This is a genomic window from Azospirillum sp. UENF 211521, from assembly GCF_058780535.1.
Genome location: NZ_JBSNCF010000001.1, coordinates 2,516,910 through 2,629,851 on the forward strand (window position 1 = coordinate 2,516,910; position 112,942 = coordinate 2,629,851).

Genomic DNA, 112,942 nt, shown 5'->3' on the forward strand with positions numbered 1-112,942 from the left:
TCGACGAGGTCGTTGTCGTTGAAGGGCTTCTCCACGAAGTCGCGGGCGCCCTTTTTCAAAGCCGACACGGCGATGGGCACGTCGCCATGGCCGGTGAGGAACAGCACGGGCATCCGGCAGCCCATGGCGGTCAGCCGGTCGAACAGCTCCAGCCCGCTCATCCCCTCCATGCGGATGTCCAGCAGAAGGCAGCCGGCCATGGCGGAATCGTAATCGGCGAGGAACGCCTCCGCCGACGGCCAGGAGGCCACCGGCACGTTGCGCGACTGGAACAGCCAGCCCATGGCGTCGCGAATCGCCTCGTCGTCGTCGACGATGTGCAGCTTCGGCTCACACATCGGCGGCTCTCTCGTCAAGGGCACCGGTCGCCGATGGTTCGGAGAGGACCGGCAGGGAGAAGAGGAACATGGTGCCGCCGTCCGGCGCGGGCTCGAACCACAGGCGTCCCTGGTGGTGCTCGATGATGGACCGGCAGATGTTCAGGCCCATGCCCATGCCCTCGGTTTTGGTGGTGAAGAAGGGAGAAAACAGTTTTTCCGCATTTTCGGGCGAAATGCCACAACCGCGGTCCTGGATGCGCGTCAGGACGGCCCCGTCCTGCGCCTGCACCGTCACGCTCAGCCGGCGCCGGTCACGCCGCGTCGCCGCCATGGCCTCGATGCCATTGCGCATCAGGTTCACCACCACCTGCTGCAGCAGGATGCGGTCGGCCATCACCGACGGCAGGCCGCGCCCCAATTCCAGCACAAGCTTCACCCCCTGCTGGCGGGCGTCGGCCTCCATCAGCGCCACGCAATCCTCCAACACCCGCGCCAGGCAGCAGGGCGCAACGTTCGGCTCGCTCTTGCGCACGAAGTCGTGGATCCGGCGGATGATCTGGCCTGCCCGCCTGGCCTGCCCGGACAGCTTCTCCAGCGCCGTCGCCAGCTCATCCGGCCGGATGCTACCGGCCTGGAGGCGGTTGAGACAGCCGGTGCAATAGCTGGCGATGGCCGACAGCGGCTGGTTCAGCTCATGGGCCAGGGTGGAGGCCATCTCGCCCATGGTGATCAGCCGCGCCGTCTGCTGCAGCCGCTCCTGCTGCTGGCGGGCCAACTCCTCCGCCCGCTTGCGCTCGGTGATGTCGAGGACGGAGCCCATCCAGCCGGTGTGCCGTCCCTTGGCGTCGATCAAAGGCGCCTCGTAGATCAGCGCGTCGAACCGCTCGCCGTTGGCGCGGCGGAAGCGCAGCTCGAAGCCGTTGGCGGGCGCGTTGCCGGCCAGGACGGCGCGGAAGACCTCCTCGGTGTGGACCAGATCCTCGGGCAGCCAGTAGGGCATGACCGGCCCGGCCCCGACCAGTTCCTCCGCCGACCAGCCGACCATGCGGCAAAAGGCCGGATTCACATAGATGATGCGCCCGTCCAGGTCGCGGGCGCGCATGCCCACCGTCAGGCTGTCCTCCATCGCCTTGCGGAAGGCGTGCTCGGCGCGCAGCGCCTCCTCCGCCCGGATGCGCCGGGCGATGTGGCGGCGCACCGCCCACAGGCTCCACAGGGCCGAGACGGTCAGCGCGAAGATCGCGGCGATCAGGATGTTGCGCCCGAGGTTGCCGGAGAGCTGATGCAGCGTGGCGACCAGGGTCAGGCCGTGACCGGGCGGGTCGAAGGGCACCACGTGGCTGCGCCGCGGTTCCGGCATGGCGATGCGCGACTTGGTCCCCAGCACCGCCCCGTAGGGGTCGATGACCTCCAGCTGGTAGCGTTGGGCGAACCACCAGGGCACATGATGGGTCAGCAGGGCGTCGATCGACAGCACCCCGGCGAGCGCGCCGGCGAACTCCTGCCCGTGGAAGATGGGAATGACGATCTCGAAGGCGGTGTCCGCCGCTCCCAGCCGGTAGGGCGCCGAATAGGCCCGGCGGCCCGAGGAGCGGGCGATCAGGAAGGCGTCGGCGCGCGGGCTGGGGCCGAAGGCGTCGTCCAGCGCCGGCCCGTCCTCCACCGGCGGCTCCGAACGCACCGGCCGGCCCTGGGGGTCCAGCCGCACCACCCGCTGGATCGCCGGGTTCACCGTCACGATGTGGCGCGCCATCACCGTATAATTCACCGGTGTGGTGTCCTCGCGCCCCAGCGATTCGGCGAGATACTGCAGCTTCTCCTCATCGGAGGTGAGTTGGAAATGGAGATTCTGCTCCACCCACAGCACGTCCTTGATGAGGGTGAGCGTCTCCTCCTCCCGTTCGCTGCGGTGGAGCACCCAGAGGAAGACACCGAACAGCAGGACGACCAGCGCCATCGCCACGATGGGCATGGCCTGCACCGGGCCGCGCTGGCCGAGGCCGTGGGCGGCGCTGGCCGCGCCGCCGGTCATGGGGGGAGAGGTGTTGGCACGGCAACCAATGCGTCACATTCACAGCTACGGATTTCCACAATAGCGTCGGCGGCGAAATTATCGAACAATGAAAGAATATCAAAGGCCGGACCATCAGTCTGACCAACAACAAGTGGAGGATGACCCCTATGAAGTTCGTTTCGCTGCTGTGCGCCACCGTCGCCGCCGGCTGCCTGATGGCCGCCACCGCCGCCACCGCGCAGGAGCCGATCGTCATCAAGTTCAGCCACGTCGTCGCTCCGGAAACCCCGAAGGGCAAGGGCGCCGAGAAGTTCAAGCAGCTCGCCGAGCAGAGCACCGGCGGCAAGGTGAAGGTCGAGGTCTATCCCAACAGCCAGCTCTACAAGGACAAAGAGGAGCTGGAGGCCCTGCAGCTCGGCGCCGTGCAGATGCTGGCCCCGTCGCTGGCCAAGTTCGGCCCGCTGGGCGCCAAGGAATTCGAGATCTTCGACCTGCCCTACATCTTCCCCTGCAAGGCCGCCCTGGTGAAGGTCACCACCGGCCCGATCGGCAAGCAGCTGTTCCAGAAGCTGGAGAACAAGGGCATCACCGGTCTGGCCTATTGGGACAACGGCTTCAAGATCATGAGCGCCAACAAGCCGCTGCACGCCACGGCGGACTTCAAGGGCCTCAAGATGCGCATCCAGTCGTCGAAGGTGCTGGACGCGCAGATGCGCGCGCTCGGCGCCCTGCCGCAGGTGATGGCCTTCTCCGAGGTCTATCAGGCGCTGCAGACCGGCGTCGTCGACGGCACCGAGAACCCGCCGTCCAACATGTACACCCAGAAGATGCACGAGGTGCAGAGCAACGCCACGCTCTCCGACCACGGCTATCTGGGCTACGCGGTCATCGTGAACAAGAAGTTCTGGGACGGCCTGCCGGCCGACGTCCGCACCCAGCTCGACGGCGCGATGAAGGAAGCGACCGAGTACGCCAACAACATCGCCCAGGAAGAGAACGACAAGGCGCTGGAAGCGATGAAGGCCGCCGGCAAGACCAAGTTCTACGAGCTGACCAAGGACGAGCGCGCGTCGTGGCGCCAGGCCATGCTGCCGGTCCACGAGGACATGGCGTCGCGCGTCGGCAAGGAACTGCTGGCGAGCATCAAGACCGAGACCGACGCCGCCAAGTGCGAGTGATCACGAGAGTCTGATCGGGCGGCACCACCGCCCGGTCCAATCAAGCAAGACCAACGCACAGCCTTCGGCAAGCGCCCGCGCGTACGACGCGGGCGCTTCCTCCTGCGCGCGGAGCCACCATGCCCATGAAAATCCTAGACCATCTGGAAGAGGTTATTATCGCCTTCCTGATGGCCGCGGCGACGACGATCATCTTCGTTGCCGTCGTCCACCGTTACGCCGCCGGCATCCCCGTCATCCAGGATTACATCCTACACTGGAATCTGGCCTGGGCGCAGGAACTGTGCATCTACATGTTCGTCTGGATGGCGAAGTTCGGCGCCGCCTACGGCGTCCGCACCGGCATCCATGTGGGCGTGGACGTGCTCATCAACAAGCTGTCGACGCCCCTGCGCGCGAAATTCATCGTGTTCGGCCTGCTGGCCGGGGCGACCTTCACCGGCGTGGTCGGCACGATGGGCTCCACCTTCGTCTGGCACATGTCGGACACCGAGCAGGTGTCGGCCGACCTGGAATGGCCGATGTGGATCATCTATCTGGCGATCCCGCTCGGCTCCTACCTGATGTGCTTCCGCTTCCTTCAGGTGATGGTGAACTTCCTGCGCACCGGCGAACTGCCGCACCACGACCACGGCCATGTCGAGGGTCTGGAGGAGGACACCACCGACCCGCAGCGCGCCGCGCAGGACGTCAACTGGTACGAGATGGACGACAACCTGCACCCGCACGACATCGCCCATCACGAGGGCCGCAAGCCCGGCAACGGCCCTGTCATTGGTAAGGGACCGAAGGAGAACGACCGATGAACGCCGCCATCATCTTCGGCCTTCTGCTGGTTCTGATGCTGACCGGCATGCCGATCTCGATCTCGCTCGGCCTGACGGTTCTGACCTTCCTCTTCACCATGACCCATGTGCCGATCGAGGCCGTGGCGCTGAAGCTGTTCACCGGCATCGAGAAGTTCGAGATCATGGCGATCCCGTTCTTCATCCTGGCCGGCAACTTCCTGACGCACGGCGGCGTGGCCCGGCGCATGATCAACTTCGCCACCGCGATGGTCGGCCACTGGCACGGCGGCCTCGGCCTTGCCGGCGTGATGGGCTGCGCCCTGTTCGCGGCGGTGTCCGGTTCCAGCCCGGCGACCGTGGTGGCCATCGGCTCCATCGTGCTGCCGGCGATGGTCGCCCAGGGCTTCCCGAAGCAGTTCGGCGCCGGCGTCATCACCACCTCGGGCGCGCTGGGCATCCTGATTCCGCCGTCCATCGTGATGGTGATGTACTGCGTCGCCACCAGCGGCACCGCGCACTCCGCCTCGGTCGGCCAGCTCTTCATGGCGGGCGTCATCCCCGGCCTGATGCTGGCCTTCGTGCTGGGCGGCGTCACCTGGTACCGCGCGCGCAAGTTCGGCTATCCGCGCCTGCCCAAGGCCAGCCTGGGCGAGCGCTTCAAGGCCTTCCGCGAGGCGATCTGGGGCCTGTCGCTGATCGTCATCGTCATCGGCGGCATCTATTCCGGCGTCTTCACGCCGACCGAAGCCGCCGCGATGAGCGCCGTCTACGCCTTCATCATCGCGGTCTTCGTCTACAAGGACATGCCGCTGCGCGGCGTACCGAAGGTCCTGCTGTCCTCGGCCAGCATGTCGGCGATGCTGCTCTACATCATCACGAACGCGGTGCTGTTCTCGTTCGTGCTGACGTCGGAGAACATCCCGCAGGCCATCGCCGACTGGATCGTCAGCCAGGGTCTGGGCGTGATCGCCTTCCTTCTGGTGACCAACATCCTTCTGCTGATGGCCGGCAACTTCATGGAGCCGTCGTCCATCGTGCTGATCATGGCGCCGATCCTGTTCCCGGTCGCCATGAAGCTGGGCATCGATCCCGTCCATTTCGGCATCATGATGGTGGTGAACATGGAGGTCGGCATGTGCCACCCCCCGGTGGGCCTGAACCTCTACGTCGCGTCGGGCATCACCAAGATGGGCATCACCGAGCTGACCGTGGCCGTCTGGCCGTGGCTGCTGGCGATGCTGGGCTTCCTGGTGCTGATCACCTACGTGCCGATCATCTCCACCTGGCTGCCGCGCGCGCTGGGGATGATGTAACCCCTCCGCGACGGGCGATGGCCCATAAGGAAAACCCCTCGCCGGAGCGATCCGGCGAGGGGTTTTCCTTTTCCGGGGAAGCCGGGGCGCCGTAGACCTTCTTGGCGTCAGGCCTTCTTGACGAATTCCGACTTCAGGTTCATGGCGCCGATGCCGTCGATCTTGCAGGCGATGTTGTGGCCGTCGGCCCCATCGACCAGACGGATGTTCTTCACCTTGGTGCCGCCCTTGACGACCAGGGACGAGCCCTTGACCTTCAGATCCTTGATGACCGTCACCGCGTCGCCGTCGCTCAGCGCGTTCCCGTTGGCGTCCCGCACCCCCTGGTCCGCCGCGGCCTCCGCACCCGCGCCGCCTTCGGCCTGCGGGTTCCATTCATGGGCGCATTCGGGGCAGATCCACAGCATGCCATCCTGATAGACATGCTCGGAGTTGCATTTCGGGCACTTCAATCCGTCGTCCATATCATCCTCGCCTTTCGGGACCGGCATCCTAGTGCGGCGAGGCGAAAAGCGGAAACGCAACTTGCCCGCGGCGGGCATGCGCGCCCACCGCAGGCCAGTTGCGTGTCATCGCGGGCCGTTTACGCCGCCTTGATCGAAGCCAGGAACCTCTGCACCTCGTCGCGCAGATCGACGAAGCGCGCCTGGAGGGTCTGGGCGACCTCCACCGACTCCCGGGCCGCCGTCGCCACCTCCGACGAGGCGCCGGAGGCGACCGCGATGCTGCGGGTCACCGTGTCGGCCTCGCCGGCCACGGTGCGGACCTTGTCGGCGATCTCGCCGGTCGCGGCCAGCTGCTCCTGGACCGAGGCGGCGATCTCCGCCGAGCGCTGGCTGAGCTGCCCGATGGTTTCGGTGATGGCGCCGATGGCGGACACCGTCTCCTGGGTCACCGACTGGATGGCGCCGATCTGGGTGGCGATCTCCTCCGTCGCCTTGGCGGTCTGGCTGGCCAGGTTCTTCACCTCGCTCGCCACCACGGCGAAGCCCTTGCCGGCTTCCCCGGCCCGCGCCGCCTCGATGGTCGCGTTCAACGCCAGCAGGTTGGTCTGCCCGGCGATCGAGGTGATGAGGCTGGTGATCTCTCCGATCTTGGCGGCGCCGGCGGCCAGCGCCTCCACCGTCTTGCGGCTGGCGTCGGCGCGGTCGATGGCCTGGGCGGACATGGCGACCGACTGCTTCACGCTCTCGGCGATGCTGCGGATCGACTGGGTGAGCTGCTCCGCCGCCGCGCTGGCGGTCTGGACGGTGCGGCTGGTCTCGTCGGCGGCGCCGGCCACCGACGAATTGCACTGGTCGGCGCGCAGCGCGCTCTCCAGCATGCTGCCGGCGCTGCCCTTCATCTGCGAGGCGGCGGTGGAGGCCTCCCCGACCGTCGCCTGGACCGAGCGGTCGAAGGCCGCGGCAAGACGGGTCAGCCGCTCGCCCCGCTGCGCCTCCTCGGCCTGCCGGGCGAGCTTCTCGGCCTCCAGCCGCTGGCGCTGCTGGGCGTTCTGGCGGAGCATGTCGATGGTGCGGGCCATCGCTCCCATCTCGTCGCGGCGGTCCAGCGCCGGCACGGCGACCGCGTAGTCGCCCTGGGCGAGCCGCCCGACCATCGCGGTGATCTGCATCAGTGGACGCGTGATGGCCGAGACGACGAAATAGAGCGCGGCCATGATGGCGAGGAAGGCGACCGCCCCGACGGCGATCTGGGTCACCGCGTCGGCGGTCACCCGCGCCTCCACCCGGTCGGTGCGCAGGCGAAGCACGAACTCGCCGATGGTCTTGCGCTGCCCGGCTTGCCCGCCGACGATGGGTTTCACCACCTCGATGAAGCCCTTGGCGGCCTTGGTGTCGCCGACCTCGGCGACCACCTTGGCCTTGTCGTCGCGGACCTGGGCGCCGAGGAAGTCGGGGTCGGAGGACGGCGCTTTGGCGACCTCGCGCACCTGCTCGGTGTCGAAGTCATAGAGCGGGATCGCCGCGGCGCGAGCCTGCAGCGAGGCCACCATGTCGGCGCGCGCCGCCAGCGTCTCCTTGGCTTGGTTGGCCGAGCTGTGCACGCCCCAGGCGATGGCCAGCACCTGATAGACCAGCAGCACGCCGCCGATCAGCAGCAACGCCCGCAGGCGCAAGCCCAAACCCCCAGCCTGCTGGCCGCCGCCCTGAGTGCCGTCCGCCGAACCGATGACCGTCATGATCCGCCCTTTTTCCTTCTGAACAACCGGTTGCCGAACGGTCGGCGCGCGACGGCGCCCCCGGCGGAGTCAATGGGATGGCGTTACTGGGTCGCCTTGAACCCGGCTTCGAGCTTCGCCAGGACCGCCTCGGCGTCCGGGGTCTTCTTCGACACGACGATGTAGACGTCCAGGCTCTGGACCGGCGTGGCCTTGAGGTCGGGAGGCGTCTTCCCGCCCAGCGCCTGCTGCATCGGCAGCGAGTATTGCAGCAGCGTCGGCGCCCGGCCGGCCTGGAGAAGCTGCAGCGCCTGGTCGGCGGTGCGGGCGTCGACCATCTGCACCTTGTTGGCCGGGTCCTCCATCCAGGCACGCCAGCCGCCGTAGGAATAGCCGTTCAGCGCGATGACCGCCTTGCCGGCCAAGTCCTCCTTCGCCTTCACCGCCGGTGCCTCGCCGATGCCGTAGGCGTTCAGCTCGATCCGGGCGATGGGGGCCGCGCTGATCAGCGTGGTGCCGTCAAACTCCTTGACCGTGCGGATGCCCAGGAAAATGTTGAACTCGCCCTCCGTGATTCCGGAGAAGAGGCGACGGGCCGGGGCCAACTCCGCGGTGTAGGCGATGCCGGCCGCCTTGGCCGCCTTGTCGAAGGCCTCGATCAGACTGCCCTTGGCGGCCCCGCCGTCGGTCTGGGTGTAGGGCGGGAACTCCACATAGCCGAGCTTGATGGCATCCGCCCGCGCCGTGGCGAGCCCGGGAGCGGCCATGCCGGCGACAGCGCCGACCACGGCCCCGATGAAGGTGAGCATCCCGGCCCGCAACGCCCGCCGGGCGTCCCCGGCAATATTCGCGATCATACGGCTTCCCCTTGCAGCGTTGATCCATGCCTCAAACGCGTCATGCACGCTCTATGAGTGCATTTTTTCGAAACATACATCTTTCCGAGACGCGCCACCACAAGGATAGGGCTGCAATATTGAAATCTGATGGCAGTCCTTAAACAATCCAGACCGGTTGCGGAAAGCCGGACGGCGGACATAAGCTGACCACCGCTTTCCACCCGCCGAGGCGTCCTCCCGTGAACTCCGTCTTCCTGCCGACCGCCTGCCCGCACGACTGCCCCAGCACCTGCGCCCTCGAAGTGGAGCGGGTGGCGCCGGACCGCATCGGCAAGGTCCGCGGGGCGGCCGCCAACAGCTACACCGCGGGCGTGATCTGCGCGAAGGTCAGCCGATACGCCGAGCGGGTCCACTCGCCCGACCGGCTGAAGACCCCCTTGCGCCGCACCGGTCCGAAGGGGTCCGGCCAGTGGACGGCGATCGGCTGGGACGAGGCGCTGGACCGCATCGCCGACGCCTTCCTCGACGCCGAGCGGGTCCATGGTCCGGAGGCCGTCTGGCCCTATTTCTACGCCGGCACCATGGGGTTGGTGCAGCGCGGCGGCATCCAGCGGCTGCGCCACGCGAAGGGCTATTCCCGGCAGATCAGCACGGTCTGCGACACGCCGGCCAACATGGGCTGGCTGGCCGGCCACGGCGACATCCGCGGCGCCGATCCGCGCGAGATGGCCGACAGCGACCTGATCGTGAACTGGGGCGGCAATCCGGTGGCGACCCAGGTCAACGTGATGACCCACGTCAGCCGTGCCCGCAAGGGCCGCGGGGCGAAGCTGGTCACCATCGATCCCTACCGCACCGGCACGGCGGAGGTGTCGGACCGTCACCTGATGCTGCGCCCCGGCACCGACGGCGCGCTGGCCTGCGCGGTGATGCATGTGCTGTTCCGCGACGGTCTGGCCGACCGCGCCTATCTCGACCGCTACGCCGCCGGGGCGGACCGGCTCGAAGCGCATCTCGCCACCCGCACCCCCGAATGGGCGGCGGCGATCACCGGCCTGACGGTGGAGGAGATCGTCGACTTCGCCCGAACTCTACGGAACGACCAAGCGCAGCTATCTGCGGCTGGGCTACGGGCTGACGCGCGCCCACAACGGGGCGGCGCAGATGCACGCGGTGTCCTGCCTACCGGTCGTCACCGGTGCCTGGGCGCACAAGGGCGGCGGAGCGCTTTACTGCTCGTCGGGCATCTACAGCATCGACCGCACCCTGTCGGAGGGGCTGGACCGGCTGGACACATCGGTGCGCGGCTTCGACCAGTCGCGCATCGGCGCGGTGCTGACCGGGGAGGACATCGCCAGCGGCCCCCCGGTCACCGCCATGCTGATCCAGAACACCAACCCGGCGGCGATCTGTCCGGACAGCGCCCGCGTGCGCCGCGGCTTCCTGCGCGACGACCTGTTCGTGGCGGTGCACGAGCAGTTCATGACCGACACGGCGCAGTTGGCCGACCTCGTCATCCCCGCCACCACCTTCCTGGAGCATGACGACCTCTACCGCGGCGGCGGGCAGATGCACATCCTGATCGGCCGCAAGGTGATCGAGCCGCAGTTCGAATCGCGCGAGAACCACTGGGTGATCGCCGAACTGGCCCGCCGCGTCGGCGCCGAGCATCCGGGCTTCGGGATGAGCGCGCTGGAGATCATCGACACCATGCTGAAGACCTCCGGCCTGACCGACGCCGCCACCCTGACGGAGCAGCGCTGGATCGACGCCCAACCGGATTTCGAGACCTCGCATTTCCTGAACGGCTTCGCCTTCCCGGACGGGCGCTTCCGCTTCGCGCCGGATTGGGCGGCGCTCGGCCCCTACGGCGCCGGCCAGTTGCCGGACCTGCCGGACCACATGACGCCGGGCCGCCCGGCGGACGCGGAGCATCCCTTCCGCCTCGTCACCGCCCCGGCGCGGCAGTTCCTGAATTCCAGCTTCACCGAGACGGTGACCGCGCAGCGCCGCGAGGGCCGTCCGACCGTCCTGATCCATCCGGAGGACGCGGCGGACCTCGCCCTGGCCGAGGGCGACGCCGTGCGCCTCGGCAATGGGCTGGGCAGCGTCGTCGTCCACGCCAAGCCCTTCGCCGGGGTGCCGCGCGGGGTGGTGATCGTGGAAGGCATCTGGCCGAACAGCGCCTTCCTGGAGGGGATCGGGATCAACACCCTGACCTCGCCCGAGCCGATTCCGCCGGCCGGTGGTGCCGCCTTCCACGACACGGCGGTGTGGCTGCGCGCCGCCTGAGGCGGCTCCCGAATCCATCACCCGACATGATCCGTCCCATCTGAACAAATCGTTTTTCAGCATGGCCGGACTGTCCTAGCCTCCCTCCGCGGATCATCGAATGCGGAGGGCGGCGCGATGCCGGTTCACACCACTCTGACCCAGCGCCTGGGCCTGTCCCACCCCATCGTCCAAGCGCCAATGGCCGGGGGCGCCGACACGGCGGACCTCGTCGCCGCGGTGGGCGAGGCGGGCGGCATCGGCTTCATCGGGGCGGCCTACCTGACTCCGGACCAGATCGCCGAGCGGGGACGGGCGATCCGCGCCCGGACCGCCCGCCCCTTCGGGATCAACCTGTTCGCCCCCCTGCCCGCACCCGACGCGCCGGACGTCGGCCGGATGGACGCCGCGGTCGCCCGCATCGCGCGCTACCACGCCGACCTTGGTCTGCCCGCTCCCGGGACACCAGCCCTGACGGCCGACGGCTTCGCCGCCCAACTGGCCGCGGCGCTGGACTGCGGGGCGTCGGCCGTCAGCTTCACCTTCGGCATCCCGCCCGCCGACGCGCTGGCCGCCATCACGGCGCGCGGCCTGCTGCTGATCGGCACGGCGACCAGCGTCGAGGAGGCCATCGCGCTGGAGCGGGCCGGCATGGACGCGGTGGTCGCCCAGGGGGCCGAAGCCGGCGGGCACCGCGGCAGCTTCGCGACGGGTGCCGAGGCGGTGGATTTCGCCGCCGGACTGGTCGGCACCATGGCGCTCGTCCCGCAGGTGGTGGACGCGGTGACCCTGCCGGTTCTGGCCTCCGGGGGCATCATGGACGGGCGCGGCATCGCGGCAGCCCTGGCCCTGGGCGCCGCCGGGGTGCAGATGGGCACCGCCTTCCTGACCTGCGTGGAGGCCGGCATTCCCGAGGCGCACAAACAGGCGATTCTCGACGCCCGCGAGACGCAGACGCGGGTGACCCGCGCCTTCTCGGGCCGTCCGGCCCGCGGCATCGTCAACCGCGTCATGGAGGACATCGCGGACGGCGACGCCCTGCCCTTCCCCCTGCAGAACGCCCTGACCCGCCCGATGCGCAGCGCCGCCGCCCAGCAGGGCCGGGCGGAGTTCCTCTCGCTGTGGGCCGGTCAGGGGGTGCGGCTGGCGCGGCGGCAGACCGCGGCGGCTCTGATGGCTCGTCTGACAGGCGAAACCGACGCCGCAATCCGGCGCCTGACCGGACGCACCTGACGGGCGGCGCTCAACCCGCCACCGTCGCCTCCGCGCAGACGCGGTTGCGCCCGCCGCGCTTGGCGGTGTAGAGCGCCTCGTCGGCGCGGCGCAGCAGGGCCAGCAGGTCCTCACCGGGGCGGTATTCCGCGGCGCCAACCGACAGGGACACCGATCCGTAATTGGCGTTGCGCGTCCGGTTGATGATCTGCCGCGACCCCACGGAGGCGCGGAGCTGCTCGGCCACCTTGACCGCGTTGGCAAGCGCGGTGTGGGGCAGGATGACGCTGAACTCCTCCCCGCCGTAGCGGGCGACGGTGTCGCGGCCCTTCACCCCCTCGGTTAGGACCTTGGCGACCAGCTTCAGCACATGGTCGCCGACGAGATGGCCGTGGACGTCGTTGAAGCGCTTGAAATGGTCGATGTCCACCATCAGCAGGGTCATCGGCATGCCGGTCTGCAAAGCCTCCTCGACGGCGGAGGCCAGCGCCAGATCGAAGCCGCGCCGGTTGGCGATTCCGGTCAGCCCGTCGGTCATCGCCTCCCGCCGCGCGGAATCCAGCACGACTCGCAATTCAGCGAGTTGCTGGCTGGATTCGAGGAGCTGGCTCTGCAGGCGGGTCTGGCGGTCGACGATGGCGGTCGTCTCCGCCGCGATGGCCGCCACCATCGCGCGCAGCTCGGCCAGGCTCATCGGCTGGTCCAGCTCTCCGCGGAAGCCGGCCAACGTCTGCCCGTAGCGATCGGTCTCCGACCCGACGCTGCCCAACTGGTCGAGGATGCGCCCCAAGGCGACGCGCGCCCGCTCCGACGTCTCTCGGATGGCCTGGGCCTCGGCGTCCAATGTGAAGAAGCGCTTGTACAGCTCGTCGCAATGGCCTTGCGACAGCACGGCACCGTCGCGCTGGGCCAGTTCGATGGCCCGCGCCAGCTCCGGATTCTGCCCGCCGAAATAGGCGTACCAGAGGGTGAAGTTCTCCGGATTCGGCAAAAGCCCATGCGCGGCGATCCGATCCATGGCGCGGCTCGCGAGAATTCGCGCCGTCTCGAAATCCTGATCGCCCGCCATTATGCCCGCCTTTCCACCAACCTTTGAAAAAAAGCTACCGCAGCGGGAAAGAGGCGAGCAAGCGACTTTCCAGTTGAGACATTATATTACAATCGAATGGAAATTTACCTGCGAATCCTTCAGTTGCACTGGCCCACGGATTTCGCGGCGCAGACCGTCGTGCCGTCGATCCAGGTGGCGCCCGACAGATCGGCGTGCCGCAGGTCCGCCCCGCCCAGCCGCGCCCCGGTGAAGTCGGCGTTCTGCAGGATGGCGTTCACCAGCTTCGCGTTGCGCAGGTCGGTTTCCTTGAGGGAGGCCCCGGTCAGATCGGCCCGCGTGAAGTCGGCCTCGATCAGGCGGGCGCCGTCCAGCTTCACCCCCGGCATGGTCGCGCTGAAGAATTTCGCGCGATAGCCGTCGATGTCCGACAGGTCGGCGTCTTTCAGCGTGGCCCGCTGGAACGTGGCGTCGCGCAGCATCGCCCCGGCCAGCTTCGCAGACGACAGATCGCGCCCGTCGAAATAGCAGCGGCGCCAGTTCACCTTCGGCTGCGCCGGGTCGGTGCATTCGGCCAATGCGGCGGAGGGGACCAGGGCAGTGCCCAGGAAGGTGGAAAGTACCGCGAAGGCGGCGAAAATTGTCGTCTTCATGCGCCAACAGATAGTGTCGCGGGTGCCGAATAACAAAGGGTCCGGCGCAACAAAAGGCGGTGGCGGGAGCGACGTACCGTCACGCCCCCTTCGGCGCGCGCAGCCCGACCGAACGCCCGGCCTGCGGCGGCACGGGCAGAGCGGCGTGCTCCGCCGCGGTGCGGGCCAGCCGTTCCGCGGCGTCCGGCGCCAGCGGCACCGACCGGCGCTCCGCCAGATCGACATGGAGCAGGACGAATTCGGCCGTGGCGGCGAGGAAGCCGTCCTCCTCATGGCGCATCTCGTGGAACAGATGCAGCCGCTTGGCGTCCGCCCCCAGGACCAGGGAGGTGAAGGTCAGCCCGTCGCCCTCCGTCACCTCGCGGGCGTAGGTCAGATGCGCCTCCACCGCGAACATCGACCGCCCCTCGCCCTCCGCGTAGGCCTTGCCGATCCCGAAATGGTCGAGCACGGCGTCGGTCGCGTGATCGAAGGCGAGCAGGTAATAGGCCACGTTCATGTGGCCGTTGTAGTCGATCCACTCCGGGCGGACGGTTTCCCGGTGCAGGCAAAGCGGGGCGGGCGAATGGTTCATGCCCTCAAGGATAAGCGATGCTGCCACGCTTTGGGAACCGGCTTGCTCGAAGCGACCACGCACACGCTCAGGTTTTTTAAGCTCTGAACAACCATCCTTCACGAGTGCCGCATGCCCCTCGTTCCATAGGATGGAGATGCGACGAACACGCGCCTCCTCCTTTCAAAACGCAGAGGTGACCATGTTGGCATTGGCTCAAAACGCAAACAGCAAGACTGATTTTGCCAAAGCTCACGAAAAGGTGCCCGACTTGATCGTCGACCTGGAGAATGTGGCGCTGGCAACGCTTCAAAAATACGTCGACACCACGTTCAGCAACAGGCGCCAATATGATTTCACCGGCCGGAACGGCGCCCGTGCATTGAGCGCTTTGGAAAAGGCCGCCTCCAGCGGAGCCCCCACCTGCACGGTCTTGTGGAACATCCACCAGCACCAGACCCGTCCGCTGAAAGCCGCCGGCAAATGCAAACATTTCACCGTTCGGGTGCCGGGCGAACAGACCGATCTGCATTTCTACGTCAACACCGATGGCAGCCGGATCAGCTACATCAGCTTCGACGCCGACACCTATTACCAGATCAAGAAGTTCTAAAAGCAGGTCACAATCCGCATCGGACTCCGTCGCCTCCGCCAGTCGCGGAAGCGACGGTTCCTTATCATCACACGCTGAAGTACTTCGCCCGCGGGTGGTGGAGGACGATGGCGGACGTGCTCTGCTCCGGGTGGAGCTGGTGCTCGTCGGACATCTCCACGCCGATCCGGCCGGCGTCGAGGAGCGTCAGAAGCTGCTCCTGGTCGGCGAGGTTCGGGCAGGCCGGGTAGCCGAAGCTGTAGCGGCTGCCGCGGTAGGCCTGCTGCAGCAGCTTCTCCTTGTCGCGGCTGTCCTCGGCGCCGTAGCCCAGCTCCGCGCGGATGCGGGCGTGTACATACTCCGCCATGGCCTCGGTCATCTCCACCGACAGTCCGTGCAGGTAGAGATAGTCCTGGTAACGGTTCTCGGCGAACCAGTCCCGCGCCACCTCGGCGCAATGCTGGCCCATGGTGACGATCTGCAGGCCCAGCACGTCGCGCTCGCCGTCGTTCACGTCGCGCAGGAAGTCGGCGATGCACTCGCCGTCCTCCTTGGCCTGACGCGGCAGGGTGAAGCGGGCGACCTCGCTGGTCCCGTCCTCGGCGAACAGGATGACGTCGTCGCCGTCGGCCGCCGCCTTCCAGTAGCCGTAGACCGCCTGAGGCCGCAGGATCTCTTCCTTCGCGGCGATCTGGAGGATGCGGTCAAGCACCGGGCGAAGCTCCTTCTTCGCCCACTCCTTGAACTCCTCGAAGGACTTGCCGTCCTTCCGGTAGCCCCACTGGAGCTGGTAGAGCATCCGCTCGTTCAGGTAGGTCACCAGCGTCTTCAACGGCACATGCTCGATGACCTTCGGCCCCCAGAAGGGCGGCGTCGGCACCGGCACGCCTTCGGCCAGACGGGCGCGGCGGGCGCGGGCGGCGTCCTTGTCCACCGGACCGACCGTGGCGCTCGTCGCCTGACCGAGCACGCGGCGGCGGTTGACCGCCCGCCCCGCCCGCTTGGCCTGCTGGATGGCGAGCTGCTGGTCGAAGCTGCCGCCCACCACCTGATCCATCAGGGTCAGCCCGTCGAAGGCGTCGCCCGCATAGGCCACGCGGCCCGAGCCGTAGGAGGCCACGCAGTCCGTCTCCACATAGGCGCGGGTCAGCGCGGCGCCGCCGAGCAGCACCGGAACCTCCAGCCCCTCGCGGGTCATCTCCTCCAGATTCTCGCGCATGACGACGGTGGATTTCACCAGCAGGCCGGACATGCCGACGGCGTCGGCCTTGTGCTCCTTCGCCGCCTGGATGATCGCGCCGACCGGCTGCTTGATGCCCAGGTTGACGACCTTGTAGCCGTTGTTGGTCAGGATGATGTCGACGAGGTTCTTGCCGATGTCGTGGACGTCGCCCTTCACGGTGGCCAGCACCATGGTGCCCTTCTGCTGGCCGTCCAGCTTCTCCATGTGCGGCTCCAGCCACGCCACGGCGGCCTTCATGGTCTCCGCGGACTGGAGCACGAAGGGAAGCTGCATCTTGCCGGCGCCGAACAGCTCGCCCACCACCTTCATGCCGTCGAGCAGGTAGGTGTTGATGATCTCCAGCGGCGGGTGGGTCTTCATCGCCTCGGCGAGATCGTCCTCCAGCCCGGTGCGGTCGCCGTCGACGATGCGCTCCTTCAGCCGCTCCTCGACCGTCTCGGCGCGGGCCTTCTTCTTGGCGTCCGCGGCCTTGCGGCCTTCGAACAGGGCAATGAAGGCCTGGAGCGGGTCATACCCTTCCGCACGGCGGTCGAAGATCAGGTCCTCGGCGGTCTTGACCTCTTTCTCGGGAATCTGGTGCAGCGGCATGATCTTCGACACATGCACGATGGCGCCGGTCATGCCGCGCTTCACCGCGTGGTCGAGGAAGACCGAGTTCAGGACGTGGCGGGCCGCCGCGTTCAGGCCGAAGGAGACGTTGGACAGGCCCAGGATGATCTGGCAGCCGGGCATCTCGCGGCTGATCGCCTCGATGCCCTCCAGTGTCCAGATGGCCAGCTTGCGGTCGTCCTCGTTGCCGGTGGCGATGGTGAAGGTCAACGGGTCGAACAGCAGGTCGTGGGCCGGCAGACCGAACTCGTTGACCGCGAGGTCATAGAGGCGCTTGGCGACGGCGAGCTTGCGCTCCGGCGTCTTCGCCATGCCCTCCTCGTCGATGGTCAGCGCGATCACCGCCGCGCCGAACTTCTTGGCGAGCGCGAGGCGCTTGCGGGCCGGCTCCTCGCCGTCCTCGAAGTTGATGGAGTTGATGATCGCCTTGCCGCCGTAGAGCGCCAGCGCCTTCTCCAGCACGATGTATTCGGTGGAGTCGATGACCAGCGGCGCGGTGACCGAGCCGGCGAAGCGCTGCACGACGGCCTTCATCTCCGCCACTTCGTCGCGGCCGACGAAGGCGGTGCAGACGTCCAGCGTGTGCGAGCCTTCCTTCACCTGCTCGCGCGCCATCTCGACGCAGCCGTCCCAGTCGTTCTTCTCCTGAAGCTCCCGCCACTTCTTGGAGCCGTTGGCGTTGCAGCGCTCGCCGATGGCGAAGAAGGCGTTCTCCTGGCGCAGCGTGACCTGGGAGTAGAGCGAGGCGACCGCGGGCACCCAATGGACCGTGCGGCCCTTCGGGTTCGGGCGGTGCGAGCCGGCCGGGGCCAGCTTGCGCAACATCTGGTTCGCCGCCGCGATGTGCGGAACGTTGGTGCCGCAGCAGCCGCCGACGAGGTTCACCCCGTCCTCGGTCACGAAGCGCTCCAGCCAATGGGCGAAGTCGTCGGCGCGCAGCGGGTAGTGCGTCTTGCCGTCGACCAGCTCCGGCAGGCCGGCGTTCGGCTGCACGGAGACGAGGCCCGGCCAGTTTTGGGTCAGCCACTTCACATGCTCGCTCATCTCCAGCGGGCCGGTGGCGCAGTTCAGGCCCATCAGCGGCACGTCCAGCGCCTGGATCACCGTGGCCGCCGCGGCGATGTCCGTGCCGACCAGCAGCGTGCCCGTGGTCTCCACCGTCACCTGGACGAAGACCGGCGTGTCGCTTCCGGCCTCGGTGCGGGCGCGCTTGATGCCGTTGACGGCGGCCTTGATCTGCAGCGGGTCCTGGCAGGTCTCGACCAGGATGGCGTCGGCGCCGCCGGCGATCAGGCCGGCCGCCTGGACGAAGAAGCTGTCCTCAAGATCCTGGTAGGGGATGTGGCCCAGGCTGGGCAGCTTGGTGCCCGGCCCGACCGAGCCGATGACGAAGCGCGGCTGCCCGTCCGAGAAGGTTTCCGCCGCCTCGCGCGCCAGTTCGACCGCGCGCTGGTTGATCTCAAACGCCTTCTCGGAGATGCCGAATTCGCCCAGCGTCACCGGGGAGGCGCCGAAGGTGTCCGTCTCCACCATGTCCGCGCCGGACTCGAAATAGCCGCGGTGGATTTCCCGCACGATGTCCGGACGCGAGAGCGGCAGGATGTCGGTGCAGTTCTCGTGCCCCCAGTAGTCCTTCTCCACGTCGAGGTCGAGCGCCTGGATGCGGCTGCCGAACCCGCCGTCGCAGAGCAGGACGCGGTCGCGGAGAGTGTCGAGAATGTGCGGCATGGGAAGATCGGGTCCGTTTCGGAAGGAAGGTCGTGCGGAAAGTCAGGGAATCGGCGTCTCAGACGAGATCGTGGCGGTTCACCGGCCACCAGTCTTCGTCAAGAAGCTGGTCAAGTCCGTAAGGGCATTCGGAAGGAAGGGCATGTTCATCAACGCGATCCTGTCCAAGCCCGTCGGTGGCGAAGCCGCGTCCACGGCGGAACGCGGACGGAAGATCGACATGCCCCTTCAGGCTGGGACTGTCGGCCAGCGCATCGACGGCCGCCGCACGCTGTTCGCGTACGGACTTCCGCCAACCGCTGCGCGGGTCGGAAGCCGGAGAGAACTCCAGTTTCAAAAGATGCTCGATGATACGGGCAAGATGGCTGTTGATCGCACGCCGGTCGTTCCTGCCCATGTCCTCGATCTCCTCCGCCACATGATCCCAATCAATGGGCGTGTTGAGGCGTTCGCGGGCGGCCTCGCGGAGAAGGCGGGCCTGTTCCTGGGTCCAGGCGTAGAAGTCGTCGTCGTAGCCGATCCGGCTGTCCATGGCCCTTCCTCCGCGACCGCGATCATCCGCAACACCCTAGCACAGGGGGGCGGTCAGGACACCGCCGGCTGCTTGGCCTTGACGCCCAGCATCCGGCAGATGGCCACCGTCAGGTCGGAGCGGTTCAGCGTGTAGAAGTGGAAGTCCTTGATGCCCTGGGCCTGAAGCGCCTGGCACTGCTCGGCCGCCATGGTCGCGGCGACGAGTTGCCGGGTCTCCGGGTCGGAATCCAGCCCCTCGAAGGTTTCGGCAAAGCGCTGGGGCATCGCCGCCCCGCACTTGCCGGCAAACTCGACCGCGCGGGCGAAGTTGGTGATCGGTAGAATGCCGGGCACGATCGGCACGGTGATTCCGGCGGCGGCGCAGCGGTCGATGAAGCGGAAATAGGCGTCGTTGTCGAAGAAGAACTGGGTGATCGCCCGCGTCGCCCCGGCGTCCACCTTGCGCTTCAGGTTGTCGAGGTCGAACTGCGCGCTCGGCGCCTCCGGATGGGATTCCGGATAGGCGGCGACGGAGATCTCGAAGTCGGCGACCTTCCTCATCCCCGCCACCAGATCGGCGGCGTAGGCGTAGCCGCCGGGATGCGGGACGTAGCGCCCGCCCACCCCGCCCTCGGTCTCCGGCGGATCGCCGCGCAAGGCTACGAGATGGCGGATGCCGGCATCCCAGTAGGTGCGGGCGATGGCGTCGATCTCCTCGCGCGTCGCGCCCACACAGGTGAAGTGGGCGGCGGCGGGGATGCCCGTCTCCTTCTGGATGCGCGTCACCGTGTTGTGCGTGCGCTCGCGCGTCGAGCCGCCGGCCCCGTAGGTCACCGAGACGAAGGACGGGCCGAGCGGGGCAAGACGCTGGATCGCCTGCCACAGGCTCTGTTCCATCTTCTCCGTCTTGGGCGGGAAGAATTCGAAGCTGACCGACGGGGTGCCGGACGTCATGACTGGGCTCCGCTGATGGAGAGGATGGAGGGGTTGGCCGGCGATGCGCCCTTCGCGGCGCGCACCGCCGGCCAGATGGATACGGTAAGCGGTTCGCCCGGCAGATGCACCACGGGGCCGCAGTCCAGACCGCAGTGGCGGCACCAGGCGGCGACCTCCGCGTCGGCGAAGCCCAGGCGGCGGTGCGCGTGCTCCGCCCGCAGGGTCTCCAGGGCGTGGGGAGCAAAGTCGACCACCAGCAGCAGGCCGCCGGGCCGCAGCACCCGCGCCGCCTCGGCCAGAAGGTCGGCCGGGAACTCCGCGAAATGCAGCACCTGATGGACGACCGCCGCGTCGAAGGACCCGGATGGGAAGGGAAGCTGGTACATGTCCGCCTGCCGGACGTGGCAGTGGCGGAGCGCCGTGTCCTCCAGCTTGGTGCGGGCGATGGACAGCATCTCGCGCGACTGGTCCACCCCCACGGCGCGCCGGGCCCACGGGCCCAGCACCTCCAGCATGCGGCCCGTGCCGGTGCCGATGTCCAGCAGGTCGCCGATCCCGTCGGCGGGGATCAGGCGTAGCAGAGCCTCCTCGACCTCGCGCTCCGCGACATGCAGGGAGCGAATCTCGTGCCAGCGGGCGGCGTTCTCGCGGAAATAGCTGGCCGCCGCCTCGGAGCGGGCGCGCTTGATCGCCTCCAGCCGTTCCAGGTCCAGCGTCAGGGTCGGGTCGTCGGACGGGATCGCGTCCACCAGCACCCGCGCCAGCTCTGCCGAGGCGCCGCGCTCCGTCAGCCGGTAGAAGGCGAAGGTTCCCTCGCGGAAGCGGTCGAGAAGGCCGGCGTCGCACAGCAGCTTCAGATGGCGCGACACCCGCGGCTGGCTCTGGCCCAGGATCTGGGTCAGCTCCGTCACCGTCAACTCGCCATGCGCGCACAGCGCCAGCAGCCGGAGCCGCGTGGTCTCCGCCGCCGCCTTCAATGTCGCAAGCAGTTCGTCCATGACCGCCGGCACCGCCCCGAATCACCCCGAAGGATCGGCGGACCACCACGGTCCGCCATGCGGGATACAGATATAAAGATATCTTTATGCAGCGTAAACACGTTTTCACCGGTTTCCCCGTCCAATCGGGGAGCCACGGCCGACGGGACGCCCGGACGTGGCGCGAAGGGCGCGGCAATCCTACCACATCAGGCGGTATCCGTACGGTGACCTCGCGTGGCACGCTGGTCAAAAGGCGGCGCCTGTGTTAGGCACGGATCAAAGGGATCGCGCGGATTTTCCGGGCGATGTCCTGTCCGGCAGCCTCCGTTGCCGCCCGTCGGGGGGACTTTCCCATCGGACGTGGCGCAATGGGAGCGCGGAACGGATGCCCCGCCCAAAGTCGTGTCCCCAGAAAGAGCCGTCGCCGATGAAGCTGGCCAATCTCTCCCGCTCCCTTCTTCGCTCGGCCGCCGTGGCCGTTGTCGCCCTCGGCATGGTGGGCTGCGCGACCGCGCCCGGCAGCAACGAGGCCGACGCCACGGTCAGCGATCCGCTGGAGATCCCCAACCGATTCGTCTTCGCCGTCAACGAGACCGCGGACATCCTGCTGATCCGTCCGGCGGCGGAGGTCTATGTCGGCGTCGTCCCCGACCCGATGCGTCAGGCGGTGCACAACTTCATCCAGAACCTGCTCGGCCCGCTCTACATCGCCAACAACCTGCTGCAGGGCAATTTCGAGGGCGCCCAGATCGCCACCGGCCGGTTCATGACCAACACCATCCTCGGCCTCGGCGGTCTCGCCGATGTGGCGACGGAGGCCGGCATCGGCGACCGTCCGGAGGATTTCGGCCAGACGCTGGGCGTCTGGGGCGTAGGACCGGGCCCCTATGTGGTGCTGCCCTTCCTCGGCCCGTCGAACGTCCGCGACACGCTGGGCTACGGCGTCGACACGCTGGCCGACCCGTTCCGCATCGGCACCAACGCCGCCGGGGCGGACAACGCCATGTACGGGCGGACCGCCGCCGCCGGCCTGGACCGCCGCTCGCAGCTCCTGCGCGAGATCGACGATCTGCGCAAGAACTCGCTGGACTTCTACGCGACGGCCCGCAGCCTCTACGCGCAGCAGCGCCGCGCCGCGATCGCCAACGACATCGCGCCGGCGACGCCGGAATTCCCCGATTTCGACGAACCCGCCAAGAAATAAGGAGGAGGCCTGCCGCGGCGCGACCGTCCGCGCTCGATCCTTTCGCCGATTGAGTGTTGACAAAGCCCCCGCGGCAGCCACTTTTGCCTGCCATGCTGATGACACGTCGCCTGTTTCTTGTGTGCGCGGCCCTGCTCGCGGTGAGCAGCTGGGCCGGCCGTCCCGCCGCCGCACAGTCGGCCGATCCGGGCGCGACCGCGTTCATCCAATCGCTGGGGAACGAGGCCGTCGCCACCTTCTCGAACAAGAGCCTGTCGCGCGAACAGGCGGTGCAGCGCTTCCGCACCCTGCTCTACCAGGGCTTCGACGTGGCCTACATCGGTCGCTGGGTGCTGGGCCGCTACTGGAACTCCGCCACGCCGCAGCAGCACGACGAGTACCAGAAGCTCTTCGAGCGGCTGATCGTCAACACCTACGCCGACCGCTTCGTCGAGTATTCGGGCGAGACCTTCCGGATCACCGGGTCCCGCGTGGAAGGCGAAGCGGACACCATGGTCTCCACCCAGATCGTCCGTCCCAACGGCCCGCCGGTGAATGTGGACTGGCGCGTGCGCAAGCGCGACACCTCCTACAAGATCATCGACGTGGTGGTCGAGGGCGTCAGCATGGGTGTGACGCAGCGCCAGGAATTCGCCTCGGTCATCGGCCAGAACGGCGGACGGGTCGAAGGGCTGCTCCAGGCGCTCCGCCAGAAGGTGGGCAGCGCCGGCTGATCCTTCGCTCCGCACGCCCGGAACGACCGGACCATCTAAAGGGCCGCCTTCGGGCGGCCCTTTTTCATGGCCTCTTTTTCATGGCCCCTTTTTCATGAAGGCCCGAACGGCGATTCCGTGACGAACCCCGTCGGAAGGGGTATGGTCGCGCCCGAAGCCTCTCTTGTGTGTTGCAGCAGCGGGCGCCCCATCCGATGGCCGACCGGACTCCGAATGAGATCGATGAGATCAAGGCGATCATCCTCGCCCACCAGACGTGGCTGACGCGCCGCGGCGGGCGGCGGGCCGACCTCAGCTTCCGCGATCTTTCGAATCTCAACCTGGACCGGGTGAACCTGAACGGGGCGAAGCTGGCCGGGGCCAATCTGGTCGGCGCCCGCCTCGTCCGGGCCGACCTCTCGCAGGCGGACCTGTTCGGCGCCGATATGGAAGGGGCGAACCTGACCGCCTCGACGCTGATCGGGGCGGATCTGCGCGGCGCCAACCTGCACCGGGCCATCCTGACCGACGCCAACCTGCGCGGGGCCGACTTCCGCGCCGGGTCGCTGATGAACGGGACGGACGACAAGCCGCGCAGCGACGGCGTCACCCGCCTGACCGAGGCGAAGATGGAGCGCTCCATCCTGGCCGGCGCGAACTTCACGGGCTGCGACCTCAGCGGCGCCGACCTGAACGACGCCGACCTGACAGGCGCCGACATGACCGCGGCCGTCCTGGTCGGCGCCGATTTCTGGGGCGCCACGCTGGACGGCGTGACCTTCGACGGCACGACGATCGACGAGGCGACGCTCGACCGCAACTACCTGCCCACCTCCCTTCCCCAGAACGCCATCGTCAGGCCGGCCTACAAGCCGATGCCGTCGGGTGCCTTCCTGGAGGCCGTCGCCGAGCATGAGCGGTGGGTGAACAGCCACGGCGCGGAGGGCCGCCATCTCGATCTCGACCTCGTGTCGGTGATCGGGGCCGACCTGACCGGGCGCGTGCTCGCCGCCGCCCGGCTGCGCCGCTGCCGTCTGATGGGGGTGCGGCTGCGCAAGGCCAGCCTGGAGATGGCCGACCTCTCCTACACCGAGATGATCGGGGCCGACCTGACGGAGGCCTGCCTGAACGGCACCAACCTTCGCCGCGCCGGGCTGTCCCGTGCCGTGCTGGCGCGCGCCGACGCCCGCCCCGCCCGTCTGTCCGGCGACCGTCCCTGGCCCGCCAACTTCGACGGCGCGAACCTGACCGGCGCCGACCTGCGCGACGCCCGGATGGAGGACGCGGTGCTGCGTTCCGCCAAGCTGGGCGGGGCGAAGCTCGACGGCACGGGGATCACGGTGGCGGTGGATACCGCGCCGCCGCCGCCCCCAGCACCGGTGGAGCGGCGATCACAGAAACGCTACGCCCAGCCCTGTCTGGTGATCCGGACCGACCGCGGCGCCCATTCCTCCCGCAACTGGTCGATCGGCGGGGTGTGCCTCTACGCGCCGGACAATCTGTTTGAGGAGGGCGAGACGATCGAGGGCCGCCTGTCCATGGCCGGGCGGGAGGACGTCTTCGCCACCGCGCGGATGGTGGTGGTGCACAAGGGCGTCGGGAAGGGGCAGGTGTCCGTGCGCTTCCACCAGTACGGCGACGATCTCAAGCAGCTCCTGAAGACCGCCTTCCTGGAGCATCAGAAGCTGGAAGGGTGACCGGAAGCCCCCCTCTCCCGCGGCGGGAGAGGGGGGTCGCCGGGGCCGCCGTTACGAACGGACGAGCGGCTTGTACTTGATGCGATGCGGATTCACCGCATCCTCGCCCAGACGGCGCTTCTTGTCGGCCTCGTAGGCTTCGAAGTTGCCCTCGAACCACTCCACATGGCTGTCGCCCTCGAAGGCCAGGATGTGGGTGGCGAGGCGGTCGAGGAACCAGCGATCGTGGCTGATGACCACGGCGCAGCCGGCGAAGCTCTCCAGCGCCTCTTCCAGCGCCCGCAGCGTGTCGACGTCCAGGTCGTTGGTCGGTTCGTCGAGCAGCAGCACGTTGGCGCCGGACTTCAGCATCTTGGCGAGGTGGACGCGGTTGCGCTCACCACCGGAGAGCTGGCCGACCTTCTTCTGCTGGTCCGGACCGCGGAAGTTGAAGGACGAGACGTAGGCGCGGCTGGGCATCGACTTCTTGCCGAGGTCGATGATGTCCAGCCCGTCGGAGATCTCCTCCCACACGGTCTTGTTCGGGTTCAGCGAATCACGGCTCTGGTCGACATAGCCCAGCTTCACCGTCTCGCCGACGCGGAAGGTGCCGGCGTCCGGCCCGTCCTGCTCGGTGATCATGCGGAACAGGGTGGTCTTGCCGGCGCCGTTCGGGCCGATCACGCCGACGATGCCGCCCGGCGGCAGGCGGAAGGACAGGCCGTCGATCAGCAGGCGGTCGCCGAAGCCCTTGTTGATGCTCTCGGCCTCGATGACGACGTTGCCCAGGCGCGGCGGCGTCGGAATGACGATGCGGGCCTCGCCCGTCGTCTCCTTGCCGCTCTCGGCGAGCAAGGTCTCGTAGGCGGAGATGCGGGCCTTGCTCTTGGCCTGACGGGCGCGCGGGGACTGCCGGATCCATTCCAGCTCGGTGGCGAGCTGCTTCTGGCGGGCCTCCTCGGCGCGGCCTTCCTGTTCCAGGCGCTTCTGCTTCTGCTCCAGCCAGGAGGAGTAGTTGCCCTCGTAGGGGATGCCTGATCCGCGGTCGAGTTCGAGAATCCAGCCCGTCACGTTGTCGAGGAAGTAGCGGTCGTGGGTGACCAGGACGACGGTGCCCTTGTAGTCCTCCAGGTGCTTCTGCAGCCACGCCACGGACTCGGCGTCCAGATGGTTGGTCGGCTCGTCGAGCAGAAGCAGGTCGGGCTTCTCCAGGAGCAGCTTGCACAGGGCGACGCGGCGCCGCTCACCGCCGGACAGCTTGGTCACGTCGGAATCGCCCGGCGGGCAGCGCAGCGCGTCCATGGCGATTTCGACCGTCCGGTCGATGTCCCAGGCGTCGGCGGCGTCGATCTTCTCCTGAAGCTCGGCCTGCTCGGCCATCAGCGCGTCGAAGTCGGCGTCCGGGTCGCCCATCGCCTCCGACACGGCGTTGAAGCGGTCCAGCAGGCCCTTGGTCTCGGCCAGGGCCTCCAGGACGTTCTCCTGAACCGTCTTCGTCGGGTCGAGCTGCGGCTCCTGCGACAGGTAGCCGACCTTGGCGCCCTGCGCGGCCCAGGCCTCGCCCGAATAGTCCTTGTCCAGGCCGGCCATGATCTTCATCAGGGTCGACTTACCGGCGCCGTTGACGCCGAGGACGCCGATCTTCACGCCGGGCAGGAAGGACAGCCAGATGTTGTCCAGAACCTTCTTGCCGCCGGGGTAGACCTTGGACAGGCCCTTCATCACATAGACATATTGATAGGACGCCATGCGCCGCTCCGACCCTTCTGCACAAAAAGGAAAAATCCAGGACGCCATCCGCGGCGCCACTTCGCTCGCTCAGGGTTTTAGCGCATAAGGACGCGGCATGAAACGGCGAAGGAGGGAAGCCGGGTGGTCGAGATTTATGTGGATGCCGATGCCTGCCCGGTAAAGTCGGAAATTTACCGGGTGGCCGGGCGCAACGGAATCAAGGTGTGGATCGTCAGCAACGGCCCGCTCCGCCTGCCCAACGAATGCCTGTCGGAACTGGTCGTCGTCGGGTCGGAGTTCGACGCCGCCGACAACTGGATCGCCGAGCACGCGACCGAGGTCGACATCGTGGTCACCGCCGACATCCAGCTCGCCGACCGCTGCGTCAAGAAGCGCGCCGTGGTGATCGGCCCGACCGGCCGCCCCTTCACCGAGGACAGCATCGGTTCGGCCATCGCCACCCGCGCGCTGATGCAGGACCTGCGCGACATGGGCGTGGTCAGCGGCGGCAACAAGCCGATGAGCCAGCAGGACAAGTCGAAGTTCCTGCAGACGCTCGATCAGGCGGTGCAGGCGCTGAAGGCCGGGCGGCGGCCGAAATGGCGGTGAACCGTCAACCGGGCAAGGTTCACTGGGGCAAGGTTCACTGGGGCAACGCGCCCGCCTGACCGGCGGCGAAGGCCCGCGCCTGCCCGTGCGTGACGATCCCCCGACGGTCGAGCTGCTTCAGCAGGACCGCGGCCAGTTCCGCCTCGACCAGCGCGGGGGAGAAGGGACCCAGGCGGCGGTCGGCCGCGACGCCGAAGGCGGCGGCCAGACGCTCCAGCGACGCCCCGTCCGGGGGCCCCTCCAAGGCCGGGTCGAGCGCCGCGGCCAGCCGCGCGAGGTCGAGCGTCGGCGGTGCCTCCGGTTCCGGCAGGCCGGCGTCGCGGCAGGCGCGGGCCAACGTGCGGAGCGACGCCTCGACCCCCACGCCGACCACCGCGCAGCCGCGCAGGGCGTCGGCGATCACCGGCCAGGCCGCGGCGAAGGGCCGGGCGCCCGCCACCATCGCCGTGGTCACGCCGTGGAGCGCGGAGCCCTCCGCCGGGATGGGGGCGCCGGGGTCGATGAATAGCTCCAGAGAAAGGCTGCGGAAGACGCGCGGCCCGACCATCCGCACCGTGCCCACCGCGACGACCGGCCCGTCCTCCGGGCGGCCGGTGACGGGCGTGGCGGCGGTGGCGACCCACAGGCTGACCAACGGCAACGCCAGCAGCGGGTCCTCGTCGCCGAGGTGGACGGGACGGGCGTTCGGGCGCAGGAGCAGCCGCTCGCCGGACAGCAGCGGCTGCGCCTCGCCGGCCTTCGCCGGAAAGACCAGGGCGATCCCCGACTGAAGCCCCAGATCCTTGACGCGCACCGGCACCTCGCCGCCCTGGGCGCGGCGCAGCAGGGCGGAGACCATCTGGCCGTTTTCGCGCGCCCGCTCGATGGCGCGGAACAGCTCGGGGCGCGACAGGTGGTCGTAGATGTCGGCCCCCACCGCCAGACCGAGATGGGCGGAGGCCGCGGGGTTCAGCGTCTCGATCCGCCCGAAGTCGTCGAGCACCACCACCGGCTCCTCCAGCGCGGCGATCACGCCGGCCAGCCGCTCGCCGGGACGCGCCTCGCCATGGCGGCCATGGCGCAGCGCCTCCGCCGCCGCCCGCGCGAGGTCGCCGGCCTCGTCCTCCTTCGCATCGGCGGCGAGGGAGGCGGCGTTGCGCCCGCGCCACGCCGACAGGGTCTCGCGCAGCCGGCCCAGATCGCGGAAATGGCGGTTCAGCCGGGCGAAGGCCATCCACAGCGCCAGCACGCCGAGCCCGACGGCCCCCATGTCCAGCAGGGAGCGCTCGGGGTCGGCGACGGCCAGCCGCCCAATCTCAACCCCCAGGAAGGCGAGCGCCATGCCCGCCACCGCAAAGCCCAGCACCGCCGAACGCCACGCCCCGCCCCGCATCGGGCCGCCTCCACACACTGTCAGGAAGTGGCGACTGTAGCGCCCCGGGACGCCGGCGGAAAGGGAGCGGGCGGACGAGCCTCCCGCCCCATGCCGGCTAGTTCGCCGCGAAGCAGTAGAGCAGCCCCGCCCCGCCCGTGCCCTTCAGGGCGTCCTGGCTACAGCCCCCACGCGTCAGGTGCGAGCTGTTCCAGGATTTGGCCGGCGGGTCGTCGCTCAGCCCGATGCGGTCGTGATGGCCGACCATGGCCGCACCCTCGGCCCCGCTGCGGGTCCAGTTGCCGCAGGTGCGGTCCTCCGCGCCGTCGAAGGCCCGGCCGTCCGGCTGGCTGCCGGTCAGGATGTCGTGCGTGTTGGGGGTGTCGCCGCGGCCTTTGACCGTCTCGCCGGTTTCGGTCAGCCCGGTCTCCTTGGTCAGACCGTTGGCGGCGTGCAGATCCTCCACAGTGCGGGCGATCACCTGCCCCTTGGCGTTCTGCCAGGGGCCGGCGCCGATGCGGTCGCGGGCGTTGACCGCGGGCCGCCCGTCCGCCGCCTGGGTGGACAGATAGGCCTTCCAGTCGCGGTTCCCCGCCCCGACGGCCTGCGCCAGTTGCCGGCAGTGGCGGTCAGCACCCTCCAGGCCGCCGAGATCGGCGCCCTTCCCCGATCCCACGCTGGTGATGAAGAAGGTCATGCCTGGGGAACCTCCGGACGTCTGTGCGGATGCCGGTGCCGCGGTCAACAGCACCGCCGCCGATAGCGCAGCGCCGATACCAGCCCCAAAGATGGTGCGGACCATGGGTGCCCTCCCCTGCCTTGTTGTTCAGACGATGGTGGATCGTGGACGCCGGGACAGACGGCTTTATTCCCGCATCCTTTCGGCGCATCGCCGAGCCGCATGGCCGATCCTTCTTTTTCGCCCTTCCGATGCCGCGCGGAATCCTTATGGTCTCTGGCGGCCCCGCCATGCCGGACCGCCGAAGGGATTTAATACGAATTTCGAACCATTTTGGCTTCATAACGATAAAAAGCTTCGCACAACTCAAAATAATAATGAGAGAATGCGCGGACGAACACACGCTCTCGTTATAACGCTTTTAAACATTCAAAGACTTATTTGACCGCCGTTAATCGCTCATTAAGGCAAACCCGGCAGATTTGGTCTTGCGTTCTCCTTCACATTTTTTTGGGTCCGGCGATGGTGATGGTCTACCACCCTTACGCGCTCCAGCATCGGCAGGAACGGCGCTCCGGGCGCAGGCTTGCGCTGGCCTTGATCGTCGCACTCGGCCTCCCCCTGACGGTGGGCGCCGGCTACACCCTGGAGACGGTGCGCGGTTACGCCGTGCAGGCCCGTTTGGCACAGGCGGTGGACGCGGCGGCCCTGGCCGGTGGGCGGGTGATGTTCGACGACCAGCGGGACGGTCACATCCGCAGCTTCTTCGACAACGCCTTTTCCAGGAGCTTCCTGGGCGCCCACACCGCGGTGCTGAAGATCGAGGACGACACGCGCAGCGGTGTGCTGACGGTGCATGGACAAGCGACGGTGAAGGCGCTGTTCACCCGCGTCCTGGGTGGCAGCGATCTGATCGTGGAGGCGCAGTCGGTCGTCCGCCGCAATATTCGTGGCCGCAAGGGGGCTTAACCCCTCAGAACCGCAACCCTCGGCGCCGTCGGATGGACGGCCACCACGGCGCCGTGCCCCTGCCCGAATTTTTTAAGGCATCGGGAAGCTTTGCGCTGATACCATACGGGACCAAGTTCACCCACAAGCCGCCCCGCCCCCGTGTCCAGCATCCTGTCCCTATCATCGGCGTCGAGCGCTCAGTCCCTGTCCGGGATGGGTCGGCTTCGGCAGATGTTGGCCAGCGAAGCCATTGCGGTGCAGCCCATCCGGCGCGTGCCGGGGGAACAGGAGCGCCGGCGCTCCGACGACGTCTCGGCCACCGACGACGCGCTGAAAAGCGCAAACCGCACGGAACTGGGCGGAGCGGACGGCAACCGCGCCGGCCGCGCCGGTTCCTCCTCGAAATTCGCTTTGGACGATGCGGAGGCCGGCGACCGGCCGGTGACCGGCGCGTCTCCACGGCTGAGCGCGATGCCGAACGCCGGTTTCCTCGCGCAGAGCATCCATCAGGACGCCATGGGCAGCGGCCTGCACATCGAACCCTGGTCCGCCGCCATCACCGCCTACCGCAAGGCCGACGCCGCGGCCTATGCGACCGGTGCGTCGGCTGGGGTGTCCGTCTAGACAGCGCACCTTTGACGGTGGTTCAAGACCCCATCGCTCAGGACGAGGAATCCTCGCCGTAGATCTGCTCCTGCTGGTAGGCGGTCAGGCCCACGCGCTGGATCAGGTCGAGTTGGGTCTCCAGCCAGTCGATGTGCTCCTCGGTGTCCTCCAGGATCTCCCGGAAGATCTCGCGGCTCTGATAGTCGCGCACCGCGTCGCAGTCGGCGATGGCCTCCAGCAGGTTGCCGCGGTTGTGGCTCTCGATGCCGAGGTCGGCGGTGAACATCTCCGGCAGGTCTTCGCCGATCTTCAGCTTGTGCAGGTCCTGCAGGTTGGGAAGACCTTCCAGGAACAGGATGCGCTCGATCAGCTTGTCGGCGTGCTTCATCTCGCCGATGGATTCCTCGTAGACCTTGCCCGCCAGCCGATGCAGGCCCCAGTTCTTCAACATGCGGGCGTGCAGGAAATACTGGTTGATGGCCGTCAGCTCGTTCGTCAGAATCGTGTTGAGGTGCCGGATAACCTTCGGATCACCTTTCATCTACCCCTCCGTCTTGATCGGCCGCGCGGCGTGGCGCGCGGCTCCCTGTTCTTTTGCCCGACGACTGAGGCGAAGTGTAAGCCAATAGCGCGGGATAGCAATCAGCTTCCGGTCCGGCCGGCCTCAGGACCGCTCGCTGCGCACCGCCTCGGCCAGCCGGCGCACCCCCTCATCCCCGGCCATCGCCTCGACCGGCAGGCCAAGGCGGCGGCGCCAGTTGGGATGCTGGTCCACAGTGCCCGGCAGGTTCGGCTGCTCCACCTCGCCCAGCGCGTCCTCGATCTGCACCATGGCGATGCGCCCCGGCGAGCGGGACAGGTAGCGGTGCACCGCCTCCATCAGCTCGCGCGAGAAGGGTTGCGAGCCCTCGTTGTTCGGGTAGTTGGCCGGGCGCAGCCCTTCCCGCTCCAGCGCCTGGAGCATCCACCAGCGGTCCACGCCGCGGTCCCAGACGTCCTTGTTGCGCGCCGCCTCGTCGGGATAGAGGTCGAGCCGGGCCCGCCAGTCGAGGTCGCGGTTGGTCCAGAAGCCCTTGAAGGTGGCGAGGTCGTGGGTGGTCACCGTGACCATCGCCCCGGCCGGATACTCCTGCGGCGCCTTGAACCCGCCATCGGCGCTGCGCTCGAAATACAGCACGCGGTAGCTGAGGATGCCGGCCCGCTCCAGCGCCGGGCGGAAGCCCTCCGGCACGGTGCCGAGATCCTCGCCGATGACGATGCAGCGATTGCGCCGGCTTTCCAGCGCGATGATCCGCAGCAGATCCTCGAACGGGTACTCGACATAGGCGCCGTCGCTGCCGTCCGCCGGAATCCAGAACAGGTGCTGCAGGGCCATCACATGGTCGATGCGCAGCGCCCCAGCGTGGCGCATGTTGGCGCGCAGCATGGCGATGAAGCTGCCATAGGCCGATTCGCGCAGGCCCACCGGCGACAGCGGGGCGAGACCCCAGTTCTGCCCCTTCATGTTGAACTGGTCCGGCGGCGCGCCGACGTTGGCGCCCTGCACCAGGATGCCCGATTCGCCCCAGGCCGCCGCCCCGCCGGGATGCGCCGCCACCGCGAGGTCGCGGTAGAAGCCGATCGGCAGCCCGGCCCGCCGCCCGCGCTCCGCCGCCGTGCCGAGCTGGCGGTCGGCCTCCCATTGCAGATACTCGAAGAACTCGATCCGCTCGGCCTGCTCGGCGGCGAAGTCCTGGACCTCCGGGCTGTCCGGATGCTGGAAGGCCGGCGGCCACGTCCGCCACATCCACTGGGACGGGTCGCGGCGGTAGAAATGCTCGTGCAGCGCCTCGAACACGGCGTGGCGGCGCAGCGGCTCGCCCATCTCGCGCCGGAACGCTTCGAACGCCTGTCGCCGCGCGTCGCTCTCGCCCAGCGCCCGGAAGGTGGCGTGCAGCGCCTCCAGGACCGGCATCTTCAGGGCGGAAACGGAGGGATAGTCCACCAGCTCCGTCGCCCGCACGGCGGCCAGCCGCTGGCGGAAGTCCTCCGACGCGATGAGGGCCTGCGCCTGCGGCGTGGCCGCCAGCTCCGGCACCCGCTCGACGTCGATGTAGAGGCTGTTAAGGAAGGTCCGGCTGCTCGGCGAATAGGGGCCGATGTGGTTGGGGTCGGCGGGGAACAGAGCGTGCAGCGGGTTCAGCCCGACCAGCCCGGCGCCGAGCCCCGCCGCCGTCTCGGCGAAGCGCCCGAGGTCGTCGAAGTCGCCGATGCCCCAGTCGTCGCCACTCTTCAGCGCGTAGAGCTGCAACCCGATGCCCCAGGTGCGTCCGCCGGGCACCACGTCCTCCACCGTCAGGCAGCGCTGCGGCGCGACGATCAGCACCGTGCCGCCCTCCAGCGTGCCGCCCACGCCCTGGGGCCGGATCACCACCTGCAAGCGGTGATAGCCGAGCGGCAGCGTCGGCGGCAGGCGGGTGGAGACCGTGCGGCGCTCGTAGGCCACGCCGTCGAGCACCCGCTGGTCGGCCAGCGGCAGGTTGCCGACACGCAGCGACGCGCGGTGGGCGAGCCCGCCCTCCTCGGTCAGCGTCCAGGTCAGCTCGGCGTCCTCCAGACCGGCCGGGACGGCCAGGGCGAGGCTGAGCGGCGCCCCCTCGTCGATCACCAGGACGGGGGGAAGCATGCGCCGCCACGCCCGGTCCTCCACCGCGTGCAGGCTCGCCGCCAGCTCTTCGCCGGTGCCGGCGGGATAGCCCATGGCGGCGGACAGCGCCCGCTTCGTCGCGTCGGAGGTCTCGCGCCGGCTGCCCCAGATGTCATGGTAGAAGGGCTCGATGCCAAGCCGTTCGGCAAGCCGGTCGAGATCGCTCATTCAGGGGTCCCCGCGTTTGTCGGTCGTGGCGTCTTGGTGGCGTCATCGTGGCCGCAACGGCCTGCGCGCGAGCATTGCGCGTCGGGCCGATTCCGTCCAGCCCCGAACATTCGAATTTTCATATTGACCGCAACGCTTTCGCGGGCGGCGACGGGGCAAGGGTGACAACGCGCCGCAACCCTGGATGATCCCGGCTTCGCCGTCAGCGGCGCGCCCTTCGCCGGGTCATCCTTCCACCGCCTCTTTCGAGGCATTCCCACCGGCCGCCGGCACCGCCAAGGCCGCCCGCGCGGCCTCCGCCTTGGCCTGTGTCATCTGCTCCAGACGGGTGCGGTAACCGGACACGGCGGCGGCGACCTCGGCCATCATGGCGTCCAGGGAGCGGACCGTGTCCACGGCCCGCATGAGGTCGCGGGCGAGCGAGCGGGCGCTCTCCAGCTCCTCCGCCGCGACGGCGCCCGATTCGGCGTGGAGCCGCAGCCGCTCGGCCATCATCTTCAAGGACTTGGCGACCGATTCCGTCGGCCCCGGCTCGCTCAGGTCGTCGAGGCGGCGGAGCAGGTCGTCGAGAAAGGCGGGAACGCGGCCCACATGCTCCATCGCCATGCGCTCCGGCGGACGGACGGCTAGGCCGGGGGCGGCGAACTCGATCAGGAAGGCGACCTGCACGCTGATGCGCAGCAGCTTCTGCTCGTTGACGAAGTGGTTGGCCTCGGCCATCAGCTGTCGGGCGTTGATGTGGGCCCAGCGGTTGGTGGCCTTCAGCCGCAGCGTGTTCGGCGCGTCGAGCAGCGGCACCTGGGCGCCCTCGCGCGGCGACTTGCGCCGGTCGGGGCCGGTGTAGTCGGCAGTCACCACGAACTTCTTGCGCGATTCGATCAGGGCGGCCAGCCGGTCCTGCACCTTCTTGGGCGACACCGGCTTCACCAGCAGGTCGTCGGCCCCGGCGTTGGTGACGCGCATGAGCAGCAGCGGCGTCGGCTGCCACGTCGTGGCGACGATGCAGGCGTAGGGGTTGCGGGTGTCCGGCTCGTTGCGCAGGCGGCGGATGAGGCGCAGCGCCTCCGGCTCCTCGCCGTCGATGTCCAGCAGGATCAGGTCCGGCGTGGCCGCGGTCACCGCCTCCGCCGCGTCCTGGGCCGAGCCATGCACCGCCGTCTTCTTCATCCCCAGCCGCGCCAGCACCTCGCGCAGGACGCGCTGGCTGTTGGACTGCGTGTCGATGATGGCCGCATCAACCAGGGAGAAGTCGTAGTCGGGCATGCGTCGGTTCCGCGAAAACCGGAGGTGGAGGACCCACCCCCGGTCCCGACGTTAGCACAGGCGGAAAAAACCACCTATTGACCCGCATCAACGACCGGGCGATTCGACCTGCACGAACACCAGCGCGGTCCGCCCGTCCACCGGCATCGTCCGCCCGGCGAGTTGCATCCGCCCGTCGCCGGCGCCGTCCGCCACGCGGGTGTCGAGCACGCAGCGCCATCCGCGCGCGTCGGGCACCTCCGGCAGGGTGACGTTCACGGTGTCGGTGTGGGCGTTCAGCACGATCAGCAGAACCCCGTCGTCCTGCGGCGCCCCGTCCACCCCGGTGTAGCTTCCGGCATGGCCGTTCAGCAGCAGCATGATGCAGCGCGCGTGGCCGTTGCGCCAATCCTCCGCCGACTTCTCAACCCCCTGCGGGGTGTACCAGACGATGTCCTTCAGCCCGTCCGCGGAAGTGCGGCGGCCGTGCAGGAACACCGGGCGGCGCAGCACCGGGTGCGCCTTGCGCAACGCGATCAGCCGCTTGACGAAGGCGAGCATCGGCCCGCCCTCTCCCTTCAGCCGCGCCCAGTCGAGCCAGGAGGTCTCGTTGTCCTGGCAATAGGCGTTGTTGTTGCCCTTCTGGCTGTGACCGATCTCGTCGCCGGCCAGAATCATCGGCGTGCCCTGCGACAGGAACAGGGTGGCCAGCAGGTTGCGTTTCTGCTTGGCGCGGGCCTCGCGGACCGCCGGGTCGTCGGTGTCGCCCTCCACCCCGTGGTTCCAGGAATGGTTGGCGGAGTGGCCGTCGCGGTTGTCCTCGCCGTTGGCCCAGTTGTGCTTGTCGTTGTAGGAGACGAGGTCGTGCAGGGTGAAGCCGTCGTGCGCCGTGACGAAGTTCACCGACGACCAGGGCCGCCGCCCGCGCTTCTCGAACAGGTCCGACGAGCCGGCGATCCGCCCCGCCAGTTCCGGCAGCATGCCGTCGTCGCCGCGCCAGTAGCGGCGCACGGTGTCGCGGTAGCGGTCGTTCCACTCCGCCCAGCCCGGCGGGAAATTGCCGACCTGATAGCCGCCGGGACCGACGTCCCACGGCTCGGCGATCAGCTTGACGTCGGCCAGCGCCGGGTCCTGCCGCACGGCGTCGAGGAAGCCCGAACCGGGGTCGAACCCATAGGGCTCCCGCGCCAGGACGGTGGCGAGGTCGAAGCGGAAGCCATCGACGTGCATCTCCGTCACCCAGTAGCGCAAGCTGTCCATGACCATCTGGAGCACGCGCGGGTGGCTGAGATTCAGGGTGTTCCCCGTGCCGGTGTCGTTGATGTAGAAGCGCGGGTTGTCGGGCAGCAGCCGGTAGTAGCTGAGGTTGTCGATGCCCTTGAAGGACAGGGTCGGGCCGAGATGGTTGCCCTCGCCCGTGTGGTTGTAGACCACGTCGAGGATGACCTCGATCCCCGCCTCGTGCAGGCGGGCGACCATGGTCTTGAACTCCGACAGCACGCCGGTGGTCATGTAGCGCGGCTCGGGCGCGAAGAAGCCGACGCTGTTGTAGCCCCAGTAGTTGCGCAAGCCCTGCCCGACCAGATGCCGGTCGTCGGCGAAGGACTGCACCGGCAGGAACTCCACCGAGGTGATGCCCAGCGCCTTCAGATAATCGATCACCGCGTGGGTCGACATCCCGGCGAAGGTGCCGCGCAGCGGGGCCGGCACCTCCGGGTGGCGCATGGTGAAGCCGCCGACATGAGTCTCGTAGATGACCGTGTCCGACCAGGGAACCGCCGGGTGCCGGTCGTGCCCCCAGGTGAAGGCGCGGTCCACCACCCGACACTTGGGCATGCCGCGCGCGTTGTCGCGCCGGTCGAAGGACAGATCCTCGCGCGTCGAGCCGACGCGGTAGCCGTAATGGGCGTCCGACCAGCGGAACGGCCCGAACAGCGCCTTGGCATAGGGATCGAGCAGCAGCTTGTTCGGGTTGAAGCGGTGTCCCGCCGCCGGCTCGTAAGGGCCGTGGACGCGGTAGCCGTAGAGCAGGCCGGGCCGGGCCTCCGGCAGATAGCCGTGCCAGACCTCGTCGGTGTGCTCCGGCAGGACGACCCGCTCGACCTCGCGCTGGCCGGTCTGGTCGAACAGGCACAGCTCGACCTTCTCGGCGTGCGCGGAGAACAGGGCGAAGTTGACCCCGAACCCGTCCCAATTCGCTCCGAGGGGATAGGGCTTGCCGGGCCAGACGGCGGTGCGCGTGGCGGTGGAGATGGACATCGGGGCAGACTCTCCACGGACACGAAGGTCGGGCGGAACCGCAAGCGGCTTGCGTCGGGCGCAGCAGGTGACCTAGCCGAAGCGGATAGCCACCTGCTGCAATAAAGGAGCGGCGCGCCGGTCGCGTCAAGTGCGGAACGCCGCCATCCTCTCGTCCCTGCGGTGGAAAGGCCGCCCCCTCACCCCGCCTTGCGCTCCAGCACCAGCGTGCCGAGCGGCGGCAGGGTCAGGCAGATGGAATGCGGGCGCCCATGCCATTCCGTCTCCTCGCTCGCCACGCCGCCGGCGTTGCCGACTCCGCTGCCGCCATACTCCGGCGCATCGGTGTTCAGCACCTCTTCGTAGCGGCCCGGCAGGGTGACGCCGACCCGGTAGCCGTCGCGCGGCAGCGGGGTGAAGTTGCAGACCACGACCACATGGTGCTCCGGGTCCTCCCCGCTCTTGCGCAGGAAGGCGAGGATGGAGTTGTCGCTGTCGTTGGCCTCGATCCATTCGAAGCCCGCCGGGTCGCAATCGGTCTGGTGCAGCGGCTTCAGGCCGCGGTACATGCCGTTGAGGTCGCGCACCAGCGCGTGAAGCCCCTGGTGCAGCGGCTCCTCCAGCAGATGCCAGTCCAGGCTGCGCGCCTCGCTCCACTCGCGCCACTGGCCGAACTCGCCGCCCATGAACAGCAGCTTCTTGCCGGGATGGGCGAACATGAAGCCGTAATAGGCGCGCAGGTTGGCGAACTTCTGCCAGTCGTCGCCCGGCATCTTGTTGATGAGCGAGCCCTTGCCGTGCACCACCTCGTCGTGGCTGAGCGGCAGGACGAAGTTTTCCGAGAACTGGTAGATCAGGCCGAAGGTGAGCTGGTGGTGGTGGTAGCGGCGGTGGATGGGGTCCTTCGCCATGTACTCCAGCGTGTCGTGCATCCAGCCCATGTTCCACTTGTAGCCGAAGCCCAAGCCCCCGAGATAGACGGGCCGTGACACCGCCGGCCAAGCCGTGGATTCCTCGGCCACCGTCATGATTCCCTGGTTCTGGCCGTAGGTCAGCTCGTTCATCCGCTTGAGGAAGGCGATGGATTCCAGGTTCTCGCGCCCGCCGAAGCGGTTGGGAACCCACTCGCCGGCCTTGCGGCTGTAGTCGAGGTAGAGCATGGAGGCCACGGCATCGACCCGCAGCCCGTCCAGCCGGTAATGCTCCAGCCAGAACAGCGCGTTGCCGAGCAGGAAGTTCTGCACCTCCGTCCGGCCGAAATTGTAGATCAGCGTGTTCCAGTCCTGGTGGTAGCCCTGGCGCGGATCGGCGTGCTCGTAGAGGTGCGTGCCGTCGAACCAGCCCAGCCCGTGCGGGTCGGTCGGGAAATGGCCGGGGACCCAGTCGAGCAGCAGCCCGATCCCCGCCGCGTGGCAGGCGTCCACGAAGAACTTGAAGTCCTCCGGCGTGCCGTGACGGCTGGTCGGCGCGTACAGGCCGATCGGCTGGTAGCCCCAGGAGCCGTCGAAGGGGTGCTCGGTGATCGGCAGCAGCTCGATGTGGGTGAAGCCGAGGTCCTTCACATAGGGCACCAGCCGGTCGGCCAGTTCCCGGTAAGTGAGGAAGCGGTCGCCCTCCTCCGGCACCCGCGCCCAGGAGCCGAGATGGACCTCGTAGATGGAGATCGGCGCGGTCAGGTCGGCGCTGGCGGAGCGGGTCCGCTGCCACTCAGCGTCCTGCCAGTCGTAGGACGGCAGGCCATGCACGACGGACGCGGTCTGCGGGCGGAACTCGGCCTGGAAGGCGTAGGGGTCCGACTTCAGCGGCAGCAGGTCGCCGCCCGCCCCCTTGATCTCGAACTTGTAGCGCTGGCCGACGGTGGCGTGGGGCACGAAGATTTCCCACACGCCGGCCTCCACGCGCTTGCGCATCGGCAGGCGCCGACCGTCCCAGTCGCAGAAGTCGCCGACGACGCTGACCCGCCGGGCGTTGGGTGCCCAGACGGCGAAGGCCACGCCGGCCACGCCGTCGATCTCCCGCGGGTGGGCGCCCAGCCGCTCGAAGCTTTTGAGGTGGGTTCCCTCGGCCAACAGATGGATGTCCAGTTCGCCCAGGACGTTCGAGAAGCGGTAGGCGTCCTCGAACTCCACCGTCGCCAGCGGGAACTGGACGCGCAGGCGGTAGCGGAAGCGCTCCTTGCGGTCGGGCAGGACGGCGAGGAAGAAGCCCTCGCCATGGACCTTGTCGGCTTCGCCCACCGGATCGCCCGAGGCGCTGTCGACCACCCAGAGCTTTTCCGCGCCGGGGATGAAGGCGCGGACCTCGACGGGCCGGTCCTTGCCGGACTGGTGCATGCCCAGGATCGCGAAGGGATCACCGTGGTCGGCGTGGACGATGGCCTCGATGCCGCCGCTCAACGGCGACACGGCCTTCGGCGACGCTTCCTGCGCCTTGGCACGGTTTCCCGTTCGGATGTCGTTCGGCATCGGCTGACTTTCCCCTTACCCTTGCTCGTTCTTGGGGTGTGAACATAGCGCCGGGGCGTTTGTCACACCACGCCCGCGGCGTCCTATGTCCCGCATCGGGTTTCGCCTCAGGACTCGCCGTCCAGAAGCCCCAGCACGCCCTTCACCGGAATGCCGATCCAGTTCGGCCGGTTGGCGGCCTCGTAGGCGATCTCGTACAGCGCCTTCTCCATCAGGAACAGCGCCAGCAGGCGGCGGTCGGCGGCGGTTCCGTCCGGCACGTCCGGGCAGGCGCCCATGGCGGTGCGGTAGGCCTCCAGGAAGCTTTGCATGCTGCGCCGCTCCCAATCGAGCGCCGCCTCCATCACCGCACCGGCCTCCTCCAGAACGCCCGTCTCGTCGATCCGGAACAGCGCCGCCCAGGTGGCGTAGTTGAAGGAGCGCAGCATCCCCGCCACGTCGCGCAGCGGACTGTGCTTGGCCCGGCGCTCCTCCAGGGATTTCGCCGGCTCGCCCTCGAAGTCGATGATGTACCAGTCGTTCTGGGCGCGCAGCACCTGCCCCAGGTGATAGTCGCCGTGGATGCGCGTCTTGTCGCCCTGCGGCGGGGTGTCGGCGAGTTCGGCCAGCCGGCTCATCACGTCGGCGCGGCGGGCCAGCAGCGATTCCGCCTGCTCGCGCACGGCGGGGGCCAGACGGTCCAGCGCGCCGGGCAGAGCGGCGAAGGCGGCCTCGGCCTGCCGTCGGGCGGCCTCGCCCCAGCCCTTCAGGTCGTCGGCGGTCACCGGTTCGGGATCGAAGGCCGGATCGCCGGTCCGCTTCGCCAGCGCGCAATGGAGTTCCGCCGTGCGCTGGCCGAGCGTCGCCATCATGGCGGCGTGCATGCCGAAGGGCTCGCCCTCGGTCGGCTCCTCCGGATCGTGGGCAAGGCCGAGACGGATGTCGTCCAGGTCGCGCACCAGCGAATCGACGGTGCTGCTCCAGCCGTCGCCCTGGTTGCGCACATAGCCCTGGAGCACGAACAGCGCGGTCGGCGTGCCGTCCTCCGCCACATGCTCGACGGAGCCGAGCAGCGACGGCGTGTTCTGGAAGCCCGCCACCTCGGTCAGGAAGCGCCCGACCTCGATCTCCGGATGGGCACCGGGGGTCAGGCGGCGGAAGGCCTTCAGCACGGCCTGGCTGCCGACCAGGATCGAGCTGTTGCTCTGCTCCACGCCCAGGCGGCGGATTTCGGTGTCGTCGTCCACCGTCAGGTCGGCCATGCAGGCCGTTGGCGAGAAGCGCAGGTGCCCGTGCGACGCCGGGATCTCCCGCCCCTCGCGCAAAGCGGTCAGCAGGCTGCGCGTGAAGGCGTCGGCCTGCATGGCGTCGTAGATGGCGCCGGTCCGCGGACCGCGCCGGGCCTTGGCCAGCGTGAAGGGCAGCAGCGGCCAGCCGGTGTTGCCGGCGTTCTCCTCCCAGCTCATGGCGAGCGGCAGGAAGTAGGATTGCGTGCCGCCACCGGACAGCTCGACGTCGGTGTGGAGCAGCATGAAGCCGTCGCCCGGCCCGTCCAGCCGCGCCGACACCGGAACGTGCGCGCGCTCGATCCGACGGTCCTTGGCGGCGAACCAGCGCTGCTGCGGCAGGTAGGCCTGCAGGATGTCGCGCGCCAGTTCCGCCTCGGCGCGACCGCTGATCAGGCTTTTCCAGCCGTCGCGCACCACCACGGTCAGCAGGTCGGGCACCGGCTCCGGCATCGTCTCGTGCCAGGACGGCAGCGCCGCCTCGGCGGCGAGCGCGAACCAGTAGAAGCCGTAGGCCGGGATGGTCAGCAGGTACGGCAGATCGCCGACCGGCGGGAAGACCGTCCGGCCCAGCATCTCCACCGGCACCCGGCCGCGGAACTGCTTGAGGTCCAGCTCAACCGCCTGGGCGGAGCGGGACAGGTTGGCCACGCAGAGGATGACCTCGTCGCCCTCCTCCGTCGAATGGCAGCGCAGATAGGCGAGGACCTTGCGGTTGCCCGGATAGAGGAGCTGGAAGCTGCCGCGCCCGAAGGCCTTGTGCTGCTGGCGCACGGCGATCAGCCGCTTCATCCAGTTCAGCAGAGACGACGGGCTGCGCTGCTGCGCCTCGACGTTGATGGCCTGGAAGCCGTAGATCGGGTCCTGGATCGCCGGCAGGTACAGCCGCGCCGGGTCGGCGCGGGAGAAGCCGCCGTTGCGGTCGGGCGACCACTGCATCGGTGTCCGCACGCCGTCGCGGTCGCCGAGATAGATGTTGTCGCCCATGCCGATCTCGTCGCCGTAATAGAGCACCGGCGTGCCCGGCATGGACAGCAGCAGGCTCTTCAGCAGCTCGATCTTGCGGCGGTCGTTCTGCAGCAGCGGGGCGAGGCGGCGACGGATGCCCAGGTTGATCCGCATGCGCCGGTCGGCGGCGTAGAAGTCCCAGAGATAGTCCCGCTCGCGGTCGGTGACCATCTCCAGCGTCAGCTCGTCATGGTTGCGCAGGAAGATGGCCCACTGGCATTCGTCCGGGATGTCCGGGGTCTGGCGCATGATGTCGGCGATGGGGTGCCGGTCCTCCATGGCGACGGCCATGTAGATTCGCGGCATCAGCGGGAAGTGGAAGGCCATGTGGCATTCGTCCCCGCCCTTCTCCAGGTCGCCGAAATAGGGCAGCACGTCCTCCGGCCACTGGTTCGCCTCGGCCAGCAGCATGCGGTCGCCGTAGCCCTTGTCGATCTCCGTGCGGATTGCCTTCAGGACGTCGTGGGTTTCCGGCAGGTTCTCGTTGTTGGTGCCCTCGCGCTCCTTCAGGTAGGGAACGGCGTCGAGCCGCAGCCCGTCCACCCCCATGTCCAGCCAGAAGCGCATGACGTTCAGCACCTCCTGAAGGACCTTCGGGTTGTCGAAGTTCAGGTCGGGCTGGTGCGAGTAGAAGCGGTGCCAGAAGTAGGCCTGCGCCTCGGAATCCCAGGTCCAGTTGGACTTTTCCGTGTCGCAGAAGATGATGCGGGTGCCCTGGTACTTCTGGTCGGTGTCGGACCAGACGTAGAAATTGCGGTGGTTCGATCCCGGCTTGGCCTGACGGGCGCGCTGGAACCACGGATGCTGATCGGAGGTGTGGTTGATGACCAGCTCGGTGATCACGCGCAGGCCGCGGTCGTGGCACTCGCGCAGGAACCGCTTGAAGTCCTGGAGATTGCCGTAGGACGGGTTGACCGCCTTGTAGTCGGCGATGTCGTAGCCGTCGTCGCGCAGCGGCGAAGGGTAGAAGGGCAGCAGCCACAGCGTGGTGACGCCAAGCTCCTGGATGTAGTCGAGCTTCTGCGTCAGGCCGGCGATGTCGCCGATGCCGTCGTTGTCGGCGTCGAAGAACGCCTTGACATGAAGCTGATAGATGACCGCGTCCTTGTACCAGAGCGTGTCGTTCCGATCGATCCGGCCATTGTCCGAGTTCTTCATCCGCCGCCGTCGCTCCGCTGGTCTGGTGGAGCGGGGCCGCCGGACGGGCGGGGAATCCCGCGCCCATCCGGCAGCCGCGCCACATCATAAACCAGCTAGACTTGGGTCCGTTCCACGGCAAAGGCAACGTTGGACGCGAAACCTGTGATGGCGGACCCGCGTCGCGGACGGTGCCGGCGTCAGGCGTCGGCCAGCGCCGCGACGGAGAGCGGCTGGGTTTCCGTGCTGCTCCGGACGTCCACCGAGACGCCGCCGTTGACGTAGCCCGTCACCGTCTGGCGCAGCGCGTAGACCGTCTTGCCCAGCTCGGCGCTCATCGCCGCATCGTAGGTCGAACCGGGCACCTGCTGGGTGTAGTAGAAGACCGCCGGCGTGCTGTAGGAGGTCGGCGGGATCTCGGCCATCAGGATGGTCATGGTCGAGCTGTAGCGGCAATCGGCCGGGATCTCGACCGCCTGGCTCACCGACAGATCGTAGTAATTGGTGACCGAGGTCTCCTTCGTGCCCGTGTAGGTGTAGGACATGGAGAAGGTGCAGCCGACCTCGACCTCGCCGGTCAGACCGATCCCGTAGGTGAAGCGCACCTCCTGGACATAGCCGATCGTGTAGGAATCGGTGACCGACAAAGTCAGCGACTGCGATTTCCCACTGGTGACCGACACCGTGTCGGTGATCGTCGCCGCCCCCTCGTTGGTGCCGGAGATGGAACTGGAGATCGTGCTCGACGGGTTGGTCGGGACCGGCGAGGTGATCGTGAAGGGCTCAACCTCCGAATGGACCGGAGTCAGCAGATCCCATTTCCACGAGCCTTCCTTGTCGACGAAGGAGTAGCTGCGCAGGTCGGGAATGCCGTCCATGCTCAGCCAGCCGGCGACGGACATGGTTTCCCCGTCGCCCTGGCCGCCGTCGTAGAGCGCCACCTGCTGGGCGGTCAGCCCGCCGAAATAGATCGACGCCGCCCGGTCGCAAATGAACCATCCGGCCAACGACAGAACCGTCCCCATCGGCCATTCGCACAGGAAGAAGGTGTTGCGGTTGTCGGCGTAGTTCAGCCCGTCGAACAGCTGGAAGACACCGGTGTTCAGATCCACGGTGCGCCAGATGTAGGCGGACAGGCAGTCGTTGGCGCCGAGCTTCTCGACATCGACCGTCTGGGTCTGGCCGTTGCCGATCAGATCGACGCAACGCCCGCAGCCGTTGAAGCTGTAGGGCTGGCCGGCGGGTGGAGTGGTCTTGTGCTCCAGCAGGGTCAGGACGACCCCCTCCGGCAGGTTGAAGGCAACCCAGGTGGTCCGGTCGTTCAGGTTGGTCCCGGCAAAGGAACTCTGGACGCCTTCGATCGCGCCCGAGGTGGTGATGGTCAGGCTGTCGCTGCTCCAGTTCTGATCGGCGTACAGCTTCACGGTTCCCGACGGAAGGCTGGACGGATAGGGCGCGGAGGTGGTCGGCGGCAGCAGGTAAGGTGCAGTCATGGCGTTCCCTCGCGGTTGGCAGAATGCCCCAACCTCCGCATGGCCTTGACGCGAACGTCCGCCAAAACGGCGCAATTCATCAAGTCCCGAATTGCATTCATTGATATTTATTTTGGAATGGCCGGGGCGCTCATCAAAAATACCGGTGATAATTTGAAAAAATAAAACTATTTTATTTGAATGCATTTGCATTCATTCGTTTGTCTTCAAATATTCATGCGAACGTGTTTTCCAGTCCGCCGTCCGGGCAGGCCATCCGCGATGGAGTGGGCGCATCTTCGGCGTCCACCAAGGCTGGGTGAGAAGGGCCACGGCGGCCGGATTGCGGGCCGGTTGTGAAAGCGACGGCCGTTCGACAGAGATCCGATGGCGATCAGGCGGCGGTCAGGCAGACGTCCGCTTCCGCTTCGCGCCCTGGGTCAGGCTGCGGTAGACACCCTGATCCTCTTCGATGAAATGGGCGATCAGCCGGTGCTCGACCCAGTTGGTCAGTTCGTTTGGCGTGCAGAAGACCACCCCGTAGGGGCCCTCGAACCGCAGGGCCAGCAACTCGTCCGTGATCTGCCGGTGCAGCCGCTTGTGCGTCTCGACGGCGCCGCTCCTGGCGTCGGTCCAGAACCGCTCCTCGGCGGAGAAATGCTCCTCCGTGTACTTCACCAGGGCAGCGAAGGCACTCTGGATGATCTTGTAGCCCTGCCCCGCCGCCACCGCGATGTGCAGCAGGCCGGCCAGTTCCAAAAGGGTCCGGTGCTGCTCGTCGATGGACTCGTTTCCGACCGTGTATTCGGACTTCCACGGAAAGCGGGCGGATGGCTGCATGGGGGCCTGCCGGCGAACGGCCGTGCTGAAGGTGTCGGGAGCGCTGCACGATAGCATCCGCGACCAGCCGCCGGGGTCGGACAACTTGCCGCAAATCGAATCCCCGCCGGGCGGGATGTATACAATTTGCGGCAAATTTCATCGATCGCCGAAATCAGCCCTTCACCGGCCGCGTCATGTAGGTCATGCCGCCGCCGTAGGAGGCCAGCTTGGCCGCCAACCCGGCCCCACCGTCCTGCGGCAGGAACCCCTGCGCGTCCCAGAAGGCCCGCGCGCCGGGCGTCGAGGTCAGGGCCAGCCAGCGGAAGCCCTGCCGCGCCGCCAGGGCGTCCATGCGCTCCAGGGCGGCGGCTCCCAACCCCAGGCCGCGCGCCGCCGGCAGCAGGGCGACGTCGTGCAGATAGAGGCAATCCGGCGCTTCCGGCAGCGCGCCGAGCGGCGAATCGAGCGGCGGCGGCACGCCCAGCCGGCCCGGATGCAGGACGATGTAGCCGATGCCGATCCCATCCGCGTCCGCCATGGCGCAGCCGTCCGGGTAAAGGGCCAGCCGCTCGGCAAAAACGGCACGGTCCTCCGGGTAATCGGGATGCACGACCTCGGCGATGGCCATCACACGGTCCAGGTCCGCCGTCTCCATAGCGCGCCAGCCCGCCTTCATCCGCATTCTCCCATCCTCCCCGCCCTTTCCAGCCTTCCAGCCCACCATCCGGGCGCGCTATGGTGACCGTTCGCCCACCAGCCGACCGGAGGACCACCCATGACCGACACCGCCGCGGCGAGCCTGCTGCCCAAGGTGCGGACCATCGCCCATGAAGCGGGTCAGGTGATCCTGCGCTTCTACAACGACGGCATCGACGCCGCCACAAAGGTCGACGGCAGCCCGGTCACCCAGGCTGATCTCGCCGCCGAGCACGTCATCACCCCGGCCCTGCACCACATCGCCCCCGGCATTCCGGTGGTGGCGGAGGAGGCCGTGGCCGCCGGGAACCGGCCGGACATCTCCGGCGGGCGCTTCTGGCTGGTCGATCCGCTCGACGGCACCAAGGAATTCATCAACCGCAACGGCGAGTTCACCGTCAACATCGCCTTGATCGACGGCGGGCGTCCGATCCTGGGGGTCGTCTACGCGCCGGCCACCGGCGACCTCTACGCCGCCTGCGGGGCGGGCACCGCCGTCCATTGGGTGGAGGGGCGCCACGACTACCCGATCCAGGTCCGCAAGCCGCCGCCCGACGGCCTGACCGTGGTCGCCAGCCGCTCCCACGGCAGCGGCAGCGAGTTGGAGGGCTTCCTCGCCGGCTACACGGTGAAGGACCGGGTGACCTGCGGCAGCTCGCTGAAATTCTGCACGGTGGCCGCGGGCAAGGCGGACCTCTACCCCCGCTTCGGCCCGACCAGCGAGTGGGACACCGCCGCCGGCCACGCCATCCTCGCCGCCGCCGGCGGCCGGGTGGAGCAACCGGACGGTTCGCCCTTCCTCTACGGCAAGGCCGACATCCTGAACCCCCATTTCGTTGCGTATGGATGGTGACCACGCTGTGCGACGCGGCCGTCGCGGTTCTGACCACCGCGGCGCCGCTGGAGAAGGTGCGCCTGACGCGGGACTATGCCGCGGCGTGGCGCGACGGACGCATCACGGAGTTCGGCGCGCTGGCCCCGCCGGAGCGCCCCTCCCGCCCGGAGCGCCCGCCCCTGATGCTGCCCCGCGACATGCCCAAGCGCGGGCGCGGCGGCAGCGCGCAGAACCGCCTCGCCCTGCTCCACGCGCTGGCCCACATCGAACTGAACGCCATCGACCTCGCCTGGGACATCGTGTGCCGTTTCGTCGGCGAGGGGATGCCCAGGGGCTTCACCGACGACTGGGTGCAGGTCGCCGACGACGAGGCCCGGCATTTCCAGATGCTGGAGGAGCGGCTGAACCAGCTTGGCTCCGGCTATGGCGAGTTGCCGGCCCATGACGGGCTGTGGCAGGCCGCGACCACCACCGCCCATGACCTCGCCGCCCGGCTGGCCGTGGTGCCGATGGTGCTGGAGGCGCGCGGGCTCGACGTCACCCCGGAGACCGTCCGCCGCCTGCGCGAGTTCGGCGACGCGGAGAGCGCCGCCCTGCTCCAGGTCATCCATGACGAGGAGATCACCCACGTCGCCGCCGGACGCCGCTGGTTCGGCCATCTCTGCGCCAAGCGCGGCGTGGACCCGGTGGAGACGTGGCAGGATCTGGTAAAGCGCTACTTCCGCGGTGGCCTGAAAAAGCCCTTCAACGTGACCAGCCGCCAAGCCGCCGACTTCGGCCCGGAATTCTACGAGCCGATCGCGGAGTGACGCCCACATCCTTCGTTCCCCTCTCCCGGGACGGGAGAGGGGAACACTTTTTACCCCCGCAGCACCTTCGGATTGGCGATGCCCAGCCGGGCCTGGACGATCTCCTCCAGGCACTCCATCAGCACGTCCTGGCCGTCGTGGTCGAAGTCGCCAGCGGCGATCTCGATGCACAGCCGGTGCTGCAGGGCCTCCACCCGCTGGCGCAGGTCGGTGCCGGACAGGCTGTCGTCGGCGTCCTCGCCGTAGAGCAGGGCCAGCGCCGCCAGCATGGCGTGACCGGCCTCGTCCGCGCCGGCCAGTTCCCGCTGCACGATGCCGAGCGCGTTGGCGATCATCAGCGCCGTGTAGCGCTGGGCCGGCGGGATGTGGGGAAGCAGGTCGGTGCGGAACGTTTCCGCGATGATGCTCAGCAACTGCTGGGCGTCGGGGCTGGTGCGCATCAGGCGACCCTCTCTTCGTCGGCATCGCCGGACGGTTCGGCATCCACCGCCGCCGGGGCGGAGGCCGTCAGCCCCAGCCCATGGATGTGGCGCAACAGGTCCCACTCGATCTCCGGCAGCATCCGCCCGGTCAAAGCCAGCTCCAACGACGGCTCCTCGCCGGAGGTGTGGCGGCGCCCCTGAAGGACCGCGATGGCCGCCCAGCGCATGTAGGCGGCGGTTTCCCAATAGGCGACCGCCCGCGGGTCCACCCGGCGGCCCGACGTCTCCTCGTAGCCGGCGTAGAAGTCCTCCCGCCCGGCCAGCCCACCGGCCTCGCGGTCGTGGCGCCCGAAGCGCCAGGAGCGGGCGCAGAACCAGCCGAGATCCTCCATGGGATCGCTGAATCCCGCGAACTCCCAATCCAGGATGGCGGTCAGGCCGCCGTCCTTCACCAGATAGTTCCCGGTGCGGTAGTCGCGGTGGCACAGCACCAGTTCGCCCGGCGGCGGCGCGTGGATCTCCAGCCAGCGCAGGCCCCAGGCCAGCACGGCGTCCCGCAGCGCCAGATCGCCCAGCCAGTCGCGGTAGGCGTGGACGCAGTCGAGCGCCGGCGACGCGGCCGGCACCGGCAGGTCCTCCAGCCCCGGCGTGTCCGGCCCGGCCTTATGCAGGCGGCCCAACTGCCGGCCAAGCTCGCGGGCGAGTCCGCGCTGCGGCTGGTCGGCCTTCACCACCTTGTGCCCGGCCCCGATGCCCTCGGCGCGGCGCATGATGTAGAAGTCGGCGCCGAGGACCGCCGGGTCGCCGCAGGCGGCGATGGGCTCCGGCGCCGCCACCCCGGCGCTGAAGGCGGCGCGCAGCACGGCGAACTCCTGCGCCTTGGAGATGCTCGCCTTCATGCCGGACGCCGCCGCGCCTCCGCCCGGTTGGGCGCGCAGCACGCAGGCGTGCCGCCCGGCCTGCGGCCCGCCGTCGATGTCCAGAGTCACCGCGAGGTTGAGCGAGATGGCTCCCCCGCCGAGCGTGCCTTCGTCGGCCACCGCCACGCGCGTCGCGCCGGTCGCCCCGGCCAGCCAGGATTCCAGCCGCGGCCGGCTTTCCCCGTCGATCAATGCGCCCATCCCGTCACCCCCAGGCCCAGAAGCCGTCGCCCTCGTCCATGTAGAATCGCGCCAGGACCATCTTGTGGACCTCCGACGCCCCGTCCACCAGCCGGGCCTGCCGGGCGTAGCGGTACATCCACTCCAGCGCCGTGTCCTTCGAATAGCCCCTGGCCCCGCAGAGCTGGATGGCCGTGTCCACCGCCTTGTGCAGCGTGTCGGCGACATGGACCTTGGCCATCGACACCTCCTTGCGGGCGAAATCGCCGCGGTCGAGCTGCCACGCCGCCTTCATGACCAGCAGCCGCCCGATCTCGATCTGCATGGCGACGTCGCCCATCATCCACTGCACGCCCTCGTGCCCGGCGAGCGTTGTGCCGAAACTCTCGCGCTCGCGGACATAGGCGGCGGCGATCTCCATGGCCCGCTTCGACAGGCCGGTCCAGCGCATGCAATGGGTCAGCCGCGCCGGGCCGAGGCGGATCTGCGTCGCCTTCAGCCCATCACCGACGGTCATCAGGACGTTCTCGTCGGAAACCTCCAGCCCGTCGAAGCGCAGCTCGCAATGGCCGCCATGCTCCTCCGGCCCCATGATCGGGATGCGGCGGACGATCTCCCAGCCGGGCTGGTCCTTGTCGAACAGGAAGGCGGTCAGCCCCTTGCGCGCGTCGTCGGAGGTGCGGGCGATCAGGATGAAATGCTGCGCCTCCCCCGCCCCGGTGATGAACCATTTGCGGCCGGAGATCACCCAGCGGTCGCCCTTGCGCTCCGCCCGCGTCTTCATCATCGAGGGGTCGGAACCGCCGCCGGGATGCGGCTCGGTCATCACGAAGGCGGAGCGGACCGCGCCGTCGATGATGGGCTGGAGCCAGCGCTCCTTCTGCGCCTCGGTCGCCACCTTGTTGAGAAGCTGCATGTTGCCGTCGTCGGGAGCGGCGCAGTTGAAGCAGACCGGCCCGAAGATGGAGCGGTTCATCTCCTCGTAGGCCGCGGCCATGCCGACGATGCCCAGCCCCTGCCCACCGCGCGCCGTCGGCATTTGCGGCGCCCACAGCCCGGCGGCCTTCACCTCCCCGCGCAGGCGCTCCAGCAGGGCGGGCGCGATGTTCTCGTGCGCGTCGTAGGAGGCCGGGTCCGCTTCCAGCGGCAGGATGCGCTCCTCCACGAAGGCGCGCACGCGGCGGCGGAACTCCTCGATCGGCGGGGGCAGGCTGAAATCCATCGGTTCGGGTCCTCTCTTCGTTCTTTCTTCTTTGCTTACAAGGTGCTGACCAGATGCCCACCGTCCACCGGCACCACCGCGCCGGTCATGTAGGCCGACGCGTCGGAGCAGAGCAGCAGCAACGGCCCGTCCAGGTCGGCCAGCCGCCCCAGCCGCCGCTGCGGCACCCGCCGGATCAGCGCCTGCCCGGCGTCGGTCGCCAGGAAATCGCGGTTCAGGTCGGTTTCCATGTAGCCGGGGGCCAGCGCGTTGACGCGGATGCCGTAACGCGCCCATTCCAGGGCCAGCGCCTGAGTCAGTTGGACCAGTCCGGCCTTAGACGCGGCGTAGGCTGCGACATGGCCGGCCACCCGCAACCCGAGGATGGAGGCGATGTTGACGATCGACCCGCCCCGCCCCTGCTCCCGCATCACGCGCGCCGCCGCCTGCGCGGTGAGGAAGGCGCCCTTCAGGTTGGTGTCGATGACACGGTCCCACTCCTCCTCCGCATAATCCAGCGCGGGCTTGGCGACGGTGGTCCCGGCGTTGTTGACGAGGATGTCGAGCCCGCCGAGCGCGCTCGCGGCCATCCGCACGCCGTCGCGGACGGAGGCGGCGTCGGTGACGTCGAGCGGCACGGCGACGGCCTGCCCACCCGCCGCTTCGATCTCGGCGACGGCGGCGTCCAGGCTCTCGCGCCGCCGCGCGGCCAGAGCAACGCGGGCGCCGGCCGCAGCCAGCACGCCCGCGAAGTGACGGCCCAGGCCGGCGGAGGCCCCGGTGACCAGGGCGGTGCGGTTGGTGAGGGAGAGGATCATGGGGGTCCTGGGTTTGTGACGGTGGGGTTCATGCGTCGGGCCCCCTCCCTAACCCTCCCCCGCCTTCGGCGAGGGAGGGAACTCCGCTGCTTCGCAGCCAAATCCCCTCCCCTGCGAAGCGGGGGAGGGTTAGGGAGGGGGCAAAAGCTCCCCTCACAACCCCCTCGCCTGCTCGCGCAGCACGAACTTCTGGATCTTCCCGGTCGAGGTCTTCGGCAGGGCCCCGAACACCACCGTCCGCGGCGCCTTGAAATGGGCGAGATGGTCACGGCACCAGCCGATCACCTCGGCCTCGCTCACCCTTCCTTCCGATCCCGGCTTCAGCGTGACGAAGGCGCAGGGAGTCTCGCCCCATGTCGGGTCGGGACGGGCGACGACGGCGGCCTCCATGACGTGGGGGTGCTTGTACAGGACCTCCTCGACCTCCAGCGAGGCGATGTTCTCGCCGCCGGAGATGATGATGTCCTTGGCGCGGTCCTTGATCTCGACGTAGCGGTCGGGGTGCAGCACGGCGAGGTCCCCGGTGTGCAGCCAGCCGTCGCGCAGCGCCTCGTCGGTCGCCGCCGGGTTCTTCAGGTAGCCCTTCATCACCGTGTTGCCGCGCAGCGCCAACTCGCCCAGCGTCTCGCCGTCGGCGGGCACCGCGCGACCGCTGTTGGGGTCGAGCACGGTCTGCTCGGACATGGTGACGTTGGGCACGCCCTGGCGGGCCATCTTCACCGCCCGTTCCTCCAGCGGCAGCTCCGCCCAGCCCTCCTGCCACGCGCAGCCGGTCGAGGGGCCGTAGCATTCCGTCATGCCGTAGAGGTGGGTCAGGCGGAAGCCCATCCGCTCCATCCCCGCGATCACTGCGCTGGGCGGCGCCGCGCCGCCGGTCGCCACCTGCACCGGGCCGTGGTCGAAGCCGCGCTTCACCTCGTCCGGCGCGTGGATCAGCATGGTCAGCACGACCGGCGCGCCGCAGAGATGGGTGACCTTCTCCTCGGCGATCAGGCGGAAGATCGCCGCCGGGTCGACGGCGCGCAGGCAGACATGGGTCGCCCCGACCGCCGTCACCGCCCAGGGGTAGGTCCAGCCGTTGCAGTGGAACATCGGCAGCGTCCACAGATAGACGCTGTCGGGCCGCAGCCCGAAGGTGATGACGTTGCCGAGCGCGTTCAGATGGGCGCCGCGGTGATGGTACAGAACGCCCTTGGGGTTGCCGGTGGTGCCGGAGGTGTAGTTGAGCGCAATGGACTCCCACTCGTCCTCCGGCGTGCGCCAGGGCGCCTCGGGGTCGCCGGTCCTGAGGAAATCCTCATATTCCAGATCGCCCACCGGGTCGGCGTCCTGCGCCGCCGGATCGTCGATCCACACCACCCGCGGCGGGGCCGCCATGCGCTCCAGCGCGGCGCGGGCCACCGCGGACAGGCCGCGGTCGACCAGGAACAGGCGGCTTTCCGCGTGCTCCAGGATGAAGGCGACGGCGGGCGCGTCGAGCCGCGTGTTGATGGCGTTCAGCACCGCCCCGGCGCCGGGAATGCCGAAATGCCCCTCCAGCATCGCCGGGGTGTTGAAGGCCAGGACCGACACCACTTCCCCTGGCCGGACGCCGGCCCGGCTCACCGCGGAGGCCAGCGCGCGGGCGCGGCGCTCGACCTCCGACCAGTTCCGCCGCAGGGGGCCGTAGACCACCGCGGTCTTGTCCGGATAGACCATCGCGGAGCGGCGCAGGAAGTCCAGCGGCGTCAGCGGCACATGGTTGGCCGCGCGCCTGGACAGCTCTGCGGACGGGGTGGTGGAGTCCACGCTCGTCTCCTTCCCTGTTCTGCGGTCCCTGTTTTCAAGCCGGGTTCTTTGGCCGGCGCCTCATACCGGACGCCTTGCTGACGATGGTAGTCACGAACCATTGGACAGAACAAGATTCACCTTTGGTCGGTCTTTCCCCCTATGCCCGCAAGAACGAGGCAGAGACGGGCGAGCGCGTTACCGCCTCTGGCGCCGCGGTTGCGGGCCGTCCGCCCGCTACACTGTCCGGCATCGAGCCGTATGGGGGCGACCATGACGACGGTGCGGATCGCGTTCGACAAGGAACTGGTGCTGTCCGGGCATTTCCTGCTGAAGCATCTGGAAAAGCCGGAACTGCAACGCCTCGCCGCCAGCGCCCGGCTGGCCTATTTCCGGCCCGGCGCGGTCATTTTCCAGAAGGGCGACCCCGGCGACAGCATGATGGCGGTCATCCGCGGGCGGGTGAAGATCTGCTCCCACTCCACCGACGGCAAGGAGCTGGTGCTGAACATCATCAACAAGGGCGGCCTGTTCGGCGAGATCGCCCTGCTCGACGGCGAGCCGCGGACCGCCGACGCCGTGGCGCTGGAGGAGACCGACCTGCTGGTGCTCGACCGTTCCAAGTTCGTGCCGCTGCTCAACGAGCGCCCGGCGGTGGCGCTCCAGCTCATCACCGTGCTGTGCAAGCGCCTGCGCCAGACCAGCGAGCATCTGGAGGACACGCTGTTTCTGGAGGCGTCGTCGCGCTTCGCCCGCGCGCTGATGCGGCTGGCCGACGTGTTCGGCAAGCCGACGCCGGGCGGGCTGAAGCTGGACATCAAGCTGTCGCAGCAGCAGCTCGGCTGTCTGGTGGGCGTGTCGCGCGAGAGCATCAACAAGCTGCTCGGCGAATGGCAGCGCAACGGCGTGATCGCCGTGGAATCCGGGCGGATCACCCTGCTCGACCGCGACGCGCTGGAGGAGATCGCCGAGGCGAATGGGTGAGGCGTCGCGTCGAGCCCCCACCCCGGCCCTCCCCCGCTGCGCGGGAGAGGGTGCCTTCTGCGAAGCGTCATCCCCTCCCCTGCGTTAGCGGGGGAGGGTTAGGGAGGGGGCCCGACCCAACCACTCCCCCTCAATTTAACTCCCGCAACACCCGCACCCCGTTGTTCAGGTACCGCACGTCGGGATCGTAGAACAGCCGCGCCGTATCGGTGATGTCAGCCAGGCCGCCCCGCCAGGACCCGCCGCGCAGCACGCGCTCGCGGCAGTTGGCGGACGTCCAGGCGCTGCCGTCCGTCGGCGCGCCCGCATAGTCGGCGTGCCAGCAGTCGGCGACCCACTCCGCCACGCCGCCGTTCATGTCGTGGAGGCCGAAGGGGTTCGGCTTGTAGCTGCCGACCGAGGCGGGGGTCAGCCGCTCCTGCGCGCCGCCGCAGTCCTTGCAATTGGCGAGCGTCCCCGTCTGCCCGTCCCACCAGTAGCGGCCCGTCGTGCCGCCGCGCGCCGCGTACTCCCATTCGGCTTCGGACGGCAGACGGTAGCGTTGGCCGGTCTTCTGGCTCAGCCACTTCGCGTAGGCCTGGGCTTCCAGCCAGGAGATGTTGTGGATCGGGGTGCTGTCGGTGGGCTTGGTCATGCGCGGCATGCCGCCGGTGCAGCCGCCGCCCTCGACGCAGGCGCGCCACTCGGCCACCGTCACCTCGTAGGCGCCGAGCGCGAAGGGCTTGGCGATGGTTACCTTGTGCACCGGACGTTCGGAGCGGTCGCCCTGGTCACTGCCCATGCTGAAGCTGCCGGGCGCGATGCGCACCATCACCGGGCAGTCCGGGCAGTCCTGGAAGCTGGCCGACTTGCTGTGGTTGCGCACCGCGCTGTTCCCGTTGCCGGCCGGGGGTGCTGCCGCCACCTGCTCCGGCGCGGGCGCCGGCTGCGGCGGGGCCGGTGGGGGCGGTGCCGCCGCCTCGACGGCTGGAGCCTGGGCCGGGCGCGAAACCGAAGGAGGCGCTGGTTTTGTCGAAGGCGGCGGGGCCGCTGACGCGACCTCCGGCGGCTTGGCGGCGGGGGTGAGCGCACCCAGCTTCTCGCGCGCCGGCTTGGCGTAGGCGCCGCTGCCGAACAGGCGCAGGAATGCCTCGAAGTCGGCGGGCTCGCGGCTGCCCTTGACCATCTGCCACAGCGATTCCTCAAGCGCCGGAGCGGCCGGGGCGGCACCCGGCGGGGCGATCTCCAGCGTCACACTGCCGGTGGCCTTGCCGCCCTTGCCGTCCTCCACCTGATAGGTGAAGGCGCCGGCGGCGCCCGCCCGCTCCTGCTCCGGGTCGAAGGTCAGCCGGGTCAGTCCCTCGGCCGGCAGGCGGTCGCCGGGGCGGATCAGGGTGGCGCCGTCGCGCACCTTGCCGCGGTCGGGCACGGCGGTGACGGTGATGGTCAGCGGGTCGCCGTCGGGGTCCACCGGCGCCTCGATGGCCAGGGGATTCGGCAGGGCGCGGACGGTGCGCGCGCCGGCGACGACCGGCGGGCGGTTGCTTGGCTTGATGGTGATCGCGACACCGCCCCGCACCACGCCGCCCCGCCCGTCCATGATCGCGAAGTCGAAGCGCCCGGCGTCGCCCACCACCGTCGCGTCCGGCTTGAAGCTGGTGGCGGCGAGCTGCTCCACGGTCAGGTAGTCGCCGATCAGCACGATGCGGTCGCCGATGCGCACGCTGCCGCCGCGCGGCAGGCCGGAAATCTGGGCGAAGAGCTGGTCGTCGTCGGGATCGGTCGGGCGCCCGATGCGCAGCGGCTCGGCGTCGGCGCGGTCGGACAGCTCCAGCGGGCGGATCTCGCCGAGCACCGGCGGGCGGTTCGGCGGGCGCGGGTTGAAGTAGAAGGGCGCCGCCCCCAGCGAACCAAAAATGTAGGGCTCCTGCCGCCCGTTGGTCGCCTGCCGCACGGTGTCGCGCACGTTGCGGAAGAACAGGCTCAGCTCCAGCCCCGGCGTTTGGAGGTGCTGGAGCAATGCGTCGGTGTAGGGGCTGTGGTCGCCCTGCCCGTCCTCGGCCAACTGGTCGGCGCGGGTGGCCATGGCGACCAGCGTGTCGCTGGGCGTGTCGTCGACGCGGGCGAAGCCGTAATTGACCTGGATGCGGTTCTGCCCGGCCTGCTTCAGCCGGTCGACGAAAGGGTTGTTGCGGCAGGAATCGAGCATCAGGATGCCCAGCTTGCGCGCCTGCGACAGCTCGCCCATCATCAGGTTCAGCGGCATCGCCTCGTAGACGAGGTCGCGCTCGCGCTCCAGCTTGGCGTCGGCCGGAACGATGTAGTTGTTGCCGCCCACCTGGATGCCGTGCCCGGCGTAGAAGATCACCGCCACGTCGGCCTGCGAGGCGCGGATGCCGAAGTCCCGCAGCGCCCGCTCGAAGCCGCGGTTGTCCATGTCGAACTTCTCATCCACGTCAAACTGCAGCTTGCGCAGGGCCTCGGCGATGGCCTTGGCGTCGTTCACCGGGTTCTGGAGCTCGGGGGCGAATTCGTACTTGCCGATGCCGACGACCAGCGCGATGCGCTTCTCCGGGGACTGGGAGGCCTGGGGCGGCGGCGATTGCGGAGGAGAGGATTGGGCGAACGCCCTTGGTGCCCAGCCGAGAAGCCCCAGCAACAGCAGGACGAAGGCGAGCGACCACAGGTCCCTGCCCAAACGTTGCTGCGTCAAGGGTCCGTCAAACATCGGCCGGCTCCATGGTGGGAAGGCGGTTGCGCACCCCATACCCGGCACCCTTCGGCATAAAATTGCCGTTCTCCCCAGCTTAATATTTCGATTCCTGCGCACCAAGCGTTCATTCAGCCTAATCCCGAATACGGAGAAGGGCGGTCACTCCCCGGCCTCCGCCGCGGGCCGCACCTCCTCCCCCTCGCGGTCGAGGACCAGCCAGGCGCGGACCGCCTTGCGCTTGCCCTTCAGCGCCATCTCACCGACCGGCAGCCCGGCCACCGTGCCCTGCACCGCCGTCCAGGTCGGTTCCCCGATGACGATCCGGCAATGGGGGGAGGAGCGCATGTCGACCGTCTTGCCCAGCGCCTCCAGCCGGGCCGCCGTGTTGGCGGTGTCGCCGAGCAGCGAATATTCCATGTGCCGCAGCCCGCCCAGGCTGCCCGCCACCAGCGGACCGGTGTGGATGCCGACGCGGATGCCGATGGCCGGCAACCCCTCCGCCTGCCAGCGCTTGTTCAGCTCCCGAAGCTCCCGCCCCATCTGGATGGCACAGCGCACGGCGCGCTCGGCGTCGGCGTCAATCTCCGCCTGGGTGGTGCGGGCGACGGGGGCGCCGAAGACCGCCAGGATGGCGTCGCCGATGAAGCGCAGCACGATCCCGTCATGCGCCGCCACCACCCGCACCATGGCGTCGAGATAGCCCTCCAGCCAGAGGATCAGCGGTTCCGGCTCCAGCGCCTCGCAGACGGTGGTGAAGCCTTCGATGTCGGAGAAGAAGACGGTGGCGGTCAGCTCCTGCGGGCGGGGCCTCCCGCCGGCCAGGAAGGTCGCGCGCTCCCGCCAGATCTCGTCGGCGACGGGCTGGGAGACGTGGTTGGCGAACAGCTGCATCAGGCTGCGGCGGTCGGTGCGCTCCTTCAGCGACAGATGCGCGGTCATCACCGCGATGCCGCCCAGCCACGCGGCGGACGGCGCCATCATCGCCACCAGCGGTCCGCCCTGGGCGAACAGCGCCAGCGCCGCCGCCCACAGGCCAAGCAGCCCGAGCAGGCTGGCCGGCACCAGCAGCCACACCGGCCAGCCGGCCGCCGCCAGCGCCACCCCCGCGGCGCTCAACGCCAGCACCAGCGCGACCATCCAGCCGTCGGACAGGTCGCGGCTGGTCCGCCCGTCGAGGATCTGGGCCAGCGCGTGGGCCTGGATCTCCACCCCCGGCGTGGACAGGCCGGCGACCGACAGCGGCGTGCGGTGCTGGTCGACCCCGACCAGGACGGTGCCGACCACGGCGATCCGCCCGGCCAGCCAGCCGCGCGGCAGCAGCCCCACCATGTCCGCCGGATAGGCCGGGAAGGGCTGCGCGTCCGGCGACGGGCGGGCGTGCCAGTCGATGCGGAAGGGCTCCACCGGGACCTCCCCCCCGGCCGCCCCTCCGGCGACCTGGGCCAGCCGCGCCGGGAAGCTGGGCAGCCCGTCCGGCCCGCGCGGCACATGCCAGCGCACCGTGCCGTCCAGCCGGTCCTTGGCGAGGTTGGCGTGACCGTGCGGGATGCCGTCGAGAAAGCGCCCGAGGTAGCGGCGCTGCTCCTCGGTCAGCGGCGTGTCGCCGAGCGCGGTGATGGCGACCACCGGCACCGTGGCGCGTTGGATGCGCTGGCGCAGCCGCTCGTCGAGCGCCGGCAGGGTCGGCTGGTCGAACAGGATGTCCAGCCCGATCGCCCGCACCCCCGCCGCCTCCAGCGTCCCCACCAGATCGGCGAGGAAGCCGCGGTCCACCGGCGACCGGCAGGCCAGCGTGGCGAACAGGTCCTCCCCCAGCGTGACCAGCACGATGCCGGGATGCTGCGGGGCGGGCGGCGTGAAGTAGGCGATGGCGAGGTCGCGGAAGCTCTCGTCGGCGGAGCGCAGGGGCGGCACCAGCCGGGTCAGCCCCAGCGCCGCCGCCGACACGCCGGCCACCGCGGCCAAGCCCACCAACCCCTTGGCCAGTCCTTTGACGAGCCACGGGGCTTTCGCCCCGCTTGGCCTGCCCCCCGATGTCCCCAACGGCGGCGCCCTCACTCCACGCGCAGGATCACCTGCGCCATCACCAGTTCGGTCTGCTTCAGCGAGGCGAGCGTCCGCTCCAGCCGGGCCGCCGCCTCGTCGGTCAGCGGCCGGAAGGCGTCCTGCCGCCCCGGCAGATCGGCGCCGAGATCGCGCCCGGCGGCGAAGCAGCGCACCTCCTGGTCGGCGGACAGGCTCCCCGACCGCTCCGCCGCGCGCAGCGGCACCGGCATGCGGTCGCCGGCCAGCGTCAAGGTGCGGTGCCCCTCCACCAGCGAGCTGGCCGACGGTCCCGGCGGGTAGATCGGCGTCAGCTGGCCACGCGTGTTGCGCAGGTAGCAGTAGAGATGCGCGTCCCGGTTCGTCTGGAGCACCAGCGTCACCGCCTCCCCGGACCGATAGGTCGGGTAGAGGCCGCGATCGGTGGCGAGATAGAGATTCAGCGGCGCCACGCTGTCCCGCACCGGGTCGAGCAGGGCCGCCGCCTGTGCCGCGCAGCCGGCGCCGGCCAGCCGGACGGCCAGCTCCGCGCCCTGCCCCGCCGCGATCCCCTCGGCGGCGATCACCCGCAGGGTCAGGCTGTGGCGCACCCGCCCATCCGGCCCGGCGACGGAGACGGCGGTGCCGTCCGCCATCGGCAGCTCACGCGGCCAGGGCACCGCGGTCCCCTTGTCCCAGCGCAGCGTGGCGGCCTCGCGCCCCTCCGCGCGCAGGGTGGCCGGGATCAGCGCCGGGTCCGCGGGTTTGCGCAGCAAAACCGTGCCGCCGGACTTCACGCATTGGGTGCCGGGGCGACCGGGGTCGAGGGTGAAAACCTGCTCCTCCCCCTTCTGCATCGGGGTACCGACCGCGCGGGCCGCACCCAGGTCGGTCTGAAAGAATCGCTCGCCGCCGACGAGGCTGCCGACGCCGGTCCAGCCTGCGGCGTCGGGCATGCGGTCGAGCGGCCCGTCGAATGGCCCCTTCACCCGCAGCATGCGACCGTTGGCGAACAGGAACATGGCGTTGGCGCCGTCCGGCACGGTGACCGCCGCGCCGTCGGGGACCAGTTGCCCCTGCGCATAGCCAGGGGCGGTGGAGGCGACGACCACCGCCGGCTCCGCCGCCGCGCGGCCGGGCGTGACGCCGACCGCTCCGACGGCGGACAGCGTCAGGGCCGCCGCCACGAGTCCGCTCAGGGTCCTGTGCGCCATGCTGGCCTCCACCGGCGGGGATCGCGGAATCATTGGCGTTTCCCGGACGCCTGTCCAGGCGGCGAAGGGGGAAGGACGGGGTTGCGGACCCGGCCCAAAGAAGGGCGGACGCCGTGAACGGACGGGCATGGTCGGACCTCCGAAATGATGCGCGCCGGCCAAAATGCCGGCCCGTCGAGGCTAGACGGCGGAAGACGGCGGCCGCTGTGAGGTGCGGCACAAAGTTGCGCAGGAGTTGGCCCCCTTCCAACGTACTGAGTGTGGCGGGCTCCACAGCGCGGCCCGGTCCAGCCCTCTAGAGTGCCGGGCAGGACCGGCGCCCCGTTGGTCCGCCCCAGCGCCCGAGGAGACCGACCATGACCGACCGCCGCACCAAAGCCGACGCCGCCGAGGGCTTCGCCGCCGGGTTCGATGACCGCTTCGCCCGTCATGGAATCCTGGAGGTCGCCTATCTGCGGTCGGTGGAGGTCGACGGCCTGCCCGCCTACGCCGTGTATGCCGCGAACGGCACCTGCCTGTGGCTCGACACCGACCGCGCGTCGGCGGGGGCGACGCTTCAGGAGCATGGGATGGAACTGGTCAGCGTGCATTGAGGAGTCGGGGGCAAGGTGTTGCCCCCACCCTCCCCACTCCGTGGGTCCCCTCCCTCCCCCGCTTCGCAGGGGAGGGATTTTCTGTGCGTTCAACACCAATTCCCTCCCTCGCCGAAGGCGGGGGAGGGTCAGGGAGGGGGCAACACGTCCCCAATCATCAGCCCTTCGGGCTCAACAGGCACGACGTCCGGTTCCGCGTCACGATGGCGAGGCTGTTCTCCGGCTCGCCGGCCCGGCGGAAGCGCAGCGCGTTCAACTGGCTGGCGACGCTGAGCGACAGGACGTTCAGATCGCTCTCGTCGATGATCTTTTCGCCGTCCTGCCAGCACTGGATGCGCACACGGCCCTTGGGGACCCCGACGTCGAGGCCGCCGGGCTGCACGCCCGCGTCGCTGCTCTTCTTGCGGACCACCGTCGCGTCGGCGGCGCCCCCGACGAGGGGGAGCGCCGCGACCGCCACCAGGAGAAGGAGTTTCCGGACCATGGCGCGTCCTCCCTTCCCTCTCGATCACTGGATGGGCCGGAACTCGACGCGCCGGTTGCGGCTGTCGGTCGGGTCGGGGGTCAGCGGCTGGCTCTTGCCGAGGCCGGCGATGGCGATGCGCTGCGGCTCGATGTGATGGACGCGCACCAGATACTCGCCCACCGACACCGCCCGGCGCTCGGAGAGGGCGAGGTTATACTGCTCGCTTCCCACGGCGTCGGTGTGCCCTTCGATGACGAGGCGGAGCTGAGGGTCCTGCGACATCAGCCCACCGACCGCGTCGACGTAGGAATAGAACTCCTTCGGGACATCGGCGGAGTTGAAGGCGAAGTTGATGCGGAAGCCGAAACCGTTGGTCGGGCGGGTCTCCGCCGGGGTCTCCGGCGCGGAGAGGGTGGCCGGCTGCACGCCGTTGGAGCGGCGCGGCGCGGCCGGCGGCGGGGCGACCGGCGGGGCCGCGGCCTCCTGCACGGGCGCGCGCTTGGGCTTCGGCTGGGGCGCCGGTTCCGGCTGCGCCACCGGCGCGGTGGGCGGGCTGTAGCTCTGTTGCGGGGTCGCCTGCTGCTGAGCGGGCGCGCCGTAGTTCACACTGTCGGTCGGACGCGGGCGGTTGGCGCTGTTCATGCCGCCGCCGATGATCTCGATGCTGCGGGTGCGGATCTTCGGCTGCTCGGTGCCATCGGTCGGTGCCGGGCCGGGCTTCACCGCCTCGCGCAGCTCGTCCACGGTCGGCGGGCGCTCGAACATCATGACCCGGTTGCCGCCGGAGCCCTCGACGGTCTGCGCCCGCGCCGGGACCGCCATGCAGGCCAGGGCGATCATCGGCAGGGCCAGAGCGGGAAGCGCCACGCCGTTCAGCCGTCGGGCGATGGTCTTGGAGGTCGGTCGCGGCATCGGTGGTCTCCCATGAGTCGGCGCCATGATCTGGCGTGGTGTTCGGCTGCCCCCTTCTTTACCCCCGCCCCCGCCCCCGCGCTGTGAGCCGGCCCACAATCCCTATCCCAAACCCCTAACGTTGAGCCGACACGGCGGGCAGAACCTGCACGGCCATTTGCCGGCTGCGCACGTTGGTCCCCTGGATGCTGCCGTAGGCACCCACCACATCGGCCAGCGTGGCGCCGGGAATGGGCTGAAGATCCTCGGTCTTGTAGCGGTCGGCGATGCGCGTCCCGAGTTCGTCGGGGGAGACGACGCAGGCGATGGTCTCGGAGGCGCCGGGGCGGTCCATGCGCAGGTTGAAGGGCTTCTGCGCGCCCGGCGGGACCTCCACCTGCTGGTTGGCCTGGACGAAGCTGTCGGGCTGGAAGCGGTTGGGGAAGATGCGGGCCACCGATCCGGCGGCGTCCTGGTAGTAGCAGTAGACGAAGCCGTTGGCCGTCGGCTGCACCTTGACCACCAGGGCCTCCCCGGCGCGGTAGCGCGGCTGCGGCCCGCGGTCGGAGCTGAGGACCAGATCGGGCGGCGCTCCGGCCGGCGCCGGGGTGGCGCGCGGCAACCCCTCCCCGCCCGCGTTCGACACCGATTGCAGGCGCGGCGCCCCCGGCCCTTTTTGCCCGCTGGGCTGGGCGAGCATCCGCTGGTAGAGGTCGAAGTCGATGCGCCCCGTGGCGATCAGGTCGTTGTCCGCCTGATAGCGGGAAATCGCGTCGCGGGTGCGCTCGTCGAGCTGGCCGCTGTCCGGTCCGTCGTAATAGCCCTCGGACAGCAGCACGCGCTGGACATAGGCGACGCGCTGCGACGGCGCCATCCCGTCGAACCAGTCGCGCGCCTGCCCGGCGAAGGCCGGGTTGGTCTGGTCGATGCCCAGGCATTGCCAGTAGGGGGTGCGGGTCATCTTGCCCAGCACCTCGATCGTGCTGAGCTCGATCAGCGTGCGCACCGCCTGATGCAGCCCCTCGGACTTGTTGAGCGAGACGTTGAAGGACAGGCCGGCCTTGCCGATCACCGCCCCGGCGTCCGCCCCCTTGCCCGACGAGATGACGGCGAGCGAATTGCTGGCCGACAGGCCGGGGATGATCTGGCGGGTCGCCAACTCCCCGATGTTCAGGTCCACCGAGATCACCGACATCACCTGATCGGCGGAGATGCCCAGGTCGACGGTCGGCAGCGAGATGCCGGCGCTGGCCGCCTCGCTCACCACATTGTCGTCGAGCTGGGTGATGGCGCCGCGCACGTAGTAGGACGGCGCGCGGAAGTTGGGCTGCACCCCGATCATCCAGTAAAGCGCGTTCACGTCGTCCAGCGTCGGCTCGAAATCAACGAAGCGGAAGGCGTTCGACCGCTCCGACATGCGCGACACGGCGGTGATCAGCATTTCCTTGGTGCCGCCGGCCACCCGCCCCGTGGCGTCGGGGATGCCGTTGGAGGTGATGAAGATGTCGCGCTTGCCATGGTTCCACATCAGCGTGTCCATGCAGCGCAGCGCCTCGCTGAAGTTGGACACGGTGCGCACGGGCGGGGTCTTCGGCTTCTGGACCAGGGTCGCCTGCTCGCCCGAGGTGACGCAGGCTCCCAGCAGCAGGAGCGATGCGGCGGCCGCCACCCTCGCGAAACCGGTGCGCCGGACACTTCCAACGGCCTCAAATCCCATGGCCTCACTCCCTGGACGTTCAGCGGGCCGACACGCGCGGGCCGTCGCCGCCCGGACGCACGGTGATGGTGATCTTCTTGGACAGGATCGGCGGGTCGTGCGGGATGTGCTCGGCATCGCCCATCAGGAGCTGGAGCGTGTGCCGGCCCGGCGGCAGTTCCAGATAGGTTTCCGTCTGGCCCTTGCCGAAGTGGATGTAGTTGCGGTTGTTGGGGATCGGCTCGTCCATCGGCGGCAAGTCGGCGTCGACCAGCAGGTGATGGTGGCCGGTCTTCTCCCGCCGCACCCCCGCCGGAGCGACGCCGAAGTTGCGCAGCCCGAACCACACCTTGAAGCGGCCCTTCACCACTTCGCCGTCATTCGGCCAGCCGATGTAGAGATAGGCGTCCTTCGGCGCCGCCGTCCGCCCGGACTTCGCCGCGTCGGGGGTGGAGGGCGTGCTTTCGTGCTCGTGCCCCGGGCTGGCCGGCTGCGGCGTGTTGGTGGTGTCCGACAGCGGCTTGTCGAGCGGGTCGGCCTCCGGCGACGACTGCGCGGCCAGCGGCCCGGCGGCGAGCAGGACGGCCAGAAGAACCGGGACGGCGGCGCTGCGCATCATGACGTCCTCCCTGTCGCGCTTCTTATTGCGGAACGATGATGGTGATCTTCTGCGACATGATCGGCGGGTCGTGCGGCACATGGTCGGCGTCGCCCAGGATCATCTGGAGCGTGTGCCGGCCCGGCGGCAGCTCCAGCCGGACCTCCGTCTGGCCGCCGCCGAAATGCAGCGACTGCTTGGTGTTCGGGATCGGTTCGTCGTAGGTGGCGAGATCGCTGTCCACCAGCAGGTGGTGGTGCCCGGTGTCCTCCTTGCGGATGCCCGCCGGGGCGATGCCCATGTTCTGCAGGCCCATGCGGACCCACAGCTTGCCGCCCGGAACGGTCGCCCCGTTGGACGGCCACATGATGTAGGCGCGCGCACCCTCCGGCGCCTTCTCCCGTCCATTCGCGCTCTGAGCATTCGCACCTTGGGCCAACGCCGCACCCGGCAACAGGAGCAGCGCGGCCGCCACGATCATGGCGGCATGAGGCATGGACACCTCGCTCTTCTGGCTCTTCTCTTTGGGAGTTTCAATCTTATGCTTGGTGGGCGGACAATGTTCGCGGTCTTTCGGTTCTCATCCTTTCTCTCCCCTCCCTCCGAATATTAAGGAGCGGAAGCGCGCCCTGGTCACCCCACTTTGCGCGAAGGGAAAGGCGCCGCCGCCTATTCCTATTTTGGGCTTGACGGTTCCGCCCGCGGTGCGAAGGTCACGGGGCCAGGAGGTTGCCGGTCCCGCATGCCCGATTCATCCCGCCTCGCCCCGCTTCCCGCCGGTCCCGGCGCCGCCCCGCCGCGCCTCGGCCTGCGCCATCTGCTGGCCCCGGCGCTGCTGACCCTCGGGGCGGCCGGTCTGGCGGGGCAGCGGTCCTGGCTGTCCGGCCACATCACTCCCTTCGCGGGCTCCATGGTCGCGGACACGCTGGCCTCGCTGCTCGCCGCGGTGGCGTGGCTGGGCGCGGCGTGGCTGGGGTCGCGGATCATCGACCTCGTGGTGGCGCGCAACGCCCGCGCCACGCCGATGCCGCGCCTGCTGACCGACCTGCTGCGCGCGCTGCTCTACGGGCTGGCGGTGCTCGGCATCCTGGCCTTCGTGCTGGGGCAGCCGGTGACCGGGCTGGTCGCCACCTCCGGCGTGGTCATCGCGGTGCTGGGCTTTGCGCTGCGCAACATGATCGCCGACATCTTCTCCGGCATCGCGCTGAACGTCGAGCATCCCTACCGTATCGGCGACTGGGTGGAGCTGACCCCCGGCGTCACCGGGCGGGTGGACGAGATCAACTGGCGGGCCACCCGGCTGGTCACGCTGGACGGCACGGCGCTGGTGGTGCCGAACGGGCTGGCCGCGGGCAACCGCATCACCAACTACAGCCAGCCCGGCAGCGGCTTCCGCGCCGGGGTGCCGGTGACCCTCGACGCCGAGGTGCCGGTGGCCCGCGCCAAGCGGATCATCCTGTCGGCCATCGTCTGCTGCGACGCCGTCCCCACCGAGCCGCGGCCCGACGTGGTGGTGGAGAGCATCACCTTGAACGGCGTCGCCTATCAGGCGCGCTTCTGGGTGGCCGACTATTCCCGGCTGGCGGCGACCCGCGACGCCGTGGCGACCACCATCCTGGAGCATCTGGCCCGGGCCGGGCTGGAGCCGGCCAGCCCCAAACAGGAGATGCGCCGCCGCCGCGCCGCGCCACCCGCCTGTTCGGCGAACGGTCTGGGGCGGGAGCTGCTGTCCCACGTCGACCTGTTCGCCGCCTTCCGCCCAGAGGAGATCGCGGAGCTGGCGTCGGGCATGCACCTGCGCCACGTCGCCGCCGGGGAGGCGGTGGTCCGCCAGGACGAGACCGGAACCTCCCTCTTCCTGGTGGCCGAGGGGGCGCTGGATGTGCGTGGGGCCTTCGGCGGTCGGACGCTTCTGCTCGACCACATGGGGCCGGGCGACGTGTTCGGCGAGATGTCGCTGCTGACCGGCCAGCCGCGCAGCGCGTCGGTGATCGCCAACACCGACGCCGTCGTCTACGAGCTGGACAAGCAAACGCTCGACCCCGTCCTGCGCCGCCGTCCGGAGCTGGCCGCCCGGCTGGCCGACCTGATGGGCCTGCGCCAGCGCCGCAACGACGCCCACCGCCGCGCCAGCGCTCCCGCCGCCGTCACCCAGACGACGACCGAGCACGATCTGCTCGCCCGCCTGAAGACGTTCTTCAGCTTGTGAGTCAGGTGTTCAGCGGGGAAAAGGGCATCCCCGCCTGCTCCAGCGCCTTCTCGATCACCTCCGCCGAGGTCTGGTCGAACAGCTGCAGCAGCAGGTCGTCGATCTCGCGGTCCTGGCTGTTGCCGCAGGCGTCGAACAGGGTGGCGATGGCCTCCGTCTGGAAACGCTCGCGCCCCTCGTCGCCGCCCCGGTAGTCCAGCGCCTTCGCCACCGCGATGGCGACGCGGAAGGGCTTCAGCAGGGTGAAGGACAGGCCGGCCTTGGCGAAAAGGCCCTTCAGCGCGTGCGGCCCGCCGTCCCAGGCGAGCTGACGGGCGTTCTCCGGCGGCAGGTTGGCGCGCACCGCCATCCCGGCGTCGAACAGCGCGATTTCCCCGGCGCACAGCGCGCGGAAGAGCAGCGGCGCCGACAGCCGTCCGCGGATCAGCAGGTGACGGGCAAGCAGCTCCACGTCCGCCTCGCGCGGGGTCAGCGGCTTCAGCAGGAGCAGGGTCACCGCCTCCCGCGCCCGCTCCACCAGGACGCCGATCAGGCGCGGGTTCAGCCGGTGGGTGCGGATCAGCCGGTTTCGGATCTCCTCCGACACGAAAAGGATCAGCTTCTCCACCACCGCCGCCGACAGGTCGGGGCGCGCCGCCACGGCCTCGTTCACCGTGGCGACGCCGCCCCAGCGGTCGAGCACGCTGTGCAGGGACGGTTCCGCGATGACGGCGCCGCGGTTGCGCAGAAGCTCGGTGATGACGATGACGTTGCCGTTGCGCACCAGCGCGTCGGACACCGCGGGCGAGACGGAGCGGCGCCCGGCGATGGCCAGCTCCTTCGCCGGGCGCCGTTCGCGCAGGATGTCCAAGAGCAAGCCTTCGCTGAGCTTTTCCGCGTGGCGCAGGATGGGGAAGGCCACCCGGTCGACGTCGCGGGCCAGCTTCTCCGCCAGTTGCTCGGTCAACAGGGAGGAGTTGTGGATCTGCCACGCCACCGCCTCGCGCACGGCGGTCACCGCGTCGGCGGCGAAGCGCTGCAGGATGTCCATGGCCAGCGCCCGTTCCGCCTCGGCGAGGTCCCCCGCCTCCAGGTCGCGCACCAGATGGGTCATGGTGTCGATGCGCGCCTGGGCGTCGGGGGCGGCCAGCAGGCGCTCGACATCCTTCTGGCTCAGGGACCGCTGTGACATGCGCTGGGTCTTCCGGAACGGACGCTCGGGATCAGTACTCCGGCGTATCGTAGCGGATCAGATCGCTCCATGCCCGCTCCAAACGGCGCAACGTGCGGTACGTCGTCTCCAGATCGGCGGCTTCCTCGTCGGTGCGGATCAGCGCCTCGCCCCGGACGGCCTCAAGCCCGCGCAGCGCCTCGCACAGCTTCAGGCCGCGCTCCGACAGGCGGAGCCGCGCCGTGCGGCGGTCGCGCTGCGAGGCGGAGCGGTCGACATAGCCCGCCTCCACCAGGTGCTTCAGGTTGTAGGAGGCGTTGGAGCCGAGATAGTAGCCGCGCTCCAGCAGGTCGCGCACCGACAGCTCCTCGCCGCCGATGTTGATCAGCATCAGGGCTTGGCCGGGGCTGAGGTCGTCGATGCCGATCCGCGCCAGCTCCATCCGCAGCACGTCCAGGAAACGACGGGTCATGCTCTCGATGATCCGGCCAAGGTCGGTGTAGACGGCGGGCAGCGACGCGCCCGCCGGGGCGGCGCCCTCCGGCGTGGCTCTCTCCGGCAGGGCTGGGGTCGGCTGCTGCTTGGCGGCGGCGCTCATCACGATACTCCCGCTTTGGAAAAAACCTTCATGGTATGGCGTGTGTCCAATTCCGAACGGTGGACGGTTCTCCCGTCCTTGTGTCCGCAGAATGATAAGATTTTAGTTTAATTTGTGGAAACAATGTTGAGACATGGCGGCCCTGCGCGCCGGAACCGCCCCAGCCACCTCCTGTTGCACCCCTGTCCCTGCAACCCCGAGGAGCCCGGCCATGCCCAAGCCCACACGCCGTTCCGACACGCCGCGCACCAATCCGTCAGCGCGTCGCCGGAGGGCCCGTTGATGCGCAGCGGCTTGGCCCTCACCGCCGGTCTGCTGGCCGGCCTGTGGCTGGACACCCGTCGGCGCACCAACCGGGCGGAGCGTGTGCACCCGCCGTCCGGGCATTTCATGAGCGTTGGCGACACCCGCCTGCATTACCTCGACCATGGTCCTGCAGACGGTGGGAGTCCCGCAGACGGTGGGGCGACGCCCATGGTGTTCCTGCACGGCAACGGAACCACCGCCGACGACTGGGCGCTGAGTCTTCTCGACAAGGCGGCACGCAACCGGCGCTGCGTCTGTTTCGACCGGCCCGGCCACGGCTACAGCGAGGCGACCCCGCGACGCGACGCCGGCCCCGCCGCCCAGGCCGCGCTGCTGCGCGCCGCCACCCGCAAGCTGGGGCTGGAGCGCCCCATCATCGTCGGCCATTCGCTGGCCGGAGCGGTCGCATTGGCCTGGGCGCTGGATTTTCCGGAGGAGATCGGCGGCTTGGTGATCCTGTCCGCCTTCACCCATCCGACCCCGCGGCTCGACTTCCTCCCCATGATGGGACCGGCCATTCCAGCGGCCGGGCCGCTGCTCAGCCACACCGTCCTGCCGCCGCTGGACCGGCTGATCCTGCCGGCGCTGATGCGCCGCATCTTCGAGCCGAACCCCGTGCCGCCCAGCTACGACGAACTGCCTCCCGACTTTCTGCTGCGCCCGACGCAGCTGGAGGCCGCGGCCGCCCAGCTCGCCGCGCTGATTCCCGGCGTGGCGGCGATGGCCCCGCGCTATTCCGAAATCCGCTGCCCGATGGCGGTCGTCGCGGGACGGGAGGACCGCATCGTCGATCCCCACGCCCACGCGGTGCAGCTGCACAACGCGGTGGCCGGGTCGACGCTGCATCTGCTGGCGGAAACCGGCCACATGCCGCACCACGCCCGTCCGGACGCGGTGATGGCCGCCATCGAGCGGGTGGAGCGGGCGATAAAGACCGTGCCGGCTCACGCGGCATCCTGAGTCGGTTCTCCTGATTCGGCGACCGGGGATTGCGACTCGAAAAAAGCGACTCGTGGCGACTCGGGTGAGGGATGGTTAACAGTTTGGTTACGATCCAAGCGCTAACCTTCGGCCATATCGCACACTTTCAGCGCCTCAAGGATTACGCCGATGTCCATGGCCGCCGACGTTGACACCATCGAACGCACGTCCATCGTCGCCTACACCCTCCTCAACGAGCTGCACGACGTGCTCGCTCTGCCCAAGGCGCCGGACGACGTGACGCTCGGCATCCTGATGGGGCTGTCCATGTTCATGGACGACAAGGTCGGTCCGATGCGCGCCAAGCGCCTGATGTCGGAGGCGCCGACCATCGTCCTGAAGACCGACGCCCACGTCACGTCGGACCAGATGCAGCGGATCATGCCGGTTCTGCGCGCCTTCGGCGACCATCTGAAGGACATGCGCGCCAAGGCCGCCGCCCGCCCGGTCGACGACACCGTCGCCTGACCCGCTGAACGCAACACCGTCTTCCCGAAAGGCCCGGCCGGCAACGGCTGGGCCTTTTGCCGTTCCGGCGCTTGGCTTGACCCGCTCGACATTTCATTGGATGCTGAAACCCTTCGTCCACCGGACGGTCGTTCCCGATGGTCCGGACGCAACGCAGGGGCGGCTTCGGCCATGGAACTGCCATCGGGGGATTGGGTCTGGGCCTTGGCCATCGCCGCCCTACTGACGGGCGCAACGGTCAGCGTCATCGTGCTCGCCGCCGTCGGCTCGATCCGTCGCAGCGTCAACGAGGGCGGCGCCCGCCAATCGCAGCAAATCCGCAAGCTTGCGGAGACCGTCGCCACCCTGAACGCCCAGCAGCAGACCGCCGAGGGCCGCGTCCAAGCCCTGACCGAGGCGAACCGCAAGCTGACGGAGGAGGTCGCGGCGCTGAACGAGCGGCTGCGCGACGCGGACTCCGCCCCCCGCATCACCGGCACCGCAAGGCTTCTCCACTGACCATGCCCGACTTGTCCTCCTGCCCCATCGACGGCGACGCCGAGCGCGCTCGCTGGACCGCCAGCGCCGACGCCTGGGACCGCTGGGCCGACCCGATGGCCGAGTTGGCCGACAAGCTGAACCAGCCCCTGCTCGACGCCGCCGGCGTGACGGCGGGCGACCGGGTGCTGGACCTCGCCTCCGGCGCCGGCGAACCGGCGCTGAGCGCCGCCCTCCGGACAGGTCCGAACGGGCTGGTGGTGGGCAGCGACCTCGTGCCCGGCATGATGGCCGGCGCCCGGCGCCGCGCCGCGGGGATCGCGGACGGGCCGCGCCCGGCCTTCGCCGCCGCCGACATGACCGCCCTGCCCTTCGCCGCGGCGAGCTTCGACCGGGCGACCTGCCGCTTCGGCATCATGTTCGTCCCCGACGTGGCGGCGGCCCTGGCCGAACTGCGCCGCGTGCTGCGCCCCGGCGGGCGGGCGGCCTTCATGGTCTGGGGGCCGCGCGCCGGCAACGCCCTGTTCGACACGGTGGGCGACGCCGTCGCCGCCCAGTTGGGCGAGGACCGCAGCCTGGACCCGCTGTTTCGCTTCGCCGCCCCCGGCCTTCTGGCGGAGGCCTTGCGCGCCGCCGGCTTCGCCACGGTGGGCGAGACCGACATCACTCCAGTCCGCAAGGCCGCCCAGGGCCAGCCCTTCTGGCGCGCCACGCTGGAGATGAGCTTCGGTCACCGCCTGCACACCCTCACCGCCGGACAGCGCGCCGAACTGGACGCCGAGGTGACCCGCCGCTTCGACGCGCAGGCCCAGGGCGGCACGATCCCCCTGCCCATCCACGTCCGCATCGTCACCGGCGCCTAATTCCCTCCCCTGCGTTAGCGGGAGAGGGTCAGGGTGGGGGCAAGCCCTCGCACCCCGACCACGCGCCCAAGTGCCGCAGCCGCCCCACCGAGCCCTATCCTCGGTTGACCGCGCACACGCATTCCTTTGGATGTTGCGTGCCGGCGGGCCCTACCCGTCCGGCATCCGAGAGGAGGTGATGCGCTTGAAAAGGTACCTGAAGTGGCTCCGACGCTTCTGGTTCCGGATGAAGTTCGAGTTCGAAGCGGGCTTCAACCAGGGCCACGATCGCTAAGGAACCAATGGGCGGGGTCGGGAAACCGGCTCCGCCTCCAGGAGACCGAAGGCGCATCACCTCCTTGCCTCCCAAAATACCACAGCCTCGAAAGCCGTCAACGGGACGCAAAAGCGCGGCCGTTCTTGCTCCGTTCGATTCGCGACACTATTCTTTCCGGTCTCAGCGAATCACCCGGTCCTTCATGCCCGACCTTCCCTCCCCCCTCCTCCCCGCCAATGTCCAGGGCTGGTTCCGGTCGCGGGGCTGGGCGCCGCACCCGCATCAGCTTGCCATGGTCGAGGCCGCCGCCGCCGGGGACAGCGCCCTGCTGATCGCCCCGACCGGCGGCGGCAAGACGCTGGCCGGCTTCCTGCCTTCGCTGATCGATCTGGCGGAGCGCCCGCGCGAGGGGCTGCACACGCTCTACATCTCCCCGCTGAAGGCGCTCGCGGTGGACATCCAGCGCAATCTGGAGGAACCCGTCGCCGAGATGCGGCTGCCCATCCGCACCGAAACCCGCACCGGCGACACGCCCGAATCCAAGCGGCGGCGGCAGCGGGCCAACCCGCCGCACATCCTGATGACCACGCCGGAAAGTCTGGCGCTGATGATCGCCTACGCCGACGCGGCGACGATCTTCCGGCACCTGCGCTGCGTCATCGTCGACGAGCTGCACGCTCTGGCCGGGACCAAGCGCGGCGACCTGCTGGCCCTCGGGCTGGCGCGGCTGGCGAAGCTGGCACCGCAGGCCCGACGGGTCGGGCTGTCGGCCACGGTGGCGGAGCCGGCCCAGCTGCTCGCCTGGCTGTCCAAGACCGGGCAGGCGGACGGCGGCGACGTGCGGCTGGTCTCCGGCCGGGCCGGCGCCTCCGCCGAGGTGGAGATCCTGACGACGCGCGAGCGGCTCCCCTGGTCCGGCCGCATGGCCATGCACGCGCTGAAAGAGGTCTACCAGCGCATCCGCGCCCACCGCACGACGCTGGTCTTCGTCAACACCCGCGCCCAGGCGGAGCTGGTCTTCCAGGAGCTCTGGCGCCGCAACGACGACAGCCTGCCCATCGCGCTCCATCACGGCTCGCTGGCGGCGGAGCAGCGGCGCAAGGTCGAGGCCGCCATGGCGGCGGGCAAGCTGCGGGCGGTGGTGGCGACCTCCTCGCTCGACCTCGGCATCGACTGGGCGGCGGTCGATCTGGTGGTGCAGATCGGCGCGCCGAAGGGGGCGAGCAGGCTGGTCCAGCGCATCGGCCGCGCCAACCACCGGCTGGACGAGCCGAGCCGCGCCCTGCTCGTCCCCGCCAACCGGTTCGAGGTGCTGGAATGCCGCGCCGCCCTGGACGCCGTGGCGGCCATGAGCCTGGACGGCGAGCGGCCCCGCCCCGGCGGGCTGGACGTGCTGGCCCAGCACATGCTCGGCATGGCCTGCGCGGAGCCCTTCCGGCCCGACGACCTGTACGACGAGGTGGTCCGCGCCGCCCCCTACGCCGGGCTGCCGCGGGACGAGTTCGACGACGTGCTGGACTTCGTGGCGACCGGTGGCTACGCGCTCGGCAATTACGAGCGCTTCCACCGCCTGAAACTGCGCGAGGACGGGCGCATGGCGGTGGCCGGGCCGGCGGTGGCGCGGCAATACCGCATGAACGTCGGCACCATCACGCAGGAGGCCATGCTGCGCGTGCGCCTGAGCCGCGGCCCGGTGCTGGGCGAGGTGGAGGAGCATTTCATCCAGGGACTCACCCCCGGCGACACCTTCGTCTTCGCCGGCCAGTTGCTGAAGTTCCTCGGCATCCGCGAGATGGAGGCACAGGTCGCGAAGGGCGGCACCGGGGAGCCGAAGGTCCCGGCCTACGCCGGCGGTCGGCTGCCGCTGACCACGGCGCTGGCCGACCGGGTGCGCGCCATGCTGGCCGACCCGGCGCAGTGGCCCGGCCTGCCGGAGGACGTGCAGGAATGGCTGCGGCTCCAGCGCTGGCGCTCCGTCCTGCCGACGCGCGACGGACTGCTGGTGGAGAGCTTCCCCAAGGCGGGCAAGCGCTTCCTCGTCGTCTACGCCTTCGAGGGGCGGAACGCGCACCAGACCCTGGGGATGCTGCTGACCCGGCGGATGGAGCGGATGGGCTGCGGACCGCTCGGCTTCGTCGCCACCGACTATGTGCTGGCGGTGTGGTCGCTGCGCACACCGAAGGACATGGACGGGCTGTTCGACCAGGACATGCTGGGCGACGATCTGGAAGCCTGGATGGACGAGTCCTCGATGCTGCGCCGGACCTTCCGCAACGTGGCGCTGATCACCGGGGTCATCGACCGCCGCCATCCCGGGCAGGAGAAGTCGGGGCGGCAGGTCACCTTCTCCTCCGATCTGATCTACGACGTGCTGCGCAAGCACGACCCCGGCCATGTGCTGCTGCGCGCCACCCGCGCCGACGCGGCAGGCGGGCTGACCGACGTGCGGCGCCTGTCGGATTTCCTGATCCGGGTGAAGGGCCGGATCACCCACAAGGACCTCGACCGCATTTCTCCCCTCGCCGTGCCGGTCATCCTGGAGATCGGGCGGGAGCGGGTGGACGGCTCCGCCACCGACGAGCTTCTGGAACAGGCCGCCGCCGATCTGGTGGCCGAGGCGATGCCGGAACTGGCGTCCGACGGTGACAGCCAAGGCCGCTTGACGCTGTGATGACCATGGACACGACGATGACCTTGCGGGGCGCCGCGCTGGCCCCCGATCCCTCAGGCGCGCTGGTCTGGCCGGCGGAGCGGACGCTGGTGGTCGCCGACCTGCATCTGGAGAAGGGCTCCGCCTTCGCGGCGCGCGGGCGGATGCTGCCGCCCTACGACACGCGGGCGACGCTCGGCCGGCTGGCGGAGCTGGTGGAGCGGCTGGCTCCGGAGCGGGTGATCTGCCTCGGCGACAGCTTCCACGACCGCCGCGCGGCGAGCCGCATGGAGGCGGGGGACGTGGCGCGGCTGCGCGACCTGACCGGGCGGGTGGCGGATTGGCTGTGGGTCACCGGCAACCACGACCCGGAGCCGCCGGGGGGGTTCGGCGGGCGCATCCTGGACGAGCTGGCGCTCGGCCCACTGACCTTCCGGCACGAGGCGGTGCCCGGCGCCGTGGGCGAGTTGTCGGGGCATCTGCACCCGGTGGCCGCCGTCGTCGTGCCGGGCCGGCGGGTGCGGGAGCGCTGCTTCGCCTTCGACGGGGTAAAGCTGATCCTGCCGGCCTTCGGCGCCTTCGCGGGCGGGCTGAACGTGCTGGATCCGGCGGTGTCCGGCCTGCTGGCGGCGCGGTTCGAGGTGCATCTGCTGGCCCGCGGCAAGGTCCACCGCTTCCCGCGCAGCCGCCTGTCCCCGGACAAGGCGTAAAAAGAAAAAGCCCGGAGAGTCGGGGAACTCTCCGGGCGAGTGGTCCTGCCGGAACCGGCGGTGAAACGTCCAGCAGGAGGGACCTCAATGAAAAAGCAGAACGTCAGTTCGGCATCATGACCGTGTCGATCACGTGGATGACGCCGTTGGACGCCATGATGTCGGGCTTCACGACCTTCGCGTTGTCCACCATCACGCCGCCCTTCGTCGCGTCGATATCCACGGTGGTGCCCTGCACGGTTTTCGGCGATGCCGTCTTGCCGGCGATATCGGCCGAAGTCACCTTGCCCGACACCACATGATAGGTGAGTACGGAGCGGAGCTTCTCACGGTTCTCCGGTTTCAGAAGATTTTCGACGGTGCCGGCGGGAAGCTTGGCGAAAGCCTCGTCGGTCGGGGCGAAGACGGTGAAGGGGCCAGTGCCCTTCAGCGTGTCCGCGAGGCCGGCGGCCTGGACGGCCTGGACCAGCGTCTTGAACTGGCCCGCCGCCACGGCAGTGTCCACGATGTCCGCCGCCTTTGCGGACATGGCGGCGAGGGACAGCGGCAGGGCGACGGTGGCGGCGGTCAGCAAGCGCGACAGGCGGGACATATGGTTTCCTCCGTTGATGGCGTCTCTTTCCTCCCCCGACCGTGGAACCGGCGCCGTCGGCCGCCGTGCCTCCGGCTCCACGTCGTGGCAGCGAAGGCGGAAATAGCGGTGCGGAAATCGCCGTCAATAGGATTTCCCCAGGAAAAATTTTCGCCGCCGTGGTGATCCGGAACAATCGGCGCCGCGTAGCAAGAGCCACTGACCGTGGTCATTGGCTGCGGCGTTTTGGCATGCCCGTTCTTCTGTCCATGTCCTTAAAGTTGGCCGATGAAGACCGATCAATCCCCCATCCTCGTCTGGTTCCGCAACGATCTTCGCCTTGCCGACAACCCGGCGCTCAGCGCCGCGGCGGAGGATGGGGCGCCGGTCATCCCGGTCTACATCCGGGAGAAGGACGCCCACGATCCCTGGCTTCCCGGCGCCGCCTCCCGCTGGTGGCTGCACGGCAGCCTGGAGCGGCTGGGCAAGGCGCTGGCCACGCTCGGCTCGCCCCTGGTGCTGCGCAGCGGTGACCCCGCCGCGGTGCTGGCGGCGCTGGCCGAAGAAACCGGCGCCGACACGGTGCTGTGCAACCGCCGCGCCGGCCCCACCGCCATCGCCCGCGACCGCCGGGTGGGCGAGCGGCTGACCGCGCGCGGCGTGACGGTGCATCCCCACAACGCCGCCCTGCTCTATGAGCCGGGAACCATCCGCACCAAGTCGGACACGCCCTTCCGGGTCTTCACGCCCTTCTGGAAGGCGCTGCTGTCGATGCCGGAGCCGCCGCGCCCCACCCGCGCGCCGACCAAGCTGACCCCGCCGGCCAAGGCGGTGTCCAGCGAGTCGCTGAAGGACTGGGGGCTGCTGCCCAGCGCACCGGACTGGGCCGGCGGCCTGCGCGAGCGCTGGACACCCGGCGAGGCGGCGGCCCGCGAGCGGCTGGCCGATTTTCTCGACGGCCCGGTCGCCGCCTACCCGGCGGAGCGCGACCGCCCGGACCATGACGGGACCTCTGCGATGTCGCCGCACCTCGCCTTCGGCGAGATCGGGCCACGGCAGATCTGGCACGCCGCGCGCCACGCCGCCGACCAGCGGCATGAGCTGGCCGCGGGCGCCGAAGCCTTCCTGCGGGAACTCGGCTGGCGGGAGTTCAATCACCACCTGCTGCGCGAGGAGCCGGGCATTCCGGACACGCCGCTGGACACGCGCTTCGCCCGCTTCCCCTGGCGGACCGACAAGGCGGGCCTGCGCGCGTGGCAACGCGGGCGCACCGGCTACCCCATCGTGGACGCCGGAATGCGGCAGCTCTGGCAGACCGGCTGGATGCACAACCGCGTGCGGATGATCGTCGGTTCCTTCCTCATCAAGGACCTGCTGATCCCCTGGCAGGAGGGCGAGGCGTGGTTCTGGGACACGCTGGTCGATGCCGACATCGGCAACAACGCCGGCAACTGGCAGTGGGTGGCCGGCTGCGGCGCCGACGCGGCGCCGTTCTTCCGCGTCTTCAACCCGATCCTCCAAGGCGAGAAGTTCGACCCGGAGGGGGCCTATGTCCGGCGCTACGTGCCGGAACTGGAAAAGCTGTCCAACCGCTGGATTCACAAGCCCTGGGAAGCCCCGGACGAGGCGCTGCGGCAGGCGGGGGTGACGCTCGGCAAGGACTACCCGCGGCCGATCGTCGACCATGGCACCGCCCGCGACCGCGCGCTGGCCGCCTTCCAGGAGATCAAAAAATCCAGTGATTGATCGACACAGAGTCGTGAAACCCGACCGTGTGTTTTCATTCCGCCTTCATGGGAGTGCAAAGAAACCGTCACAGGCCCCCGGTAAGGTGCGCCCGCCCAACCCCAAATAAATTTGCGGAAAGAGACGAGGCACACCGATGGACACCCATGACCTGCCCCAGAAGGGCACCAAGTATCTGACCTTCGAGGGCCGCGAGGACATCGGCTCCAACCCGTCCGAAAACCCGACCATGGGCGACGTCATCAACGCGCGCCTCGGCCGCCGCGACATGATGCGCGGCATGCTGAGCGGGGCCGCGGTCAGCGCCCTGATCGGCCCGGCCGCCCTGCTCTCCCCGACCCGCGGGGCCGAGGCCGCCGTGACCGGCGCCCCGCGCCCGGCCAAGGCCAGCTTCTCCTTCCAGGAAGTGGCTCACGGCGTCGACGCCGACCATCACGTGGCATCCGGCTACAACGCCGACATCCTGATCCGCTGGGGCGACCCGGTGGTCCCCGGCGCGCCGGCCTTCGATCCGATGAACCAGTCGGCCGAGGCGCAGTCGAAGCAGTTCGGCTACAACAACGACTTCGTCGGCTACGCCCCGCTGCCGCTCGGCTCGCAGTCGCCGGACCGGGCCCTGCTCTGCGTGAACCACGAATACACCGACGAGGAGGTCATGTTCCCCGGCGTCGGCGTGGAACAGCAGAAGGACAAGTTCGCCCGCATGACCAAGGCGCTGGTGGACATCGAGATGGCCGCCCACGGTGGCACCGTCGTCGAAATCCGCAAGGTCAAGGGCAAGTGGGTGACGGTGGCGGACTCCCGCTACAACCGCCGCATCACCGGCGAGACGCCCTGCGCCATCACCGGCCCGGCCGCCGGCCATGCCCTGATGAAGACCAGCTACGACCCGACCGGCACGAAGGTCCGCGGCATGCTGAACAACTGTTCCGGCGGCATGACGCCCTGGGGCACCTGGCTGTCGGCGGAGGAAAACTTCAACGGCTACTTCTGGGGCAAGGTCGAGGACACCAACCCGAACGCCAAGGTGCTGAAGCGCTACGGCTTCCCCGGCGAATGGTACAACTGGGGCGTCCATCACGACCGCTTCGACATCGCTAAGGAGCCAAACGAGTCCAACCGCTTCGGCTGGATCGTCGAGATCGATCCCTACGACCCGACTTCGACCCCGAAGAAGCGCACGGCGCTCGGCCGCTTCAAGCATGAGGCCTGCCAGGTCGCGCTGGGCAAGGACGGCACCGTGGTCGCCTACACCGGCGACGACGAGCGCTTCGACTATGTCTACAAGTTCGTCGCGGCCAGGAAGTTCGACCCGAAGAACCGCGCCGCCAACATGGACATCCTGGAGACCGGAACGCTCTATGTGGCGAAGTTCAAGGCCGACGCCTCGGTCGAATGGCTGCCGCTGGTCCATGGCCAGGGCCCGCTGACCGCCGAGAAGGGCTTCCCCGACCAGGCCACCGTCCTGATCAACGCCCGCCTCGCCGCCGACGCGCTGGGCGCCACCAAGATGGACCGTCCGGAGGACATCGAGGTCAACGCGGTGACCGGCAAGGTCTACGTCATCCTCACCAACAACTCCCGCCGCAAGCCGGAGCAGGTGGACGCGACCAACCCGCGCGCCGAGAACAACTGGGGCCACATCGTCGAGATCCTGCCGGAGAACGGCAACCACGCCGCGACCAAGGCCGAATGGACGATCCTGGTCCGCGGCGGCAACCCGGCGGACGAGAAGGTCGGGGCGCAGTTCCACGCCGACACCTCGGCCAACGGCTGGTTCTCCTGCCCCGACAACGCGGCGGTGGACCACCGCGGCCGCCTGTGGATCACCACCGACCAGGGCGAGAACTGGAAGAAGGCGTCCGGCACCGCCGACGGCGTCTGGGCCGTGGAGACCGACGGCGACCTGCGCGGCCTGTCCAAGATGTTCTACCGCGTGCCGGTGGGCGCGGAGATGTGCGGCCCCTGCTTCACCACCGACGACAAGACCCTGTTCGTCGCCGTGCAGCACCCGGCCACCGATGGTGTGGACCAATGGGAAGGCTTCAAGGGCAAGCTCTCCTCCTTCGAGGACCCGGCGACCCGCTGGCCCGACTTCAAGCCCAACATGCCGCCGCGCCCGTCGGTGGTCGCCATCACCAAGAAGGATGGCGGCGTAATCGGTCTCTGACCGTACGCCTGACCGTCCCATAATCCAGCGACACGCCTTGAAAGGGCGGCCCCCGCGTCCGGGGCCGCCCTTCTTCTTTGTCTGGTGTCGGTGTCCGGCGATGTAATAAGATAACGCCATGACCACCGATCCCCACTCCACCGCCGGCCCGGCCTCCCGCCATGGGCACGACCACGCGCATTGCATCGCCGATGCGCTGACGCGCGCCGACGCCCTGTGCGCGGAGCGCGGCGCCCGGCTGACCGCGCTGCGCCGGCAGGTGCTGGAACTGGTCTGGAACAGCCACAAGCCGCGCGGCGCCTACGCCATCCTGGAAGACCTCAGCCAGCGCGAGGGCAAGGCCACCGCCCCGCTGACCGTCTACCGCGCGCTGGAGTTCCTGGTGGAGCACGGGCTGGTCCACCGCATCGAATCGCTGAACGCCTACATCGGCTGCGCGGCGCCGGGGGCCGTCCATTCCGGGCAGTTCCTGGTGTGCGAGACCTGCGGCAACGCCGTGGAGATCGACGACCCGCGCATCCGCGCCGCCATCGGCACCATCGCCGCCGAGCATGGTTTCCAGGTCAGCCGCCCCACCGTCGAGGTGCGCGGCACATGCACCGACTGCCAGGAGAAGACCCCGTGACCGCCGCACCCACCCCCGCCGCCCAACCGGCGCCCCGCCTGCCCGTCTCGGTGCTGACCGGCTTCCTCGGCAGCGGCAAGACCACGCTGCTGCAACGGCTCCTGCACCATCCCGGCATGGCCCGCACCGCCGTGGTCATCAACGAGTTCGGCGAGGTCGGGCTGGACCACCTCTTGGTCGCCAAGGCGTCGGAGAACATGGTGCTGATGGACAGCGGCTGCCTGTGCTGCACCATCCGCGGCGACCTCGTCGACACGCTGCGCGACCTGTTTCTGAAGCGCGTGCGCGGCGACATCCCGGAGTTCGACCGGGTGGTCGTGGAGACCACCGGCCTCGCCGACCCGGCCCCGATCATCCACACGCTGATGAGCGACCCGCTGCTGGCCGCCCGCTTCCGCCTGGACGGCGTCATCAGCACGGTGGACGCGGTGCACGGCGCCAACCAGCTCGACCGCCAGCCGGAGAGCGTGAAGCAGGCCGCCGTCGCCGACCGCATCGTTCTGACCAAGACCGACCTCGCCACGCCCCACACGACGCTCGCCCTGTGCCAGCGCCTGTCGGCGATCAACCCGGCGGCCCCGCAGATCCCCGCGGCCTTCGGCGAGGTCGATCCGGCTCTGCTGTTCGACGCCGGTCTCTACAACCCGGAAACCAAGAGCCCCGACGTGGCGCGCTGGCTCCGCGAGGAGGCGTACCGCGACGAGCAGGCCCATCACCATGATCACGGGCATGACCACCATCGTCATGATCACGGCCATGGGCATGACCATGAGCATGGCGACGCCTGCGGTCCCGACTGCGGGCACGATCACCATCACCACGACACCAACCGGCACGACGACCACATCCGCGCCTTCTGCATGGTGGTGGACGAGCCGATCCCGTGGAACAGCTTCGTCGACTTCATGGAGGCCCTGATCGCCACCGGCGGGGAAAACCTGCTGCGCATCAAGGGGCTGCTGAACGTGAAGGAAAGCCCGCTGCCGGTCGTCGTCCACGGCGTGCAGCACATGTTCCATCCGCCGGTCCAGCTCCAGGAATGGCCCGGCGAGGATCACCGCTCCAAGATCGTCTTCATCACCCGCGACATCGGCGAGGCGGTGATCCAGCCGATGTTCGACCAATTTGTTTGGGGAGCGGAGGGGACGGCCTGAGTGGCTTTGCCCCCTCCCTAACCCTCCCCCTCTTCGAGGTGGAGGGGACGGTCGTGGCTTCGCAGAAGGCACCCTCTCCCGCAAAGCTCTCGCGCAAACCAAAGGTTTGCGCTGACGCGGCAGGCGGACCTTTGGTCCGCCGAGAGCGGGGGAGGGTCGGGGTGGGGGCAACCGCCCGCCTCACTTCACCTTGTAGAGCTGGAAGTACCGCCCCTCCTGCACCAGCGTCAGATGCTCCGGCACCGGATTGGCGCGGCCCGGCTCGCTGAACAGCACATAGACGTAACCGAAGCGCCGGGGCCAGTCGGCCCAGTAATGGTTGTCGCGCAAGCCCGGCTGGCGCACCGCATCGGCGACGTAACCGATGCGCGGCATGTAGGTGAAATCACCATCCAGATCCGCGTAGTCCGGTTTCAGCAGCAGCACCTGCTTGCCCGGATGGGTGAAGGCGATCGGCACGAGGCTGGAGCGCTCCATCAGCGCGAGCACCGGCGCGTGGTGCAGGCCGAAGGACAGGGCGCGGTCGTCGGTGAACTGGGTGGCGCGGAAGATCGACTTGTGCAGCGTCTCGTCGGCGTAGGTGGCGAGCACCGTGCTTCCCGGCTCGATCCGCTGCAGGGACTGGCGCACCTCCTCCAGCAGCGGGTCCACCCTGGCGAGCCCCACCCCGGCGTCGGCACTGCGCAACAGCGACAGTGCAACGACCACGGAGAGGAAGGCCGCTCGCATGGCCGAGGTCGCCAGTTCCCACCGGATGAAGCCCAGCGCGACGAAGGCGATGCCGATGGGCAGGCGGCTGTCGGCGAACCAGGAGCCGAACAGGACCAGCGGCATCGCCGCGTAGACCAGCAGCCCCAGCGCGATGGTGATGGCGCCGACCGGATGGACGCGCAACGCCCCGCTCCACAGGCCCCAGGCGATCCCCAGCCCGACCGCGATGCCCGTCACATAGCCGACCGTGTCGGCGTAGCCACCGAACAGGAAGTCGAAGCCCATCAGCTTCGCCGTGCCGACCCACAGCACCGCGTCGGCGAAGCCCGACGACGGGCTCATCAGCAGAAGCGGCGGCACGATCAGGAAGGGCAGACCGAAGGCCAGCGCGTCCGGCAGCGCCCGCCGCGGCTCACGCCAGCCGCCGCTCCGCCACAGCCGCCAGCCCTCGAAGGACAACAGCGTCAGGCCGTAAAGCCCGAGCGCGAACAGGTGCGAGAGGAACAGCAGCAGCACGATGCCGAGCGAGGCCAGCCCGCGCTGCCAGGGGGCGCGCTCCCGCATCACGATCCAGCCGGCGATTCCCCACAGCGCCAACCCCAGCCCGAACAGGTAGTTGAACAGGCCCATGTAGGTGGACAGCGTGTAAAGGAACAGCCCGGCGGCCAGCGGCCCCAGTTCCACCCGGCCCCAGACGGCGCGGTACAGCGCAATGGAGCCGGTCACCAGCACCAGATAGCTGGCGGTGACGAACAGCCGGCTCGCCGTGTGCACGCCGATCAGCTTCGCCAGCGGCGGCACGACGATGTCCATCACCAGATTGGGGATGATCGCCCAGCGCACCATGTAGAATTGCGCCAGCGCCGGGTCCTGGTCGAGATGGGCCAGGGCGTACATGCGGGTGACGTGGTTGACGTAGTCGCCCAGCGCCGGAATCTCGAACATCCAGACGGGAACCGAGGCCGCCACCAGGATCAGCAGGGCGGCCGGCCAGACATACGCAGACTCGGCGCGCGACGCCGCCCGCCCGTCGACGGTGTAATCCCTGAACATGCGGCCCCCCTCAGACGCTTTTCGGGAAGGACTGGGGCGGAGCGCCAGAGGCGTCCACAGGGGCCGCGGCCGTGGGGGATGCCTGCAGGTCCTGCGGATAGCGGTTCTGGAGGCCGGCCCGGTAATGGGTCCAGAAGCCGCGCAGCCCCTTCACGTCGGCGCGCCGGTGCAGCAGGTAGTAGAGCGTGTATTTGACCATCATGCGGGCGATGGACTTGCGCTCGTAGGTGGCGTGGATGTAGCCCATGTTGCGGAAGAAATAGGGGGCGCGGTTCTCCGGCATCTCCTCGATGGTGCCGAGAAAGCCGCCGGCCAGCGGGCGCTGGGTGCGGCGGTTGCGCGGGTGGACGTGCAGGGCGCGCACCGCCGTCCCGTCGCGCAGCCCGGCCCGGCGGGCGCGCAGCGTGAACTCCCACTCGTCGCCCCAGATGAACATCTCGCGCTTGATGTTGCCGATCCGCTCGAACACGCGGCGGCGCAGCAGGGTCCCGTTGAACAGCGCGATGGTGCCGGGCACGATGCCGTCCTGCGCCGCGGCGGCGAAGGCGTCGGCCTTGGTGAAGCCCTGCATGGTGAAGGCCAGATCGCCCCGGTCCTCCGCCGCGACCACGGTCGGCCCGACGAGGTCGAGGTCGTGCCGCTCGCCCTGGCGCAGCAGCTCGGCCAGCGCGCCGGGCGCCGGGATGCCGTCGTCGTCGGTGCTCCAGATCCAGCGGGCGCCCAGTTCCAGCGCCGTGGCGAAGGCGGTGTGGTAGGCGCCGGCGGAGCCGATGTTGGCCTGCCGGACCACCAGAAGCTCCGGCATCACCGCCCTCTGTTCGGCCAGCCACTCGGCGGTGCCGTCACTGGAGCCGTTGTCCACCACGACGATGCGGTCGGGCCGCGGCTCCTGCCCGTGGATCGCCGCCAGACAGGTCTTCAGCAGGGCCAGACGGTTGTGGGTGACCACCACCGCGACGACCGGCGTCTCCCAGGGCGTTTCCCGAGGCCGTTCCTGGGCTCCGGTGTCCAGCGTCCGGGGCGTCTGGGCTTCTGACATGCGGTTTCCGTCCTTCGTCTGTGCTTCGGGCGTCTGAGCTTCGGGCATCGGTGCCTTGGGGCTGCCTTAAACAGGCCACCCCAAGTTTTTTGCTTTGCGAAGAGAGGGCAATGCCCCGGACGGAGAGGGGCGGCACCATTCGCATAGCCCATAAGGAGAAAAATCAGCTCAGACGCATCCAGCCGGTGCTCCACAACCACAAAACGGCGAATCCCATCGACAAAAGGGTCATCGGGATGCCGCAACGGGCGTGCTCCACAAAGCCGAGCCGGACGCCGGAGGCCGCCGCCCGCTCCACCACGATGATGTTGGCGAGGCTGCCGGGGATCAGCAGGTTGCCGGCCAGCGTGGACAGGATCGCCAACCCGTAGAGCGCCCCCTCCGGCGGCGATGGCCAAGCGGCGAGCAGCAGGATCACCGCCGGCACGTTGCCGATGCTGTTGCTGGCGGCCAGGGCGAGCGGGGTCATCACCGCCAGCCGGTCGGGCAGCCAGCCGGCGGCCTCCAGCCCCGACACGAACTCCGCCGGCAGGCCGGTCAGCTTCAGCGCGTGGTTGATGGCGAACAGGGCGGCGAAGAGGACCAGCAGATGCCAGTCCACCATGCCCAGCATGCCGCGCGATGCCAGCCGCCGACTGATCAACATCGCCCCGGCGACCAGCAGCACGCCGATCTCGTGGGGCAGGTCGGTGGTGAACAGGCCGAGAAGCACCAGGGTCGCCACCACCGCCTTGCCGAGCTGCGCCCGGTCGAGCGTCACCGGCTCCGCCCCGCCCTCCCCGGTCATCCGGTCATCGGGCTCGCCGAAGCGGCCCCGCCAGGCGAGCCACACCACGACATAGACCACCACGAGGCCGACCAGCGCCGGTACCCCGCAGACCGCCAGGAAGCGCCAGAAATCCAGATGGCCCATCTGGCCGATCAGGATGTTCTGCGGGTTGCCGATCACCGTCGCCGCCGAGCCGGCGTTCGCCGCTCCGGCCAGACCGATCAGGTAGGGCCGCGGGTCCAGCCGGCGCGCCAGCAGTCCGACGCAGAGCATCGGCGTCATGGCAAAGACCACCACGTCGTTGGCGAGGATCGCCGACAGGCCTCCGCCCACCGCCACCGTCACCGCCAGCAGCCGGGCCGGAGAACGCGCCGCCTGCGCGACCCGCAGGGCGCACCAGTCGTAGAAGCCGCTGGCCGCGTATTGGGCGGACAGCACCATCAGCCCGAACAGGATGAACAGGGTCGGGAAGTCGATGGCCTCGGTCACCTGCCCCGATTCCAGCGCCCCGATGGCGAGCAGAAGGATGGCCGCGACCAGGGCGATGCCGGTGCGGTCGATGCGCAGTCCGGGGAAGCGCCCCAGCGCCATGCCGACATAGGTGAGGACGAACAGCGCGACGACCGTCAGCGTCATGGGCGGGACGGCCAGGAAGGGAATGGGCATGGATGGGGGTTCGCTGCGGGGGGAGGAAGCCCCTCTATAACGGCCCGGCATAGGGTCCGGCCAGAGGCGCCAAGCCGAGGTCAGGCCAGCGTGACCGTCATCCCTTCCCGTGCGGCGAAGCAGTCCGGGAACACCGCCTGGGCCGCCGCCTCGATGGCGGTCATGGCGGCGTCGTCATGGTCGGGGTCGTGGTGGAACAGCACCAGCCTCTTCACGCCGGCCGCCTGGGCCAGCCGGACGCCCTCGGTCCAGGTGGAATGGCCCCAGCCGATGCGGTTCTGCCATTCTTCGTCGGTGTAGGTGCTGTCGTAGAGCACGAGGTCGGCGCCGTCGATCAGGTCCAGGATGTTGCGGTCGGGGTGGCCCGGAACATGCTCGGTGTCGGTCACATAGGCGAAGGCTTTGCCCATATGCTCGATGCGGTAGCCGGTGGCGCCGTCCGGATGGTTCAGGCGCGCCGTGCGGACCTGCACCCCCTCACCCAGCGCGAACCGGTCGCCGGCCGTGATCTCGTCGAACACGATGTTGCTTCCCATGGTGCGCATGGGCACCGGAAACAGGGGGCGCTCCATCTGCCGGGCCATGGCCGCCTCGATGCCGGGGGTGCCGTTCAGGTGGCCGGAGACGATGCGCAGGTGGAAGCCCTTGGTGTAGGCCGGGGCGAAGAAGGGAAAGCCGCAGATGTGGTCCAGATGGGTGTGGCTCATCAGCAGGGTCGCCGTGGCGGCGCCCTCCTTCAGCAGGCGTTTTCCGAGCATGCGGATGCCAGTGCCGGCGTCGATGACGATGCGCTGGTCGCCCGCCTGGACCTCAACGCAACTCGTGTTGCCGCCGAAGCCCATATGGGACGGCAGGGGGCAGGAAACCGTGCCCCGAACCCCCCAGAAGGTCACCGAAAAGCCCATACCGACCTCAAGACGCCAATCTCCGGGCCACCGCGCCGCCGTGGAATCCCCTGGGGAATCCCCTGGGGAAACCCCTGGGGAAACCGCAGGCGGGGACCGTTAAAACGGCATTTTAGCATGGTTTTCGGTTTACGCGGTGATGACCGTCACAGCCCCGCCGGTTCCAAAGAGGGAGGCCGTCCCCTTCCGGATTGGCAGGGGCTCAACTGGTCCACAGGATGCTTTCGATGAAACGTTCGCAGGACCGCCGGTGGACGCAGCCGGTGCAGCCGGCATCGGTGCAGGGAAGTCCGGCCTTCAGGACGGTCAGCCCATCCACCAGCCGATCCTTCGTGGCCTGATCGATGACGTCCGCCACACACACGTCGCGGATCGCCTCCGCCACGAGGTCGTCTTCCTGTTCCGGTACGATCACGATCTGCCTGAGAGCCTGCATGCGAAACACCTTTCCGTGGCTCAACTGCACCACGGCGGTGTTTCGCTAACATTTCAAGCGCGACCCGCAAAAGATTCGAATTGCTGCAATCCGAAACGCCTATTCGCAATGACTGGCGGAGTTCTGGACGATCACTCCGAACCAGCCGAGTCCCTTGTAGGTTTCATAGCCCGGCGTCACGGCGAAACCAACCACACGCCCCTGGTCGTCGGAATAGCTGCCTTGCCCTTGGCCGCCGGTACGCAGGGGAAAACTCTCCGTCAGGACGCCCCGGCGGTCGGACGCGGCGATCACGCGGTGACGGCTGTCCACCAGAAGGCAGCGGGTCCGGGCGCGCTCCTCGTCGGTCAGGCGGACGGAGTCGACCACGCCCTGGGACTGGGGCTGCCAGTCGAAGAAGACGCCCAGCACGCCGATGATCGGGCCGTTCTCCTCCCCGCCGGCCCGGATGGCCGTGGCGTAGGTGGCGACGGTGGCGCGGTCCAGCAGGTCGTTGGCGCCGATGTCGGCCACCGCGAAATCGGTGCCGCTGCGGGTCGACATGGCCTCGCGGAACCAGGACTCGGACGCGACCGACGCGCCCACCGGGCGGCGATAGCGGTCGGGCCGTCCGTTCGCCAGGACGACGCCCCGGGCGTCGACGACCCAGAGGTCGAGATAGACCGTGTAGGCGCCGAGGATGACGGCCAGCCGCTGCGCGGCTTCGCGGCGGTTGGACTCCGAGGGATCGGCAGCGCAATCCACCACGGCGCGGTCCGTGGCCCACCAGCGAACGTCGCAGGACCGCTCGTACAAATTGCGGTCGATGATGTCGATCATGTTGAGCGCCAGATCGGCGAGCCGGCCGCCCCGCAACTGCGAGACCAAACGGTTGCCGAGCGTGTTCAGCTCGTCCGTCTGCACGGCCAGCTGGGTGCGCAGCTCGTCACCGATGCCGGTGATCCGCTCCGAAATGGCCTTCACCTCCTGGGCCACCACGGCGAAGCCGCGCCCGGCCTCCCCCGCGCGCATCGCCTCGATCAGGGCGTTGAGCGCCAGGATCTTGGTCGTGTTCGTGACGGCTTGGATCTCATCCATCTTGCGCGTGGCGAGATCGGACACGGCGCGCGACAAAGCCACGATTCGCTCGGGCATAAACATCACCTCCCAGGATCATCAGCGATGACGCCCGTGGATGACCGAACGACCGATTCTTTCCGGCTCAGCCGACCATCCGCAACCCACCCCGGCGGCATTCAATGGATGCAATCACAAAACTGCAACATTCAATGGCACGCGAACCGGGGGGCGGGACGGAGGCGGCGGTTCAGACCTTGTAGGCCAGGCGCAGCCCGCCCCAGTGCCGCCCGCGCACGGTGATCGGAGCGGACACGTCCTTCATCAGGGTGTACTGGCCGCCGCCCATGTCGCGACGGTAGGTCTGGAGCAGGAACGGCTTCGTGCTGCGCCCCGCGGCGAGGCCGACCCGGTCGTTGAAGATACGCCGATTGCGGCAATTGGCCGCGTTCCAGGTCGGGTCGTTCCCCTGGGGCTGGCTGAACCTCCGGTTGTGAGTCGGCAGGTAGCCGTTCGAATCGACCGCCACGCAGAAGACGATGCGCTCGTTCTGCCCCAGCAGCGAATCGAGGACCTTCGGCAGCATGCGGTCGCAAAACTCGGTGAAGCGGGTCATGTGCTGCTGCGGGTTGGAGCCGGGGATGGGCTGGTAGTTGCTGTCGAACAGATCGCCCTCGCGCACCTCGCCGCGCGACAGCGCGTCCTCGAAGTCCGCGGAGATGCGCGACGCGGCGTCGCTGACCATGCGGATGAAGGGGGTGTCCACCGTCTCCACGTCCAGCTCGGCGGTGATGCCGATCAGCCGCTCGCTCATGCCGACCAGCGTGTTCACGCGGTCGCGCGCCTGGGCCAGATTGTCGCTGGACAGTTGCACGCCGACCGCGAGGTCGTCGATCTCGTGCTGAAGCTCCTCGCAGTTGGCGCCAATCTCCGAGGAGGCCGCATCGATCTTGTCCGTCTCGCCGTTCAGCTCCGCCATGGCGCGCCCGACGGTTTCGATGACGGCGCCGATGGCGGTGGTGCCCTCGCTCACCGCGCGGGCCTTGCCGGCGCTGGACGCGCTTTCGGCCATCAGGCGCTGCGCCTGGTCGTTCAGGTACTTCAGCGTGGCGTCGATCTCCGTCGTCGCCTCGCTGGTCTTCTTGGACAGGGCCTTGACCTCGTTCGCCACCACGGCGAAGCCGCGCCCGGCCTCCCCGGCGCGCGCCGCCTCGATGGTCGCGTTGAGCGCCAGCAGGTTGGTCTGCTTGGCGATGACGAAGATCTCCTTGGCGACCCGGCCGACCCGGTCCAGCGCCTCCTGAAGGCCGGCGATCTGCCCTTCGATGCTTCCCACGGCGGCGACGAGGGTGTGGATGTCGTTCATCGACCGCTGGACCCGGTCGTGGGATGATTCGACCTCCTGCCGGGCCTGCTCGGTCACGGAACGCGCCACGCTGGCGGCGGCGGAGATGCGCTGCGTGCTCTCCGACATCTTGTTCCCGGTGCCGCGCAACTGCGCGAAAACGTTGGCCTGATGGCCGAGGCGGCCGTTGACCTCCTCCACATGGCCCGCGATGTCCGCGATCTCGATGCCGAGATTGCCCGCTTCGGTGGCAATGTCCGCGATCAAATGAGAGCGGCTGCCGAACGCACTGTCCATCTTTCCGCCATCCGTTTCACAAGAATGCGCAGAGCGCTAAAATCCAATGCAATTATTACCGAACTCTTACAAATGCGCAACGGAGGAAGGGTCATTCTAAAAGGCAATGTGATCATTTATTGCGCATCGGTAACCCACGCGCAACCGGTGGCGGAAAAACGTCCGCCGGCGACGCCGCGGCGCCCCAATCAGCGGCACCTTACTCAGCGACGCCCGGGCCACCGGGGCTCTGGCCATCAGCGCTTTGCCCACCAACGCTCTGGCCGTCCGCGATGCGATGGTCCAGCCGGTCGTCCTGAAGGCCGGCGGGCTCCTGGTGGATCATGACCTCGGCGCCGGGGAAGGCGTCCTTCAGGCGGTCCTCGACCCGGTCGGTGATGTCGTGCGCCCTGGCGACCGACAGCGCGGGGTCGAGTTCCAGATGCAGCTCAATGAAGGCGCCGACGCCGGAGCTGCGGGTGCGCAGGTCGTGCATCCCCGCGACGTCCTGCTGCGCCTCCACCAGCGCGACGATGCGCTCCCGCTCCTCCGCCGGCAGCTCCCGGTCCATCAGAACGTTCAGCGCCTCGCGGGCGACCTTGCGGGCGCCGTAGAGCAGGAAGGCGGCGATGCCCAGCCCGAACAGCGGGTCGAAGGCGCTGATGCCGGTCCAGCCGGTCAGCAGGATTGCCAGGATGACCGCCGCGTTCATCAGCAGGTCGCCGGAATAATGCAGCCGGTCCGCCCCCACCGCGACCGAGCCGGTGGCGGTCACCACATGGCGCTGGAAGGTGATCAGGCCGGCGGTCAGCAGGATGGACAGCAGCATCACGGCGATGCCCACCGCCCCCTCGCCCACCGGCTGCGGGGTGACGAGGCGGCGCACCGCCTCGATGGTCAGGAACAGGGCCGAGCCGCCGATGAAGGCGGCCTGGGCCAGGGCGGCCAGCGCCTCCGCCTTGCCGTGGCCGAAGCGGTGCGCCTCGTCCGGCGGGCGCAACGCCGTCCGCACCCCGAGCAGCGTCACCACCGAGGCCATCATGTCCGTGCTGGAGTCGATCAGCGACGACAGGATGCTGACCGAGTCGGTCGCCAGATAGGCCGCCAGCTTCGCCAGGATCAGCGTCAGGGAGACCGACACGCTGGCGTAGGTGGCGTACCGGCGCAGCCGGTGCGAACGCGCTTCGCTCATGAGCGTCTTCTTATGTGGTGACGGTACCGGTCCTTTACGGGAAGAGACGCTCCGTCGTCCAGCGCGCCGGCTCCGGCGCCGCCGGATCACCCTCGCGCAGGTACACGAGCCGCTCGTGCAGGCGGAAGGGGCGATCCTGCCAGAACTCGATTCGCCGCGGCAGGATGCGGAATCCGGTCCAGTGCGGCGGGCGGGGAACCGCGCCCAGACCGAACTTGGCGGCGAACTGGGCGACCCGCTTCTCCAGCTCCCAGCGGCCCTCCAGCGGGCGCGACTGCTGCGACGCCCAGGCGCCGATGCGGCTCTCGCGCGGGCGGCTCTCGAAATAGGCGTCGGCCTCGGCGTCGGACACCTGCTCCACCGCGCCCTCGACGCGGACCTGCCGCTTCAGCGTCTTCCAATGGAAGCACAGGGCGGCGTTGGCGTTGGCCAGAAGCTGCTCGCCCTTGCGGCTTTCCGTGTTGGTGTAAAAGACGAATCCGCGCGGATCGATGCCCTTCAGAAGCACCATGCGCACCGACGGCGCCCCCTGCGCGTCGGCGGTGGCCAGCGCCATGGCGTTGGGATCGTTGATCTCGCTGCGGGTGGCCTCGTCCATCCAGTCCTGGAACAGGGCGTACGGGTCCCGGTCGTTGGATTCGCTCATTGTCCCCTCGTCACGCGGCCGTAGGCCCATAGTTTCAACGTCAGGTTTCGGCGCCGTTTCCGGCGTCTTGCCAGTTCACAAATATGCCCAATTCACAGATAGGATAGCCTCGCATATATGAGTGTCCACCGGTGCGCCAGAAGCAAGGCACGCCGGCTCCCAACCTTTCGAGGCAGCATCGATGTTCGTGAAGAAGCTCGTCCCGGCGGCGATGGCGATCGCCCTGCTTGCGGGTTGCGTCAGCACCTCCAAGGAAGCCACCAAGAACGCGGAGACCGTCGGCGGCCGGATCTCGTCGACCTACGGCAACGCGTCGGGCAAGGTCGCCTCCTCGGGCACCGGCCCGCTGCTGGGCGCCTTCATCGGTTCGGCCGCCATCGAGCCGTCGGACGCCGCCGCCGCCGAGACCGCGGCCAAGCGCGCCTACGCCGCCCCGGTCGGCGACAAGATCGGCTGGACCAACCCGGCGACCGGCCACTACGGCTCGCTGACCACGACGCGCGAGGGCTACAACAACGCCGGTCAGTATTGCCGGGAGTTCCACCAAACGGTAACCACGAAGAGCCAGACCGAATTGGCCTACGGAACCGCTTGCAAACAGGCCGACGGTACGTGGAAGATCGTCGCCAATTCGTAACGCCTCATCCCCGGGCTTCGGGGTGGAATAACTCTGTCCGTGGACCGCATGCGTGACCCTTACCAAATCCTCGGCCTCACCCGCTCCGCGAGCGCCGACGACATCAAGAAGGCGTACCGCAAGCTCGCCAAGGAGTTCCATCCCGACCTGAAGCCCGGCAACGCCGCGAACGAGGAGCGCTTCAAGGAAATCTCGGCGGCCTACACGCTGCTCTCGGATTCCGACAAGCGCGCCCGCTTCGACCGCGGCGAGATCGACGCCTCCGGCCAGGAACGGCACCACGGCTTCGGCGGCCGCTCCCGCGCCAACGCCGGACGCAGCCGCGCCTACAGCGGGGCCGGCGGCAGCGCCGGCGACGATTCCTTCTTCGGCGGCGAGGACTGGTTCTCCGACCTATTCAGCGGCGGGCGCAAGCGCGGCGGCGCGGCGGGCGGCGGCGCGGGCGGCGGCGCTTCCCGGTCGCGCGGCAGCGACATCAATTACTCGGTCTCCGTGCCCTTCGTCGAGGCGGCGCAGGGCACCAAGCGGCGCATCAGCCTGTCCAACGGCAAGAGCATCGACGTCACCGTTCCGCCGGGGACGGAGGATCAGGCCAAGCTGCGGCTGAAGGGCCAGGGGCTCCCCGGCGCCGGCGGCTTCGGGGCCGGCGACGCCATCGTCGAGGTCCATGTCGAGGCGCACCCCTTCTTCACCCGCCAGGGCTCCGACATCCACGTCGAGGTGCCGATCACCCTGAACGAGGCGGTTCTCGGCGCCACCATCCGCGTGCCGACCGTCAGTGGACCGGTCGCTCTGAAGATCCAGCCGGGGGCCAACACCGGCTCCACCCTGCGGCTGCGCGGCAAGGGCGTGATGAACCAGGCGACCAAGCAGGCCGGCGACCAGTATGTGAAGCTGAAGGTCGTCCTCCCCGACCCGCCCGACGCCGAGCTGGTCAAGTTCATGGAGGAGTGGTCGAGGACGCGCAGCTACGACGTGCGCAAGAAGGCCGGGCTGGAGTGACACCGGCCCGTTAACCCTCTCGTCACTTGTATGTCAAAGAATAGTCCTGGACCGAATGCGGTTGATGCCGGGCGGTGGCGCCTTCATCAATGACAGCGATGTGCCGGAAACGGTTTTCGCTGCCTTTGTAGGACGCCATGCCGCCGATCCCGAAAAAGTATCTGATCGCCCTCGCCGCCGTTGCTGCGCTTCTGCTTGGCTGGTTCGCCATTGCGGCCTGGGCCGACTACGCGCGCGACGGCGCCGAGGAGATCGCGACCTACAGCGACTTGGTGGCGGCGGCCGAACGGGGAGACATCGCCTCGGTCACCTTCCGCGGTGACGGGGCGCACGCCGTCACGCCGGACGGCCAGCGGCTCCGCGCCGTCGTTCCGGTCACCGACGATCTTCTGAAGGAACTGCGCGGGCGCAAGATCGCCATCGCCTTCGAGGAGGACGCCGGCGGGCTGGTTTCCGGCACCGTCTCCGTCCTGGAGAAGCTGGCGCCCTTCCTGGTGATCGGCCTGCTGATCGGCGCGCTTCTGCTCAGCGGCGGGCAGTTTCTCGGCGGCAGCCGGGCCACCCGCGTCCGCCCGAGCGACACCGGCACCGTCTTCGCCGACGTCGCCGGGGTGGACGAGGCGAAGGACGAGCTTCGCGAGACCGTCGAGTTCCTGCGCGACCCGCGCCGCTTCGCCATGGCCGGCGCCCGCGTGCCCAAGGGCATCCTGCTGGTCGGCCCGCCGGGCACCGGCAAGACGATGCTGGCCAAGGCCGCTGCCGGCGAGGCCGGGGTGCCCTTCTTCACCGTCTCCGGCTCCGACTTCGTGGAGATGTTCGTCGGGCTGGGTGCCGCGCGGGTGCGCAGCGTCTTCAAGACGGCGCGGGCCGCCGCCCCCTGCCTGCTGTTCATCGACGAGGTCGACGCCCTGGCCGGCAAGCGCGGCGAATCCAACTCCCATTCGGAGCGGGAGCAGACGCTGAACCAGCTCCTGGTCGAGATGGACGGCATCGTCAACGGCGGCGCGGGCGGCGGCGAGGTGGTGGTGATCGCCGCGACCAACCGCGCCGAGATGCTGGACCCCGCCGTGACCCGGCCGGGCCGTTTCGACCGCCACATCCACGTCGCGCTGCCCGACGTGGCCGGCCGCGAGGCCATCCTGGACGTCCACGCGGGCCGGCTGCGCCTCGCCCCCGACGTCTGCGTCCGCACGGTGGCGCGGGGCACGCCCGGCTTCTCCGGCGCCGAACTGGCCAACCTGACCAACGAGGCCGCGCTGTCCGCCGCGCGCAACGGGCGGGTCATCGTCGGCATGGCCGATTTCGAGGCGGCGAAGGACCGCGTCCTGATGGGCAACGAGCGGCGCAGCCTCGCATTGTCCAATCACGAGCGGCGCCTGACCGCTTATCACGAGGCCGGTCACGCGCTGGTCTCCATCCGCTGCCCGGAGGCCGACCCCATCCACAAGGCCACCATCATCCCGCGCGGCCGCGCGCTGGGCATGGTGGTGCGGCTGCCGGAGGGCGACCGCGTGTCGGTGTCGCGCGCCAAGCTGCTCGCCGACATCGCCGTCGCCATGGCGGGGCGCGCGGCGGAGGATCTGGTCTTCGGGCCGGACGCCGTCACCACCGGGGCCGAGGCCGACTTCCGCGCCGCCACCGACCTCGCCCGCCGCATGGTCACCGCCTGGGGGATGAGCGACGCCATCGGCTATGTCGCCCACGCCGGCAACGACCCCGCCGTCGTGCGCTCGGAACGCACCGCCTGGCGCATCGACGAGGAGGTCCGCCGCATCACCGACGAGGGGATGGAGCGCGCCCGCCGCATCCTGGCCGCCGACCGCGTCGCTCTGGAGCGGATCACCGCCGCCCTGCTGGAACGCGAGACGCTGAGCGGCGACGAGATCGGCGCGCTGGCGGCCGAGGAGCGGGAAACCGAAGCGGCCTAATGGTAAAAATCTTCTTTCACATTCAACGACAAAGATTGCTGCATACGCGCATACATTGGTAAAATGCCGTAGAATTTCCGCACAATCGTGCGATCAGCATCGGGGCTGAGGATGGCAAAAGCGGTTGCCCGCCGAACGATACTGGCTTTGGCGCTCGCCGGACTGACGGCGGGCGGCCTGCCCTCGTCCGGCCTCGCTGCAACAGCCGACTCCCCGGCCGGCCCGGTCGCCGTACCGGTGACCATCAAGGTCGGCGCCTACGAGTTCCCCCCTATGTCACCGAATCCGGCGGCGGCGTCACACAGGCCCTGCTCGACCTGCTGAACGCAGAGCAGACCGACTTCCGATTCGAGCTGGTCCGCACCTCTCCCCAGCGGCGCTACGAGGACATGGAGCGGGGCCGCTTCGACCTGATCGCCTTCGAAAGCCTCGCCTGGGGATGGAAGGGGCGCCCGGTGGACGCCTCGCGGGTGTATCTGCGCGACGCGGAGGTGTTCGTCGCCAAGGCCGGCCCGGGCATGGACCAGAGCTATTTCGACCGGCTCGACGACAAGACGATCCTCGGGCGGCTCGGCTATCATTACGCCTTCGCCGGCATGACCGCCGACCCGGAGATCCTGGAAAAGCGCTTCAACACCCGGCTGACCGTCACGCATGAGGGCAACGTGCGCAGCGTCGCCGCCGGGCGGGCCGCGCTGGCCATCGTCACCCGCTCCTTCCTGGCGCAATTCCTCAAGGCCAACCCCGACATGGCGCCGCAACTCCTGGTGTCCGACCGCACCGACCAGATCTACGAGCACACCATCCTGGTCCGCCGCGATGGCCCGGTCGGCGTCGCCTGGGTCAACGACACCCTTGATCGGCTGGAGCGCAGCGGCGCCCTTCCGGCGCTGTGGGCCCGCCAGGGAATCACCCAATGACCGAACTGCGCGCCCTCGCCGTCGGCCGGCGTGACCGCTCGCTGCTGACCCGCATCGGCAGCATCATCCTGGTCACCGCCGCCGCCGTGGGGGTGGTCGCCGTGGCCGTGTCGGCCAACATCGTGGAGCACCAGCAGTTCTCGGCGCTGACCAAGCGGGCGCAGCTGGTCGCCGCCATGCAGACCGACGCGCTGGCCAACCCGATCTGGGAGATCGACGACCGCGCCGTCCGCAACATCATCGATTCGCTGCGCGAGCGCGACCCGGCCATTCTCGCCGTCTCCGTCTTCGAGCCGGGGCACAGCGAACCGATGGCGGTGTCCGGCAACCCCAGGACCTCCGCCGACTCCACCACCATCGAGAAGGTCATCGACCTGCGCGGGCGCGACGGGGTGACCCGGCAGGTGGGCACGCTGCGGCTGCTCTATTCGACGGAGGAGGTCCACCGCAACACGCTGGAGGCCCTGCTGCCGGTGGTCGGGCTGCTGCTGCTGTCCCTGGTCACCGCCATCGCCATCATCAGCGTCATGCTGAACCGCGTCGTGCTCGGGCCGCTGCGGCGGCTGACCCAGGCGACCCAGGCGGTCTCCCGCGGCGATTACGGCGCCCGCCTCGCCACCGAGCGGGAGGACGAGATCGGCGTCCTGACCAAAACCTTCAACCGCATGGCCGAAACGGTCCAGGACTACACCCAGACCCTGGAATCCCGCGTCCAGGAGCGGACGGAGGCTCTGGCCGACATCAACCGCCGCATCATGGACAGCATCAACTACGCCCAGCTGATCCAGTCCTCGATCCTGCCGAAACCCGAGGTTCTGGACAGCGGGCTGGCCCAGCATTTCGTGCTGTGGCGGCCGCGCGACGTGGTCAGCGGCGATTTCTACTATTACCGCGAGGTCGAGGACGGCTTCCTGATCGGCGTCGCCGACTGCACGGGTCACGGCGTGCCCGGCGCCTTCATGACCATGACGGCCAGCGCGGTGCTGAACAACGTGGTCGACGGCATGGGCGCCGCCGATCCCGCGGCGCTGCTCGCCACGGTGGACGAGAAGGTGCGGGCGGCCCTGCATCAGGACGGCGATGCGGCGAGCTGGGAGGGCGGCTTCGACAACGGGCTGGACCTGGCGCTGTGCTACGTCCAGCCGGCGCGGCGGCGGCTCGTCTATGCCGGCGCCCGCCTGCCGCTGGCCATCGCCGGCCCGGACGGGCTGACCGAGATCCGCGCCGACCGCCGCAGCCTGGGCTACCGCGCGTCCGGCCCGACCCCGCCCTTCACGAATCACAGCCTGGACCTGCAGCCCGACCAGACTTTCTACATCTGCACCGACGGCCTGACCGACCAGTGCGGCGGGGAACGGGGGCGGAGCTTCGGCAAGCGCCGGCTGCACGGCGTGGTCGAGGAATGCCGCGCGCTGCCGCTCGACCGGCAGAAGGAGCTTATCGAATCCAGCCTGTCCGGCTTCCAGGGCGACCGCCCGCAGCGCGACGACATCACCATGGTCGGCTTCCGCGTCCGGCTGGCCGACGATCCGGCGGTCCCGACGCGGAACACACTGTGGGAAATCGCGTAACTAAGCGTGAGAGGGTTGCGTGATAGTGCAGCAGGGGGGCCGTCGTGGGGCGAAGTCGCTCGACCTACCATTCGAATTCATATAGTTTCCGCGCCGGCCCTATGAACAATAAGCACCGGTAACGGGGGAGCAGAGGGGATGGCGGCCGTTACGATCGTTGTCGTCGAGGACGAGGCGTCTCTGCGACGTGACATGATCGAGTATCTGCGCAGTTGCGGCTTCGATGCGGTCGGGGCGAAGAATGGGCGCGAACTGGACGAACAGATCGCCTCGCGCCCGGTCTCCTTGGTTGTTCTGGACGTCAATCTTCCGGGTGAGGACGGTTTCAAGATCGCCACGCGGCTGCGCGAGAATCCCGCCATCGGAATCATCATGGTGACCGCCCGCGGCTCCACCGTCGACCGGGTGGTCGGGCTGGAGTTGGGCGCCGACGCCTATCTGGTGAAGCCCGTGGAAATGCGTGAGCTGGAGGCTCAGGCCAAGGCCCTGCTCCGCCGTCTGGAGACCAGCAACGCCGCCATCGCCACGCCGGCCCCGCAACCTTCCGGCCAGCCCTCCGCGGACGAGGCCAGCTGGGTCCTGGACGCCACGGCCTGGGCGCTGACCAGCCCGGCGGGCGTGCGGGTCAGCCTGACGAGCATGGAGATGAAGCTGGTCTCGCTGCTGGCCGGGCAGGCCCGCCAGCCGGCGACTCGTGACCAGATTTCCGTGGCGCTCTACAACCGCCGTTGGAATCCCGACGACCGTTCGATCGACACGGTGGTCGGACGGCTGCGCCACAAGGTGGAGAACGCCATCGGCGAGACCGCCCCGGTCAAATCGGTCCACGGCGTCGGCTACGTGTTCTCCGCCCCCGTCCGGATGGTCTGACACCGTTCAGGCGACGGGTTCAGGCGGTGGGTTCAGGCGGCCGTCTCGTCCGGGGGCGTGTTCTTCGGGAAGGTCAGGACGAAGCGCGTCCCCTGCCCCGGCGCGCTGTCCGCCACGATCGTGCCCTTCAGCGCCCCGACCGCCAGATTATGCACGATGTGCAGGCCGAGCCCGCTGCCTCCTTCGCCGCGCCGGGTGGTGAAGAAGGGGTCGAAGATCCGGGGCAGATGGTCGGGCGGAATGCCGCGGCCGTTGTCGGCATAGACCAGCCGGACGGTGCCGGGCTCCGGCTCGTCCACGGTGATCGACAGGACGCCGCCCTGCCCCTCCGCTCCCTGCGCGTCGACGAAGGCGTGGGTGACGGAATTCATCACGAGGTTGGTCAGGATCTGCGACAGCGCGCCCGGGTAGCTGTCGACCACCAGCCCGTCCGGGCAGGACACGCCGATGGTGTGCCGGCCCTGGCGGAGCTTGGGCTCCAGGCTGACCAAAGTCTCCTGGATGTAGCGGTTGAGGTTGACGGCCCGCCGTTCGGCGCTGGCGCGGTCGACCGCCACCTGCTTGAAGCTGGCGATCAGCTTGGCCGCCCGCTCGCAATTGGTCAGGATCAGCGCCGCGGTGTCCGTGGCGGTGGCCAGATAGCGGGAAAAGTCCGCCTTGCTCAGCTCGCCCGACTGGGCGCGCCGGCGCAGCCCGGCGGTGGCGTCGGACAGGTGCGACGCGCAGGACACGGCGATGCCCACCGGCGTGTTGATCTCGTGCGCCACCCCGGCCACCAGGGCGCCCAGGGAGGCCAGCTTCTCGGCGCGGACCATCGCCTCCTGCGCCTCGCGCAGGTCGGCCAGCGCGGTCTCCGCCTCCTGCCGCCGGCGCTCCAGCTCCTGGTTGGCCGAGCCGAGCTGCGCCTGCAGCCGGTCGCTGACCCGGACCAGCCGGCGCTGCTCGCGCGTGCTGCGCTGGAACGCCTCCACCAGCGCCTCGAAGTCGGCGCGCAGCTCGGGCGCGGCGGTGCCCAGCCTCTCCCCCAGAAGGCGGGCCTGCTCGATGGCCTGCTCCTCAGCGGCGAAGAGGTTGAAGGTCATGACGCCCCGTCTGCGGGAATCTGTTTCAGCGTGAAGGCGACATGCTCCAGGTCCTCGGCGAAGTCCTCGCCCAGCTCCTGCATCGAATCGTCGTTTTCCTCGTAACACCAGGTGACGGAAATGCTGCGCCCGTTGCCGGCCGCCGTCTCCAGCATCTGGAAGATGTTCATCAGGGCCTTCGCGCTGGAGCTGTTGAAATACAGCAGCTCCATGTCGAAGCGGATGGGGTGGCCGCCCTCCTCGGCAAGGAAGCTGCGGAGCGCTGCGAAGATCGGGCCGAAGAAGGTCGCGACGTCGTCGGGATAGGACTCGCCGCTGAGGCGGAGCACGCCCTGGGCGAAGTCGAAATCGACCTCGGGCGTCCGGCCGGTTGCGGGTAATTTCAGGGATTCCATGGTCGTCCGGGTATCCACAGCCGCTCTCAGATCCGAGCCTTGAGACAAAAGAAGCTTTTGCCGTCGTCCAGTTCGAGGAAGTCGTACTCGATGGGTTCGCTGGCGCGCCGCGCAATCTCGATCAGCCCGATGTTCGCACCCCGCGCCCCCTCTTCCGGGTTTTCGCGCAGCTGCTCCCGGTAATAGGTCTTGAGCGCGTCCTTGTCCAAGCCCTTGAGATGCTCCAACCGGTCGCGCAGGCGCGGCACGTCGGCGTTGTACACGGTGTTGCCGCAGACGATGAAGACCTTCCCGCCTTCCATGCCGATGGTGACCATCCCGGCGCTGAGTTCGACCGGCTTCTCGCGCGCGCCGGTCACCTTCTCGGCCGAATAGCGGATGATGTTCTGCATCTGCTCGACGAAGACGGCGAAGACCCGGCGGACCGTCGGGCCGTCGGTTTCCTCCAGCGTCATCTTTTCCCGCAAGGCCTCGCCCAGGGAATAGAGTATCCCCTCGGACAGATAGCCACTGAACGAGAAAATGATGCCCTTCTCGTCAAGGTCCCGTTTGATCCCGGCATATTGCTGAGCGAGCATAATGGAGTCCACGGTTCTTCCGTTGGAGTGCGAAAAGGCCGTCCGCCGCGTCAGAAGGGTCCGGACCGGTTTCCGGACATCGCGTCGGCCTTGTTATGAGCACGTTACATTTCCGTCCGCCGCGCTGGAAGGATTATCAGGGGTGGACGGCGGCGGAGCGGCCTTGCGCGATCAGCCTTTCACGGGAAGACGGACGCGGAAGAGGCTGCCCTGCCCGACCGTGCTCTCGGCGCTGATCGAGCCGCCGTGCAGCAGGATGATCTGCCGGACCGTGTGCAGTCCGATCCCCGTCCCCGGCACGCCCGCCGAGCCGGTTCCCCGGTAATGCCGCTCGAACAGCAGGGGCAGTTCGTGCTGCGGAATGCCGCGGCCCTGGTCGGCGACCTCGACCACCGCCATGCACCCTTCGCTCTGGCCGCGCACGGTGATGCGGCAGTCGCCGTCCGAGTACTTGAAGGCGTTGTTCAGCAGGTTGCTGAACAGCATGCCCAGCAGATGCCCGTCGGCCATCACCATCGGCGGCAGCCGGTCGAGGTCCAGATGGAAGTCGCAGCCGGTGTAGGCGGTGCGGAAGGGTTCCGTCACCGAGCGCAGCAGCGCCCGCAGGTCGACCTCGCCCCGCTGCACCCGCAGCGTCCCGGCCTGCAGCCGCTCGTCGGTCAGGTGCGTATCGATCAACCCGGTCAGGCGCTGGACGCTGCTGCGGATGACGCGCAGCCGTTCCAGCGAGTCCGGGGTCTCCCGCTCCGCCCGCAGCGTCAGCATCTGGGCGGCGCTGTCGATGATGGCCAGCGGCGTGCGGAACTCGTGGCTGACCATGGTGACGAACTGGCGCTGCTGCTCGCGGGCGACCAGCTCCGCCTCCAGCGCCCGCTCCACCCGCTCCTTGGCGGCGACCAGGGCGGCTTGGTTGGCGGCCAGCTCGGCCGTCCGCTCGCCGACACGCCGCTCCAGCGACTGGTTCAGCGCCACCAGATCCTCGTACAGGCACACATTGTCGAAGCCGATGATGACGCGGGCGCAGAACAGCTCCAGCAGCCGATGATCGTCCTCGCGGTAGGGCTCGCTGCGCTCCAGCGCGAAGACCGTCGTCCCATGCTCCCGCGTGCGGAAGGCGAGGATGCAGCGCGACGATCCGAAATCGCTCTGCTGCGTCTCGAAGGCGGCGATCACCTGGGCGGTCAGGTCGGGTTCCAGCGTGTCCGACGCGGGCCGCCCGACGAAGCGCGAGAAGCGGCCGGAGCCGGCGACCACGGTGGCCCGCGTCTTGCCGTCTCCGCGGTCCACCAGGCGGCAGGCCAGGACGGCGCCGCCGCTGTGGTCCACGACCTTGCTGAGCTGGTCCACCAACTCTTCCACCAGCGTGCGCATGGAGCGGGTTTCGAACAGCGGGGCGGAGGCGGCGAGGATGCGCTCCAGCCCCTGGCGGTGCCGCTCGATGGTCACGATGTCGCGCCACGCCCGCAGGCCGCTGACCAGCGTGGTGAACAGGCGCTGGGCGGTGAGTTCGCTTTTGGCCTTGTAATCGTTGATGTCGTAGGCGACGACCACGTCCCGCTCCGGCGCCTGTCCGGGCTGGCCGGTGCGCAGGATGATGCGCATGCGGTGGTTGTTGAGGTCCTCGCGGATGAAGCGGACCAGACGCAGGCCGGCGTCGTCCGTCTCCATCACCACGTCGAGCAGCGCCACCGGGATGTCCGGGCGGGTCAGCAGAAGCGACCGCGCGGCGGCGGCGGACAAGGCGCTGACCACCTCGAACGGGCGGCCTTCGAACTCGAAATCGCGCAGCAGAACCTCGGTCATGGTGTGGACCTGGGGATCGTCGTCGACCACCAGGACGGGCCATGGGTCCGCTGGCCGGGCGTTGGCCGTGGAGTCGTCGGCGAAGCCGTCGTCGGGTCCGAACAACGGCTCGTCGTCCAGACCTTCGTCCATACCCTGGCCCATGCTCTCCTCCACGCACGACCTACCCAAATGGTTCCGCATCGACGGACAAGGAAGGCACCAAAGCGGTACGAGACCTAAGCCCACCCGTCCAGGGCTGTAGCAAATTGTCACAAAACGCCATGCAAAAGAGGCAGCTGGCACGAATTTGGGCCGATTCTGCCCTTTGATGAATACCCAAGTATTACTGTAATCTTTTATACTCTCCGAAATTGAGGGAGTTGACCCGCGTATGGACATGGATCTCAAGGGCGGGGACCTCAAAAATGGGATTTCCGATGGCAGGGACCTGGACGGCATGACCCCAGATTGCACGGGCAGGAACGGTGCCCCCCTGGATGGCCCTGATCGGGATGGCCCTGATCGGGATGGCCCCGACCGGGACGGCGTGCCGGGCGGCCGGTACGCGGCCTTCCGCCGGTTCCTGTCGCGCTTCGACCATCGTCCCGGCGCGGCGCGAGCCGCGGAGCGATCGGCCGGGTTACCGGTGCGCGCCATGCTTCTCGGTCTGCTGTCCAGCCGGCGGCAGGCGCACACGCGCCGCCTGTGGGCGCGCTGGCTGGAGCCGGTGATGCTGCGCGACCCCGCCCTGCTGTCGATCGCCGACCCGCTGCCCGGCTGCATCCGCGTTCTCGACACCGCGGGCTGGTGGCCGGCCTTGTCGCGACGCATGGACGACCTTCCGGCCACCGTGCAGAACCGCCTGGACAACCGGCTGGCCGACGGCGCCCTGGACCGGGTGCTTGCCTCGCCGGAGATGGTGGATTGGGCGGAAGTTCTGCGCGACCGCTCGCTGACCGTCCTCGACGCGCTGCGCACCGACCCAACCGCGCTCGCCCTGTTCCTGGAGGAGGCCAACACCCACCGCATGCGCGCCGCCAGCGCCCTGGCGATCCCCGGCGGCGTCGTGACGCTCCGGCCGCTGGACGGCGCGGACGTGGAGACGCTGGCCGCCGCGCTGCGCCTGTCCGACGGATGGCGGACGCTGGGCGGGCGGGCGCCGGACATGGAGATCGACGAGTTGCTGGCCTGCGTGCGCGGCGCGATGGCCAACGACAGCGTCCCGCCGGAGGCGATGGCCCTGTTCGCGGTGGCCGGTCTCTACGCGCGCCGCGATCCGTTGCTCGGCGCGGCGCTGCGGGCGCTGCTGCCGCTGCCGCTGGTCGATTCCGCCGCCGCATGGCTGACGGCGCACAGCGAGGAAGCGGATGGCGGTGTTTCGGACACACCGATGCGCGGCGGCAGCCCGGCGCACGCGCCCGACCGCGGGCTGCGGGACCTGTTCGAAGCCGCGCGGCGTTCCGGGCAATCCCTGTCCGCGCCGCCCGCCTCTCCCCTGGCCGGGGTGATGAACATCACCGGCACACCGGGCGGGCGCTGACGGTTCGGATGGTGACGCGATGAACATGGACACCTTCGCCCTCGCCGTGCTGGTCCTGTGCGTCGGCGCGCTCGGCTTGGCCGTGGTCTACGAGGCCTCGCGCCTGACCGCCACCGGCAGCCGCAAGGCGCTGCTGCGGCGCAAGCTGGAGGCCCAGGCCGCCGACCTCGCCGACCTCGGCCGCCGCATCGAGGTGGCCCAGGCCGAAACCGCCTCGCGGCAGGAAGCCCTCGACCGGCTGACCGCCGAGCGGGGTCGTCTGACCGGCCTGATCGCGTCGGTCAAGGCGTCCAAGATCGCCCTGGTGCATGAGGTCGGCGACGCGCAGAGCGGCGCCCAGCGCTATGAGAGCGAGTTGCGCACCGTCCCGGACTTCGCCCGGCTCGATCCCCGGCGCATGCTGTTCGCGCGGGCCATCTGGGATCGCCGGAACATCGCCCGCGTCTGGGCCGACACGCCGGATGCGGCCGCGGCGATGCTCCAGCGCGCCTTCAGCGCGCGCAATGGGGTGCTCTCCTCGCAGCCGGAAACAATCCCGTTGATCCCGGCCGCAAGCGGGGCCAACGACAGCGCACGGCCGGGCTCACCATGACCGCGATCATCCTCTACGCCTCGCTGCTGCTGCTGGCGGTCAGCGTCCTGGTGAACCGCATGGGCGAACGCCGCGTCCGCGCGGCGCGCGGCGAGATCGCCACCGCCGAAAAGGACATCCGGACCATGGAGCAGCGCGTCCAGGAGGCCCGGAAGACGCTGGAGACGACGCGCGGTACGCTGGGTGGCCTGGAGGAGGCGCTGGCCGAGGCCAAGCGGCAGACCGAGATTCTGGAGCGGCAGCTCGACGCGGCCCAGCAGGCGCCGATGGAGCTTTTCCACGTCTTCGACCGGCTGGAGGCCCGCCCCGGAACCATCTGGGAGGTGTCGGTCCGCCGCGCCCCGGACGCGCTCTACACGAGCGGCGCCATGGCCGCCTCCTGGCGCGACGGACGGGCCTATCTGGTCGTCGCAGCCAACCAGAAGGAGGCGCTGGACCGCGTCGCCCAGCGCTTCCCCCGCGTGAACGGCTACGAGATCGGGCCGGTCCTGACCTGTCGCCTGTTCCTGCCCAGGGACGCGACGGAGCGCAAGCGGGCCTGACGCGTCCTGTGAGGCCCGCCACAGCGCGGGGATGCCGCCGCCGCTAGGGTGGGATGAACGCCCCTTCCGCCCCGGTGACGCCATGACCCGCCGCATCGCAACGCCCCCTCAGTCGCCCTCCCCGCCGCAGCCGGCCAGCCGCGAGCGCCCCGCGCCCGGCTTCACGGTCCTGCCCTTGGACGACCGCCGCTGCCCCCGCCGCGAGGTCGCCATGCTGTGCGAAACCGACAGCGGCCACCGCTGGGACGGGGCTTGACCGGGCCACCCGCATCCCTATATCCCGGTCGCCCTCCCGTGAGGACGACCTCACCACGGCACACCCGTTTCGGGTGTGGGAGTTCGGCGGGGACGACCCTGCCTCCAATCCATCGGAGGTGTTCCATGCCTTGGGTCATCCTGTTCTTCGCCGGCCTCTTCGAAATCGGCTGGGCCGTCGGCCTGAAGCAGACGGAGGGCTTCACCCGCCCGCTCGCCACCGCGCTGACCATCGCGTCGATGGTCGCCAGCCTCGCCCTGCTGGGGATGGCGCTGAAGTCGCTGCCGCTCGGCACCGCCTACGCCGTGTGGACCGGCATCGGAACGGTGGGCACCATCATCCTCGGTATCTTTATCTACGGGGAGTCCGCCGACATCCTGCGGCTCGGCTGCATCGCGCTGATCGTCGCGGGCATCCTCGGGCTGAAGCTCATCACCCCCTGACGCTCCGCTGGCGCCGCCATCAGGCGCGTTCCTTCCGCAGGGCCGCGCGCGCCGCGTAGCCGATCCCCCCGGCCAGGGCCAAGCCGGCGAGGATGGCGATGCCGCGCGCCGCGGTTCCCGTGGTGCTGAGCGACAAGCGCTCCTCCTGCCCGGTGAAGCGTCCGTGCGTGCGATGCAGGCCGGGCACCGGCTCGAACAGGTTGTCGGGCCGGCCGGGTGCCTCCGCCTCCTCCGTTTCCTGCCCCTCGAAGGCGGTGAAGGCCGCCCGGTAATCGGCGTAGGCGGGCAGCGCCTGGGTCCCGATGATCGCTTCCGCCGTGGTGAATCCCAGCCAGTGCTCCCGCTTCGGGTCCGCCGCGGCCTGGACGATGGCGTGGCCGATGTCGTCCGGGTCGAAGATGGCGCCGACCGGCTTGGCCCGGTGTGGCATGTGGCTGCGCGCCCAGTCGAACTGCGGCGTGTTGACGGCGGGCAGATGGACCATGGTCACCCGCAGGCGGCTGCCGTCGTGGATGAGTTCCGAGCGCAGGCTGTCGACAAAGCCGCGGATGGCGCTCTTGGCCCCGCAATAGGCGGCCTGGAGCGGAATGGAGCGGTAGGCCAGCGCCGACCCGACCTGCAGGATGAGGCCGCGGTCGCGCGGCAGCATGCGGCGCAGCGCCGCCATCGTGCCGTGGACGGAGCCGAGATAGGTCACCTCGGTCACCCGCCGGACCTCTTCGGGCGTCAGGTCGCGGATGCGCCCGAACACCGTCACCATGGCGTTGTTGACCCAGACGTCGATGGGACCGAGCTCCCGCTCGGCCTTGGCGGCGGCGGCCTCCACGGCCTCGGCGTCGGCCACGTCGGCGGGCAGCACCAACGCCGTACCGCCGAGCCGCTCGATCTCCGCCGCCACGTCCTCCAGCGCGTCGCGGGAGCGGGCGATCAACCCGACCGCCGCCCCCCATTCCCGCGCGAAGGCAAGCGCCGTCGCCCGCCCGACCCCGGCGGACGCTCCTGTGACGACGACGATGGGCCGGTTGCGGTCGGCGATGGGGTTGCTGGACATGGCGGCGGGGCTCCATGGGCTGGGACAGGCATCGACGCTGTCCAAACCCGTGCGGGGCCCGCCGGTTCCGCCACCATAACTCCGCCGCCGGCGCCCTTACGGCGCCTCGACGATCTCGAAATCGTGGGTGATCGCGGCGGTGGCGCCCAGCATGATGGAGGCGGAGCAGTATTTCTCGGCCGACAGGGCGATGGCGCGCTCCACCTTCGCCGGGTCCAGGCGGCGCCCGGTCACCACGAAATGGACATGGATCTTCGTGAAGACCTTGGGGTCGGTCTCGGCGCGCTCGGCCTCGATCTCGGCCACGCAGTCGGTGATGGCCTGACGGCCCTTCTCCAGGATCATCACCACGTCGAAGCCGGTGCAGCCGCCCATGCCGATCAGCAGCATCTCCATGGGACGGATGCCCAGGTTGCGGCCGCCCGCCTCCGGTGCGCCGTCCATGACCACGGCGTGGCCGCTGCCGGACTCGCCGACGAACATCCGACCATCAACCCACTTCACCCGCGCCTTCATGGCGGTCTCCCGATTATTGTTCGTCTTCCAATGGATGGCACGGCTTGCAGCCGGTCGGCCAGGGCTCGCCCAGATCCTCCACGAAGCAGGTCCAGGACGGGCTTTCAAGCCGGATGCAGGCGCCGCCGGCGAAATTCAGGACCAGGGCGCCGTCGGCCGCCTCGACGGAAAGCAATTCCAGGATCTGCGCGCGGTCCTTCACGTCGAGGCCGCGCAGCTTCACGGCCTTCACCCCCTCGATGCGCACGCCGCAATTGACGCGCTCGAAGGGGTTCAGGTGGTCGTCGTCGGCGGTCGGGCCGGGTCGGCGCCGGTCCGCCGTCTCCCACTTGAAGCGGTTGGCCACCAGCACGAAGCGCGCCTCTTCGGGCAGGAAGCACATGTCGCCGATCGGCAGGATGGCGTCCTGCAGGCAGGCGGAGACGACTTTCAGATCCTCGGCATCCTGGGCGCGCAGGCGGATCGGCGTGGCGGACATGGGCATCCTCGTGGGCTTCCCTTCGCTGTGGACGGCTGGACGGGCGCAGGACGCCGTCAGTCGTCCTCCGCCCGGATGCGTTCGATGTCCGCGCCGCAGGCCGCCAGCTTGTCCTCCAGCCGCTCGTAGCCGCGGTCGAGGTGATAGACGCGGTTGACCGTCGTCTCCCCTTCCGCCGCAAGACCGGCCAGGACCAGCGACACCGACGCGCGGAGATCCGTCGCCATAACGGGCGCGCCGGTCAAACGCTCCACACCCCGGACGAGGGCGGAGGAACCGTGCACCGTGATGCGGGCTCCCATGCGGGTCAGCTCGGGCGCGTGCATGAACCGATTCTCAAATATGGTCTCGGTGATCATGCCGGCACCCCTGGCCGTGCACATCAGGGCCATCATCTGGGCCTGAAGGTCGGTGGGGAAGCCGGGATAGGGCTCGGTCATCACGTCCACGCCGACCAGCTCGCCGTTGGCGCGGGACACGCGGATTCCGTTGTCGATCTCGGTGAACTCCACGCCCGCCGGGACCAGGGCGGTCACCGCCGCCTTGATCAGGTCCAGGCGGGTGTTCAGGATGTCCAGCGTGCCGCCGGTCATCGCCGCCGCCATGGCGTAGGTGCCGGTCTCGATGCGGTCCGGCACCACCATGTGGCGGGCGCCGTTCAGCCGGTCGACGCCGACGATGGTCAGCCGGTCGGTGCCGATGCCGGTGATCTTCGCGCCCATCTTGACGAGGCATTCGGCGAGGTCGCTGACCTCCGGCTCGCGGGCGGCGTTGACCAGCACCGTGGTGCCGCGGGCCAGCGTGGCGGCCATCAGCAGGTTCTCGGTGGCGCCCACCGACACCTTGGGGAAGACATACTCCGCACCGCGCAGGCCGCCCTGCGGCGACTTGGCGACGATGTAGCCGCCCTCGATGCGGATGTCCGCCCCCATGGCCTCCAGGCCCTTGATGTGCAGGTCCACCGGGCGCGCGCCGATGGCGCAGCCGCCGGGCAGCGACACCTTGGCCTCGCCGCAGCGGGCGAGCAACGGGCCGAGCACCAGGACGCTCGCCCGCATCTTGCGGACGAGGTCGTAGGGGGCCGTGGTGTTGGTGATGTCGCGCGCGGTGAACTCCACCACGCGGCCGGCGCAATCCCCGCCCGCCCCGGCCATGTGGATCGCGACGCCGTGCTGGAGCAGCAGGTTGCACAGCGTGTTGATGTCCGCGAGGATCGGCAGGTTGGTGAGCGTCAGCGTCCCGTCGGTGAGGAGCGCCGCGGTCATCAGGGGCAGCGCCGCGTTCTTGGCGCCGCCGACCGTGATCGACCCGTGAAGGGGCTTGCCGCCGCGGATGCGGATCTTGTCCATGAAGCTGTCTTGTCCGGTCAGATGCTGTCGAAAAGGCCGAAGCCCGGCGGATTAGGCCATCTTGCGGGTCCGAGGGTCCACGACACGCCCATCGTCGGCGGACGTCTCGGGAGTTGTACGGGGATTGAATCTGTCAGGCGTTGTAGCGGAGCATGCGGGCGCGCTCAAGGGAAGGAATTGAGGCTTTTTCTCATGGAAGCCCTTCTCCCGCCGCAATTGAAAGGACGGACCGCGTGACACAGGACAGCGCCCGGGACAACACCCAGGACAGCATGATGGCCGGGCTGACCCTCTCCCTCTCCGGACGGCTCGACCCGGACGAGGTGAAGCAGATCCACGGCGAACTGCGCGCCTTCAACGAGCGCTTCACCGCCCCCTACGACCTGCGGGACCTCCAGGTGACCGTCCGCGACGCGGACGGCGCGCTGATGGCCGGGCTGACCGGTTACACGAACTGGGAGTGGCTGTACGTGGACTATCTGTGGGTCCATGACGACCGGCGCGGCGGCGGCCTCGGCGCCCGGCTGCTGGCCGCCGCGGAGGCGGAGGCGGTGAAACGCGGCTGCCGCTGGTCGCGCCTCTACACCTATGATTTCCAGGCGCCGGGCTTCTACCGCAAGCAGGGCTACGCGGTGTGGGCGGAGATGGAGGGCTATCCGCCGGGGCACACGCAGATTTGGCTCAGGAAGGCTCTGCGGCCGGACGGGGAATAGCCTGCACGGCGGACTCGTTGCGCTTCAGGAAGACGATCACCGCGCAGACCACGGCCATCCCGGCGAGCTGGGGCAATTCGAAGGTTTCGCCCAGCAGCAGGAAGGCCGTCACCCCGGCGAAGACGGGATCGAGCATGCCGATCACCGTCGCCGGGAACGGCTCGATGGTCTTCAGCCCTTCCAGATAGAGCCAGTAGGGCGCCACCGTGCCGAACACGCCGATGAACAGCACGAAGCCCACGGTCTCCCAGGTCACCTCGACCGCCGCGTAGTCGATGGATGGCGTGGCGAGCAGCCAGAACAGCGCCGACACGAAGAAAGGCCAGAAGGTCATCGACCAGCTGTCGAGCCCCCGCCGGTGGCCGTGGGCGCAGCGGACATTGTAGGCGGCGAAACACACGGCGCAGAGCATGCCCACCGCCGCCCCCAGCGCGTTGCCCGACCACAGGGCCGGGTCGTAGGCGCCGACCAGCAGGAAACAGCCGGCGGCGTTGCCGGCCAGGATCAGCGCCACCGCCCGGTTCATCCGGTGGGTGCCGAGCAGCAGCCCGGCGGCCACGATCAGCATGGGCGCGGTGTATTCCAGCATCAGCGCCAGCGCCACGTTGGTCAGGGCGATGGCGTAGAAGAAGGTCAGGTTGACCAGCGTCAGCCAGACCGCCAGCTCCCCCAGGAACGGCAGGTCCGCCCGCCGCACCCGGATCGGCCGGCCGAGCGCCAGCATGATCGCGGCCAGCACGGCGGCGGACACCATGGCGCGCACCGCGATCATCACCAACGGCGGCATGGAAGCGACGAACATCATCTTGGCCGCTGTCCCGGCCACGCCGAACAGCAGGGCGGAAGCAATGATGCAGCCATAGCCCCACAGGCGCGCCCGCGCCGACTCAACCCTCATCGCCCCGCCCTGCCCCGTTCCGGATCGGCGGCAACGATACCGTGCGCGTGAAACCGGACCGATGCGGCAAATGCGTCATCGGCCCTGCAACGGTCAGACCGGCTGGCCGTCCTTCTCCCGCCCGCGCGCCTGCTCCTTGCGCTTGCGCAGGTTCTCGCGCAGCCGGGCGGCGAGCCGGTCCTGCTTGTCGTCCTTTTTCGGCAAAACGGCGGGAGTTCTTGGTCTGGTCTTCCATGGTCATGCGGCGCTCGCGGCAAGCGGGGCCGGGGCGGCGGCGCTGCCCCAGCGGCGGTTCCAGTCCTGAAACATCAGCACGTTCCAGAGCCGGTGCTGGTTGTTGCGGATTCCGGCCAGATGCTCCGCCCAACAGGCGCGGATCGGCGCGGGGTCGAAGAAGCCTTCCCGGCGCAGCCGCCCCTCATCCAGCAAATCCTCCGCCCAGTCGCGCAGCGGGCCGCGCAGCCAGCCGTCCAGCGGGATGGCGAAGCCGGCCTTGGGCCGCTCCACCAGGGCCGGCGGGACATGGCGGTAGAGCACTTGGCGCAGTAGCCACTTGCCCTTGCCGTCGCGCAGCTTCTGCGCTTGCGGCACGCGCCAGGCGAACTCCACCACCCGATGGTCGAGCAGCGGCACGCGGGCCTCCAGCGACACGCCCATGCTGGCGCGGTCCACCTTGGCCAGGATGTCGTCCGGCAGGTAGGTGACGCTGTCGAGATGCTGCATGCGCTCGACGAAATCCGGGATGCCGGCGGCCAGCCCGTCGTCCCAGGCCGGGCCATGCGGCTCCCGCCCGCCGCGGACCAGCGCGTCGGGGTCCTGCCACTGGCTGACCAGCCGGCGGTAGATGGCGTCCGGTCCGGCGGCGTCCAGCACCCCGGCCAGCTTGTGCAGCTTGTCGCCGGTCTGGCGCGGCCGCCGCCCCTCGGGGATCAGCCCGGCCAGCGCGTCCCAGCCCGCGGGCCGGACGGCGCGGATCAGCCCGGCGGCGCCCCGGCGCAGCCCGGCGGGCAGCGGCGCCATCCGCCGCCACAGGGCGGGCGCCGTGAGGTAGCGGTTGTAGCCGGCGAACAGCTCGTCCCCGCCGTCGCCGGACAGCGCCACGGTGACGGAGCGCCGCGTCATCTCCGACACCAGCAGCGTCGGGATCTGCGAGCTGTCGGCGAAGGGTTCGTCGTACCAGTCGGCCAGCTTGGGAATGACTTCCAGCGCGTGGCTGGCCTCCACCCGAAGCTCGGTGTGCTCGGTGCCGAGATGGGCGGCGACCGCACGGGCGTGCACCGCCTCGTCGTAGCCGTCCTCCCCGAACCCGATGGTGAAGGTGCGCACCGGCCGCGCGCTCTGCGCCTGCATCAGCGCGACGACGGTGGAGCTGTCGATCCCGCCGGACAGGAAAGCGCCCAGCGGCACGTCGGCCATCATCTGCCGCCCGACCGCGTCCTTGAGCAGGGACTCCAGTGCGTCCGTCGCCTCGGCGTCGGACAGCGACAGCCGGTCGGCGATGCCGGCCCGCGCCGCGTCGCCGGCGTCCCAATAGACGGTGCGCTCGGGTTCGCGCCCCGGACGGACGGTCAGGATGCTGCCCGGCTCCAGCTTGTGGACGCCCTGGTAGATGCTGTGCGGCGCCGGGACGTAGCTGAAACGGAGATAGGCAGACAGCGCGTCGCGGTCGATCGCCGCCGTGAAGGAGGGATGGGCGCGCAGTGCCTTGGGCTGGGAGCCGAACAGCAGCGTCCCGCCCATCCGCGCCCAGTAGAGCGGCTTCACGCCCAGATGGTCACGGACAAGGTAGAGCGCGCGCTCGCGGCGGTCCCACAGGGCGAAGGCGAAGATGCCGACCAGACGCCGCACGGTGCGCTCGACGCCCCAGGCGGCGCAGCCCTCCAGCAGGACTTCGGTGTCGGAATGGCCGCGGAACCGGTGGCCGGCGGCTTCGAGTTCCGCCCGCAGGTCCTGGAAATTGTAGATCTCGCCGTTGTAGGCGATGACCCAGCGCCCGTCGGCCGATTCCATCGGCTGGCGGCCCAGCGGCGACAGCTCCACGATGGCGAGCCGCCGGTGGCCAAGCGCGATCCCGGCCTCCCCGTCGGCCCACACGCCGTCCCCGTCGGGGCCGCGGTGGGCGATGGTGTCGGCCATGCGCCGTGCTGTGGCCTCAAGCCCGGAGGCGGAGCCCGGGCCGGCCAGAAAGCCGCAGATGCCGCACACGGCGCGCGCCCTCGCTTAGTGGTCGGAGCGGTGCAGGATGCTGTCGCGCAGGCCCGTCTCGTAGGCCATGCCCTCGGCGGTCACCACGCCGTAACCGGCGTCGCGGCGCAGCATGCCCTTGCGTTCGAGGATGGTCCAGACGGCCTCGTTGGTCAGGCCGGTGGCGTCACGCGAGGCGACGACGGCGCTGCCCAGATGGAAGTGGTTGCCATGGGCGTGCGGCAGGTTGGTGACCTGGAAAGCACCCTCCTCGCCCTCGACCGGCTTCTGCTCCAGACGGGCAAGCTCCTGAAGAAGGGTCAGCGTCTTAAGCTGCAGCGGGTTGAGGTTTGCGGGATTCTTTTTCGGCGGCATGGATGTCCGGCTCGGCAACGTGATTAAGGTTGCGGCAGTAGATCGGGTGCGCCCGGCGGCTGTCAAGCGGCGGGCGCTGTTTGCGGGCTGGCATCCGACCATCGGCTCGGGCATAAGACGGGCTGGAGGCGCGCGCATTCGTTTCATCCCTGGGTCTGGCCGGCGCGCGCCCGTCAAGGGTGGTGGATATGACGATCGTGGTCACCGGCGCGGCCGGTTTCATCGGCTCGCACGTCGCGGCGGCCTTGCTGGATCGCGGCGAGACGGTGTTGGGGATCGACAACCTCAACGACTACTATTCCGTGGCGTTGAAGGAAGCCCGTCTGGCCCGCCTCGCCACCCGTCCCGGCTTCCGCTTCGTCAAGGCCGACGTGTCCGACCGCAGCGCCATCGAGGCGCTGGACCCCGATTTCGCCGACGCCACCGGCGTGGTGCATCTGGCCGCCCAGGCC

General features: G+C 69.1%; 99 protein-coding genes and 1 pseudogene (2 of these 100 only partly in view). 40 read left to right on the forward strand and 60 right to left on the reverse strand.

Annotated features, from left to right (window positions below; genetic code table 11):
- Together ACWPN5_RS11880 and ACWPN5_RS11885 are read right to left on the reverse strand one after the other, a co-directional pair.
- Nucleotides 1-338, reverse strand: the 5' portion of a protein-coding gene (locus ACWPN5_RS11880) for a response regulator transcription factor (protein WP_492295478.1). Its footprint begins 265 nt before the window's first position; 338 of the gene's 603 nt are visible here — the first part of the coding sequence; it begins with the start codon at nt 336-338; the stop codon falls past the left edge of the window.
- Nucleotides 331-2,352: a sensor histidine kinase gene (locus ACWPN5_RS11885; protein ID WP_145687009.1), complete on the reverse strand. Its 2,022-nt coding sequence runs from the start codon at nt 2,350-2,352 to the stop codon at nt 331-333. Before ACWPN5_RS11885 ends, ACWPN5_RS11880 begins: the two co-directional genes overlap by 8 nt.
- Before the next feature lie 149 nt (nt 2,353-2,501).
- Here ACWPN5_RS11885 and ACWPN5_RS11890 point away from each other — a divergent pair, with 149 nt between their 5' ends.
- The 3 genes from ACWPN5_RS11890 to ACWPN5_RS11900 all read left to right on the forward strand — a co-directional run bounded on the left by ACWPN5_RS11890 (nt 2,502) and on the right by ACWPN5_RS11900 (nt 5,613).
- Nucleotides 2,502-3,512, forward strand: coding sequence for a TRAP transporter substrate-binding protein (locus tag ACWPN5_RS11890; RefSeq protein ID WP_145686765.1), 1,011 nt, complete (start codon nt 2,502-2,504; stop codon nt 3,510-3,512).
- A gap of 119 nt (nt 3,513-3,631) precedes the next feature.
- Nucleotides 3,632-4,318 (forward strand): TRAP transporter small permease, encoded by a 687-nt coding sequence (locus tag ACWPN5_RS11895; RefSeq protein ID WP_200477473.1) that lies wholly within the window; start codon nt 3,632-3,634, stop codon nt 4,316-4,318.
- Nucleotides 4,315-5,613: a TRAP transporter large permease gene (locus ACWPN5_RS11900; protein ID WP_137114664.1), complete on the forward strand. Its 1,299-nt coding sequence runs from the start codon at nt 4,315-4,317 to the stop codon at nt 5,611-5,613. The genes ACWPN5_RS11895 and ACWPN5_RS11900 overlap by 4 nt, the downstream gene beginning before the upstream one ends.
- Nucleotides 5,614-5,720: 107 nt before the next feature.
- On the opposite strand, the gene ACWPN5_RS11905 is transcribed toward ACWPN5_RS11900, so the two are convergent.
- The 3 genes from ACWPN5_RS11905 to ACWPN5_RS11915 all read right to left on the reverse strand — a co-directional run bounded on the left by ACWPN5_RS11905 (nt 5,721) and on the right by ACWPN5_RS11915 (nt 8,631).
- Nucleotides 5,721-6,077: a zinc ribbon domain-containing protein YjdM gene (locus ACWPN5_RS11905; protein WP_145686769.1), complete on the reverse strand. Its 357-nt coding sequence runs from the start codon at nt 6,075-6,077 to the stop codon at nt 5,721-5,723.
- Nucleotides 6,078-6,196: 119 nt separating this feature from the next.
- Entirely contained in the window at nt 6,197-7,795 is a 1,599-nt protein-coding gene (locus tag ACWPN5_RS11910) for a methyl-accepting chemotaxis protein (RefSeq protein WP_186466122.1), read from the reverse strand.
- Between the two features lie 83 nt (nt 7,796-7,878).
- Nucleotides 7,879-8,631 carry a hypothetical protein gene (locus ACWPN5_RS11915; protein ID WP_492295483.1) on the reverse strand — a complete coding sequence of 251 codons (753 nt, stop codon included), beginning with the start codon at nt 8,629-8,631 and terminating at the stop codon, nt 7,879-7,881.
- Between the two features lie 221 nt (nt 8,632-8,852).
- Between ACWPN5_RS11915 and ACWPN5_RS11920 the strand changes: the two are divergent.
- A pseudogene (locus tag ACWPN5_RS11920) lies at nt 8,853-10,905 on the forward strand (molybdopterin oxidoreductase family protein).
- Between the two features lie 117 nt (nt 10,906-11,022).
- On the forward strand, nt 11,023-12,117 hold the full coding sequence (locus ACWPN5_RS11925) for an NAD(P)H-dependent flavin oxidoreductase (protein ID WP_492295485.1): 1,095 nt from the start codon (nt 11,023-11,025) through the stop codon (nt 12,115-12,117).
- Between the two features lie 10 nt (nt 12,118-12,127).
- Here the strand turns inward: ACWPN5_RS11925 and ACWPN5_RS11930 are convergent, their stop codons facing one another.
- The 3 genes from ACWPN5_RS11930 to ACWPN5_RS11940 all read right to left on the reverse strand — a co-directional run bounded on the left by ACWPN5_RS11930 (nt 12,128) and on the right by ACWPN5_RS11940 (nt 14,371).
- Entirely contained in the window at nt 12,128-13,165 is a 1,038-nt protein-coding gene (locus ACWPN5_RS11930) for a GGDEF domain-containing protein (RefSeq protein WP_492295487.1), read from the reverse strand.
- A gap of 119 nt (nt 13,166-13,284) precedes the next feature.
- Complete coding sequence (locus tag ACWPN5_RS11935; RefSeq protein ID WP_145686776.1) at nt 13,285-13,797, reverse strand: pentapeptide repeat-containing protein; 513 nt, start codon at nt 13,795-13,797, stop codon at nt 13,285-13,287.
- Nucleotides 13,798-13,876: 79 nt separating this feature from the next.
- Entirely contained in the window at nt 13,877-14,371 is a 495-nt protein-coding gene (locus ACWPN5_RS11940; protein ID WP_145686783.1) for a thioesterase family protein, read from the reverse strand.
- A gap of 136 nt (nt 14,372-14,507) precedes the next feature.
- Here ACWPN5_RS11940 and ACWPN5_RS11945 point away from each other — a divergent pair, with 136 nt between their 5' ends.
- On the forward strand, nt 14,508-14,963 hold the full coding sequence (locus tag ACWPN5_RS11945) for a hypothetical protein (RefSeq protein ID WP_492295490.1): 456 nt from the start codon (nt 14,508-14,510) through the stop codon (nt 14,961-14,963).
- A gap of 67 nt (nt 14,964-15,030) precedes the next feature.
- On the opposite strand, the gene metH is transcribed toward ACWPN5_RS11945, so the two are convergent.
- The 4 genes from metH to ACWPN5_RS11965 are packed head-to-tail and all read right to left on the reverse strand — an operon-like array spanning nt 15,031 to nt 20,969.
- Complete coding sequence (gene metH / locus ACWPN5_RS11950) at nt 15,031-18,522, reverse strand: methionine synthase (protein WP_492295492.1); 3,492 nt, start codon at nt 18,520-18,522, stop codon at nt 15,031-15,033.
- A 58-nt stretch (nt 18,523-18,580) separates the two neighbouring features.
- Nucleotides 18,581-19,054: a DUF29 domain-containing protein gene (locus ACWPN5_RS11955; RefSeq protein ID WP_145686794.1), complete on the reverse strand. Its 474-nt coding sequence runs from the start codon at nt 19,052-19,054 to the stop codon at nt 18,581-18,583.
- A 53-nt stretch (nt 19,055-19,107) separates the two neighbouring features.
- Nucleotides 19,108-19,989 carry a methylenetetrahydrofolate reductase [NAD(P)H] gene (metF, locus tag ACWPN5_RS11960; protein ID WP_492295494.1) on the reverse strand — a complete coding sequence of 294 codons (882 nt, stop codon included), beginning with the start codon at nt 19,987-19,989 and terminating at the stop codon, nt 19,108-19,110.
- Nucleotides 19,986-20,969, reverse strand: a complete 984-nt coding sequence (locus ACWPN5_RS11965) for an ArsR/SmtB family transcription factor (RefSeq protein WP_492295496.1) — start codon at nt 20,967-20,969, stop codon at nt 19,986-19,988. The genes metF and ACWPN5_RS11965 overlap by 4 nt, the downstream gene beginning before the upstream one ends.
- 409 nt (nt 20,970-21,378) lie before the next feature.
- On the opposite strand from ACWPN5_RS11965, the gene ACWPN5_RS11970 reads away from it, so the two are divergent.
- From ACWPN5_RS11970 to ACWPN5_RS11980, 3 genes are all read left to right on the forward strand, one after another.
- The gene (locus ACWPN5_RS11970) at nt 21,379-22,155 is read left to right on the forward strand and encodes an MlaA family lipoprotein (RefSeq protein WP_492295498.1); all 777 of its coding nucleotides are present in this window, start codon (nt 21,379-21,381) and stop codon (nt 22,153-22,155) included.
- A 92-nt stretch (nt 22,156-22,247) separates the two neighbouring features.
- Nucleotides 22,248-22,868, forward strand: a complete 621-nt coding sequence (locus ACWPN5_RS11975) for an MlaC/ttg2D family ABC transporter substrate-binding protein (protein WP_492295500.1) — start codon at nt 22,248-22,250, stop codon at nt 22,866-22,868.
- A gap of 194 nt (nt 22,869-23,062) precedes the next feature.
- Entirely contained in the window at nt 23,063-24,544 is a 1,482-nt protein-coding gene (locus ACWPN5_RS11980) for a pentapeptide repeat-containing protein (protein WP_492295502.1), read from the forward strand.
- Between the two features lie 51 nt (nt 24,545-24,595).
- On the opposite strand, the gene ettA is transcribed toward ACWPN5_RS11980, so the two are convergent.
- On the reverse strand, nt 24,596-26,272 hold the full coding sequence (gene ettA / locus ACWPN5_RS11985) for an energy-dependent translational throttle protein EttA (RefSeq protein ID WP_137138788.1): 1,677 nt from the start codon (nt 26,270-26,272) through the stop codon (nt 24,596-24,598).
- A gap of 123 nt (nt 26,273-26,395) precedes the next feature.
- Here ettA and ACWPN5_RS11990 point away from each other — a divergent pair, with 123 nt between their 5' ends.
- A complete protein-coding gene (locus tag ACWPN5_RS11990; protein ID WP_492295504.1) occupies nt 26,396-26,863 on the forward strand; it encodes a YaiI/YqxD family protein in 468 nt (155 codons plus the stop codon).
- Nucleotides 26,864-26,897: 34 nt separating this feature from the next.
- On the opposite strand, the gene ACWPN5_RS11995 is transcribed toward ACWPN5_RS11990, so the two are convergent.
- Entirely contained in the window at nt 26,898-28,235 is a 1,338-nt protein-coding gene (locus ACWPN5_RS11995; RefSeq protein WP_200477933.1) for a PAS domain-containing protein, read from the reverse strand.
- Nucleotides 28,236-28,332: 97 nt separating this feature from the next.
- Nucleotides 28,333-28,911 (reverse strand): hypothetical protein, encoded by a 579-nt coding sequence (locus ACWPN5_RS12000; protein ID WP_247883216.1) that lies wholly within the window; start codon nt 28,909-28,911, stop codon nt 28,333-28,335.
- A 510-nt stretch (nt 28,912-29,421) separates the two neighbouring features.
- On the opposite strand from ACWPN5_RS12000, the gene ACWPN5_RS12005 reads away from it, so the two are divergent.
- Nucleotides 29,422-29,862, forward strand: coding sequence for a hypothetical protein (locus ACWPN5_RS12005; RefSeq protein ID WP_492295507.1), 441 nt, complete (start codon nt 29,422-29,424; stop codon nt 29,860-29,862).
- Between the two features lie 213 nt (nt 29,863-30,075).
- Nucleotides 30,076-30,468, forward strand: a complete 393-nt coding sequence (locus ACWPN5_RS12010) for a hypothetical protein (RefSeq protein WP_492295509.1) — start codon at nt 30,076-30,078, stop codon at nt 30,466-30,468.
- A 37-nt stretch (nt 30,469-30,505) separates the two neighbouring features.
- Here the strand turns inward: ACWPN5_RS12010 and bfr are convergent, their stop codons facing one another.
- The 9 genes from bfr to ACWPN5_RS12055 form a co-directional block, all read right to left on the reverse strand.
- Nucleotides 30,506-30,991, reverse strand: a complete 486-nt coding sequence (gene bfr, locus ACWPN5_RS12015) for a bacterioferritin (RefSeq protein ID WP_014240606.1) — start codon at nt 30,989-30,991, stop codon at nt 30,506-30,508.
- Between the two features lie 123 nt (nt 30,992-31,114).
- Complete coding sequence (gene malQ / locus ACWPN5_RS12020; protein ID WP_492295511.1) at nt 31,115-33,304, reverse strand: 4-alpha-glucanotransferase; 2,190 nt, start codon at nt 33,302-33,304, stop codon at nt 31,115-31,117.
- Between the two features lie 225 nt (nt 33,305-33,529).
- Nucleotides 33,530-34,567 carry a response regulator gene (locus ACWPN5_RS12025; protein WP_145686817.1) on the reverse strand — a complete coding sequence of 346 codons (1,038 nt, stop codon included), beginning with the start codon at nt 34,565-34,567 and terminating at the stop codon, nt 33,530-33,532.
- 87 nt (nt 34,568-34,654) lie between these two features.
- A complete protein-coding gene (gene glgX / locus ACWPN5_RS12030; RefSeq protein WP_492295514.1) occupies nt 34,655-36,805 on the reverse strand; it encodes a glycogen debranching protein GlgX in 2,151 nt (716 codons plus the stop codon).
- Between the two features lie 179 nt (nt 36,806-36,984).
- Nucleotides 36,985-39,249: a 1,4-alpha-glucan branching protein GlgB gene (gene glgB, locus ACWPN5_RS12035; RefSeq protein WP_492295516.1), complete on the reverse strand. Its 2,265-nt coding sequence runs from the start codon at nt 39,247-39,249 to the stop codon at nt 36,985-36,987.
- Nucleotides 39,250-39,356: 107 nt separating this feature from the next.
- Nucleotides 39,357-42,680: a maltose alpha-D-glucosyltransferase gene (gene treS, locus ACWPN5_RS12040; RefSeq protein ID WP_492295518.1), complete on the reverse strand. Its 3,324-nt coding sequence runs from the start codon at nt 42,678-42,680 to the stop codon at nt 39,357-39,359.
- A gap of 179 nt (nt 42,681-42,859) precedes the next feature.
- The gene (locus tag ACWPN5_RS12045) at nt 42,860-44,152 is read right to left on the reverse strand and encodes a hypothetical protein (protein ID WP_145686827.1); all 1,293 of its coding nucleotides are present in this window, start codon (nt 44,150-44,152) and stop codon (nt 42,860-42,862) included.
- Nucleotides 44,153-44,536: 384 nt separating this feature from the next.
- Nucleotides 44,537-44,971 carry a bacteriohemerythrin gene (locus ACWPN5_RS12050; protein ID WP_200477925.1) on the reverse strand — a complete coding sequence of 145 codons (435 nt, stop codon included), beginning with the start codon at nt 44,969-44,971 and terminating at the stop codon, nt 44,537-44,539.
- A 154-nt stretch (nt 44,972-45,125) separates the two neighbouring features.
- Nucleotides 45,126-45,635 (reverse strand): GNAT family N-acetyltransferase, encoded by a 510-nt coding sequence (locus ACWPN5_RS12055; protein WP_247888360.1) that lies wholly within the window; start codon nt 45,633-45,635, stop codon nt 45,126-45,128.
- A gap of 93 nt (nt 45,636-45,728) precedes the next feature.
- Between ACWPN5_RS12055 and cysQ the strand changes: the two genes are divergently transcribed.
- On the forward strand, nt 45,729-46,502 hold the full coding sequence (gene cysQ, locus ACWPN5_RS12060; protein ID WP_145686831.1) for a 3'(2'),5'-bisphosphate nucleotidase CysQ: 774 nt from the start codon (nt 45,729-45,731) through the stop codon (nt 46,500-46,502).
- The gene (locus ACWPN5_RS12065) at nt 46,496-47,293 is read left to right on the forward strand and encodes a ferritin-like domain-containing protein (protein WP_145686833.1); all 798 of its coding nucleotides are present in this window, start codon (nt 46,496-46,498) and stop codon (nt 47,291-47,293) included. Before cysQ ends, ACWPN5_RS12065 begins: the two co-directional genes overlap by 7 nt.
- A 50-nt stretch (nt 47,294-47,343) precedes the next feature.
- Here the strand turns inward: ACWPN5_RS12065 and ACWPN5_RS12070 are convergent, their stop codons facing one another.
- From ACWPN5_RS12070 to ACWPN5_RS12090, 5 genes are all read right to left on the reverse strand, one after another.
- On the reverse strand, nt 47,344-47,733 hold the full coding sequence (locus ACWPN5_RS12070) for a DUF6285 domain-containing protein (RefSeq protein WP_492295522.1): 390 nt from the start codon (nt 47,731-47,733) through the stop codon (nt 47,344-47,346).
- Entirely contained in the window at nt 47,733-48,836 is a 1,104-nt protein-coding gene (locus ACWPN5_RS12075) for a phosphotransferase family protein (protein WP_492295524.1), read from the reverse strand. The genes ACWPN5_RS12070 and ACWPN5_RS12075 overlap by 1 nt, the downstream gene beginning before the upstream one ends.
- A gap of 4 nt (nt 48,837-48,840) precedes the next feature.
- The gene (locus ACWPN5_RS12080) at nt 48,841-50,037 is read right to left on the reverse strand and encodes an acyl-CoA dehydrogenase family protein (RefSeq protein WP_492295526.1); all 1,197 of its coding nucleotides are present in this window, start codon (nt 50,035-50,037) and stop codon (nt 48,841-48,843) included.
- Between the two features lie 35 nt (nt 50,038-50,072).
- Nucleotides 50,073-50,834, reverse strand: a complete 762-nt coding sequence (locus ACWPN5_RS12085) for an SDR family NAD(P)-dependent oxidoreductase (RefSeq protein WP_492295528.1) — start codon at nt 50,832-50,834, stop codon at nt 50,073-50,075.
- 153 nt (nt 50,835-50,987) lie between these two features.
- The gene (locus ACWPN5_RS12090; protein WP_492295530.1) at nt 50,988-52,622 is read right to left on the reverse strand and encodes an acyl-CoA synthetase; all 1,635 of its coding nucleotides are present in this window, start codon (nt 52,620-52,622) and stop codon (nt 50,988-50,990) included.
- A 252-nt stretch (nt 52,623-52,874) separates the two neighbouring features.
- On the opposite strand from ACWPN5_RS12090, the gene ACWPN5_RS12095 reads away from it, so the two are divergent.
- On the forward strand, nt 52,875-53,585 hold the full coding sequence (locus tag ACWPN5_RS12095) for a Crp/Fnr family transcriptional regulator (RefSeq protein ID WP_172428347.1): 711 nt from the start codon (nt 52,875-52,877) through the stop codon (nt 53,583-53,585).
- 130 nt (nt 53,586-53,715) lie between these two features.
- Here ACWPN5_RS12095 and ACWPN5_RS12100 read toward each other — a convergent pair whose 3' ends face one another.
- The 3 genes from ACWPN5_RS12100 to ACWPN5_RS12110 all read right to left on the reverse strand — a co-directional run bounded on the left by ACWPN5_RS12100 (nt 53,716) and on the right by ACWPN5_RS12110 (nt 59,513).
- A complete protein-coding gene (locus tag ACWPN5_RS12100; protein ID WP_492295532.1) occupies nt 53,716-56,292 on the reverse strand; it encodes an SUMF1/EgtB/PvdO family nonheme iron enzyme in 2,577 nt (858 codons plus the stop codon).
- 144 nt (nt 56,293-56,436) lie between these two features.
- Entirely contained in the window at nt 56,437-58,248 is a 1,812-nt protein-coding gene (locus ACWPN5_RS12105; protein WP_492296381.1) for a CHASE2 domain-containing protein, read from the reverse strand.
- Nucleotides 58,249-58,331: 83 nt separating this feature from the next.
- Nucleotides 58,332-59,513, reverse strand: a complete 1,182-nt coding sequence (locus tag ACWPN5_RS12110) for a DUF4384 domain-containing protein (RefSeq protein WP_492295534.1) — start codon at nt 59,511-59,513, stop codon at nt 58,332-58,334.
- Between the two features lie 356 nt (nt 59,514-59,869).
- On the opposite strand from ACWPN5_RS12110, the gene ACWPN5_RS12115 reads away from it, so the two are divergent.
- Nucleotides 59,870-60,106, forward strand: a complete 237-nt coding sequence (locus tag ACWPN5_RS12115) for a DUF1150 family protein (protein WP_145686871.1) — start codon at nt 59,870-59,872, stop codon at nt 60,104-60,106.
- Nucleotides 60,107-60,263: 157 nt separating this feature from the next.
- Here the strand turns inward: ACWPN5_RS12115 and ACWPN5_RS12120 are convergent, their stop codons facing one another.
- The 5 genes from ACWPN5_RS12120 to ACWPN5_RS12140 all read right to left on the reverse strand — a co-directional run bounded on the left by ACWPN5_RS12120 (nt 60,264) and on the right by ACWPN5_RS12140 (nt 64,253).
- Nucleotides 60,264-60,590, reverse strand: coding sequence for a hypothetical protein (locus tag ACWPN5_RS12120; RefSeq protein WP_145686872.1), 327 nt, complete (start codon nt 60,588-60,590; stop codon nt 60,264-60,266).
- A 24-nt stretch (nt 60,591-60,614) separates the two neighbouring features.
- Complete coding sequence (locus tag ACWPN5_RS12125; protein WP_492295536.1) at nt 60,615-61,484, reverse strand: OmpA family protein; 870 nt, start codon at nt 61,482-61,484, stop codon at nt 60,615-60,617.
- A 115-nt stretch (nt 61,485-61,599) separates the two neighbouring features.
- Nucleotides 61,600-63,132, reverse strand: coding sequence for a DUF4384 domain-containing protein (locus tag ACWPN5_RS12130; RefSeq protein ID WP_247888361.1), 1,533 nt, complete (start codon nt 63,130-63,132; stop codon nt 61,600-61,602).
- Between the two features lie 67 nt (nt 63,133-63,199).
- A complete protein-coding gene (locus ACWPN5_RS12135; RefSeq protein ID WP_247888362.1) occupies nt 63,200-63,778 on the reverse strand; it encodes a DUF4399 domain-containing protein in 579 nt (192 codons plus the stop codon).
- Nucleotides 63,779-63,800: 22 nt separating this feature from the next.
- Entirely contained in the window at nt 63,801-64,253 is a 453-nt protein-coding gene (locus ACWPN5_RS12140; RefSeq protein WP_492295539.1) for a DUF4399 domain-containing protein, read from the reverse strand.
- A 246-nt stretch (nt 64,254-64,499) separates the two neighbouring features.
- Here ACWPN5_RS12140 and ACWPN5_RS12145 point away from each other — a divergent pair, with 246 nt between their 5' ends.
- On the forward strand, nt 64,500-65,966 hold the full coding sequence (locus ACWPN5_RS12145; protein ID WP_492295541.1) for a cyclic nucleotide-binding domain-containing protein: 1,467 nt from the start codon (nt 64,500-64,502) through the stop codon (nt 65,964-65,966).
- 1 nt (nt 65,967) lies between these two features.
- Here ACWPN5_RS12145 and ACWPN5_RS12150 read toward each other — a convergent pair whose 3' ends face one another.
- Nucleotides 65,968-67,137 (reverse strand): DUF2336 domain-containing protein, encoded by a 1,170-nt coding sequence (locus tag ACWPN5_RS12150; protein ID WP_200479651.1) that lies wholly within the window; start codon nt 67,135-67,137, stop codon nt 65,968-65,970.
- 31 nt (nt 67,138-67,168) lie between these two features.
- Nucleotides 67,169-67,714, reverse strand: a complete 546-nt coding sequence (locus ACWPN5_RS12155) for a MarR family winged helix-turn-helix transcriptional regulator (protein ID WP_200479650.1) — start codon at nt 67,712-67,714, stop codon at nt 67,169-67,171.
- Between the two features lie 282 nt (nt 67,715-67,996).
- Here ACWPN5_RS12155 and ACWPN5_RS12160 point away from each other — a divergent pair, with 282 nt between their 5' ends.
- The 6 genes from ACWPN5_RS12160 to pdeM all read left to right on the forward strand — a co-directional run bounded on the left by ACWPN5_RS12160 (nt 67,997) and on the right by pdeM (nt 74,425).
- Entirely contained in the window at nt 67,997-68,980 is a 984-nt protein-coding gene (locus ACWPN5_RS12160; RefSeq protein ID WP_492295544.1) for an alpha/beta fold hydrolase, read from the forward strand.
- Between the two features lie 156 nt (nt 68,981-69,136).
- Nucleotides 69,137-69,469 (forward strand): hypothetical protein, encoded by a 333-nt coding sequence (locus tag ACWPN5_RS12165; protein ID WP_247883222.1) that lies wholly within the window; start codon nt 69,137-69,139, stop codon nt 69,467-69,469.
- A 171-nt stretch (nt 69,470-69,640) separates the two neighbouring features.
- Nucleotides 69,641-69,967: a hypothetical protein gene (locus ACWPN5_RS12170; RefSeq protein ID WP_492295546.1), complete on the forward strand. Its 327-nt coding sequence runs from the start codon at nt 69,641-69,643 to the stop codon at nt 69,965-69,967.
- A gap of 2 nt (nt 69,968-69,969) precedes the next feature.
- Nucleotides 69,970-70,809 carry a class I SAM-dependent methyltransferase gene (locus ACWPN5_RS12175; RefSeq protein WP_492295548.1) on the forward strand — a complete coding sequence of 280 codons (840 nt, stop codon included), beginning with the start codon at nt 69,970-69,972 and terminating at the stop codon, nt 70,807-70,809.
- Between the two features lie 458 nt (nt 70,810-71,267).
- Complete coding sequence (locus ACWPN5_RS12180; RefSeq protein ID WP_492295550.1) at nt 71,268-73,736, forward strand: ligase-associated DNA damage response DEXH box helicase; 2,469 nt, start codon at nt 71,268-71,270, stop codon at nt 73,734-73,736.
- Entirely contained in the window at nt 73,736-74,425 is a 690-nt protein-coding gene (gene pdeM / locus ACWPN5_RS12185; RefSeq protein WP_492295552.1) for a ligase-associated DNA damage response endonuclease PdeM, read from the forward strand. The genes ACWPN5_RS12180 and pdeM overlap by 1 nt, the downstream gene beginning before the upstream one ends.
- Before the next feature lie 103 nt (nt 74,426-74,528).
- On the opposite strand, the gene ACWPN5_RS12190 is transcribed toward pdeM, so the two are convergent.
- Entirely contained in the window at nt 74,529-75,017 is a 489-nt protein-coding gene (locus tag ACWPN5_RS12190) for a fasciclin domain-containing protein (protein WP_145686892.1), read from the reverse strand.
- A gap of 267 nt (nt 75,018-75,284) precedes the next feature.
- Between ACWPN5_RS12190 and ACWPN5_RS12195 the strand changes: the two genes are divergently transcribed.
- The 4 genes from ACWPN5_RS12195 (at nt 75,285) to ACWPN5_RS12210 (ending at nt 80,691) form a co-directional block, all read left to right on the forward strand.
- A complete protein-coding gene (locus ACWPN5_RS12195) occupies nt 75,285-76,742 on the forward strand; it encodes a cryptochrome/photolyase family protein (RefSeq protein WP_492295555.1) in 1,458 nt (485 codons plus the stop codon).
- 136 nt (nt 76,743-76,878) lie between these two features.
- Nucleotides 76,879-78,912, forward strand: a complete 2,034-nt coding sequence (locus ACWPN5_RS12200) for a PhoX family protein (RefSeq protein WP_492295557.1) — start codon at nt 76,879-76,881, stop codon at nt 78,910-78,912.
- A gap of 118 nt (nt 78,913-79,030) precedes the next feature.
- Nucleotides 79,031-79,537, forward strand: a complete 507-nt coding sequence (locus tag ACWPN5_RS12205) for a Fur family transcriptional regulator (RefSeq protein ID WP_119509559.1) — start codon at nt 79,031-79,033, stop codon at nt 79,535-79,537.
- Nucleotides 79,507-80,691 carry a CobW family GTP-binding protein gene (locus ACWPN5_RS12210; RefSeq protein WP_492295559.1) on the forward strand — a complete coding sequence of 395 codons (1,185 nt, stop codon included), beginning with the start codon at nt 79,507-79,509 and terminating at the stop codon, nt 80,689-80,691. Before ACWPN5_RS12205 ends, ACWPN5_RS12210 begins: the two co-directional genes overlap by 31 nt.
- Before the next feature lie 180 nt (nt 80,692-80,871).
- Here ACWPN5_RS12210 and ACWPN5_RS12215 read toward each other — a convergent pair whose 3' ends face one another.
- The 9 genes from ACWPN5_RS12215 to pdxH all read right to left on the reverse strand — a co-directional run bounded on the left by ACWPN5_RS12215 (nt 80,872) and on the right by pdxH (nt 90,785).
- The gene (locus ACWPN5_RS12215; RefSeq protein ID WP_492295561.1) at nt 80,872-82,455 is read right to left on the reverse strand and encodes a hypothetical protein; all 1,584 of its coding nucleotides are present in this window, start codon (nt 82,453-82,455) and stop codon (nt 80,872-80,874) included.
- 10 nt (nt 82,456-82,465) lie between these two features.
- Nucleotides 82,466-83,494 carry a glycosyltransferase gene (locus tag ACWPN5_RS12220; protein ID WP_145686906.1) on the reverse strand — a complete coding sequence of 343 codons (1,029 nt, stop codon included), beginning with the start codon at nt 83,492-83,494 and terminating at the stop codon, nt 82,466-82,468.
- A gap of 163 nt (nt 83,495-83,657) precedes the next feature.
- Nucleotides 83,658-84,929: an SLC13 family permease gene (locus ACWPN5_RS12225; protein WP_492295564.1), complete on the reverse strand. Its 1,272-nt coding sequence runs from the start codon at nt 84,927-84,929 to the stop codon at nt 83,658-83,660.
- A gap of 80 nt (nt 84,930-85,009) precedes the next feature.
- Entirely contained in the window at nt 85,010-85,834 is an 825-nt protein-coding gene (locus ACWPN5_RS12230; RefSeq protein ID WP_145686910.1) for an MBL fold metallo-hydrolase, read from the reverse strand.
- A 202-nt stretch (nt 85,835-86,036) separates the two neighbouring features.
- Nucleotides 86,037-86,270 carry a hypothetical protein gene (locus tag ACWPN5_RS12235; protein WP_145676924.1) on the reverse strand — a complete coding sequence of 78 codons (234 nt, stop codon included), beginning with the start codon at nt 86,268-86,270 and terminating at the stop codon, nt 86,037-86,039.
- 99 nt (nt 86,271-86,369) lie between these two features.
- Nucleotides 86,370-87,404 carry a methyl-accepting chemotaxis protein gene (locus ACWPN5_RS12240; RefSeq protein ID WP_492295566.1) on the reverse strand — a complete coding sequence of 345 codons (1,035 nt, stop codon included), beginning with the start codon at nt 87,402-87,404 and terminating at the stop codon, nt 86,370-86,372.
- A gap of 172 nt (nt 87,405-87,576) precedes the next feature.
- The gene (locus ACWPN5_RS12245; protein WP_145686915.1) at nt 87,577-88,968 is read right to left on the reverse strand and encodes a methyl-accepting chemotaxis protein; all 1,392 of its coding nucleotides are present in this window, start codon (nt 88,966-88,968) and stop codon (nt 87,577-87,579) included.
- 199 nt (nt 88,969-89,167) lie between these two features.
- Nucleotides 89,168-90,139 (reverse strand): cation diffusion facilitator family transporter, encoded by a 972-nt coding sequence (locus ACWPN5_RS12250; RefSeq protein ID WP_145686917.1) that lies wholly within the window; start codon nt 90,137-90,139, stop codon nt 89,168-89,170.
- Between the two features lie 34 nt (nt 90,140-90,173).
- Nucleotides 90,174-90,785: a pyridoxamine 5'-phosphate oxidase gene (pdxH, locus tag ACWPN5_RS12255; protein WP_145686919.1), complete on the reverse strand. Its 612-nt coding sequence runs from the start codon at nt 90,783-90,785 to the stop codon at nt 90,174-90,176.
- Nucleotides 90,786-90,966: 181 nt separating this feature from the next.
- On the opposite strand from pdxH, the gene ACWPN5_RS12260 reads away from it, so the two are divergent.
- The 6 genes from ACWPN5_RS12260 (at nt 90,967) to ACWPN5_RS12285 (ending at nt 97,713) form a co-directional block, all read left to right on the forward strand.
- On the forward strand, nt 90,967-91,422 hold the full coding sequence (locus tag ACWPN5_RS12260) for an RT0821/Lpp0805 family surface protein (protein ID WP_145676938.1): 456 nt from the start codon (nt 90,967-90,969) through the stop codon (nt 91,420-91,422).
- A 48-nt stretch (nt 91,423-91,470) separates the two neighbouring features.
- Complete coding sequence (locus tag ACWPN5_RS12265) at nt 91,471-92,424, forward strand: DnaJ C-terminal domain-containing protein (protein ID WP_200477252.1); 954 nt, start codon at nt 91,471-91,473, stop codon at nt 92,422-92,424.
- A gap of 137 nt (nt 92,425-92,561) precedes the next feature.
- Nucleotides 92,562-94,352 carry an ATP-dependent zinc metalloprotease FtsH gene (gene ftsH / locus ACWPN5_RS12270; RefSeq protein ID WP_145686923.1) on the forward strand — a complete coding sequence of 597 codons (1,791 nt, stop codon included), beginning with the start codon at nt 92,562-92,564 and terminating at the stop codon, nt 94,350-94,352.
- 389 nt (nt 94,353-94,741) lie between these two features.
- Nucleotides 94,742-95,272, forward strand: a complete 531-nt coding sequence (locus tag ACWPN5_RS12275) for a hypothetical protein (RefSeq protein ID WP_492295570.1) — start codon at nt 94,742-94,744, stop codon at nt 95,270-95,272.
- On the forward strand, nt 95,269-96,843 hold the full coding sequence (locus ACWPN5_RS12280; protein WP_145686927.1) for a SpoIIE family protein phosphatase: 1,575 nt from the start codon (nt 95,269-95,271) through the stop codon (nt 96,841-96,843). The genes ACWPN5_RS12275 and ACWPN5_RS12280 overlap by 4 nt, the downstream gene beginning before the upstream one ends.
- 138 nt (nt 96,844-96,981) lie before the next feature.
- Complete coding sequence (locus tag ACWPN5_RS12285) at nt 96,982-97,713, forward strand: response regulator transcription factor (protein WP_145686929.1); 732 nt, start codon at nt 96,982-96,984, stop codon at nt 97,711-97,713.
- Between the two features lie 32 nt (nt 97,714-97,745).
- Here ACWPN5_RS12285 and ACWPN5_RS12290 read toward each other — a convergent pair whose 3' ends face one another.
- From ACWPN5_RS12290 to ACWPN5_RS12305, 4 genes are all read right to left on the reverse strand, one after another.
- The gene (locus ACWPN5_RS12290) at nt 97,746-98,795 is read right to left on the reverse strand and encodes a sensor histidine kinase (protein WP_145686931.1); all 1,050 of its coding nucleotides are present in this window, start codon (nt 98,793-98,795) and stop codon (nt 97,746-97,748) included.
- On the reverse strand, nt 98,792-99,190 hold the full coding sequence (locus ACWPN5_RS12295; RefSeq protein WP_145686933.1) for a DUF1987 domain-containing protein: 399 nt from the start codon (nt 99,188-99,190) through the stop codon (nt 98,792-98,794). Before ACWPN5_RS12295 ends, ACWPN5_RS12290 begins: the two co-directional genes overlap by 4 nt.
- A 26-nt stretch (nt 99,191-99,216) precedes the next feature.
- Nucleotides 99,217-99,780, reverse strand: coding sequence for a SiaB family protein kinase (locus ACWPN5_RS12300; protein WP_492295573.1), 564 nt, complete (start codon nt 99,778-99,780; stop codon nt 99,217-99,219).
- Between the two features lie 159 nt (nt 99,781-99,939).
- Nucleotides 99,940-101,715: an ATP-binding response regulator gene (locus ACWPN5_RS12305; RefSeq protein ID WP_145686936.1), complete on the reverse strand. Its 1,776-nt coding sequence runs from the start codon at nt 101,713-101,715 to the stop codon at nt 99,940-99,942.
- A 385-nt stretch (nt 101,716-102,100) separates the two neighbouring features.
- On the opposite strand from ACWPN5_RS12305, the gene ACWPN5_RS12310 reads away from it, so the two are divergent.
- The 5 genes from ACWPN5_RS12310 to sugE all read left to right on the forward strand — a co-directional run bounded on the left by ACWPN5_RS12310 (nt 102,101) and on the right by sugE (nt 104,926).
- Nucleotides 102,101-103,093, forward strand: coding sequence for a hypothetical protein (locus ACWPN5_RS12310; RefSeq protein ID WP_145686938.1), 993 nt, complete (start codon nt 102,101-102,103; stop codon nt 103,091-103,093).
- Nucleotides 103,094-103,112: 19 nt separating this feature from the next.
- A complete protein-coding gene (locus ACWPN5_RS12315) occupies nt 103,113-103,685 on the forward strand; it encodes a hypothetical protein (RefSeq protein ID WP_492295576.1) in 573 nt (190 codons plus the stop codon).
- On the forward strand, nt 103,682-104,227 hold the full coding sequence (locus ACWPN5_RS12320) for a hypothetical protein (RefSeq protein WP_492295578.1): 546 nt from the start codon (nt 103,682-103,684) through the stop codon (nt 104,225-104,227). The genes ACWPN5_RS12315 and ACWPN5_RS12320 overlap by 4 nt, the downstream gene beginning before the upstream one ends.
- 82 nt (nt 104,228-104,309) lie before the next feature.
- Nucleotides 104,310-104,483, forward strand: coding sequence for a hypothetical protein (locus tag ACWPN5_RS12325; RefSeq protein WP_492295580.1), 174 nt, complete (start codon nt 104,310-104,312; stop codon nt 104,481-104,483).
- A gap of 125 nt (nt 104,484-104,608) precedes the next feature.
- Complete coding sequence (gene sugE, locus ACWPN5_RS12330; protein ID WP_492295582.1) at nt 104,609-104,926, forward strand: quaternary ammonium compound efflux SMR transporter SugE; 318 nt, start codon at nt 104,609-104,611, stop codon at nt 104,924-104,926.
- Nucleotides 104,927-104,945: 19 nt separating this feature from the next.
- Here the strand turns inward: sugE and ACWPN5_RS12335 are convergent, their stop codons facing one another.
- The 4 genes from ACWPN5_RS12335 to murA form a co-directional block, all read right to left on the reverse strand.
- The gene (locus tag ACWPN5_RS12335; protein WP_492295584.1) at nt 104,946-105,977 is read right to left on the reverse strand and encodes an SDR family oxidoreductase; all 1,032 of its coding nucleotides are present in this window, start codon (nt 105,975-105,977) and stop codon (nt 104,946-104,948) included.
- 96 nt (nt 105,978-106,073) lie between these two features.
- On the reverse strand, nt 106,074-106,493 hold the full coding sequence (locus ACWPN5_RS12340; RefSeq protein ID WP_145686951.1) for an OsmC family protein: 420 nt from the start codon (nt 106,491-106,493) through the stop codon (nt 106,074-106,076).
- Nucleotides 106,494-106,506: 13 nt separating this feature from the next.
- Nucleotides 106,507-106,977: a DUF2948 family protein gene (locus ACWPN5_RS12345; RefSeq protein WP_247888365.1), complete on the reverse strand. Its 471-nt coding sequence runs from the start codon at nt 106,975-106,977 to the stop codon at nt 106,507-106,509.
- A gap of 50 nt (nt 106,978-107,027) precedes the next feature.
- A complete protein-coding gene (gene murA, locus ACWPN5_RS12350; protein ID WP_492295587.1) occupies nt 107,028-108,320 on the reverse strand; it encodes a UDP-N-acetylglucosamine 1-carboxyvinyltransferase in 1,293 nt (430 codons plus the stop codon).
- A gap of 233 nt (nt 108,321-108,553) precedes the next feature.
- Between murA and ACWPN5_RS12355 the strand changes: the two genes are divergently transcribed.
- Nucleotides 108,554-109,033 (forward strand): GNAT family N-acetyltransferase, encoded by a 480-nt coding sequence (locus tag ACWPN5_RS12355; protein WP_492295589.1) that lies wholly within the window; start codon nt 108,554-108,556, stop codon nt 109,031-109,033.
- Here the strand turns inward: ACWPN5_RS12355 and ACWPN5_RS12360 are convergent.
- The 3 genes from ACWPN5_RS12360 to ACWPN5_RS12370 all read right to left on the reverse strand — a co-directional run bounded on the left by ACWPN5_RS12360 (nt 109,002) and on the right by ACWPN5_RS12370 (nt 112,490).
- Nucleotides 109,002-109,931, reverse strand: coding sequence for an EamA family transporter (locus ACWPN5_RS12360; protein WP_492295591.1), 930 nt, complete (start codon nt 109,929-109,931; stop codon nt 109,002-109,004). The two genes, ACWPN5_RS12355 and ACWPN5_RS12360, sit on opposite strands and share 32 nt — an antisense overlap.
- Before the next feature lie 237 nt (nt 109,932-110,168).
- Nucleotides 110,169-112,136 carry an asparagine synthase (glutamine-hydrolyzing) gene (gene asnB, locus ACWPN5_RS12365; RefSeq protein WP_492295592.1) on the reverse strand — a complete coding sequence of 656 codons (1,968 nt, stop codon included), beginning with the start codon at nt 112,134-112,136 and terminating at the stop codon, nt 110,169-110,171.
- Nucleotides 112,137-112,151: 15 nt separating this feature from the next.
- The gene (locus tag ACWPN5_RS12370; protein WP_014240524.1) at nt 112,152-112,490 is read right to left on the reverse strand and encodes a hypothetical protein; all 339 of its coding nucleotides are present in this window, start codon (nt 112,488-112,490) and stop codon (nt 112,152-112,154) included.
- Nucleotides 112,491-112,678: 188 nt separating this feature from the next.
- Between ACWPN5_RS12370 and ACWPN5_RS12375 the strand changes: the two genes are divergently transcribed.
- Nucleotides 112,679-112,942, forward strand: partial view of an SDR family NAD(P)-dependent oxidoreductase gene (locus ACWPN5_RS12375; RefSeq protein ID WP_145686958.1) — the 5' portion only. 720 nt of this gene lie beyond the right edge of the window; 264 of the gene's 984 nt are visible here — the first part of the coding sequence; it begins with the start codon at nt 112,679-112,681; its stop codon lies off the right edge, out of view.

Coding starts and splice junctions, on each gene's coding strand:
- ACWPN5_RS11885 (WP_145687009.1), bottom strand. CDS start 2,352: ATGACCGGCGGCGCGGCCAGCGCCGCCCACGGCCTCGGCCAGCGCGGC.
- ACWPN5_RS11890 (WP_145686765.1), top strand. CDS start 2,502: ATGAAGTTCGTTTCGCTGCTGTGCGCCACCGTCGCCGCCGGCTGCCTG.
- ACWPN5_RS11895 (WP_200477473.1), top strand. CDS start 3,632: ATGCCCATGAAAATCCTAGACCATCTGGAAGAGGTTATTATCGCCTTC.
- ACWPN5_RS11900 (WP_137114664.1), top strand. CDS start 4,315: ATGAACGCCGCCATCATCTTCGGCCTTCTGCTGGTTCTGATGCTGACC.
- ACWPN5_RS11905 (WP_145686769.1), bottom strand. CDS start 6,077: ATGGACGACGGATTGAAGTGCCCGAAATGCAACTCCGAGCATGTCTAT.
- ACWPN5_RS11910 (WP_186466122.1), bottom strand. CDS start 7,795: ATGACGGTCATCGGTTCGGCGGACGGCACTCAGGGCGGCGGCCAGCAG.
- ACWPN5_RS11915 (WP_492295483.1), bottom strand. CDS start 8,631: ATGATCGCGAATATTGCCGGGGACGCCCGGCGGGCGTTGCGGGCCGGG.
- ACWPN5_RS11925 (WP_492295485.1), top strand. CDS start 11,023: ATGCCGGTTCACACCACTCTGACCCAGCGCCTGGGCCTGTCCCACCCC.
- ACWPN5_RS11930 (WP_492295487.1), bottom strand. CDS start 13,165: ATGGCGGGCGATCAGGATTTCGAGACGGCGCGAATTCTCGCGAGCCGC.
- ACWPN5_RS11935 (WP_145686776.1), bottom strand. CDS start 13,797: ATGAAGACGACAATTTTCGCCGCCTTCGCGGTACTTTCCACCTTCCTG.
- ACWPN5_RS11940 (WP_145686783.1), bottom strand. CDS start 14,371: ATGAACCATTCGCCCGCCCCGCTTTGCCTGCACCGGGAAACCGTCCGC.
- ACWPN5_RS11945 (WP_492295490.1), top strand. CDS start 14,508: ATGCGACGAACACGCGCCTCCTCCTTTCAAAACGCAGAGGTGACCATG.
- metH (WP_492295492.1), bottom strand. CDS start 18,522: ATGCCGCACATTCTCGACACTCTCCGCGACCGCGTCCTGCTCTGCGAC.
- ACWPN5_RS11955 (WP_145686794.1), bottom strand. CDS start 19,054: ATGGACAGCCGGATCGGCTACGACGACGACTTCTACGCCTGGACCCAG.
- metF (WP_492295494.1), bottom strand. CDS start 19,989: ATGACGTCCGGCACCCCGTCGGTCAGCTTCGAATTCTTCCCGCCCAAG.
- ACWPN5_RS11965 (WP_492295496.1), bottom strand. CDS start 20,969: ATGGACGAACTGCTTGCGACATTGAAGGCGGCGGCGGAGACCACGCGG.
- ACWPN5_RS11970 (WP_492295498.1), top strand. CDS start 21,379: ATGAAGCTGGCCAATCTCTCCCGCTCCCTTCTTCGCTCGGCCGCCGTG.
- ACWPN5_RS11975 (WP_492295500.1), top strand. CDS start 22,248: ATGCTGATGACACGTCGCCTGTTTCTTGTGTGCGCGGCCCTGCTCGCG.
- ACWPN5_RS11980 (WP_492295502.1), top strand. CDS start 23,063: ATGGCCGACCGGACTCCGAATGAGATCGATGAGATCAAGGCGATCATC.
- ettA (WP_137138788.1), bottom strand. CDS start 26,272: ATGGCGTCCTATCAATATGTCTATGTGATGAAGGGCCTGTCCAAGGTC.
- ACWPN5_RS11995 (WP_200477933.1), bottom strand. CDS start 28,235: ATGCGGGGCGGGGCGTGGCGTTCGGCGGTGCTGGGCTTTGCGGTGGCG.
- ACWPN5_RS12000 (WP_247883216.1), bottom strand. CDS start 28,911: ATGACCTTCTTCATCACCAGCGTGGGATCGGGGAAGGGCGCCGATCTC.
- ACWPN5_RS12005 (WP_492295507.1), top strand. CDS start 29,422: ATGGTCTACCACCCTTACGCGCTCCAGCATCGGCAGGAACGGCGCTCC.
- ACWPN5_RS12010 (WP_492295509.1), top strand. CDS start 30,076: ATGTTGGCCAGCGAAGCCATTGCGGTGCAGCCCATCCGGCGCGTGCCG.
- bfr (WP_014240606.1), bottom strand. CDS start 30,991: ATGAAAGGTGATCCGAAGGTTATCCGGCACCTCAACACGATTCTGACG.
- malQ (WP_492295511.1), bottom strand. CDS start 33,304: ATGAGCGATCTCGACCGGCTTGCCGAACGGCTTGGCATCGAGCCCTTC.
- ACWPN5_RS12025 (WP_145686817.1), bottom strand. CDS start 34,567: ATGCCCGACTACGACTTCTCCCTGGTTGATGCGGCCATCATCGACACG.
- glgX (WP_492295514.1), bottom strand. CDS start 36,805: ATGTCCATCTCCACCGCCACGCGCACCGCCGTCTGGCCCGGCAAGCCC.
- glgB (WP_492295516.1), bottom strand. CDS start 39,249: ATGCCGAACGACATCCGAACGGGAAACCGTGCCAAGGCGCAGGAAGCG.
- treS (WP_492295518.1), bottom strand. CDS start 42,680: ATGAAGAACTCGGACAATGGCCGGATCGATCGGAACGACACGCTCTGG.
- ACWPN5_RS12045 (WP_145686827.1), bottom strand. CDS start 44,152: ATGACTGCACCTTACCTGCTGCCGCCGACCACCTCCGCGCCCTATCCG.
- ACWPN5_RS12050 (WP_200477925.1), bottom strand. CDS start 44,971: ATGCAGCCATCCGCCCGCTTTCCGTGGAAGTCCGAATACACGGTCGGA.
- ACWPN5_RS12055 (WP_247888360.1), bottom strand. CDS start 45,635: ATGCGGATGAAGGCGGGCTGGCGCGCTATGGAGACGGCGGACCTGGAC.
- cysQ (WP_145686831.1), top strand. CDS start 45,729: ATGACCGACACCGCCGCGGCGAGCCTGCTGCCCAAGGTGCGGACCATC.
- ACWPN5_RS12065 (WP_145686833.1), top strand. CDS start 46,496: ATGGTGACCACGCTGTGCGACGCGGCCGTCGCGGTTCTGACCACCGCG.
- ACWPN5_RS12070 (WP_492295522.1), bottom strand. CDS start 47,733: ATGCGCACCAGCCCCGACGCCCAGCAGTTGCTGAGCATCATCGCGGAA.
- ACWPN5_RS12075 (WP_492295524.1), bottom strand. CDS start 48,836: ATGGGCGCATTGATCGACGGGGAAAGCCGGCCGCGGCTGGAATCCTGG.
- ACWPN5_RS12080 (WP_492295526.1), bottom strand. CDS start 50,037: ATGGATTTCAGCCTGCCCCCGCCGATCGAGGAGTTCCGCCGCCGCGTG.
- ACWPN5_RS12085 (WP_492295528.1), bottom strand. CDS start 50,834: ATGATCCTCTCCCTCACCAACCGCACCGCCCTGGTCACCGGGGCCTCC.
- ACWPN5_RS12095 (WP_172428347.1), top strand. CDS start 52,875: ATGACGACGGTGCGGATCGCGTTCGACAAGGAACTGGTGCTGTCCGGG.
- ACWPN5_RS12100 (WP_492295532.1), bottom strand. CDS start 56,292: ATGTTTGACGGACCCTTGACGCAGCAACGTTTGGGCAGGGACCTGTGG.
- ACWPN5_RS12110 (WP_492295534.1), bottom strand. CDS start 59,513: ATGGCGCACAGGACCCTGAGCGGACTCGTGGCGGCGGCCCTGACGCTG.
- ACWPN5_RS12115 (WP_145686871.1), top strand. CDS start 59,870: ATGACCGACCGCCGCACCAAAGCCGACGCCGCCGAGGGCTTCGCCGCC.
- ACWPN5_RS12120 (WP_145686872.1), bottom strand. CDS start 60,590: ATGGTCCGGAAACTCCTTCTCCTGGTGGCGGTCGCGGCGCTCCCCCTC.
- ACWPN5_RS12125 (WP_492295536.1), bottom strand. CDS start 61,484: ATGCCGCGACCGACCTCCAAGACCATCGCCCGACGGCTGAACGGCGTG.
- ACWPN5_RS12135 (WP_247888362.1), bottom strand. CDS start 63,778: ATGATGCGCAGCGCCGCCGTCCCGGTTCTTCTGGCCGTCCTGCTCGCC.
- ACWPN5_RS12140 (WP_492295539.1), bottom strand. CDS start 64,253: ATGCCTCATGCCGCCATGATCGTGGCGGCCGCGCTGCTCCTGTTGCCG.
- ACWPN5_RS12145 (WP_492295541.1), top strand. CDS start 64,500: ATGCCCGATTCATCCCGCCTCGCCCCGCTTCCCGCCGGTCCCGGCGCC.
- ACWPN5_RS12150 (WP_200479651.1), bottom strand. CDS start 67,137: ATGTCACAGCGGTCCCTGAGCCAGAAGGATGTCGAGCGCCTGCTGGCC.
- ACWPN5_RS12155 (WP_200479650.1), bottom strand. CDS start 67,714: ATGAGCGCCGCCGCCAAGCAGCAGCCGACCCCAGCCCTGCCGGAGAGA.
- ACWPN5_RS12160 (WP_492295544.1), top strand. CDS start 67,997: ATGCGCAGCGGCTTGGCCCTCACCGCCGGTCTGCTGGCCGGCCTGTGG.
- ACWPN5_RS12165 (WP_247883222.1), top strand. CDS start 69,137: ATGGCCGCCGACGTTGACACCATCGAACGCACGTCCATCGTCGCCTAC.
- ACWPN5_RS12170 (WP_492295546.1), top strand. CDS start 69,641: ATGGAACTGCCATCGGGGGATTGGGTCTGGGCCTTGGCCATCGCCGCC.
- ACWPN5_RS12175 (WP_492295548.1), top strand. CDS start 69,970: ATGCCCGACTTGTCCTCCTGCCCCATCGACGGCGACGCCGAGCGCGCT.
- ACWPN5_RS12180 (WP_492295550.1), top strand. CDS start 71,268: ATGCCCGACCTTCCCTCCCCCCTCCTCCCCGCCAATGTCCAGGGCTGG.
- pdeM (WP_492295552.1), top strand. CDS start 73,736: ATGACCATGGACACGACGATGACCTTGCGGGGCGCCGCGCTGGCCCCC.
- ACWPN5_RS12190 (WP_145686892.1), bottom strand. CDS start 75,017: ATGTCCCGCCTGTCGCGCTTGCTGACCGCCGCCACCGTCGCCCTGCCG.
- ACWPN5_RS12195 (WP_492295555.1), top strand. CDS start 75,285: ATGAAGACCGATCAATCCCCCATCCTCGTCTGGTTCCGCAACGATCTT.
- ACWPN5_RS12200 (WP_492295557.1), top strand. CDS start 76,879: ATGGACACCCATGACCTGCCCCAGAAGGGCACCAAGTATCTGACCTTC.
- ACWPN5_RS12205 (WP_119509559.1), top strand. CDS start 79,031: ATGACCACCGATCCCCACTCCACCGCCGGCCCGGCCTCCCGCCATGGG.
- ACWPN5_RS12210 (WP_492295559.1), top strand. CDS start 79,507: ATGCACCGACTGCCAGGAGAAGACCCCGTGACCGCCGCACCCACCCCC.
- ACWPN5_RS12215 (WP_492295561.1), bottom strand. CDS start 82,455: ATGTTCAGGGATTACACCGTCGACGGGCGGGCGGCGTCGCGCGCCGAG.
- ACWPN5_RS12220 (WP_145686906.1), bottom strand. CDS start 83,494: ATGTCAGAAGCCCAGACGCCCCGGACGCTGGACACCGGAGCCCAGGAA.
- ACWPN5_RS12225 (WP_492295564.1), bottom strand. CDS start 84,929: ATGCCCATTCCCTTCCTGGCCGTCCCGCCCATGACGCTGACGGTCGTC.
- ACWPN5_RS12230 (WP_145686910.1), bottom strand. CDS start 85,834: ATGGGCTTTTCGGTGACCTTCTGGGGGGTTCGGGGCACGGTTTCCTGC.
- ACWPN5_RS12235 (WP_145676924.1), bottom strand. CDS start 86,270: ATGCAGGCTCTCAGGCAGATCGTGATCGTACCGGAACAGGAAGACGAC.
- ACWPN5_RS12240 (WP_492295566.1), bottom strand. CDS start 87,404: ATGCCCGAGCGAATCGTGGCTTTGTCGCGCGCCGTGTCCGATCTCGCC.
- ACWPN5_RS12245 (WP_145686915.1), bottom strand. CDS start 88,968: ATGGACAGTGCGTTCGGCAGCCGCTCTCATTTGATCGCGGACATTGCC.
- ACWPN5_RS12250 (WP_145686917.1), bottom strand. CDS start 90,139: ATGAGCGAAGCGCGTTCGCACCGGCTGCGCCGGTACGCCACCTACGCC.
- pdxH (WP_145686919.1), bottom strand. CDS start 90,785: ATGAGCGAATCCAACGACCGGGACCCGTACGCCCTGTTCCAGGACTGG.
- ACWPN5_RS12260 (WP_145676938.1), top strand. CDS start 90,967: ATGTTCGTGAAGAAGCTCGTCCCGGCGGCGATGGCGATCGCCCTGCTT.
- ACWPN5_RS12265 (WP_200477252.1), top strand. CDS start 91,471: ATGCGTGACCCTTACCAAATCCTCGGCCTCACCCGCTCCGCGAGCGCC.
- ftsH (WP_145686923.1), top strand. CDS start 92,562: ATGCCGCCGATCCCGAAAAAGTATCTGATCGCCCTCGCCGCCGTTGCT.
- ACWPN5_RS12275 (WP_492295570.1), top strand. CDS start 94,742: ATGGAGCGGGGCCGCTTCGACCTGATCGCCTTCGAAAGCCTCGCCTGG.
- ACWPN5_RS12280 (WP_145686927.1), top strand. CDS start 95,269: ATGACCGAACTGCGCGCCCTCGCCGTCGGCCGGCGTGACCGCTCGCTG.
- ACWPN5_RS12285 (WP_145686929.1), top strand. CDS start 96,982: ATGGCGGCCGTTACGATCGTTGTCGTCGAGGACGAGGCGTCTCTGCGA.
- ACWPN5_RS12290 (WP_145686931.1), bottom strand. CDS start 98,795: ATGACCTTCAACCTCTTCGCCGCTGAGGAGCAGGCCATCGAGCAGGCC.
- ACWPN5_RS12295 (WP_145686933.1), bottom strand. CDS start 99,190: ATGGAATCCCTGAAATTACCCGCAACCGGCCGGACGCCCGAGGTCGAT.
- ACWPN5_RS12305 (WP_145686936.1), bottom strand. CDS start 101,715: ATGGGCCAGGGTATGGACGAAGGTCTGGACGACGAGCCGTTGTTCGGA.
- ACWPN5_RS12315 (WP_492295576.1), top strand. CDS start 103,113: ATGAACATGGACACCTTCGCCCTCGCCGTGCTGGTCCTGTGCGTCGGC.
- ACWPN5_RS12320 (WP_492295578.1), top strand. CDS start 103,682: ATGACCGCGATCATCCTCTACGCCTCGCTGCTGCTGCTGGCGGTCAGC.
- ACWPN5_RS12325 (WP_492295580.1), top strand. CDS start 104,310: ATGACCCGCCGCATCGCAACGCCCCCTCAGTCGCCCTCCCCGCCGCAG.
- sugE (WP_492295582.1), top strand. CDS start 104,609: ATGCCTTGGGTCATCCTGTTCTTCGCCGGCCTCTTCGAAATCGGCTGG.
- ACWPN5_RS12335 (WP_492295584.1), bottom strand. CDS start 105,977: ATGTCCAGCAACCCCATCGCCGACCGCAACCGGCCCATCGTCGTCGTC.
- ACWPN5_RS12340 (WP_145686951.1), bottom strand. CDS start 106,493: ATGAAGGCGCGGGTGAAGTGGGTTGATGGTCGGATGTTCGTCGGCGAG.
- ACWPN5_RS12345 (WP_247888365.1), bottom strand. CDS start 106,977: ATGCCCATGTCCGCCACGCCGATCCGCCTGCGCGCCCAGGATGCCGAG.
- murA (WP_492295587.1), bottom strand. CDS start 108,320: ATGGACAAGATCCGCATCCGCGGCGGCAAGCCCCTTCACGGGTCGATC.
- ACWPN5_RS12360 (WP_492295591.1), bottom strand. CDS start 109,931: ATGAGGGTTGAGTCGGCGCGGGCGCGCCTGTGGGGCTATGGCTGCATC.
- ACWPN5_RS12370 (WP_014240524.1), bottom strand. CDS start 112,490: ATGCCGCCGAAAAAGAATCCCGCAAACCTCAACCCGCTGCAGCTTAAG.